Genomic DNA, 113996 nt, shown 5'->3' with positions numbered 1-113996 from the left:
GTGCTCGGTGCCATCCACGCGCGCTGGACGCCGTTGCCCGGCCGGTTCAAGGACTACATCGCCACCCCGAAGTTCAACCTCTACCAGTCGCTGCACACGACCGTGATCGGCCCCTCGGGTCGGACGGTCGAGATCCAGATCCGCACGCACGAGATGCATCAGCAGGCCGAGTACGGTGTGGCCGCGCACTGGATGTACAAGGAGCGGATGAACGGCGGCGGCAAGACCGAGGTGCGCGCGTCCGACACGGACATGGCGTGGCTCGCGCACATCTCCGACTGGCAGGCTGAGACCGCCGACCCGGGGGAGTTCCTCGATTCGCTCCGGTTCGAGATCGGTGCGAAGGAGGTCTACGTCTTCACCCCCAAGGGCAGGGTGATCGGGCTTCCCGCAGGCGCGACTCCCGTGGACTTCGCGTACGCCGTGCACACCGAGATCGGTCACCGCACGATGGGCGCGAAGGTGAACGGTCGTCTGGTTCCCCTGGAGTCGGAGCTGAAGAGCGGCGACGTCGTCGAGGTGTTCACCTCGAAGAACCCCGACGCCGGTCCGAGCCAGGATTGGCTCGGCTTCGTCGCGAGCACGCGCGCCCGCAACAAGATCCGCGGCTGGTTCACCAAGGAGCGTCGCGAGGAGGCGATCGAGCAGGGCAAGGAGGCGATCGCCCGCGCGATGCGCCGACAGAACCTTCCGCTGCAGCGTCTGATGAACCAGGACTCGTTCGCCGAAGTCGCGCGCGGGATGCACTACGAGGACGTGTCGGCTCTCTACGCCGCCGTCGGCGAGGGGCACGTCTCCACGCAGTCCGTGCTGGAGAAGGTGACCGCTCTCGTGGCGGCCGACGATCCGACCACCGGCCCCATCGACCTGCCGGGGAGCGTGCAGACGCGCGAGCCCCGTTCGGGCGACTCCGGCGTCCTCGTCCGCGGCGCCAATGACATCCTCGTCAAGCTCGCGAAGTGCTGCACGCCCGTGCCGGGTGACCCCATCGTCGGGTTCGTGACGCGCGGCAGCGGGGTCTCTGTGCACCGCTCGGACTGCGTCAACGTCAAGGCGTTGAGTGCGGAGGAGGACCGCTTCGTCGAGGTGTCGTGGGCACCGACGAAGAAGAGCGTTTTCCGGGTGCAGATCCAGGTCGAGGCCCTCGACCGCTCCGGACTGCTGTCCGACGTCACCAGGGTGCTGAGCGAGCACCATGTGAACATCCTCTCGGCGACGGTCACCACGACGGACGAGCGCCTCGCGCTGAGCCGCTTCGTCTTCGAGATGGGCGATGCCGTGCACCTGGACCGCGTGCTGAACGCTGTGCGACGCATCGACGCGGTGTACGACGTGTACCGCGTCACCTCGTCCTGAGGGCGAGTCGCTCCAGCGCAGCCAAGCCCGCGCGGCTCCCCGGTACGCGACGCATCGCGCGCAGAGTTTCCGCCGCCCCGTCGGGCGTGCCGGGGCACGCGAGGGCGAGGCGGTCCATCCACCACAGCACACGCGGGTCGCGGTGCAGTGCCGTCGCGAGGTCGAGCATGGTCCGCGTCGGCGTGGTCACGAGGACGCCGCCGAGAGGCGTCACCGCGGAGGCGGGCACCCTCGTGTCGTGGAAGACGACCCGAGCGGTTCTCGACACACGGATGCGACGCTCGACGCAGCGGCGCACATGGTGAACGATCGGCGGCGCGTCTCCCGCTCCGTGGACCCAGGCCGCCGACGGCCCCGCCGCGGCGGCGCCGACCGGGATCAGGCGCGCGATCGTGCTGGCGCGGAGTGCGGCGGTCTCCACGAGATCCGCGGGCACGTACGCGTCTCCCAGGTCGAAGACATGACCGTCGAGACGGGCCGCACTCAATTCGGGCAGGCTCAGTCGCTCGCCGGGGAGATACAGGAACGCGGGGTGCACCACGCCAGTCTGGCGCAGTCCACCCCGCGTCCTCCGCGGTCGCGGACGAGCTGTGGAGAACCGATCAGCCGCCGAGAGCGCTCAGCCAGGCACGACGCGCCTCGAGGGCGTCCGCCGCGGCCTTGGCCGCCTTCTTGTCGCCGGCCTTCTCGGCTGCCGCGAGCTCCGCTTCGAGCTTCTCGATGGCCTCGAGCAGCTGCGAGCTCATGTCGTTCGCACGAGCCTTCGTCTCGGGGTTGTTCTTCTTCCAGTCGACGTCCTCACGACCCTTGAGCGCCTGCTCGATCGCACGGAGCCGGTCGTCGAGCGCGCGCTCCTTCTCCCGGGGGAAGATGCGACCGATCTCGTCCCACTGGCGCTGGATGCGCGTCAGCAGAGCGCGGGCACGCTTGATGTTGGGTTCGTCGGCGACCGCCTTGGCCTCCTCGAGGAGAGCTTCGCGTGCCTCGATCTTCGGAGCGGAGTCCGCCTCCTCGGCTGCGGCCTGCTCTGCGCGCGCGGCGTAGAGCGCATCGCCTGCCGCCTTGAACCGCGCCCAGAGCGCGTCGTCGGCCTTGCGGCCGGCCCGGCCGGATGCCTTCCATTCGTCGAGCAGGTTGCGGTAGGCGGGGATGCCGTCCGTACCACGCGGGGCGAGAGCCTCGGCGCGCTCCACGAGGCGCGTCTTGGCGTCGCGGGCCGCTTTGTGGGCGTCGTCGAGTTCCGAGTAGAAGGCGCGGCGCTGCTTGTCGACCACGGCGCGTGCATCGCGGAAACGCTTCCAGAGCTGCTGGGAGACGCCCTTGGAGAGGCGAGGTCCGGTCTGCTGCTGCGCCTGCCAGGTGTCGAACAGCTCGCCCATCTCGGCGGTGACCTGCTTCCACTGCACCTTGCTGAGGTCCCGGGCGGCGATGGCCTCGGCCCGCTCGACGAGGGCGGTGCGCTCGGCGATCGCCCGGTCGAGGAGCTCCTTGGCCTGCTGGGCCTCCTGCTCGGTGGCCTCCGACAGCGAGGAGGTGAGAGCGGTCAGACGATCGCGCAGTCCGGCGAGGTCGCCCACGGCCGCGGCGTCGGTCGCCTCATCGATCAGGTGGGCGGCCTGCTTGGCGAGGTCGCTCGCGGACGCTCCACCGGCCTGGTGGCGCTGCTCCAGCGCGGTGACCTTGAACGCGATGTCGTCGAACTTGCGGACGAAGTAGGCGAGTGCCTCGTCCGGGGTTCCGTCGGGATACTGCCCGACGACGCGCCAGGCCTCACCCTCCTTGACCTCGACGGTGCCGTCTTCGGAGACGCGGCCCCATTCGGCGGACGTCGACGAGGACGAGGGCACCGGCGCGGCCGGGGCGACGGACGCCGGCGTGGGCGCCTTTCGCGGCATCGGCACGGCGGGGGGTGCGGGGACGGGCGGAGTCGGCTTCGAAGGCTCGTTGGCAGACACGTGATTCTCCTTGCGCGGTCGGGCCGCGGGAGGCGGAAAGGACGAGGCTCAGCCTAGTACGCGTCGCGGGACGGCGCCGGACCGTCTCCGACGCGCACCTCACAAGACCGTTATGCAGTTGTGAGCAGAACGTTCGATCGGCGTAACACCTGCCGGACTTTCGGCGAAACACCGCATCTCTAGCGTCGAGTCCACGGACAGAGGAGGGCGCGTGGTCGTTCGGGAGAGCACATCGTCGGATGTCGTCGTGGTGGGCGCGGGGATGGTCGCGCATCGATTCGTCGAGAGCCTGCTCCGCAGCGATGCGGCGAGCCCGACCGTGACCGTGATCGGGGAGGAGGCGCGCGCGCCGTACGACCGTGTCGCCCTGACCTCGTCGTTCTCGGGCGCGACCGACGAGGACCTCGCGCTCGACACCGGGATCCTCGCGGACGAACGGGTGCGCTTCCTCGGCGACGACCGTGTGGTCGGCATCGATCGGTCGCGCCGGACGGTGCGCACGGCGTCCGGGGTCGTGCACTCCTATGGGACACTCGTCCTCGCGACGGGCTCGTACGCGATGCGCCCGGCCGTCGACGGCGCGGAACTCCCCGGCTGCTTCGTCTACCGCACGCTCGACGATGTCGCAGCGATCAGGGAGTTCGTCGCGCGACGCGCGGAGCGCCTCGGCCGTCCGCTGCGCGGGACCGTCATCGGCGGCGGCCTCCTCGGCCTGGAGGCGGCGGGGGCCCTGCAGGGGCTCGACGTCGCATGCACCGTCGTCCAGTCGTCCGACCGCCTGATGTCCGCGCAGCTCGACCTGGCCGGTGGGACGATCCTGCGCCGTCTCATCGAGACGAAGGGCATCGACGTGCGCACGAACGCGCGGACGACGCGCCTCGATCCGGATGCGTCCGGAGCGGTGGCGGCGCTCCAGTTCCAGGACGGCAGCATGCACGCCACCGACATCGTCGTCTTCACCGTCGGCGTGCGGCCGCAGGACACCCTCGCCCGGCACGCGCAGCTCGCGGTGCATCCGTCCGGGGGAGTGCTGATCGACTCCCGCTGCCGCACGGCGGACGAGCACATCCTGGCGATCGGGGAGGTGGCGAATTTCGAGGGGCGCGCGGTCGGGCTCGTGGCGCCCGGCTACGCGATGGCCGAGGTCGCTGCGACGCGGCTGCTCGGCGGTGACGCGACCTTCCCCGGGTTCGACGACTCGACGAAGCTCAAACTCTCCGGCGTCGACGTCGCGAGCTTCGGCGACGCCATGGCAGTGACGCCGAACGCGCTCGACGTCGTCTACACCGACCCGGTCAACGGCGTCTACAAGAAGCTCGTCCTCTCCGACGACGCCAAGACCCTGCTCGGAGGGATCCTGGTCGGCGATGCGTCAGCGTACGGATCGCTCCGCCCCCTCGTGGGCGCCCCCCTCGGAGGTGACCCTGCGGCCTACCTGATGCCCGAGGGCGGCGTCGCCCTCCCGGATGACGAGCTGCCCGCGGATGCCGTCGTGTGCTCGTGCTCGAATGTGACGGCCGGGCGCATCCGGGACGCGGTCCGCACCGACGGATGCGCGGACGCCGCGTCCGTCAAGGCGTGCACCAAGGCCGGTGCCACCTGCGGCTCCTGCCTGTTCACCGTCAAGAAGATCGTGGGGCAGGAGCTCGCGAAGCTGGGCCAGGCGACGTCGGACGCCCTGTGCGAGCACTTCGCGATGTCACGCCGCCAGCTGTTCGATGCCGTGCGCGTATCCGAACTGTCGACGTTCAGCGCGATCATCGCCCGATTCGGCACCGGGCGGGGCTGCGATGTCTGCAAGCCCGCTCTCGCCAGCATCCTGGCTGTGCTCGTCGGCGACCACGTCCTCGACGGCGAGAACGCGGCGCTGCAGGACACCAACGACCATGTGATGGCCAACATGCAGAAGGACGGCACCTACTCGGTGGTGCCGCGCATGCCGGGCGGGGAGGTCACCCCTGCCGGACTCATCGCGATCGGCAGCATCGCGGAGTCGTTCGGGCTGTACACGAAGATCACGGGCGGTCAACGGATCGACATGTTCGGAGCCCGGCTCGAGCAGCTGCCGCAGATCTGGCGTCAGCTCGTCGACGCGGGCTTCGAATCGGGGCAGGCCTACGGCAAGGCGCTGCGCACCGTGAAGTCGTGCGTCGGGTCCACCTGGTGCCGTTACGGGGTCCTGGACGCCGTCGGGATGGCCGTGCGCCTCGAGCTGCGGTACCGAGGCCTCCGCTCCCCGCACAAGCTCAAGGTCGGGGTATCGGGGTGCGCACGGGAGTGTGCGGAGGCGCGCTCGAAGGACGTGGGCGTCATCGCCACCGAGACCGGCTGGAACATGTACGTGGGCGGCAACGGCGGGTTCTCACCGCGACATGCCGAGCTCCTGGCCTCGGGGCTGGACGACGACGGGCTGATCCGTGCGATCGACCGCTTCTTCATGTACTACATCCGGACCGCCGACCGGCTGCAGCGCACCGCAGGCTGGTGCGCGGAGCTCGACGGCGGACTCGACGGGCTCCGGGCCGTGATCTTCGAGGACAGTCTCGGGGTCTGCGACGATCTGGACGCCGCCATGAGTCGGCACGTCGACCGCTACGAGGACGAGTGGGCGGCGACGCTCCGCGACCCCGCCAAGCTCCGACGGTTCGAGTCGTTCGTCAACGCGACCGACACCCCGGACCCGTCGTTGGCCTACGTGGCCGAACGCGGGCAGGTGCGGCCGGCCACGGCGGAGGAGCGCGCCGACGGCGCCGTCCGCATCGCCGGCACCACGCTGGAGGTGCGCCGATGACTCTCGAGACGGCGGCACGGGTGCGGGTATGCGCTCTGAGCGACCTCGAGGTGGAACGCGGCAGGGCCGCGCTGTTCGGGACCGTCCAGATCGCGCTGTTCCTGCTCGCCGACGGCTCGGTGCATGCCGTCTCCAACCTCGACCCGTACAGCGGCGCCCACGTGATGTCACGGGGCATCGTGGGGAGCCGAGGCGACGTGCCGACACTGGCCTCGCCCATGCACAAGCAGGTGTTCGATCTGCGCACCGGTGTCTGCATCGACACGCAGGGCAGGGACGCGGCTGCGCTCCGGGTGTGGACCGTGACCGTGGTGGACGGGAATGTGGAGTTGGACGCGGAGGAGATCCGATGACCGTGATGCTCGGGGTCGATCTCGAAGGACGAGATGTTCTGCTGGTGGGCGGCGGTACGGTCGCGGCGAAGCGGCTCCGGCGCTTCCTCGGCGAGGGCGCTCGGGTGCGGGTGGTCGCCCCCGAGGTGCACGCGGACATCGCCGCCCTCGTGGCGCAGGGACGGGTCGCCTGGGCTTCGCGTCGCTTCCGCGGAGCAGATCTGTCCGGCGCGTGGCTGGTGCACGTCGCGACGGGCGAGGCTCGCCTCGACCGAAGGATCGCGGAGCGCTGCGCGCGCCGTCGTATCCTGTGCATCAACGCCTCGGACGGTGCGCACGGGTCGACCAGGCTCACCGCGCAGGCGGAGATCGGGGATGTCACGGTCGCGGTGACGAGCACCGTCGGCGCCGACCCGCGGCGGTCGGTGGCGGTGCGCGATGCGATCGTCGAGCTCGTCGCCGCGGGCTCGCTGCCGCTCCGACGGCGCCGCCCCGGGCGCATCGGCCGCGTCGACCTCGTCGGCGGCGGTCCCGGCCCCGTCGATCTGATGACGGTCCGCGCACGACGCCTGATCGCAGAGGCCGACGTCCTCGTGATCGATCGGCTCGGGCCGGCCGAGGAGGTCGTGCGCGGGCTGGATGCCGACGTGGAGGTGATCGACGTGGGCAAACTCCCCGGGCGGCACGCAGTTCCCCAGGACGAGATCAACCGCATCATCGTCGCCCGCGCCGCCTCGGGCAGCCGTGTGGTCCGACTCAAGGGCGGCGATCCGTTCGTCTTCGGGCGCGGTGGCGAGGAGATGCAGGCGTGTCTCTCCGCCGGGATCCCGGTCGACGTCACCCCCGGGATATCCAGCGCCATCGCCGTTCCCCAGTCGGCCGGCATCCCGGTCACGCATCGGGGGACGGCAGCGGCCTTCCACGTCGTGAACGGCCACGGCGACGTCGGCGCGGCCACGCGCGCGGCGATGCTCGATCCGACCGTCACGACGATCGTGCTGATGGGCGTCGCGGCGCTCGAGCGCCTGGCCGCGACCGCGCTCGACGCCGGGGTGCCGGCGGACCGCCCCGTGGCCTTCGTCGAGAGCGGACACACGGACCGGCAGCGCACCACGCACACCACCCTCGGGGACGCCGTCGCGGACGCGCGGAGGATCGGTCTGCGCAATCCCGCGGTCATCGTGGTGGGGGAGGTCGCGAGCGCGAGGCTGTTGCTCCCCGCGGTCGAGACGGTCGGAGCGGACTCGGCGTGACGACCGGCACCGCGCTCACCCCGGTCCTGGCCGGCTGCACCATCGTCGTCGCCGCGGACCGGCGCTCCGGCGACCTCGTCTCGGCGCTGGAGCGTCGAGGAGGACAGGCATACCGGGCTCCGGCCCTGAGCATCATCCCGAACGAGGACGACGACGTCCTCATCGCACGCACGCGCGAGCTCATCGCGAGCCCTCCGGACATCGTCGTCGTGACGACCGGCGTGGGATTCCGCGGCTGGATCGACGCGGCGCACGAGAACGGCCTGGCCGAACAGCTCACGGTCGCACTCAGCCGCGCGCAGTTCGTCGCCCGCGGACCGAAGGCGCATGGCGCTATCCAGCAGGCGGGGTTCACCGCCGACTGGGTGGCCGAGTCGGAGACATCCGCCGAGGTGGGGGAGTACCTCACGGCGGACGGGGTGGCCGGCCGGCGCATCGCGATCCAGCATCACGGCGCCGGTGCGGACGGCCTCGACACCCTGCTGTCCTCCCGCGGAGCGGACGTGGTCAGCATCACCGTGTACCGCTGGGGACCGCCGCCCGACCCGCAGCTCCTGCATCGCTCCGTCGTCCAGGCCGGTGCCGGCGAAGCGGACGCGGTGCTGTTCACGTCGGCCCCCGGCGCCGCCGAGTGGGTCAGGACGGCCGTCCGCGCCGGCGTCATCGAGGCGATCCGGCGCCGCGCGGCCTCGGGACGCCTGCTGCTCGCGGCCGTCGGACCCATCACCGCGACCCCGCTCGACGAAGCCGGATTGCGCGTGACACTCGCCTCCCGCGGACGCCTCGGATCACTGGTGCGCTGCGTCGTCGATCACTACGCATCCGGCTCGGCTCCTCGGTTGCGCACTCCCGACGGCACGATGGAGATGCGCAGCGGCGGAGTCCTCCTCGACGGCGCCTTCGTGCCGCTCTCCCGGGCGGGAGCGAGCATCCTCGGCGAACTCTTCGACGCGGCGGGCGGCGTGCGCTCGCGGGAGCAGCTGGGCCTCGCGCTGCCGCGGGGCGGCGAGAGCGCGCACGCGGTGGAGATGGCGATCGCGCGACTGCGGGAGGCGCTCGGCGGAACCGGCGTGATCCAGACCATCGTCAAGCGCGGCTACCGACTCGCCGTGGAGGAACCCGCATGACCGTTCTCGTCGCCTGCTCGCACGGCACCGACTCGCCCATGGGGCGTCGTACCGTCGAGGAGCTGGTGGATCTCGTGCGCGACAGGATCCCGGACACACGGGTGGTGCAGGCGTTCGTCGATGTGCAGGAGCCGACGGTGGCGGAGATCGTGGACCGCGAGCAGTCGACCGCCGCGGTGGTCGTCGTTCCGCTCCTGCTGTCCGTCGGGTTCCACACCGCTGTCGACATCGCTCGTGCGGTGCGCCCGTACCCCGACGCGGGCCAGGGACAACCGCTGGGCACTCATCCGCTGATCGCTGAGGTGCACGAGGCACGGCTCCGCGCCGTCGTGCCTGGCGCCTGGCTTCCCGGGGATCACGTCGTCTTCGCTGCCGCGGGCTCCAGCAACCCGGCAGCGGTGACGGACGTCGAGACCGCGGCGGCGCATCTTCGGAGGCTGATCCCGGTCCCGGTGACGATCGGCTACGCCTCCGCCGCCGAACCCCGCATCGCCGATGCCGTGCACGCCGCGCGTGCGGCCGGAGCGACGAGGGTCATCGCCGTGAGTCACGTGCTGGCTCCCGGCTATTTCGCCGGGTTGGTGGAGCGCGCAGGAGCCGATATCGTCACCGCGCCCCTCGGGGCGGATGCGCGCGTCGCGGAGGTCGTCGTCGAACGGTTCCGCTCCGCGTGACGACGCGGTCTCCGGAAACGCCCGTGGGGTGGAGGCCTTAGCCTCCACCCCACGACGCTGCTCGCGGTCAGACGTGCGTCGGCTCCGGCAGGGGAGTGCTCTCCTCGGTGCGCCGCCTCTCGTCGGAGGTCAGAGCGGTGTCCACGGTGAGCGCCCGGCCGAGTCGTCCCGACCGGCCCGCGCTGCGGCCCTTCCGCGCCTTCGGCCGTCCGTGCGTCAGGTAGATCGGCAGACCGACGAAGAGCAGTCCGCCCACGAGATTGCCGACGACCGTGGGCAGTTCGTTCCAGATCAGGTAGTCCCACACGGTGAAGTCCGCCCCCATCAGCAGTCCGGACGGGAACAGGAACATGTTGACGATGGAGTGCTCGAACCCCATGTAGAAGAAGAGCATGATGGGCAGCCACATCGCGACGATCTTCCCGATCGTGCTGTCCGAGACCATCGCCAGCACGACTCCCGTGGAGACCATCCAGTTGCACAGAACGCCGCGGATGAAGAGGGTGAGCATGCCCGCTGCTCCGTGATCGGCGTATCCGACCGTGCGTCCGTGTCCGATCTCGCTGATGGCCTCGCCCACCGCACTCGGCGCGGTCGAGAAGCCGTAGGTGAAGTAGATCGCCATCAGGATCGCGACGAGGAAGGCGCCGCCGAAGTTGCCGAGGAACACCAGGCCCCAGTTGCGCATCAGCGCCCCCAGCGTGGCGCCGGGGCGTCGGTCGAGCACGGCGAGGGGCCCGAGGGTGAAGACGCCGGTCAGCAGGTCGTAGCCCAGCAGGTAGAGCATGACGAAGCCGACGGGGAAGAGGACGGCTCCGAGGAGCGGCTGCCCGGTCTGGGTGGACACCGTCACGGCGAACGCGGCGGCGATGGTGAGGAGAGCGGCACCCATGAACGCGCGGATCAGGGTGTCGCGGGTGGACAGCTGGAGTTTGTAGGCGCCGGCATCGACCATGCGGGTCGCGAGCTCGGCAGGCTTGACGTAGGACACAGGACCTCCACGGGGACGGGAGCACGGGTGCTCGACTGCCTCGATCATGGACGAGCGGCGTTTCCGGCGACCGCGCCGCAGGTTACGGATGTGGAGCGTTTCCCTCACTTCACCGAAGGCACGGTGTGAGGGCTTCGATCGGGACGTGCCAGCGGGTGGGCATCGTCATCGTTACCCATCCGTGATGCGATCGTTCGCCGTGCGAAACACGGCTCGTCACCTCCGGGAAACACGAGCGCTCTAGCGTCACCGGTACGGCACGAACGCCGCCGAAAGGAGCAGCCCGGATGATCGAACCATTCCCGACCGAGATCCTCGTCGTCGGAGCGGGAATGGCCGCGCAGCGTTTCGTGGCTCAGCTCCTCACCCGCGCCTCCGCTTCCGTGCGCATCACGGTCATCGGCGATGAGAATCGCGGCCCGTACGATCGCACCCGACTGCGGGAGCTGTTCCAGGGCGGCGCCGCGGAGGACCTGGCCCTGCCCTGCGCGGCGCTCGACGACGAGAGGGTCGAGGTGATCGCCGACGACAGGGTGCTGCGCATCGACCGCGGCGCCAAGACCGTTCGCACCCGCTCGCGGCGGGTTCTCCGCTACGACGCGCTGGTGCTGGCGACCGGCGCGTACGCCGCCAGGGTGGCCGTCGAGGGCGCCGGTCTGCCCGGGTGCTTCTCCTACCGGACGATCGACGACGCCGAGGGTCTCCGCGAGTTCGTCCGCGCTCGTCGCCTGGAGGTGCAGCGTGACCTCCGCGGTGTGGTCGTCGGGGGCGGCCCGCTCGGTCTCGGGGCGGCAGGGGCGCTGCAGGACATGGGGATCGACGCGACGGTGGTGCAATACGCCGATCGGCTGATGGAAGCCCAGCTGGACGGGACGGCCGGGACCATCGTGAAGCGGCATCTGCAGGCACGGGGCATCGCGGTCCGCACGGGGACCAGGGTGACGAGGATCGACCCGGACGAGTCGGGGGCCGTCACGGCGATCGAGTTCCAGGACGGTTCGTTCCAGCGTGTGGATGTCGTGATCTTCACGGTGGGGATGCGGGCGCGCGACGAACTCGCGCGGAACGCCGACATCGCGGTGCATCCGTACGGGGGGATCGTCGTCGACGAGGGCTGTCGGACGTCGGACCCTGCGGTGCTGGCGATCGGCGAGACGGCAAGCTTCGCCGGCCGTCGCGCCGGACGCCTCGCCTCCGCCTACGCCATGGCCGACGTCGCCGCCGGACGTCTCGTCGGCGAGACGCCGTCGTTCGCACCCCCCGACGAGTCCGCGGCCGTCACTCTCGCCGGGGTCGATGTCGCGAGTTTCGGGGATGCGCTCGCACGGACGCCGGATGCGGTCGACGTGCTCTACGCCGATCCGGTCGCGGGCGTCTACCGCAAGCTGGTGCTCGCCGAGGACGCGCACACCCTGCTGGGCGGCATCCTCGTCGGCGACGCCTCGGCCTACGGTTCACTCCGCCAGCTCGTGGGCGCCCAGCTCGGCGCCGACCCCGCGTCCTACGTCCTCCCCGCGCGCGGATGAGACGACGCGACTCTCATCACTCGGACGGCGTCTGCGTGGTGTCCGGGGACGGCGACTCGCTCGGAGCATCCGAAGGAGTGCTCGTCGGCGTGACGGACGGCGTCGGCGTCGGTTCCGGTGCGGTGACCTGGGCGTGGACGACCTGGCTGCCGATCGCCGCGACGACGATCAGGCCGCCGACGACGGCGGCGATCGTGTTGTCGCGCGCGCGACGGCGGATCTGGCCTTCATGCCAACGGGTGCGAGCAGTGTGCAGTCGTGCGCGCTCCGCCGACGTGCGCGCCTGTGCGTTTCTCGAACCGCGTGCGGCCATCCCTGGATCTCCCGTCCGACGTCGCGCCTCGACGTCGCCTGAGAGCCTACCGGCCCGCGTTGTCCGCCGAAGTGTCAGCGCCCGCCGTTAGCCTGGAGGGATGACGTCCCCTGCTGCGCTGCTCTCCGGGCAGACGCCCCTCGCCGTGCGCATGCGCCCGGTGTCTCTCGACGAGGTGGCCGGCCAGCGGCATCTGCTCCGAGCCGGATCGCCGATCGTCGCCCTCGCCGACCCGGAGGCCAGCTCTCCCGGTGCCGTCTCGATCATCCTGTGGGGTCCTCCCGGCACCGGCAAGACGACTCTCGCGCAAGCGATCGCCCGGTCCTCCGGCCGACGTTTCGTCGAGCTCTCCGCGATCACCGCCGGCGTCAAGGACGTCAGGGAGGTCATGCAGGAGGCGATCACCCAGCGCGATCTGTACGGGCAGACAACGATCCTCTTCCTCGACGAGATCCACCGGTTCACGAAGGCTCAGCAGGACGCGCTGCTGCCCGGGGTCGAGAACGGGTGGGTCATCCTGATCGCCGCGACCACGGAGAACCCGTCGTTCTCGGTCATCTCGCCGCTGCTGTCGCGCTCGCTGCTGCTGACCCTCCAGCCGCTCACCGACGACGACATCGGGGTGCTCGTGGACCGGGCCGTCGTCGACGCGCGCGGACTCGGGGGAGCGGTCACGCTCAGCGACGAGGCACGGTCGGCCCTCATCCGGCTCGCGTCGGGCGACGCCAGACGTGCGCTCACCGGTCTCGAGGCGGGCGCCGCCGTCGCCCTGTCGCACGCGGCGGCCGAGACCGACGAGGCCGCAGCGCCGGGGGCGATACCCGAGGTGTCCGCCGATGATGTGGCACAGGCCGTCGACAAGGCTCTGCTGCGCTACGACCGGCAGGGCGACGAGCACTACGACGTCATCAGCGCGTTCATCAAGTCCATCCGGGGCTCGGATCCGGACGCCGCACTGCACTACCTCGCCCGCATGATCGAGGCGGGGGAGGATCCGCGCTTCATCGCCCGGCGCCTGGTGATCTCCGCATCCGAGGACGTCGGCCTCGCCGACCCCCAGGCGCTCGGCATCGCGGTGGCCGCCGCCGACGCCGTCGCTTTCATCGGGATGCCGGAGGGGCGGATCCCGCTCGCCGAGGCCACGGTCTACCTCGCGACGACGGCGAAGTCCAATGCCGCATACGTCGGCATCGACGCGGCGATCGCCGACATCCGCGCCGGCGGCTTCGGCCGCGTGCCGCTGCATCTGCGCGACGCGCACTACCCGGGCGCGAAGCGGCTCGGACACGGTCGCGGGTACCGCTACTCGCACGACAGCGAGTACGGCATCGTCCCGCAGCAGTACCTGCCGGACGAGCTCGACGGCAAGCACTACTACGAACCCAAGAACCTCGGCGCCGAGCGTGACATCGCGGCCCGGCTGGAACGCATCCGCCGGATCCTCGGCGACCGCTGAGCCCTCGGCCGGGGCGGGAATCGCGATCTGTTAGACTTGAGCGGCTCGAAACCGAGTTTTCGGGCATCTCCTCGTTCACACCACACCTTGCTGGCGCCCCGGCGTGCGCTCCAAGGCAGAACGCGGACGATACGTCCGTGAGTCGTGAAAGACGCGACCACGTCATCGGAAGGATAACTTCGTGACCACGAAGTCCCAGGACCGCCGCAAGGTGCGTCTCAGCCGCGCCCTCGGCGTCGCTCTCACCCCGAAGGCCGCCCGCTACCTCGAGAAGCGTCCCTACGCTCCCGGCGAGCACGGCCGCACCAAGCGCAAGGCCGACAGCGACTACGCGGTTCGTCTGCGTGAGAAGCAGCGTCTGCGCGAGCAGTACGGCATCCGCGAGAAGCAGATGCGCAACACGTTCAACGAGGCCCGTCGTCACGACGGTCTGACCGGTGAGAACCTGGTCGAGCTGCTCGAGATGCGTCTCGACGCGCTCGTGCTGCGTTCGGGCTTCGCCCGCACCACCGCGCAGGCTCGCCAGCTCGTCGTGCACCGTCACATCCTCGTCGACGGCCAGCTCGTCGACCGCCCGTCGTTCCGCGTGAAGCCGGGCCAGCTCATCCACGTCAAGGCCAAGAGCGAGGGCACCGAGCCCTTCCAGGTGGCGGCAGCCGGCGGTCACGCCGAGGTGCTTCCCCCCGTTCCCGGCTACCTCGAGGTCGAGCTCGACAAGCTCCAGGCCCGTCTGGTCCGTCGTCCGAAGCGCGCCGAGGTCCCCGTGACCTGCGAAGTGCAGCTCGTCGTCGAGTACTACGCGGCTCGCTGATCCAGCGAACGAGCATCAGGCAGGAGGCGTCGGGGATTCCCGACGCCTCCTGTCGTTTCCGCATACGATGGAGACACCGCGCCCACGCGGGTCGAGGCAAGGATGGCGACATGAAGAACGTGCTGTGGTTCCTGATCGGTGTGATCGGCGGCTTCGTCGCGGCTCACTTCATGAACAAGGACCCGCGCGGTCACGACATCCTCGCCGAGGTCGACGCCAGGATCAACGGGTTCACCGCGATCCTCGGCGACGCCTACCGCGAGCAGGAGGCACGGCTCACGGAGCCGGGCGACAACTGATCCACCGCCGCAGCGCAGCCGCGCGGCATCTTCACGCAAGGACACCCGGCACTCTATGAAAACTGCGGAGATCGCGCAGCGTTATCTCGACTACTTCGAGAAGAACGACCACCTCATCGTCCCCTCGGCCTCCCTGGTGAGCGACGACCCGTCGCTGCTGTTCACGGTCGCCGGAATGGTCCCGATGATCCCGTACCTCACGGGAGTCGTCCCCGCGCCGCATCCCCGCATCGCGGATCTGCAGAAGTGCATCCGCACCAACGACATCGAAGAGGTCGGCAGGACCGCGCGCCACGGCACGTTCTTCCAGATGCTGGGCAACTGGTCGTTCGGCGACTACTTCAAGGAGGGCGCCATCCGCTACGCCTGGGAGCTGCTCACCAGTTCCGAGGCCGACGGCGGCATGGGCTTCGACGAGAAGGACCTCTGGGTCACGGTCTACGAGACCGACGACGAGGCCGAGTCGATCTGGCGCGACATCATCGGTCTGAAGCCGGAGCGCATCCAGCGCCTCGGCCGCGCGGACAACTACTGGAACACCGGCCAGCCCGGTCCCGGCGGCCCCGACTCCGAGATCTTCTTCGATCGCGGTCCGGCCTACGGCAGGGACGGCGGTCCGGCGGTCGACGACTCGCGGTTCCTCGAGATCTGGAACCTCGTGTTCATGCAGGACTTCATCGAGAACATCCGCGGCAAGACCGAGTTCGACATCGTCGGCGAGCTTCCGCAGAAGAACATCGACACCGGCATGGGCCTGGAGCGCGTCGCCTTCCTGAAGCAGGGCGTCGAGAACATGTACGAGACCGACCAGGTGCGTCCGGTCCTCGACCGCGCCGTCGAGCTCTCCGGCCGCAAGTACGGCGCCGTGCACGAGGACGACGTGCGCTTCCGTGTGGTCGCCGACCACGTGCGCTCCTCGCTCATGCTCCTCTCCGACGGCGTCCGCCCGTCGAACGAGGGTCGCGGTTACATCCTGCGCCGCCTGATGCGTCGCACGGTGCGCGCCATGCGCCTCCTCGGAGTCGACGCCCCCACCTTCCCCGAGCTGTTCGCCGCCTCGCGCGACGCCATGAAGGCGACCTACCCGGAGCTCGAGAAGGACTGGTCGGTCCTGTCCTCCTCCGCCTTCGCCGAGGAGGAGACCTTCCGACGCACCCTCGTCGCCGGGTCCACGATCCTCGACCTGGCCCTGGATGAGACGAAGAAGGGCGGAGGGAAGACCCTCAACGGTCCCGAGGCCTTCCTGCTGCACGACACCTACGGCTTCCCGATCGATCTCACTCTCGAGGTCGCCGAGGAGGCGGGTCTCGACGTCGACCGCACCGCGTTCGACGCGCTCATGCAGGAGCAGCGCCAGCGCGCCAAGGACGATGCGAGGAACCGCAAGCGGCAGCTCGCCGATGTGTCGGTCTACCGCGATCTGCGCGCTCTCGGCGAGACCGGGTTCGACGGCTACACCGCCCTCGAGGTGGAGTCCCGCGTCCTGGGCCTGCTCGTCGACGGCGTGCCCGTGCGCACCGCGACCGAAGGGCAGATCGCCGAGGTCGTCCTCGCCGAGACCACGCTGTACGCGGAGTCCGGCGGACAGGTCGCCGACAAGGGCACCATCGTCGGCCCCGGCTACACGCTCGAGGTGCTGGATGTCCAGAAGCCGGTCCCCGGCCTGATCAGCCACACGGTCGAGGTCAGCCGCGGCAGCGTCGCGGTGGACGACATCGCGACCACCGTCGTGGACGCCGCCAACCGCCGCGCCGCGCGCCAGGCGCACTCGGCCACGCACCTCGTGCACGCCGCGCTCCGGGACACGCTCGGCCCGACGGCGACCCAGGCCGGCTCGCTGAACCGCGCCGGGTACATGCGGTTCGACTTCTCCTGGTCGCAGCCCCTCTCCACCGACACGCGCAGCGAGATCGAGGAGATCACCAACCGCGCCGTGCAGGAAGCCCTCGAGGTGACCACGCGGATCGTGTCGCTCGACGAGGCGAAGGAAGCGGGCGCGATGGCACTCTTCGGCGAGAAGTACGGCGACGTGGTGCGCATGGTCGACATCGGCGGACCCTGGTCGCGCGAGCTGTGCGCCGGAACGCACGTGAGCACGAGCGCCGAGATCGGGCTGGTCAGTCTCGTCGGCGAGTCCTCGGTCGGCGCGTCGAACCGTCGCATCGAAGCCCTCGTCGGCGCGGACGCGTTCCGCGAACTGGCTGCCGAGCGCACCATCGTGTCGCAGCTCACGAGCGCGCTCAAGACCCCGCGCGAGCAGCTGCCGGAGCGGATCGCGGATCTCACCGCCAGCCTGAAGGCCGCGGAGAAGCGGATCGCGCAGTTCGAGGCGAAGGAGCGCGCAGGTCAGGTCCCCGCGATCGTCGAGGCCGCCTCCCGCGTCGGCGGATTCCGTCTCGCCGCGCAGCATCTCGGCGAGGTCGCATCCGCGGATGACGTGCGCGACCTGGTGAACGGCGTCCGCGAGCGCCTCGGCACGGAGGCCGCCGTCGTGGCACTCGGCGCTGTGGTGAACGGGCGCCCTGTCGTGGTCGTCGCCACCAACGACGCCGCGCGCTCGGCCGGCGCCAAGGCCGGTGCGCTCGCGAAGCGCGCCGCCGGTGTGCTCGGCGGCGGTGGCGGAGGTCGCGACGACCTCGCCCAGGGCGGCGGTGCGGACGCCGCAGCGCTTCCCGCTGCGCTCGACGCCATCGCGCAGGAGCTGCACGTCGCGTGAGCGGCTTCCGTCGCGGTGTGCGGCTCGGCATCGACGTCGGGCGGGCGCGCGTGGGCGTCGCCCGCTGCGATCCCGACGGCATGCTCGCCGTCCCGGTCGAGACCGTGCCGCGAGACGAGGGGTCGATCGAGCGCATCGTCCAGCTGGCCGGCGAGTACGAGCCCCTGGAGTTCGTCGTCGGGCTCCCCGTGAACATGCAGGGCGCCGACACGCCGTCCACGACAGACGCGCGCGAGTTCGCTGCGGCTCTGGCGCAGCGCGGCGGCATCCCGGTGCGGCTCGTCGACGAGCGTCTCAGCACCGTGACGGCGCACGCCGCTCTGCGCAGTTCCGGGCGATCTCAGAAGAAGTCTCGTAGCATTGTGGATCAGGTCGCCGCCGTGGTGCTTCTGCAGCAGGCGATCGACATGGAGAAGAGCACCGGAAACCCGGCCGGAGCCGCCATCTCGCCCGACGAGGAGCACGCCTGACGATGTCTGACCGCGACAGCGCCACACCCCGGCACGATCCCGATTCGCGCCTGGGCGACCTGTTCGAGAATCTGCCAGCGCCCTCAGGGCAGGTGCCGACTCCCGACACCAGCGCACCCGCACCGGGAACGCGCCGGGCGGCCAGGGAAGCCGCGGCAGGCGACGGCGGAGCGACGCCGCGTCCGGCTGCCGATCCGAGCGCGCCGTCGCCCGTGCCCGTCCGTGCGTCGGCCGACGATGCGGATGCCGCACCGGCAGGACAGCCGTCGCCGACCCCGGTCCGTTCCTCGGCGGACGCCGCCGACACCCCGACCCGGGCCAATCCGCGCGTCGAGTGGGCTCCCGCGGACGCGGAGCCGGTCCTCGGCGGAGGCCTGGACGACCTCTTCGCGCCGCAGGACGAGCATGTCGACGCGCACCCGAAGAAGAGGCGCCGCAAGGGCTGCCTGATCGCGCTGATCATCGTGCTCGCCATCGTCGGCGGTCTCGCCGCCGGGGGCGTCTGGGTCTGGAACACGTACGGCGACAAGGTCAGCGAGGCGCTCGGCTGGGGCGAGCCGAAGGATTGGGAACCGGGCCAGGCGAACGGAGAGGCCCTGGTCACGATCAAGTCGGGCGACACGGGGCAGCCGGTCTCCACCGCCCTCTACGAGGCAGGGGTCACGAAGACCGAGGACGTGGTCTACGACTACATCGTCAACGAAGGACTCGCGGTCACGTTCTATCCGGGCGTGTACCGGCTGCAGAAGAAGATGACCGCGGAAGCCGCCCTGGCCGCGCTCGAGAATCCCGAGAACAAGATGGCCAACACCGTGTCCGTCTCCGAGGGCAGCACGATCGTGTCGTCCCTGCCCGGGATGGCGGAGATCCTCGGGATCCCGCTCGAGGACTTCGAGGCCGCCGTGAAGGACCCGTCGGCCTACGGCGTCGACGCGCCGAGTCTCGAGGGCTGGCTGTTCCCCGCGGTGTACGAGTTCGACCCGGGCGTGACCGCACCGCAGGTGATCCAGCGGATGGTGGACCGCACGCGGGAGTCCCTCGCGGCAGCAGGGGTCCCCGCGGGTGATGAGGAGCGGGTGCTCACGATCGCATCGATCATCCAGCGCGAGGGCCGGCTGGACGACTTCCCGAAGGTGTCGCGCGTCATCCAGAACCGTCTCGACATCGACATGAAGCTGCAGATGGACTCGACGGCGCAGTACGGGTACGGCTCGCTGCACGAAGGGGTCGTGTCCAGCTCCAAGGAGGCGCTCGAGAGCGACAATCCGTGGAACACGTACGTGCACACGGGTCTGCCGGTCACGCCGATCGCCGCCTCCAGCGATGCTGCGATCAAGGCGGCCATGCAGCCGGCGGACGGTCCGTGGCTGTACTTCGTCACGATCAACCTCGCGACGGGCGAGACGCAGTTCTCGGAGACCCTCGCCGAACATGAGCAGGGCATCGAGAAGTGGCGCGAATGGTGCCGGGCGAACCCCGATGGCGGCTGCTGAGCCGGTGACGCGGTCCCGGCTGGCGGTCTGGGGGGATCCGATCGCGCACTCCCGGTCTCCGCAGCTGCACGCGGCGGCGTACGCGGTGCTCGGGCTCGATTGGACTTACGAGCGCCGTCAGGTCCCGGCCGACGGGTTCTCGGCGGCGATGGGGGAGCTGGACGCGAGCTGGCGCGGCCTCTCGCTGACCATGCCGCTCAAGGAGCCGGCGTTCCGCGCCGCGTCCACGCACGATCGCCATGCGGAGCTGACCGGCGCCGTGAACACCCTTCTGCTCGGCCCGCGGCCTGCGGGTTTCAACACCGACGTCGGCGGGATCGTGGACGCGCTGTCCGAGGGCGGGATCGAGACGGTCGAGCGGGTGCGCATCCTCGGCGCCGGCGCGACGGCCGCCTCCGCACTCGTCGCGGCTGCGGAGATCGGGGCCGACCGAGCGACGGTCGCGGCACGGCGGCCGGAGCGGGCCGCGGGTCTCGTCGGTCTGGGAGACCGGCTCGGGGTGGGCGTCGACGTCGCTCCCTTCGATGCTCCGCACCCGCCCGTCGATCTCACGATCGCGACGCTCCCCAGCGGCTCGGCGCTTCCGCCCGCGACCGCCGCACGGCTCGCCGCGACCGGAGGCGCTCTCTTCGACGCCGCGTACGCCCCGTGGCCGTCCGCTCTCGCCGCATCGTGGGGGGATGCCCCCGTGATCTCCGGACTCGGGATGCTGCTGCACCAGGCCGTGCGACAGATCCGCATCTTCGCGCACGGAGACCCGGGGGCGGAGCTTCCGCAGGAGGAGCGCGTGCTCTCGGCGATGCGCGACGCGCTCTGACGCGACCGGACGCGAAACGCGGCGCGGCACGGGGTCCGACGCATGGGAGACTGGAGCAATGCTCCGCGTGCTCACGGCCGGCGAATCGCACGGCCCAGAACTCATCGCCGTCATGGAGGGCCTGCCCTCCGGCGTCCCTGTGTCCTCCGAGGCGATCCAGACCGACCTCGCCCGTCGCAAGCTCGGCTACGGCCGCGGCTCGCGCATGAAGTTCGAACAGGACGAGCTGACGATCTCCGGCGGCGTGCGGCACGGCCGCAGTCTCGGCAGCCCCATCGCGCTGCGCATCGGCAACACGGAGTGGCCGAAGTGGGTCGAGGTCATGAACCCGGAGCCCGTCGAGCTCACGGACCGGTCCCGCGGACGCGGCGCCCCCTTGACGCGGCCCCGCCCCGGGCACGCCGACCTCGTCGGCATGCAGAAGTACGACTTCGACGAGGCGCGGCCCATCTTGGAGCGCGCGAGCGCTCGGGAGACCGCCGCCCGCGTCGCGCTGGGGGCGATCGCGCGATCGTTCCTGGCGGAGCTGGGCATCCGGCTCGTCAGCCACACGCTGTCGATCGGCCCCGTCCGCGTGCCCGACGGATCGCCGCTGCCGACGCCGGACGATGTGGACGCCCTCGACGCCGACCCGCTCCGGTGCTTCGACCCCGCGACCTCGGCGCTCATGGTCGCGGAGGTCGACGACGCCAAGAAGGACGGCGACACGCTCGGCGGCATCGTGGAGGTCCTCGCGTACGGCCTTCCGCCGGGACTCGGATCCCACGTGCACTGGGACCGGCGCCTCGACGGCCGGCTCGCCCAGGCGCTCATGAGCATCCAGGCGATCAAGGGCGTCGAGGTCGGCGACGGCTTCGAGACCACGCGGCGCCGCGGCTCGGCCGCGCACGACGAGCTCTTCGCCACCGCCGACGGCATCACCCGCGGGTCCGACCGCGCCGGAGGCACCGAGGGCGGGATGTCCACGGGCACCGTGCTCCGGGTCCGCGCCGGGATGAAGCCCATCGCGACCGTACCGCACGCACTGCGCACGATCGACGTCGCGACCGGAGACGACGCGACGGCGCATCACCAGCGGTCGGACGTCTGTGCGGTCCCCGCCGCGGGCGTGGTCGCCGAGGCGATGGTCGCGATCGAACTCGCGAACGCCGTGCTGGAGAAGTTCGGCGGCGACAGCATCCGCGAGACGCGCCGCAACCTCGACGGGTACCTGGACGGGATCCCCGCCGAGCTGCGCACGACGCCGGTGTCCGAGGCGGCGCTCATCGCGCATGACGAGCGAGACTGAGCCGCTGACGCTGGTGCTCGTCGGTCCGATGGCGGCCGGCAAGACCAGCGTCGGACGCCGGGTCGCTCGTCGACTCGGGGTCGACTTCGTCGACACCGACAAGCAGATCGTCGCCGCGCACGGGCCGATCCCCGCCCTCTTCGCCGAGCACGGCGAGGCGTACTTCCGGGAACTCGAGCGGCAGGCCGTCGCCGACGCCGTCGCCGACGGCGGCGTCATCTCGCTCGGCGGGGGCGCCGTGACGGATGCCGAGACCCGCGAGCTCCTCAAGGCGCACTCGGTCGTGTTCCTCACGGTGAGCGCGGAGGCCGTGGCCGATCGGATCCGCGGCGGCAACCGGCCGCTCCTCGCCGGAGAGGATCCGATCGAGCGCTGGAAGAGGATCTACGAAGAGCGGCGTCCGTGGTACACGGAAGTGGCCTCGACGACATTCGACACTTCACGGCGGCCGATGCAGCGGATCGCCGACGAGATCGTGGCATGGAAGAGGGAACAGCGATGAGCACGACCACCATCAGCGTCACCGGGAACGACGCATACGACATCACGATCGGACGTGGCGTCCTCGATCGGGTCTCCGAGGCGCTGGCTCCCGGGGTGCGGAAGATCCTCGTGGTGCATCCGCCGACGCTCGCCGCACGGGCGGCCGAGCTCCGCGACCGGCTGCTCGCCGACACGGCGAACGGCCAGCGCGAGGTGCTCCTCGCGGAGATCCCCGACGCGGAGCAGGGCAAGCGCATCGAGGTGGCGGCGTTCTGCTGGCAGGTCATGGGGCAGGCGGACTTCACGCGCAGCGATGCGGTCGTGGGGTACGGCGGGGGAGCGGTGACCGACCTCGCCGGCTTCGTGGCGGCCACGTGGCTCCGGGGCGTCCAGCTGGTGCAGGTGCCCACCACGGTCCTCGGCCTCGTCGACGCGTCCGTCGGAGGGAAGACCGGCGTGAACACCGCCGAGGGCAAGAACCTGGTGGGCGCGTTCTGGGCTCCGAGCGCGGTGATCGGCGACCTGGACGAGCTGTCCAGCCTCAGCCCGAACGAGGCCACCGCCGGCTTCGCCGAGGTGGTGAAGGCCGGTTTCATCTGGGCGCCGGAGATCCTCGACATCATCGAGTCGGATCCGGCACGCGCTGTCGACACGACGACGGAGGAGTTCCGTCGTGCCGTCGAGCTGGCCGTGGACATGAAGGCGAAGGTCGTATCCGACGACTTCCGTGAGGCGGGGCTCCGCGAGATCCTCAACTACGGCCACACGCTCGGCCACGCCATCGAGCACGCGGAGCGGTACCGGTGGCGGCATGGCGCTGCCATCTCGGTCGGGATGCTCTACGCGGCCGAGCTGTCCCGGCTGGCAGGACGGCTGTCCGACACCGCAGCGGAACGCCACCGCACGATCCTGGAGTCGCTCGGCCTCCCCACCTCCTACCGCGCCGGGGCGTGGCCGCAGCTGCTCGCGACGATGCAGCGCGACAAGAAGAGCCGCGGAGGGATGCTCCGCTTCGTCCTGCTCGACGACATCGCCAAGCCCACGGTGCTCCGAGCCCCCGACGAGTCGCTGCTGTTCGCCGCGTATCAGGAGGTGGGGGAGTGACCCGCCGCATCCTGCTGGTCAACGGCCCGAACCTCAACCTGCTCGGCACCAGGGAGCCCGAGGTGTACGGCACGGCGACACTCGCGGACGTGGAGCGGATCACCGCGGAGGCCGCGGCGCCGCTCGGCTTCGAGATCCGCGCCGTGCAGAGCAACCACGAGGGCGTCCTGATCGACGCGATCCACGACGCCCGCGGGGAGTGCGAGGGCATCGTGATCAACCCGGCAGGCCTCACGCACACCTCCGTTGTGCTCCGGGACGCCCTCACCGGGGTGTCGCTGCCGTTCGCGGAGGTGCACATCTCGGACGTCTACGCCCGCGAGGAGTTCCGGCACCACTCGTTCCTGCACGACGTCGCAGCCGTGCGTGTCATCGGACGGGGCGTGGAGGGCTACGCCGAAGCGCTGCGGGAGCTGGTCTCGCTGCTCTGAGGGCGTCCGCATCTCAGCTGGTCAGCGGAACCCACACGATCATCACGCACACCACCATGCCGAGCAGCGCGACCAGAGCCATGCCCAGGAAGCAGCCGGCGAGCGCGCGCAGACGCGGCGGGCCGTCGCGCAGGGTGAATCGCAGCACCACCATCGCGATGAGCGCGCACACCACGAGCGTCGCCGTCACGAGGGCGACGGACGCGGCGGCACCGCCGTTCGCGATGATCCCGACCAGCGGCACCAGGCTCATCGCCGCGAACAGCGAGGCGACGATGATCCAGATCGTGCCGGATGACGACCGCAGCGACGGCTGACTGGTCACCAGCGTGGGATCCAGCCCCGCGCCGGGGTCAGCTCTGCGCCTGCGTGCTGCTCTTCCCGGCATGAGCGCACCTCCTCTGCGCCCAGGATGAGTGCCGACGGGCCCGCCGTCAACGGGGTGTCCCCCGACGGGAGTCGGGCGTACGTTCCGGTGCGACGGGCGCATTCGCGGCCGTCCGACGCCGAAGAGCAGGAAAGAGGCACCCATGACGGTCCGACTCAACAAGGACGCCCTCGCCCTCGCGCGCAAGCTGGTGCAGGACGGCGAGGTGGTGCGGGACGAGCGCGACGACTGGAGCGAGCACGCACCGAGCACGGCAGACGAGAACGCGTTCATCGAGAAGCACGGGATGGCGGAGTTCGCGAAGTGGCACCTCGGCGAGGACACGGACGAGACCGAAGGAACCAAGGGCCGGCTGAAGTTCCCGTACGGCGACTTCCGCAGGGTCCACCGGTGCGCCGTCATCTCCGGGGAGAGTCGCGCGGGACAGTACGACCACACGTCGATCGAGAACGCCCTCCGCGGGCTTCTCGCCGACATCGATGGAGACCGGTCGTGAGCCGCGCAGTCGTCCCCGGCCACCCGCGCGTGCGGGCGTCTCGCCGCTGATCCCTTAGAATCGACTGTCGGCTCCGCCCGACCCCGCAGACTCACGAACGGAACTCGCAGCGCATGGCATCTACCGCAGACATCAAGAACGGCGTCGTCCTCAGCATCGACGGGCAGCTCTGGAGCGTCATCGAGTTCCAGCACGTCAAGCCCGGCAAGGGCGGTGCGTTCGTGCGCACCAAGCTCAAGAACGTCGTCTCGGGCAAGGTCGTCGACCGTACCTACAACGCCGGCGCGAAGATCGAGATCGAGAACGTCGACCGCCGCGACTACACCTACCTGTACACGGACGGCGACGGCTACGTCTTCATGGATCAGAGCGACTTCGACCAGATCACGGTCGGCGCCGCCACGGTCGGCGACGCGAAGAACTTCCTGCTCGAGAACCAGAACGTCACGATCGCCCTGAACAACGGCAACCCGCTGTACATCGATCTCCCGGCCTCCGTGGTCCTCGAGATCACGTACACCGAGCCCGGCCTGCAGGGCGACCGCTCGTCGGCGGGCACCAAGCCCGCCACGCTCGAGACCGGCTACGAGATCCAGGTGCCGCTGTTCGTCGAGGCGGGCACCAAGGTCAAGGTCGACACCCGCACGGGTGACTACCTGGGCCGCGAGAAGTAAGGCGTGAGCGCCCGGACGAAGGCGCGCAAGCGCGCTCTCGACATCCTGTTCTCCGCCGATGTGCGCGGTGACGACGTCGCCGTCACCCTGGCAGCCGAGGCGAAGCGCGCGGCGAGCGAGCCCGCCCGTGAGGCCTCGTGGCTCTATGCGCGCGAGATCGTCGACGGCATCATCGACCAGCGCGACGAGATCGACGAGCAGATCACGACCCACAGCAGGGACTGGAAGCTGGAGCGGATGCCCGCCGTCGACCGCGCCCTGCTGCGCATCGCGGTCTGGGAGATCCTCTACAACGATGAGGTCCCGACGGCCGTCGCGATCGACGAGGCCGTCGAGCTCGCCAAGGAGTTCTCGACCGACGACTCCGGCGCCTTCGTGCACGGGGTGCTCGCGCGGGTGGCACGCGCCGCCTGACCCCTCCGTCAGCAGGTGCTGTCGGAGGTGCCGGAGAGGATGGGCGCATGGCCCTCTCGCACGATCCGTCCCGCTCGGAGGGATCGTCGTCGGATTGGCGGGCGATCCTCGGGGCGCCTCCCGTCGACGTCGAGGCGAGGCTCGCGCTCGGCATCGAGCTGCGGGTCCGCGACGGACGCGGTGCGAACCCGTGGGCTTCCCGCCCGCAGCGCACGGCGACCGCCCGTGACGTCGCGAAGGGCACCGGCGACATCCTGCTCGGCATCCGCCCGCTGGAGCGGAGCACCGCGACCGGCGCCTGGGTGCACGGGACGGCGACCTGGGACGCGGTGAGACGCTCGCCGACGCAGTACGGCCGCGAACGCTCACGATGGTTCGCCGACCTGCTGAGCATCGCCAGGGACACGCTCCTCTCCGGCACCGCCGGGGACTGGCTGATCGTCGACCTCATCGAGTCCGGCCTGCTCTGGGGGCATCTTCGCGCGGCCGAGGGGGCCGGGATCCCGCTCGTCGCCGCCCAGAAGAGCACGACCGTCCTGCTCGCCGAGCGGGCGGAGATCGGTGCCGCGATCCGGAGGGGTGACGACGGCGGACTCGTCCTCCGTCCTGAGATCACGCTCGACGGTCGCGTCGCAGACCCTGCCGGCGTCCGCGTGATCGGTCACAGCGGCGTGTACGAGGTCGTGCAGCACGGATCCCGGCTCGAGGTGACGCTGGCCGAGGCGGCGATCAGCGAGCCTGTCCACGCACTCCTCGGTGCGAGGAGCGGACTCGAGGTGCCGGCCCACGAGGAAGCCGCGTTCCTCCGCGACGCGTACCCCCTGCTCGCGCGGCGGGTCGCGGTGCGTGCCGTCGGCCGCGTCGAGCTCCCGACGCTGCCGGCACCCCGCGCCGTGCTCGCCCTGTCGTTCCTGCGCGGCGACACCGTCCGGTACGCGTTCGAGTGGGACTATCCCGGCTTCGGGCGGGTGCCGTTCCCGGCCGGCGGCGAGGCCGTCCGCGACACGGCTGCCGAAGATCTCCTCCGCGGCAGGATCCGGGCCGTCTGGACGGAGCGACACGGCGAGGAGCTCGCCGCGACGGGCGCGTTCCACGATGTCGCCGCCGCCGAGTTCGTGACCCGCACCGTGCCGGCGCTCGAGACGGAGGGCGTGACCGTGGCCGTCTCGGGTCGCCGGAAGGATTACCACGAACTGACGGGTGCACCGGAGATCACTGTCTCGACCGTCGAGAGCAGCGACCCGGACTGGTTCGACCTCGGCGTCCTGGTCAAGATCGACGGACGCACGATCCCGTTCGAACCGCTGTTCACGGCGCTCAGCAAGGGGCGCAGGAAGCTCCTCCTGGTGGACGGCAGCTACTTCTCCCTGAACCACCGGGCACTGGATCGTCTGCGGGAGCTGATCGAGGAATGCGGCGAACTGGATGAATGGGAGACCGGGCCGCGGATCAGTCGCTACCAGACCGACCTCTGGGAGGAGTTCGAGGACCTCGCCGACGAGGCACTGCCCGCGGTGACCTGGCGGGCGACGGCGGAAGGTCTCCGGCAGGCGGAGTCGGTGCCCGCTGTCCCGGTTCCGAGCGGTCTGCGCGCGGAGCTCCGCCCGTACCAGAAGGACGGGTTGGACTGGCTCGCGTTCCTCTGGAGTCATCGTCTCGGCGGCATCCTGGCGGACGACATGGGGCTGGGCAAGACGCTGCAGCTGCTCGCGCTCCTGATGCATGCCCGCGAGGAGGGGGAGCGGCGCCCCTTCCTGGTCGTCGCGCCCACCTCGGTGCTGTCCACCTGGCGCAACGAGGCTGCCCGGTTCGTCCCGTCCCTCCGCGTCCACGTCCGGCACAGCACGCAGGGGCCTTCCCTGGCCGAGGCCGTGGCGGACGCCGACGTGGTCATCACGAGCTATGCGATCGCCCGGATCGACGAAGCCGAGTACGCACGCGTCGACTGGGCCGGACTCATCCTCGATGAGGCGCAGTTCGTGAAGAACCCGGCGACGAAGCTCCATCGTGCGGTGGCCTCCTTCCGCGCGGATGTGACCTTCGCCGTGACCGGGACGCCGATGGAGAACAGCCTCAGCGAGCTCTGGGCGCTGCTGAAGCTCACCGCGCCGGGACTCTTCGCCTCTGCACGGAAGTTCCGCGAGCAGTACATCCAGCCGATCGAGCAGGGCAAGGTCCCCGAGAACGAGGAGGGCGGCGCGTACCGGCAGCGGCGTCTCGAACAGCTGCGTCGGCGCATCCGCCCGTTGCTCCTGCGGCGTACGAAGGAGATCGTCGCGCCTGACCTCCCGGCGAAGCAGGAGCAGATCCTCGAGGTCGAGCTCAGCTCCGCTCACCGAGCGCTCTACGACACCGTCCTGCAGCGCGAACGGCAGAAGGTGCTCGGGCTGCTGGAAGACCTCGATCGCAACCGCTTCATCGTGTTCCGCTCGCTCACGTTGATGCGCATGCTCAGTCTGGCCCCCGGGCTGGTCGATCCGGCGGATGCGGGGATCGGCTCGCGCAAGCTCGACGTGCTGCTCGAACGGGTGGTCGAGCTCCAGGCCGAGGGCCACCGGGCGCTCGTCTTCAGCCAGTTCACCTCGTTCCTCGACCTCGCGGCCGAGCGTCTCGACATCGCGGGCATCCCCTACGCGCATCTGGACGGCTCGACCCGCCACCGCCAGAAGGTCGTCGACGGCTTCACCGCGGGGGAGCAGCCCGTCTTCCTGATCAGCCTGAAGGCCGGCGGATTCGGTCTGACGCTGACCGAGGCCGACTACGTGTTCCTCCTGGATCCGTGGTGGAATCCGGCGGCCGAGGCGCAGGCGGTCGACCGCACGCACCGCATCGGCCAGGAGAGCCAGGTGTTCGTGTACCGGATGATCGCCACCGGCACGATCGAGGAGAAGGTGCTCGACCTGCAGCGCCGCAAGGCACGGCTGTTCACCGCGGTGCTGGACGACGAGGCCCTGTTCGCGCAGTCGCTCTCCGCCGAGGACATCCGCGGCCTGTTCGGGGGGTGACCCGAATAGTCCCGGCCGGGTCGACCGGTCGCACAGGGAGCCCTCGGTACAATCGAACGGTTCACTTTCGGGAGGAATGCAATGCGGATCACGGGACTCGGTCACGCCGGGATGTTCATCGAGACGGTGGGCGGGAACATCATCTGCGACCCGGTCCTCGGGCCGTCGTTCTACGGCTCGTGGTTCCCGTTCCCGGACAACCGGGGCCTCGACTGGGAACGGCTCGGACGTGAGGCGGACTTCCTGTGGATCTCGCACCGCCACCGCGACCACTTCGACCCGAAGCTCCTCGAGCGGTACATCCGCAAGGACATCGAGGTGCTGCTGCCCGAGTACCCGACCGATGACTTCGAGCAGGACATCCGCGCTCTCGGGTACACGAACATCACCTACGCGCCGGCCGGCCAGGTGATCCAGCGCGGCGAACTGAAGATGATGATCACGCCGCTCCGGGCGCCCAGCGACGGCCCCATCGGGGACTCCTCGCTGAGCGTCGACGACGGCACCGGCTCGATCCTGAACCAGAACGACTCGCACCCGCTCGACCTCGAGAAGCTGCTCGACTTCGGCAAGCCCGACGCGTACTTCACTCAGGTGTCGGGCGCGATCTGGTGGCCCATGGTCTACGACCTCCCGCTCGACGCCAAGCAGAACTTCGCGCGTCTGAAGCGCGAGGCGCAGAACAAGCGGGCGATGTACTACATCGAGAAGGTCGACGCGCCGCACGTGTTCCCCATGGCGGGGCCGCCCATGTTCCTGCGCGACGACCTGTTCCAGTTCAACGGCACGGGCCAGAACGGCGAATCGATCTTCACGGATCAGAAGCAGTTCCTCGCGCACATGAAGGAGCTCGCTCCGCAGTACGACGGACAGCTCTTCATCCCCGGCACCGTCGTCACGGTCGAGGGCGGCGAGGTGACGAGCGAGCAGACCCTGTACACCGAGGCCGAGATCGCGCACATCTTCGACGAGAAGTGGGAGTACCTCGAAGAGCAGCGTGCGAGCCGGCAGCAGGAGATCCGCGACGAGGAGGCCTCCCGCGCCGAGATCATCCCTCCCGCCGAGATGCTGACTGCGATCAAGGAGTGGTGGGAGCCGCTGCTGAAGAAGTCCCGCACGATAAGACTCGGTGTCGGCGGATGCGTCCGCTTCCGCATCGGCGAGCTGGACATGGTGGTCGACTTCCCCCGCGCGAAGGTCCGCGAGTACGCGGGCGAGGAGTGCATCTACTGGTACACGATCCCCGCCGATCTGGTCTCGACGAACATCGTCGACCACGAGATCGACTGGTCGAACTCGATCTTCCTCTCGATGCAGTTCTCGGTGGGCCGCAGCGGCAAGTTCAACGAGTTCCTCACCACGTTCCTCAAATGTCTCTCCGTCGACCGCATCGAATACGTCGAGAACTGGTACCAGGAGCAGACCGACCAGACAGAGGATGCCGAGATCGGCGACTGGGTCGTGCAGCGCCGCTGCCCGCACCTGCGCGCCGACCTCACCAAGACCGGCAAGGTCGACGAGGACGGCATCCTCACGTGCAGCATGCACGACTGGAAGTGGGATCTCAAGACCGGCCGCTGCCTGTCGACGGCGGGCCACCCGATCCGTTCGTCCAAGATCGACGACGTGACCGACCCCGTTCTGCAGGAAGCCAGCTGATCTATCGGAGCCTTCACGCTCCGATAGACTGACATCACAAGCAACCTTTAACACCGTCCTGTGAGGCGGAGAAGGGAGCGGCCGATGAGCATGCGCACCGTGCTGCACGAAGCCGACATCTCACGAGCGCTGACCCGGATCGCGCACGAGATCCTCGAGTCCAATCGAGGAGCCGGGAACCTCGTCCTGCTGGGCATCCCGACCCGCGGAGTCACTCTCGCCCACCGCCTCGGCCTGCTGATCAGCGAGATCGCGCAGCAGTCCGTCCCGGTCGGCTCCCTCGACGTCACGCTGTTCCGCGACGACCTCGCGAAGCACCCGACCCGCTCCCCACAGCCCACGGAGATCCCCGTCGGCGGCATCGACGGCAAGACCGTCGTCCTCGTCGACGACGTGCTCTTCTCCGGCCGCAGCATCCGCGCCGCGCTGGACGCGATCCAGTCGATCGGCCGTCCGTCGGTGGTGCGCCTCGCGATCCTGGTCGACCGCGGGCACCGCGAGCTGCCCATCCGCCCCGACTTCGTGGGCAAGAACATCCCCTCCGCCCGCACCGAGCGGGTCAACGTGCGCCTGTTCGAGAACGACGGCGCCGAGGAGGTGACGATCGGCGAATGAGACACCTCCTCGACACCCGCACCCTCGACAGGACGACCGCGCTGCGCATCCTCGACGTCGCCGAGGACATGTCCGACACGCAGTCCCGCGAGGTCAAGAAGCTCCCCACGCTGCGCGGGAAGACCGTCGTCAACCTCTTCTTCGAGGACTCCACTCGCACGCGCATCTCGTTCGAGGCCGCCGCCAAGCGCCTCTCGGCCGACGTGATCAACTTCGCTGCGAAGGGCTCCAGCGTCTCGAAGGGCGAGAGCCTGAAGGACACGGCCCAGACGCTCGAGGCGATCGGCGCCGATGCGGTCGTGGTCAGGCACCCGGGCTCCGGCGCCCCGCAGACCCTCGCCACCAGCGGCTGGATCTCCGCCGGCGTGGTCAATGCCGGCGACGGCACGCATGAGCACCCGACCCAGGCACTGCTCGACGCCTTCACGATCCGCAAGCGCCGTTTCGGCGGGGACAGCCGCGGACGCGATCTGAGCGGGATGCGGGTCGTGATCGTCGGCGACGTGCTGCACTCGCGCGTCGCCCGCTCCAACGTCTGGCTGCTCGCCACGCTCGGCGCCGAGGTCACCCTGGTCGCGCCGCCGACCCTGGTTCCGCAGAACGTGTCGCTCTGGCCGGTCCGCGTCGTCTACGACCTCGACGAGGCGCTGGCGGAGGAGCCGGACGCCGTGATGATGCTGCGCATCCAGCTCGAGCGCATGAACGCCGCGTATTTCCCGACTGAGCGGGAGTATTCCCGGCGGTGGGGGCTGGACGCACGGCGCGTGGCCGGCCTTCCGGCAGGTAGCATTGTGATGCACCCCGGACCCATGAACCGGGGACTGGAGATCTCCTCGGAAGCTGCCGATTCCCCCCGCTCGACGGTGCTGGAACAGGTCACGAACGGGGTGTCCGTCCGCATGGCGGTGCTGTACCTGCTGCTGGCAGGAGAACGAGACGACGAACGAGGGGGAGACCTGTGAGCGAGACCCTCGTCATCACCGGTGCGAAGCTGCTCGGCGCCGAGAGCGCCGACATCATCATCGAAGACGGCCGGATCGCCGAGATCGGGACGGGTCTCACCCGCACGGGTGCCCGCGTGATCGACGCTGCGGGCCTGGTCGCGCTGCCGGGCCTCGTCGACCTGCACACCCACCTGCGCGAACCCGGGTACGAAGCGTCCGAGACGATCCTCACCGGCACGCGGGCGGCAGCCGCCGGCGGCTTCACGGCCGTCTTCGCGATGCCGAACACCTCGCCCGTCGCCGACACCGCCGGGGTGGTCGAGCAGGAGCTGGCCCTCGGTGAAGCAGCCGGATACGCCACGGTGCAGCCCATCGGCGCCGTGACCGTGGGGCAGAAGGGCGAGCGCCTCGCCGAGCTGGGCGCGATGGCCACCTCGCGCGCACAGGTGCGCGTCTTCAGCGACGACGGCTTCTGCGTCTTCGACCCGCTCATCATGCGGCGCGCCCTGGAGTACGTGAAGTCCTTCGACGGCGTGATCGCCCAGCACGCGCAGGACCCCCGCCTCACCGAGGGCGCGCAGATGAACGAGGGGACGGTGTCGGCTGAGCTCGGACTGACCGGCTGGCCCGCCGTCGCCGAAGAATCGATCATCGCCCGCGACGTCCTCCTCGCCGAGCACGTCGGCTCGCGGCTGCACGTCTGCCACCTCTCCACGGCGGGATCGGTCGACATCATCCGCTGGGCCAAGAAGCGCGGCATCGACGTCACGGCCGAGGTCACCCCGCACCACCTGCTGCTGACCGACGAGCTCGTGCGCGGCTACGACGCGCGCTACAAGGTCAACCCGCCCCTGCGTCGGGAAGAGGACGTCCTCGCCGTGCGCGAGGGTCTCGCCGACGGCACGATCGACATCGTCGCCACCGACCACGCGCCGCACCCCAGCGAGCACAAGGCGTGCGAGTGGCAGGCCGCGGCCAACGGCATGGTGGGCCTCGAGAGCGCGCTGCGCGTCGTGCACCAGTCGATGGTGCAGACCGGTCTGCTCGAGTGGTCCGACATCGCCCGCGTGATGAGCGCCGCGCCGGCGCGGATCGGACGCCTCTCCGGGCACGGCACACCGCTCGAGGTGGGGCAGCCCGCGCAGCTCACGCTGTACGACGCATCGGTCGACGGCGTGTTCACGGAGGCGGACCTGCACGGTCGCAGCGTGAACTCGCCGTACCTGGGACGCGCTCTGCCGGGACGGGTGGAGTACACGATCCACGACGGCACGCTGACGGTCGCGGGCGGCGCCCTCGTCGAGGAGCTCGGCGCATGAGCGCTCGCGACCTCGCCGTCGCGATCACGATCGCCGTCGCCCTCCTCGTCCTGCTCGTGATGCTGTTCGCCTGGCGACGACGAACGCGCCGCGACTCCGCGTTCACGGCCCCACTGGGCGTCCCCGAGCACGCAGAGGTGTCCCGCCGCGACGAGGTGCTGTACGTGTCGACGACTCGGCACGAGCAGCCGCTCGAGCGGTTGGCGGTCTCACCTCTCGCGTTCCGGGCGCGCGGTGAGCTCGCGCTCACGGATCGCGGCATCGCACTCTGCCTCGACGGTGCGCCGACGGTCTTCCTGTCCGCCGACCGGCTCGTCGCGGTCGACCGGGCCACCGTCACGATCGACCGTGTGGTCGAACCCGGCGGGCTCGTGCGCATCGTGTGGAACATCGACGAGGACACGCCCGTCGACAGCTACCTGCGGCTCGCCACCGGCGATCCCGCCCCCCTCATCTCCGACCTGCGGCGGCTCGTCCCCGCCGCCCCCGACACAGGAGCAACGTCATGACTCTCTCGACTTCCTCCGGAGCGGCCTCCGCCGCCCGGCTGCCCGACCCCGCCGTCCTCGTCCTGGAGGACGGCACCCGCCACGCCGGACGCGCCTACGGCGCGCGCGGACGCACCCTGGGCGAGGTGGTCTTCGCGACCGGCATGTCCGGATACCAGGAGACCATCACGGACCCGTCGTATGCGGGTCAGATCGTCCTGCAGACCGCGCCGCACATCGGCAACACCGGCATGAACGATGAGGACGCTGAATCGCGCCGCATCTGGGTGGCCGGCTACATCGTGCGAGACCCCTCCCGCGTCGTGTCCAACTGGCGGGCCAACGCCTCGCTGGACGAGGTCCTCGTGGAAGACGGGATCGTCGGGATCAGCGGCATCGACACGCGTGCGGTGACCCGTCACATCCGTTCGGCCGGCTCGATGCGCGGCGGCATCTTCTCGGGTGAGGATGCTGCCCTCGACCCCGAGGAGCAGGTGCGCATCGTGCGAGAGGCGCCGGAGATGTCCGGCCGGAACCTGTCGGCCGAGGTCTCCGTGGCCGACGCGGTCGTGACCGCGGCGACGGGGGAGCGGATCGGCAACCTCGCCGTGCTCGACCTCGGCGTGAAGCAGGCGACGATCGACAACCTCGCCGCCCGCGGGTTCGACGTGCACGTCCTCCCGCAGAGCGTGACGATCGAGGAGATCCGCGCGATCGATCCGGTCGCGGTGTTCTACTCGAACGGCCCCGGCGATCCGGCGGCCTCGGGCGACCACATCGAGCTGCTGCGCGCGGTGCTCGACGATCGGCTCCCGTTCTTCGGCATCTGCTTCGGGAACCAGCTCCTCGGCCGCGCCCTGGGACTCGGCACCTACAAGCTGCCGTTCGGGCACCGCGGCATCAACCAGCCGGTGCTCGACAAGGAGACGGGCAAGGTCGAGATCACGGCCCACAACCACGGCTTCGCGGTCGAGGCGCCCCTGGAGGGCTCGTTCGACAGCCCGCACGGCTACGGCAAGGTCGAGGTCAGCCACGTCGGCCTCAACGACAACGTCGTGGAAGGCCTGCGTGCCCTCGACATCCCGGCATTCTCGGTGCAGTACCACCCGGAGGCCGCGGCCGGACCGCACGACGCCAACTACCTCTTCGACCGGTTCCGCGACATGGTCATCGCCAACAAGACTTCGGTCGCCGCGCCCGTCGAGGCGCAGGGACCCACCCAGGGAGACGCAAAGTAATGCCCAAGCGCGACGACATCAACTCCGTCCTCGTCATCGGCTCCGGTCCGATCGTCATCGGTCAGGCGTGCGAGTTCGACTACTCGGGCACCCAGGCGTGCCGTGTGCTGCGCGAGGAGGGCGTCCGGGTCATCCTGGTCAACTCCAACCCGGCGACCATCATGACGGATCCCGACTTCGCCGACGCGACCTACATCGAGCCGATCACCTGGCAGGTCATCGAGACGATCATCGCGAAGGAGCGTCCCGACGCGATCCTGCCGACGCTCGGCGGACAGACCGCGCTGAACGCCGCGATCCAGCTGCACAACCACGGCATCCTCGAGAAGTACGACGTCGAGCTCATCGGCGCGAACTTCGAGGCGATCAACAAGGGCGAGGATCGTCAGATCTTCAAGCAGCTGGTCCTCGACGCCGGTGCCGACGTGGCGGACTCCCGCATCGCGCACACGATGGACGAGGTGCTCGCCGCCGCCGACGAGCTCGGCTACCCGTTGGTGGTCCGGCCGAGCTTCACGATGGGCGGCCTCGGTTCCGGCTTCGCCTACGACGAGGAGGACCTGCGCCGGATCGCCGGCGCCGGCCTGCGCGACTCGCCGACCACCGAGGTGCTCCTGGAGGAGTCGATCCTCGGCTGGAAGGAGTACGAGCTCGAGCTCATGCGCGACACGGCCGACAACACGGTCGTCGTCTGCTCCATCGAGAACGTCGATCCGGTCGGCGTGCACACAGGCGACTCGATCACGGTGGCCCCGGCGCTCACCCTCACCGACCGCGAGTACCAGAAGATGCGAGACATCGGCATCGACATCATCCGCGCCGTCGGCGTCGACACCGGCGGCTGCAACATCCAGTTCGCGGTCGACCCGTCGAACGGGCGCATCATCGTGATCGAGATGAACCCGCGCGTCTCGCGTTCCAGCGCCCTCGCCTCGAAGGCCACGGGCTTCCCGATCGCGAAGCTCGCCGCCAAGCTGGCGCTCGGCTACCGTCTCGACGAGATCCCGAACGACATCACCGGCGTGACCCCTGCCAGCTTCGAGCCCACGCTCGACTACGTCGTCGTCAAGGTGCCGCGCTTCGCGTTCGAGAAGTTCCCGGCCGCCGATGCGACGCTGACCACGACCATGAAGTCGGTCGGCGAGGCGATGGCGATCGGGCGCAACTACGCGACGGCGCTGCAGAAGGCCCTCCGCTCGCTGGAGAAGCGCGGTTCGAGCTTCCACTGGGGCCCGGAGGAGCGTTCCGTGGAGGAGCTGCTCGAGATCGCGAAGACTCCGACGGACGGGCGGATCGTGACGCTGCAGCAGGCGCTGCGCAAGGGCGCCACCGTCGAGCAGGCGTTCGACGCGACGGCCATGGACCCCTGGTTCCTCGACCAGATCGTGCTGATCAACGAGGTCGCCGAGATCGTCCGCACGGCACCGGAACTGGACGCAGCCACCCTGCGCTACGCCAAGGAGCACGGCTTCTCGGACGCACAGCTGGCTCAGCTGCGCGGCGAGACCGAGGCGGAGGTCCGCGGGGTCCGGCACGCGCTCGGTGTGCGTCCGGTCTACAAGACGGTCGACACCTGCGCCGGCGAGTTCCCGGCTCTCACGCCCTATCACTACTCCAGCTATGACGCCGAGACCGAGGTCGCCCCATCGGAGCGCACCAAGGTCGTCATCATCGGATCGGGCCCGAACCGCATCGGCCAGGGCGTCGAGTTCGACTACTCGTGCGTCCACGCCTCGTTCGCGCTGTCCGACGCCGGGTTCGAGACCGTCATGGTCAACTGCAACCCGGAGACGGTCTCGACCGACTACGACACGTCGGACCGCCTGTACTTCGAGCCGCTGACGCTCGAGGACGTGCTGGAGGTGCTCGATGCCGAGGCGGCCAGCGGCACGATCCTCGGTGTCGTCTGCCAGCTCGGCGGACAGACCCCGCTCGGACTCGCCAAGGGCATCGAGGCGGCCGGATACACGGTGCTGGGAACGAGCCCGGAGGCGATCGACCTCGCCGAGGAGCGCGAGCTCTTCTCGCGGCTGCTCGACGATGCCGGGCTGCTCGCCCCGCGCAACGGCACCGCGATCGACGTCGAGGGCGCCGTCCGCATCGCCGAGGAGATCGGCTACCCGGTCCTGGTGCGTCCGAGCTTCGTGCTCGGCGGCCGCGGCATGGAGATCGTGTACGACACCGCCTCGCTGCGCGACTACTTCGTCCGCACCGCCGGCGAGGTCGTCATCGAGGAGGGCAAGCCCCTTCTGGTCGACCGCTTCCTGGACGACGCCATCGAGCTCGACGTCGACGCGCTCTACGACGGCACCGACCTGTTCATCGGCGGCGTCATGGAGCACCTCGAGGAGGCGGGCATCCACTCGGGCGACTCCAGCTGCACCCTGCCGCCGGTCTCGCTCGGCCGCACCGACGTCGACCGCGTCCGCGAGGCCACCCTGGCCATCGCCGAGGGCGTCGGCGTGCGCGGTCTGCTGAACGTGCAGTTCGCGATCAGCGCCGGCGTGCTGTACGTGATCGAGGCGAACCCGCGCGCCAGCCGCACGGTCCCCTTCGTGTCGAAGGCGCTCGGCATCCCGATGGCGAAGGCCGCGAGCCGCGTGATGACGGGCTCGACGATCGCCGAGCTGCGGGCCGAGGGCATGCTGCCGGAGCAAGACGGCTCCCGCGTCCCGCTGGACGCCCCGGTCTCGGTCAAGGAGGCCGTGCTCCCGTTCAAGCGCTTCCGCACCGCGGACGGCAAGACCGTCGACTCGGTCCTCGGCCCGGAGATGCGCTCGACCGGCGAGGTCATGGGCATCGACCGCGACTTCCCGACGGCGTTCGCGAAGAGCCAGGCGGCGGCCTACGGAGGCATGCCGACGTCGGGGACCGTCTTCATCTCGGTCGCCGACTCCGACAAGCGGGCGGTCATCCTGCCGGCGCACCGACTGCAGCAGCTCGGCTTCACGATCGTCGCCACCGAGGGGACGGCGGAGATCCTCTCGCGCAACGGCATCGCCGTCACGGTCGTGGAGAAGTACAGCGAGACGCAGGAGAGCGGCGCGAAGAACATCGTCGACCTCATCAACGAGGGCGCGATCGACATCGTCGTGAACACCCCCTCCGGCGGGGCCGCTCGAGCGGACGGCTACGAGATCCGCGCCGCGGCCGTCGCCGCGGACAAGGCGCTCTTCACGACCATCGCCGTGCTCGGCGCTGCCGTGAGCGGGATGGACGCCGCCCACGAGGGCTTCCAGGTGAAGAGTCTGCAGGAGTACGCACTGGACCGGAAGGCGGCACTGTGACCGCACGCTTCGGAGAACGGGTCCGCTCCGCACTGCGCGGAGCGGGTCCGCTCTGCGTCGGCATCGACCCGCACGGCGCCCTGCTCGCCGACTGGGGTCTGCGCGACGATGCCGGGGGAGTCCGCGACTTCGGCCTGCGCGTGGTCGAGGCGGCGGCCGGGCGTGCGGCGTTCGTGAAGCCGCAGGTGTCGTTCTTCGAGCGGTTCGGATCTCGCGGCATCGCCGCACTGGAGGACGTGCTCGCCGCCGCGCGGGCTGCCGACCTCCTGGTGATCGCGGACGCGAAGCGCGGGGACATCGGCTCCACCATGGACGACTACGCCAAGGCGTGGCTCACCCCCGGCTCGCCCCTGGAAGCGGACGCCCTCACGGTGAACCCGTATCTCGGGGTCGGCGCGCTCGACGGCGCGTTCACCCTCGCGGAGCAGCACGGGAAGGGCCTGTTCGTGCTCGCCGCGACCAGCAACCCCGAGGCCGCCTCGATCCAGCGCTCGACCGATCCCCGATCGGAGACCGTGTCGGCGCAGGTGATCGCCGAGGTCTCGCAGCGCAACGCCACACGGTCGCGTGCCGAGGAATGGGGCAGCTTCGGCTTCGTGATCGGCGCCTCGGTCGAATGGACGCAAGCGGGCATCGCCCCGTTCGCACCGCTCGCGCCGATCCTGGCGCCCGGCTTCGGAGCCCAGGGGGCGCGTCCCGCCGACCTGCGCGGCCGGTTCGGCACGCTGTCCGAGGCGGTCATCGCGAACGAGAGCCGCAGCATCCTCGCCGCGGGGCCAGCCGATCTCGCGGGAGTCGTCTCCGCCCGCGCAGCCGAGTACCGCGAGGTGGCACATGTCTGACGTCCGCCGCACCGTCCCCGAGGTCGACAGGGCCGCGGCCGCCCGCCGCGCCGTCGAGCGTCGCCGCGCGAGGGCGTCGATCAAGCGCGACCTGACGATGCGCGTGGTGACCCCGCAGACCGTCCTGCACCGTGCGTCGGCCGACCCCGACTCGGTCGAGGGCTCGATGCGCATCACCGACTTCCTCCTGGCTCTTCCCGCGATCGGCGCGGGAAAGCGCGACCGCGTGCTGGAGGAGCTGCACATCTCCCCGGTGAAGCGTCTCGGCGGGCTGGGCGCCCGTCAGCGCCGTGTGCTCGAGGAGTGGCTCGACAGCCGATTCCCCGTGCCGTCGCCCCGTGGTGCGCGCAGCCGCCTCCTCGTCCTCGCAGGCCCGACCGCCGTGGGCAAGGGAACGGTCGCGGCCCACATCCGCGAGCACAATCCGGAGATCCACCTGTCGGTGTCGGCGACGACCAGACCGCCGCGACCGGGCGAGGTGGACGGCGTGCACTACTACTTCGTGGACGATGCGGAGTTCGATCGGCTGATCGCCGAGGGCGAGCTGCTCGAGTACGCCGTCGTGCACAACCGATCGCGCTACGGCACTCCTCGCGCGCCGATCGACGCCGCTCTGGCGGAGGGCAAGACCGTGCTGCTGGAGATCGACCTGCAGGGCGCGCGCCAGGTGCGTGCCGCAGAACCGGCGGCCACGCTCATCTTCCTGCTGCCGCCGAGCTGGGACGAACTCGTGCACCGCCTGGTCGGGCGCGGCACCGAGGACGCCGAGGAGAGGGCTCGTCGGCTGCGCACCGCCAAGGTGGAACTCGCCTCGCAGAACGAGTTCGACCACCTCATCGTGAACGAGGACGTCGCCACCGCGGCCCGCGAGGTCGTAGAATTGTCTTCAAGCTCTGCGCGCTGAGCGTCTTCGCGCGCCTATCGCACCGTCTTCGCGACGATCACGTCGCCTGATCTGGAGGTCTCACCATGGCCGGACACAACAACGGAATCATCGATCCCCCCATCGACAACCTGCTCGACCGCGTCGACTCGAAGTACGAGCTCGTGATCTACGCCGCCAAGCGTGCCCGTCAGATCAACGACTACTACTCCGACCTGCACGAGGGAAACCTCTTCGACAACGTGGGCCCGCTCGTGGACTCGTCCGTCGAGGACAAGCCGCTCACCATCGCGCTGCACGAGATCAACGAGGACAAGCTCCGCCTGCGTCACGCGGAGTGATATTCGAGACCGCGCCTCCCGCCCCGTCGGAGGCGCGGTCCAGAATGGGTTCACACCCTCCCTCTGTCCATCCCGTTCTGGAGTACCGATGAGCGCCCTGCGTCTGTTCACGTCCGAGTCCGTCACCGAAGGGCACCCGGACAAGATCTGCGACCAGATCTCGGACAGCATCCTCGACGGACTCCTGGCCAAGGACCGCGGTTCTCGCGTCGCCGTGGAGACGCTGGTCACCACCGGACTCGTTCACGTCGCCGGTGAGATCCGCACGGACGCATACGTCGACATCCCCACGATCGTCCGACAGGTCGTGAACGGCATCGGCTACACGTCGAGCGAGACCGGCTTCGACGGTGACTCCTGCGGCGTCAGCGTCTCGGTGGGGGAGCAGTCGACCGACATCGCGCACGGGGTCGACAGCGCGCAGGAGCACCGCGACGGCTCATCCGTCGACCCGCTCGACGGCCTCGGCGCCGGAGACCAGGGCATCATGTTCGGCTTCGCGACCAACGAGACCCCGCAGTTGATGCCGATGGCGGCGTGGACGGCCCACCGCATCGCGGAGCGGCTGACAGAGGTGCGCCGCAGCGGAGCGCTGCCCTTCCTTCGTCCGGACGGCAAGACCCAGGTGACACTGGGCTACGAGGGCTTCACACCGAAGACCATCGACGCGGTCGTCGTCTCCACCCAGCACCATCCCGACATCTCGCAGAGCGAGCTGCAGGCGCAGGTGCGCGAGCACGTGATCGATCCCGTGCTCGAGACGACCGGCCTCGACCTCGCCGACGTCACCTACTACATCAACCCCGCGGGACCCTTCGTCACGGGCGGTCCCAAGGGAGACGCCGGACTCACCGGGCGCAAGATCATCATCGACACCTACGGCGGTGCGGCACGTCACGGCGGCGGCGCCTTCAGCGGCAAGGACCCGTCGAAGGTCGACCGCTCCGGCGCCTACGCGACACGCTGGGTCGCGAAGAACGCGGTGGCCGCGGGGCTCGCCGACCGGCTCGAGGTGCAGGTCGCCTACGCGATCGGCGTCGCGCGTCCCGTCGGGCTCTACGTCGAGACGTTCGGCACCGGCAAGGTGTCCGACGAGGCCATCACACGCGCGATCACCGAGGTGTTCGACCTGCGTCCGCAGGCGATCATCGAGCAGCTCGACCTCCTGCGCCCGATCTACGCCCAGACCGCCGCGTACGGTCATTTCGGACGCGAGCTGCCGGACTTCACCTGGGAGCGCACCGACCGCATCGAAGAGCTGCGCCGCGCTGCCGGGCTCTGATGGGGCCGCGGTCCTGATGTCCCCGGAGAGCCGGCGCATCGCGCGCGTGCTCCTCGATTCGCCCCTGCCGCAGCTCGACCGTCTGTTCGACTACGCGCTTCCCGCCGAGCTCGGCGAGGTGGATCGCGGCGTGCGCGTGCGCGTCCCGCTGCGCACGGCCGGACGGGTGATCGACGGCTACATCGTCGACATCGACACAGAGGACGATGCGGACCGCCCCCTGTCCGAGCTCGAGAGCGTGGTGTCGCCCGTGCCCGTGCTCCCGGAGCGCCTGCACACCCTCGCCCGGCGGGTCGCGGATCGGGCGGCCGGCTCGGCGTCGGACGTTCTCCGGCTCGTGATCCCCAAACGCCAGGTTCGCGTCGAGAAAGCCTGGACCGCGGACGCGTCCGCGGTCGTCCCCTCTGTGGACGCACTCGCGGCAGCCGCAGAGATCACCGGCACGTACGACGGGCTGGACGAGGTGCTCGACGAGGGCGGTCGTGCGGCCGTCGAGGCGATCCCGCAGCTCTCCGACGACGTGCCTGGCTGGACGCGCCTGCTCGGAGCCACGGCGGCGCGCATGCTCGCTGCGGGGAAGTCGTCGATCCTCGTGGTGCCGGATCATCGCGATCTGGACCGTCTGCTCGCCGCTCTCGCGTCGCTCGTCCCGGCCGAGGCGATCGTTCGGCACGACTCCCGCCAGACGAATCCGGACCGCTACCGCGCCTTCCTGCGCACCCTCGAGGATGCGCCGTGCATCGTCGTCGGCAACCGGTCCGCGGTTTACGCTCCCGTGCGTGCGGGTCTGGTGGCGATCTGGGACGACGGCGACTCGCTGCTCGGCGAGCCGCTCGCTCCGTACGTCCACGCGCGTGATGCCGCACTCGTCCGCCGGGAGCTCGAGGGCTCGGCGCTGCTGTTCGCGGGGCACACCCGCACGACCGAGGTGGAGCGTCTGGTGGAGATCGGGTGGCTGCGCGACGTCAGGGCGGCGCGTCGTATCCTCCCGCGCGTATTGCTGAGCACTCCGCAGGAGATGGAGCAGCCGACCGCCCAGCGCATGCCATCCTCGGCCTTCCTCGCCGCTCGCAACGCCGCGGCCGAGGGGCCCGTCCTCATCCAGGTGTCCCGTCCTGGTTTCGCGCCTTCCCTGGTGTGCGCGGAGTGCCGGGCGCCGGCGCGGTGTGCGCACTGCGGCGGCCCGTTGGGCGCCCGACACCGTGGAGCCGTGCCCGTCTGCGGGTGGTGCGGACGCGGCGCGAGCTCCTGGTCCTGCCCCGTGTGCTCCTCCACGAAGGTCCGCCTCGCATCGTCGGGGAGTGAACGCACCGCGGACGAGCTGGGACGGGCGTTCCCCGGCGTGCGCGTGATCGTCGCCGACGGCGCGCATCCCGTCGAGCGCGTGGGCGGCAAGCCCGCACTCGTGGTCGCGACCAGGGGAGCGGAGCCGCTCGCCGAGGGCGGATACCGCGCGGTGGTGCTGCTCGACGGTCCCCGTATGCTGCAAGCCCCTGACCTGCGGATCGGCGAGTCGTGCCTGCGCTGGTGGTCGAACGCGGCTGCTCTCGCGGCCCCGGGAGCGCCGATCCACCTGGTCGGCGTGAACGGCGCGGTCGCGAAGGCGCTGGCGACGTGGAATCAGTCCGCCTACGCCCGCTCGGAGCTCGAGAGCAGGGCGCCGCTGCACATGCCGCCGACGACCAGGGTCGCGCTCGTGCAGGGCTCGGTGCCCGCGGTCGGTCGGGCTCTCGCGGCCCTCGACGAGCTCAGCCTCCCTCCGGACGCCGTGCTCGGTCCCGTCCCCGTCGACTCCGACGACGTGCCCCCGCGGGTGCGGGCTCTCGTGCGGTTCGACTACGGCGCGGGCCCCCGGGTGGCGACAGCGCTGCGCGCCGCCGTCGTCGCGGAAGCCGTGAGCGGCCGGCGAGCGCGCGGCCGCGCGACGAAGAGCACTCTCTCGGTTCGTCTCGATATCCTCGATCCAGAGCTCTGACCCTTCCGGAGAACCTTCATGCGCCTCGTCTTCGCCGGCACGCCCGCTGCTGCCGTGCCCACCCTCCGCCGTCTGGCCACGCTTCACGAGATCGTCGCCGTCGTGACGCGCCCCGATGCGCCGCTCGGCCGCAAGCGCGTGCTGACGCCGTCGCCCGTGGCGCAGGCCGCCGTCGAACTCGGCCTGCCGATCATCAGGACGGCGCGGCTCGACGACGCCGCGACGGCGGAGATCGCGGCGCTGCAGCCGGATCTGGGGGTCATCGTCGCCTACGGCGGGCTGGTCCGTGAGCCCCTGCTCTCCGTGCCCGCTTCCGGCTGGATCAACCTGCACTTCTCGTTGCTGCCGGCGTGGCGAGGCGCCGCTCCCGTGCAGCGCGCCCTGATCGCGGGCGACCGCGAGCTGGGTGCGAGCGTCTTCCAGCTCGTCGCCGAGCTCGATGCCGGTGACGTTTTCGCTCGGCGGGTCGTCGCGGTCCCGGACACGGCCACCGCCGGGGAGGCCCTCGAGATCCTCGCCGCCGACGGCGCGGACCTCACCGCCGATGTGGTCGCCGCGATCGCCGACGGCACAGCGGCAGCTGCGCCGCAGACGGGAGAGCCGACGTTCGCCGGCAAGCTCTCCCACGGCGACGGCCTCCTGGACTGGAACCTGCCGCTCACCGCCGTGTACGCGCGGTTCCGCGGCGTCACGCCGGAGCCGGGCGCGCACACGACGGTGGGCGGGCAGTCCCTGAAGGTGCTCGAAGCCGCGCCGGCAGCGGATGCGGAGCCGCTCGCTCCCGGGCAGCTCAGCGGGACGAAGTCGGCCGTGCTGATCGGCACCGCATCCGGACCGCTCGCGGTGACGCGGGTCCAGCCGGCCGGCCGTGCGGCGATGAACGCGGTCGACTGGTGGCGTGGTCAGCGCGGCGCGGACGACCTGAGGGCGGGATCATGAGCGACGAAGACCGGACACGCCGAGCGCCTCGGGCGCAGGGACGGAAGACCCATGAAGGACGACGCGCGGAGCAGCGCGGCCAGACCCGCACGGTCCAGCCGGCTCGACGCGTCGCCTTCGACGTGCTGCGGGCTGTGTCGGAGACGGATGCCTACGCGAACCTCGTGCTTCCGCCGGCCATCGCCGAGGCGCGCCTGAACGCACAGGATGCCGCATTGGCGACCGAGTTCACCTATGGGACGCTGCGGCGGCTGGGGACGTACGACGCGATCATCGCCGCGGCGGCCGACCGCACGACCGACAGCATCGATCCGGCCGTCCTCGACGCGCTGCGCCTCGCCGTGCATCAGCTGCTCGCGACGCGCGTGGCCCCGCATGCGGCGGTGAACGAGTCGGTGAACCTCGTCGCGACGGTGTCCGGACGGGGTGCCGCGAGCTTCACGAACGCCGTCCTCCGCCGCATCACGCGGGACTCGGAGCAGAGCTGGCAGGCCCGCATCGAGGATCAGGCGCGGTCCGATGACGAGCGTCTGGCCCTCCGCTCCGCGCATCCGGTCTGGGTCATCAGGGCCCTGCGTCGGGCACTGACCGCCGAAGGGCGCGGCGAGGAGCTGGAGTCGCTGCTCGAAGCCGACAACGCCTCGCCCGAGGTGACTCTCGTCGCACTTCCTGGTCTCGCCGACCCGGGAGAGCCCCGGCTCCCGTATGCTCCGACGGCCTTCGCGTCGCCCGGCGGGGACCCCCGCGGCCCGGTCGAGGCCTCCGGCGGCACGATCCGGGTGCAGGACGAAGGATCCCAGCTGGTCGCGCTGGCGCTGACGGCAGCCTCCCCGATCGGCGCAGGGGAGCGGTGGCTCGATCTCTGTGCCGGGCCGGGTGGGAAGACGGCGCTGCTGGCCGCGATCGCCCGGCAGCACGGTGCGACTCTCGAGGCGAACGAGATCGTCCCGGTGCGCGCGCGTCTCGTCCGCAAGGCTCTGCGCGCCGTCCCCGGTGAGATCGTCGTGCACGAGCAGGACGGTCGCGAGCTCGCTGCTTCTCTCCCCGGCGAGTTCGACCGGATCCTCGTCGATGCCCCCTGCACCGGTCTGGGTGCGCTGCGACGGCGCCCGGAAGCGCGGTGGCGGAAATCGCCGGCCGATGTCGCCGAGCTGGTGCCGCTGCAGACCGACCTGCTGTCCGCGGCCCTCGACGCGCTCGCCCCGGGCGGGATCGTCGCCTACGTGACGTGCTCGCCTCATCTCGCGGAGACCACCGGCGTGGTGCAGGAGGTGCTCCGCGGCCGCTCCGACATCGTCGAGCTCGACGCGCGCGCCACGATCGCCGACGTCTCCCGCTCGCCGATCGATCTGGCGGACGAAGGCCGCGCCGGCACCGGCAGCGCGCAGCTGTGGCCGCATCGCCACGGCACCGATGCGATGTTCCTGGCGCTGCTCAAGCGCGTCGAGCCCGTGAACGCCTCAGGGAAGGAAGACTAGGACCGTGGAACTGCCCCCCGCCCCGCGCATCAACCCCAGCATCCTCGCCGCCGACTTCGTGAACATGCAGGCCGACCTCGCCCGCATCGCGACGGCGGACTTCGCGCACGTCGACGTCATGGACAACCACTTCGTGCCCAACCTCACCTTCGGCACGCAGATGGTCGAGCGGATCCAGGCGACCAGCCCCATCCCGCTGGACGTCCACCTGATGATCACCGATCCCGAGCGCTGGGCGCCGGACTACGCGGAGCTCGGAGCCGCGAGCGTGACGTTCCATCTCGAGGCAGCCGCCGATCCCGTGTCCCTCGCGCGACGGCTCCGGGACATCGGCTCCAGGGCCGGTGTCGCCGTCAAACCGGCGACACCTGTCGAGGGGCTCTATCAGGTCCTCGACGAGTTCGACCAGATCCTCGTGATGACGGTCGAGCCCGGTTTCGGCGGGCAGGGATTCATGCCGGAGACGATGCCCAAGCTGCGCGCTCTCGCCGAGGAGGCCAAGCGGCGGGGGTCGCAGGTCTGGTTGCAGGTCGACGGCGGGATCTCCGACCGCACGATCGGGATGGCCGCCGAGGCAGGGGCCGACACGTTCGTGGCGGGTTCGGCGATCTACGGCGCCGACGACGTCGAGGCGGCCGTCTCCCGGCTCAGAGACCTCGCCAGAGCCGCTAGCCTGGAATCGTGAAGACTTTCGACGAGCTGTTCGCCGAGCTCAGCGTCAAGGCCGAGACCCGTCCTGAGGGATCGGGGACCGTGGCGGAGCTCGACGGCGGCGTGCACACGATCGGCAAGAAGATCGTGGAAGAGGCCGCCGAGGTGTGGATGGCCTCGGAGTACGAGTCCGACGAGGCGGCCGCGGAGGAGATCTCGCAGCTGCTGTACCACGTGCAGGTGATGATGCTCGCGAAGGGGCTCAGCCTGCAGGACGTCTACCGACATCTGTGATGCGCTCCGTTCCGATCTCCTCGAACTGAAAGCCATCCATGCTGCGCATCGCCGTTCCCAACAAGGGCTCGCTCTCCGAGACCGCCGCCGACATGCTCGCCGAGGCCGGCTACGCCGGTAGACGCGACCCGAAGACCCTCCATGTGATCGACGCCGAGAACGACGTCGAGTTCTTCTTCCTCCGTCCCAAGGACATCGCCACCTACGTCGGCTCCGGCGCGATCGATGTCGGCATCACGGGTCGTGACCTGCTGCTGGACGCGCGGATGCCCGGTGCCAGGGAGATCGAGGCGCTCGGCTTCGCCGGCTCCACGTTCCGGTTCGCGGCGCCCACCGGGCGCTACACCGATGTGCAGGAGCTCGACGGCCTGCGCATCGCGACCTCGTATCCCGGCCTCGTGGACGCCTTCCTGGATCAGCGCGGCATCGCCGTCGATCTGGTGCCCCTCGACGGCGCCGTGGAGTCCGCCGTGCAGCTGGGCGTCGCCGATGCGGTCGCCGACGTCGTGGAGACGGGGACGACGCTCCGGCAGGCGGGCCTCGAGGTGTTCGGCCCCGTGATCCTCGAGTCCGAGGCCGTCCTGATCGCCGGCCCCGCGGACGCCGACGGAGCCGAGACGCTGCTGCGTCGTCTGCGCGGCGTCATGGTCGCCCGCCGGTACGTGATGATCGACTACGACCTCCCTGTCGCTCTCCTCGACGACGCCGTGAAGATCGCGGGGGGCGTGGAGTCGCCGACCGTGTCTCCGCTGCGCGATCCGGAATGGGTCGCCGTCCGCGTCATGGTGGCCCGCGCGCGGGTCAATCCGGTGATGGACGCCCTCTACGCGCTCGGCGCGCGGGCGATCCTCGTCACCGCGATCCACAACGCGAGGCTGTGATGACGCTCGCCAGCCGCGTCATCCCGTGTCTGGACGTGGCTGAGGGCCGCGTCGTCAAGGGCGTCAACTTCGAGAACCTGCGCGACATGGGCGACCCCGTCGAACTGGCCAGGCACTATGCCGCGCAGGGCGCGGACGAGATCACCTTCCTCGACGTGACCGCGACGGTCGATGCCAGAGCCACGACGTACGACGTCGTGCAGCGCACCGCCGAGCAGGTCTTCGTGCCGCTGACCGTCGGCGGGGGAGTGCGCAGCGTCGACGACGTCGCCCGCCTGCTCTCCGTCGGGGCGGACAAGGTCGGGGTGAACTCCGCGGCGATCGCGCGCCCCGAGCTGATCGGCGAGATCGCGGATCGCTTCGGTGCGCAGGTGCTCGTGCTGTCGCTCGACGTGAAGCGCGCGCCGACCACGCACTCCGGATTCGTCGTCACGACGCACGGCGGTCGGACCCAGACCACGCTGGATGCGCTGGACTGGGCCCGCGAGGCGGCCGAGCGCGGCGCGGGAGAGCTCCTCGTGAACTCGATCGACGCGGACGGCACGCGCGACGGGTTCGACCTCGAACTCGTGCGTCTCATGCGCGAGGCGGCCTCCGTGCCCGTCATCGCCTCAGGCGGAGCCGGTCGCGCCGCGGACTTCGCGCCCGCGATCAAGGCCGGCGCGGATGCGGTGCTCGCCGCGAGTGTGTTCCACACGGGGGCGCTCACGGTCGGCGACGTCAAAGACGCGCTCCGCGCGGAAGGTGTGGTGGTCCGATGAACGCGAAGGACATGTCCGAGGATCCGGCCGGCTCCGTGGAGGAGCGCATCGCACAGGTCGCGTTCAATGCCGACGGCCTCGCCCCGGTGATCGTGCAGCAGTGGGACACGCGCGAGGTGCTGATGCTCGCCTGGGTGGATCAGGAGGCGCTGCGGCGCACCCTCACGTCCGGGCGAGCCACGTACTGGTCGCGTTCGCGCCGGGAGTACTGGCGCAAGGGCGACACGTCCGGGCACATCCAGGTGGTGCACGAGGCGCGTCTCGACTGCGACGGCGATGCGATCCTGCTGCTGGTCGCCCAGACCGGTCCTGCCTGCCACACGGGCACGCGCACCTGCTTCGACACGACCGACCTGGGTGCGGTCGAGGGGACGGATCAGCCATGACCATCGCTCGGCGCGGCCGCGCGCTCTCGGTCTCCGGGTTTCTCCTGGCGGGTGCCATCGGCATCATCTCGTCGACGCAGACGTGGCTCACGGTCGAACGGGTCGACGCGGGCGAGGCGATCCTGGTGCCCGGAGCCTCCGCCCTGGTGCTCCTCGCCCCGCTGAGTCTCGCGGTGCTGGCGCTCGGCGCCGCGATGTCCATCGCCGGCAAGGCGGTGCGCCTCGTCTTCGGCGTGCTCGCGGCGGCGACCGCCCTGTTCCTGGGCTGGTCGACGCTGCAGCTGCTGATCGCCGAACCGTTCGATGCGGTCGCCGCGACCGTGACGGAGGTCACCGGTCTGGCCGGGAGCGACGCCACGCACGAGGTCGTCGCCTCGATCGTCCCCTCCGCGTGGCCGTACATCGCGCTCGGGGGCTGGGTGATCCTGCTCGCCGCCGCCATCCTGGTGCTGGTGACCTGGCGCGGGTGGAAGGCCGGCGGGCGACGGTACCGCACCGATCATGCCGAGACGCCGCACGACGGCCCCGTCGATGCGGTCGATTCCTGGGACGAGCTGTCGCGCGGAACCGATCCCACGCGCTGACCCCGATAGACTGAACCCGAACTGCACGCCGTCCCCCGGAGGAGAACATGACCAACCCCATCGCCGACCCCGGCCACGGACACTCGCCTGCAGCCTGGACCGCCGTCATCATCATGCTCGTCGGCTTCGCGGCGGCGACCGTGGCGTTCTGCTTCGAGCAGCCGGCTCTCGTCTGGGTGTCCGTCGCCCTCATCCCGATCGGCGCGATCGTGGGCTGGGTGCTTTCCAAGGCCGGTTACGGCGTGAAGGGTCCGAAGTACGCTCCGAAGGCGCACTAATGGTCCTCGCCGACCTGACGGCCGGCGCAGTCGCAGACGCCGAGCGTCGTGCTCTGACGCGCCCGCTGGCCGATGTCGAGAGGCAGGCGCTCGCGCGTCCTGCCGCGAAGGACGCCCTCGCCGCCCTCGCACCGGCCGATCGCGTGAAGATCATCGCCGAGGTGAAGCGCGCCTCTCCCTCCCGCGGTGCTCTCGCGGAGATCCCCGATCCCGCGCTGCAGGCGTCTCTGTACGAGATCGGCGGTGCCTCCGCGATCAGCGTCCTGACCGAGGAGCGCCGCTTCGGCGGCAGCCTCGCCGACCTGGAAGCCGTCACCGCCCGCGTCTCGCTGCCTGTCCTGCGCAAGGACTTCATCGCGACCCGCTACCAGGTGCTGGAGGCCCGCGCGGCCGGAGCCGACCTGGTGCTGCTCATCGTGGCGGGCATCGAACCGGCCGTCCTGCGGGACCTGTTCGGCTTCATCACCGAGCTGGGCATGACCCCGCTCGTCGAGACGCACTCCGCCGATGAGCTCGAGGCGGCGATCGACCTCGGCGCCCCCCTGATCGGCGTGAACGCGCGCGACCTGAAGACGCTCGAGCTCGACCGCGATCTGTTCGGGCGACTGGTCGAGCGCATCCCGGACACCGCGATCAAGATCGCCGAGTCCGCGGTGCTCACACCCGCCGACGTCACGCACTACCGCTCGGCCGGAGCCGACGTCGTCCTGATCGGCGAGGCCCTGGTCACGGGCGATCCCGTCGCCACCCTCAAGAGCTTCCTGGAGGCATGATGCGATCCACCGACCACGGCGAGGTGAGTCTGCGCGATCAGCACGGACCCTTCTTCGGCGAATTCGGCGGGCGGTACATGCCCGAATCCCTGATCGCGGCGATCGACGAGCTGACAGCCGCCTACGAGGACGCCATCGTCGATCCGGCGTTCCGCGGCGAGCTCGCTCATCTGCTGTCGTCGTACGCGGGGCGCCCCTCGGCGATCACCGAGGTCCCGCGTTTCGCGGAGCACGCGGGCGGCGCCCGGATCTTCCTCAAGCGCGAGGATCTGAACCACACCGGATCCCACAAGATCAACAACGTCCTGGGCCAGGCGCTGCTCACCAAGCGCCTGGGCAAGACGCGGGTGATCGCCGAGACCGGCGCCGGTCAGCACGGCGTCGCGACGGCGACCGCCGCCGCGCTGTTCGGGCTCGACTGCACGATCTACATGGGCGAGGTCGACACCGAGCGTCAGGCGCTCAACGTCGCCCGGATGCGGCTGCTCGGCGCCGAGGTCGTGGCGGTCACCTCCGGGTCCCGCACGCTCAAGGACGCGATCAACGACGCGTACCGCGACTGGGTGGCATCCGTCGAGACAACGAACTACATCTTCGGCACGGCGGCCGGCCCGCACCCCTTCCCGGCGATGGTCCGCGACTTCCAGAAGATCATCGGCGAAGAGGCCAGGGCGCAGCTGCTCGACGAGGTCGGACGCCTTCCCGACGCGGTCGTCGCCTGTGTGGGCGGCGGCTCCAACGCCATCGGCATGTTCGATGCCTTCCTCGACGACGAGGGCGTCGCGCTCTACGGCGTCGAGGCTGCCGGTGACGGCGTCGACACCGAGAAGCACGCGGCGTCGATCGAGCGCGGACGCCCCGGTGTCCTGCACGGCGCGAAGACCTACGTGCTGCAGGACGCGGACGGCCAGACCATCGAGTCGCACTCGATCTCCGCCGGTCTCGACTATCCCGGCGTCGGCCCCGAGCACTCGTGGCTGGCCGACATCGGACGCGCCCAGTACATCCCGGCGACCGACGACGAGGCGATGCAGGCGCTGCGTCTGCTCAGCCGGACCGAGGGGATCATCCCCGCGATCGAGTCCGCCCACGCCCTCGCCGGAGCGCTCCGGATCGGCCGGGAGCTCGGGCCGGACGGTCTGATTGCCGTCTGCCTCTCGGGTCGCGGAGACAAGGACATGGACACCGCCGCTCGGTACTTCGAGCTCTACGACGAGGCCGCTCTCGCGCACGACGTGTCCGAGGAGAGCGACGCCGAGGAGTCGGCATCCAAGGGGGAGCCGCAGCTGTGAGCCGCATCGAACAGGCGATCCAGAAGGCGCAGGACGCCGGTCGCAGCGCCTTCGTCGGCTACCTCCCTGTCGGCTTCCCCGACCTGGAGACGAGCATCCAGGCGGCGATCGCCCTCGCGGAGAACGGCGTCGACATCATCGAGCTGGGCCCGCCGTACAGCGACCCGGTGATGGACGGCGCGATCATCCAGGAGGCGACGACCAAGGCTCTCGCCGCGGGATTCCGGATGGCCGATCTGTTCACCGCGATCCGCGCGATCACGGCGGCGACCGACGTCCCGGTCCTCGTCATGACGTACTGGAACCCCGTGATGCAGTACGGCGTCGACCGCTACGCCGACGATCTGCTCGCCGCCGGGGGAGCCGGACTCATCACGCCGGACATCACGCCGGACGCGGCGGCGGAGTGGATCGCCGCCAGCGAGCGGACCGGCCTGGACCGCGTGTTCCTCGCCGCCCCCACCTCGTCGGATGAACGCCTCGATCTGGTGGTGAAGTCGTCCACCGGGTTCGTCTACACGGTCTCGACCATGGGCATCACCGGGGAGCGGGCCGAACTCGACCGCGCCGCCCGCACCCTCGTCGGTCGCCTGCGCGCGCACGGAGCCCGACGGGCCTGTGTGGGCATCGGGATCTCCACCGCCGAGCAGATCGCCGGCGTCTCCGAGTACGCCGACGGCGCGATCGTCGGAACCGCGCTGGTCCGTGCCCTCCGCGACGGCGGGGTGGAAGCCCTCGCCGACGTCACCCGAACCTTGGCCGCCGGCACCGCGTCGGCACGCCCCGATACCGAGAACTAGAATCGCACTCATGTCACTCGCGCTCCACAGCACCGTCACCGGCGTGCTCGCCAGCATCCCGAGCCCGCCCGTCTCCTACTTCGACGTGTGGCCCGGCATCCGCATCCACATCTACGCGCTGTGCATCATCGCCGGCATCATCGCGGCGACGCTGCTGACCAACCGACGCCTCACCAAGCGCGGGGCGGAGCCGTGGGTCGTGATCGACATCTCGATCCTGGCCGTGCCGCTGGCGATCATCGGCGCGCGCATCTTCCACGTGCTCACCCACCCGAACTTCTACTTCGGCGAGGGCAGGAACACCTGGAACCCGTTCGAGCCGGGCTCGGTGTGGGCCATCTGGGAGGGCGGCATCGCGATCTTCGGCGCCCTGATCGGCGGCGCGATCGGCGCGTACCTGGGCTGCCGCTGGACGGGCATCCGCTTCTGGACCTTCGCGGACGCACTCGCGCCCGGACTCCTGCTCGCCCAGGCCATGGGCCGTTTCGGCAACTGGTTCAACAAAGAGCTCTTCGGCCTGCCGACCGACCTGCCCTGGGGGCTGGAGATCCCCTCGGACAACTCCGCCTTCCCTCCCGGTCTTCCCGAGGGCACCCTGTTCCACCCGACCTTCCTCTACGAGGTCCTCTGGAACGGTCTCGGGGTGCTCGTGCTGCTGTGGCTGGGACGCAAGCTCTTCTTCCAGTGGGGGCGTCTGTTCGCGGTCTACCTCATCTGGTACAGCGCCGGACGCATCGTCTGGGAGTCGATCCGCATCGACCCGAGCGAGATCATCCTCGGCCTGCGCAGCAACGTGTGGGCAGCGATCCTCGGCGTCGTGGTCGGCATCGTGATCCTGATCGTCCAGACGCGGCGCCACCCCGGGCTCGAGCCCTCGCCGTACCAGCCCGGGCGTGAGAAGACCCTGTCCGACGCTGATGTACAATCGCAGGACAATCCCTCTGATTTCGTGGACGTGAGCGAGCCTCCGACCGATGAAGTCACCGCAGGAGCCACCGCCACAAGCACTGCTCCCACGAGCGAGGACGGCTCCCGATAACGCCGCCTCGCGGCGGGAGAACCATTGCACTGAACGAGCGGGCCGACGACGTCCCCGGGTTTCACTCGAAGATCTGAGGACGGTAACTGGTGTACTTCCAGCCCCCTTACGGCGCCTCCGGCGCATACCCCCCGAAGCAGGGCATGTACAACCCGGCGTTCGAGAAGGACGCCTGCGGCCTGGCCATGGTCGCGACGCTGCGCGGCGAAGCCGGGCACGACATCATCGCGCTGGCCCTCGAGGCCCTGCGCAACCTGGAACACCGCGGGGCCATCGGCTCCGACGCGGGCACCGGAGACGGTGCTGGCATCCTGACCCAGATGCCCGACGATTTCCTCCGCGCGGTCACCGGCTACGAACTGCCGCCCGTGGGGGAGTACGCCGCAGGACTCGCCTTCCTGCCTCGCGACTCGAGCGAGCGCCGCCAGCAGAAGGCCGGCATCGAGAAGATCGCCCGCTCCGAGGGGCTCCGGGTCCTCGGTTGGCGCGAAGTGCCCACGGCCAACGAGAACCTGGGCAAGCTGGCCGATGAGGCCCGTCCCGCCTTCGAGCAGCTGTTCGTCAGCGCCGGCGGATCCACGCACTCCGAGGCCCCGCTCACCGGGATCGCCCTCGACCGCGTCGCCTATCGCCTGCGCAAGCGCGCCGGCCACGAGCTCGGCGCCTACTTCGTCTCCCTGTCGAGCCGCACCCTCGGCTACAAGGGCATGGTCACGACGCTCCAGTTGGAGCCGTTCTACCCCGACCTGCAGGATGAGCGCTTCGCCTCCGAGCTGGCCGTCGTCCACTCCCGCTACTCGACGAACACCTTTCCGTCGTGGCCGCTCGCGCAGCCGCTGCGGATGCTCGCGCACAACGGTGAGATCAACACGGTCGGCGGGAACCGCAACTGGATGCGGGCGCGACAGTCCCAGCTCGAGTCCGAGCTGCTCGGCGACATCACGCCGCTGCTGCCGATCTGCACCGACGGTGCGAGCGACTCCGCCTCGTTCGACGAGGTGCTGGAGCTGCTGACGCTCACCGGGCGCAGCCTGCCGCACGCCATCATGATGATGGTCCCCGAGGCCTACGAGAAGCAGGCGGACATCACGCCCGAGCTGCGCTCGTTCTACGAGTACCACTCCAACCAGATGGAGCCGTGGGACGGTCCGGCCGCCCTCATCTTCACCGACGGCACCCTCGTCGGCGCGACCCTCGACCGCAACGGTCTGCGCCCGGGGCGCTGGACCGAGACGACCGACGGCCTCGTCGTGATCGGCTCCGAGACCGGAGTCCTGCACTTCGAGCCGGAGCGCATCAAGCGCCGGGGTCGGCTGCAGCCGGGCAAGATGTTCCTGGTCGACACCTCGCAGCGTCGCATCGTCGAGGACGAGGAGATCAAGCGCGAGCTGTCGACGATGCACCCCTGGCAGGAATGGCTCGACGCCGGCGCCGTGCGGCTCGCCGACCTCCCGGAGCGCGAGCACATCGTGCACCCGCCCGCATCCATCACGCGTCGTCAGCGCACCTTCGGCTACACGGAGGAGGAGGTGCGCATCCTGCTGACCCCGATGGGGCAGACGGGTGTCGAGCCGCTCGGCGCGATGGGGTCCGACACGCCGATCGCCGTGCTCAGCAAGCGTCCACGGCTGCTGTTCGACTACTTCACCCAGCAGTTCGCGCAGGTGACGAACCCGCCGCTCGACTCGATCCGCGAAGAGGTCGTCACCAGCCTCAAGCTCGGTCTTGGGCCGGAGAGCAACCTGCTGTCCTGGGGTCCCGAGCACACACGCACGGTGTCGCTCGACTTCCCCGTGATCGACAACGACGAGCTCGCGAAGATCCGGCACATCGACAAGGCGATGCCGGGAAGGTCGAGTGCGACGATCCGTGGTCTGTACCACTTCGACGCCGGCCCCCAGACTCTCGCCGGCCGCTTGGACGAGATGTGCGCCGAGGTCGATCAGGCCATCGAGGACGGCGCGGAGTTCATCATCCTGTCCGACCGCGACTCGAACAAGGATCTCGTCCCGATCCCGTCGCTGCTCATGGTCTCCGCGATCCACCACCACCTCATCCGCCGTGAGAACCGGATGAAGGTCGGTCTGATCGTCGAGGCCGGAGACGTGCGCGAGGTCCACCACGTCGCGACGCTGATCGGCTACGGCGCCTCCGCGGTGAACCCGTATCTCGCGATGGAGACGGTGGAGCACCTCGTGCGCACCGGCTACATCACCGGCATCTCGCCGGAGAAGGCCGTCAAGAACCTGATCTACGCGCTCGGCAAGGGCGTGCTGAAGATCATGTCGAAGATGGGCATCTCGACCGTGTCGTCGTATGCGGGAGCCCAGGTGTTCGAGGCGATCGGTCTCAGCCAGGAGTTCATCGACGCCTACTTCACGCGCACCGAGTCCAAGCTCGGCGGCATCGGGATCGAGGAGATCTTCGCCGAGAACCAGGCGCGCCACGACTACGCCTATCCGGAGGACGCCGCGGCACGCGCGCACGAGCGGCTCTGGACCGGCGGCGAGTACCAGTGGCGTCGTGACGGCTCGCCGCACCTGTTCAACCCGGAGACGGTGTTCAAGCTGCAGCACTCGACCCGCACCCGCCGGTACGACATCTTCCGCGAGTACACCAGGCTCGTGGACGAGCAGGCGGCGGAGCTGAAGACGCTGCGCGGCCTCTTCCAGCTGCGCACCGGCACCCGCAAGCCCGTCCCGCTGGACGAGGTCGAACCGGTGTCGGCGATCGTCAAGCGCTTCTCGACCGGAGCCATGAGCTACGGCTCGATCTCGAAGGAGGCGCACGAGACGCTGGCGATCGCGATGAACCGCATCGGCGGCAAGTCCAACACCGGTGAGGGCGGCGAAGACCCCGACCGGCTGGTCGACCCCGAGCGGCGCAGCGCGATCAAACAGGTGGCGTCCGGACGGTTCGGCGTCACGAGCCTGTATCTCACCGAGGCGGACGACATCCAGATCAAGCTCGCGCAGGGTGCCAAGCCCGGTGAGGGCGGTCAACTGCCGCCGACGAAGGTGTACCCCTGGGTCGCGCGGACCCGCCACGCCACGGCGGGCGTCGGACTCATCTCGCCGCCGCCGCATCACGACATCTACTCGATCGAAGACCTCAAGCAGCTCATCTTCGACCTGAAGCGCGCGAACCCCGAGGCGCGCATCCACACCAAGCTGGTCAGCCAGTCCGGTATCGGCGCGGTCTCCGCAGGCGTCGCCAAGGCGCTCAGCGACGTGATCCTGGTGTCCGGCCACGACGGGGGCACGGGTGCGAGCCCGCTGAACTCGCTCAAGCACGCCGGCACCCCCTGGGAGCTGGGTCTCGCGGAGACGCAGCAGACGCTCATGCTCAACGGGATGCGCGACCGCGTCGTTGTACAGGTCGACGGTCAGCTCAAGACCGGCCGCGACGTCGTCATCGGCGCCCTGCTCGGAGCGGAGGAGTTCGGTTTCGCGACCGCTCCGCTCGTGGTCAGCGGCTGCATCATGATGCGCGTGTGCCACCTGGACACGTGCCCGGTCGGTGTCGCCACCCAGAACCCGGTCCTGCGCGACCGGTTCACGGGCAAGCCCGAGTTCGTCGTGAACTTCATGGAGTTCATCGCCGAGGAGGTGCGCGAGCTGCTGTCCGAGCTCGGGTACCGCTCCCTCGACGAGATCATCGGCCGCGCGGACCTCATCGAGGTCGACGCCGCGGTCGAGCACTGGAAGGCCGAGGGACTCGACCTGAGCCCCGTGCTGGAGGGTCCGGCATTCCCGGCCGGCGAGGCGCGTCGCAACGCCCGGTCGCAGGATCACGAGCTCGAGAAGCACTTCGACGTGCAGCTGATCGACATCGCCAAGAGCGCCCTGCTGAACGCCGAACCCGTGGTCGTCGAGCTGCCGATCGCGAACACCGAGCGCGCCGTCGGCACCATGCTCGGCCACCAGGTGACCTCCCGCCACGGTGCGACAGGTCTGCCGCAGGGAACGATCGACGTCACGCTGCACGGGACCGCCGGGCAGTCGCTCGGCGCGTTCCTGCCGCCCGGCATCATCCTGCGGCTCGAGGGCGATGCGAACGACTACGTCGGCAAGGGCCTCTCCGGTGGCGACATCACGGTCCGTCCGCCGCGCGGGTCGTCGATCGCGCCGCACGAGAACGTCATCGCCGGCAATGTGATCGGATACGGGGCGACCTCGGGGACGATGTTCCTGTCCGGCGTCGTCGGTGAGCGATTCCTCGTGCGCAACTCGGGTGCCACCGCGGTCGTGGAGGGCGTGGGAGACCATGCGCTCGAGTACATGACCGGTGGCCTGGCTGTCATCCTCGGCTCGACCGGTCGCAACTTCGGCGCCGGCATGTCCGGGGGAGTGGCGTACGTGCACGCGCTCGACCCGAGCAAGGTCAACGCGCAGTCGCTCGGCAGTGGAGAGCTCCGGCTCGAACGGCTCGACCGCGCGGACCTCGAGGTGCTGCGGAGCCTGCTGCTCACGCACGTCGAGCGCACCGCCTCACCGCGCGGCTCCGCTCTCCTGGAGAGCTTCGAGGAGAGCGCGTCCGAGTTCGTGAAGGTGCTCCCTCGCGACTTCGCCGCTGTGCGGAGCATGCGCGAGGAGGCGCTGGCCGAGGGGATCGACCCCGACGGCGACATCGTGTGGAACCGCATCCTGGAGGTGACCGGTGGCTGATCCCAAAGGCTTTCTGAAGGTGACCGAGCGGGAGCTTCCCGCACGACGTCCGGTGCCGGTGCGCATCATGGACTGGAAAGAGGTCTACGAGCCGGGCGACAAGCAGGTCCTCCGCCGTCAGGCAGGGCGCTGCATGGACTGCGGCGTGCCGTTCTGCCATCAGGGATGCCCCCTGGGCAACCTGATCCCGGAGTGGAACGATCTGACCTGGCGCGGCGAAGGACGCGCCGCCATCGAGCGGCTGCATGCCACGAACAACTTCCCGGAGTTCACCGGGCGGCTGTGCCCGGCGCCCTGCGAGAGCTCGTGCGTCCTCGGCATCAACCAGCCGCCGGTCACGATCAAGCAGGTCGAGGTCTCCATCATCGATGAGGCCTTCGCCAAGGGCTGGGTCGAGCCGGAGCCGCCGGAGCGCCTCACCGGCAAGACGGTCGCCGTCGTCGGATCGGGTCCTGCCGGGCTCGCCGCCGCGCAGCAGCTGACGCGCGCGGGGCACACCGTCGCCGTCTTCGAGCGCGACGACCGGATCGGCGGGCTGCTCCGCTACGGCATCCCCGACTTCAAGATGGAGAAGGCCCAGCTGGAGTCGCGTCTTCGCCAGATGCAGGAGGAGGGCACGCGCTTCCGCGCCGGCGTCGAGATCGGCAAGGACATCTCCTGGCCCGACCTGCGCGCCCGCTACGACGCGGTCGTCATCGCCACGGGCTCGACCGTCCCGCGGGATCTCTCGATCCCCGGACGCGACCTGGACGGCGTCCACTTCGCCATGGAGTACCTGGTCGAGTCCAACCACGCGGTCGCGGGGGACAAGGTGCCCGACCAGATCACGGCCGAGGGTAAGCACGTCATCGTGATCGGCGGCGGCGACACCGGTGCGGACTGCATCGGCACGGCGCACCGACAGGGCGCGCTCAGCGTGACCAACCTCGCGATCGGCAAGCAGCCGGGGGACGCGCGTCCTGACCACCAGCCGTGGCCGATGATGCCGACCCTCTTCGAGGTCTCCTCCGCGCACGAGGAGGGCGGGGAGCGGGTGTTCCTCGCGTCCACGGTCGAGTTCCTCGCGAACGAGGTCGGAGAGGTCCGCGCTCTGCGCGTGGCCGAGACCGAGTACGTGGACGGACGTCGGGTCCCGAAGAGCGGCACCGAGCGCGAGATCCCCGCGGACCTCGTCCTGATCGCGATGGGCTTCACCGGCCCGGAGCAGGACGGGTACACCGAGGACACGCGTCCGCAGGTGACCGAGCGCGGTTCGTTCCGGCGCGACGCGTCGTACGAGTCGACCGTCCCCGGCGTGTTCGTCGCCGGAGACGCAGGGCGCGGCCAGTCGCTCATCGTCTGGGCCATCGCCGAGGGCCGCGCGGCCGCCGCCAACGTCGACCGGTTCCTCATGGGCACGACCGTGCTTCCGGAGCCGGTGCGCCCCAGCGATGTCGCGATCGGACTCCAGCCCGCGTAGGCTGAGGCCGGCACCGTCGCCTGATTACATCCCCCACTTCTACCCTGGAGCAATCTTTGAGACGCGCGAAAATCGTCGCCACCCTGGGCCCCGCCACCTCCACCTATGAGACGGTGCGCGCACTGATCGATGCGGGGGTGGACGTCGCCCGCCTGAACCTCAGCCACGGTGACTACTCCGTGCACGAGAACAACTACGCCAACGTGCGTCGTGCGGCCGACGACGCCGGCCGTGCCGTCGCGATCCTCGTCGACCTGCAGGGACCGAAGATCCGCCTCGGCAAGTTCGAGGGCGGCCCGTACGAGCTCGCCAAGGGCGACATCTTCAAGATCACCACCGAGGACATCATCGGGAACAAGGAGATCTCCGGAACCACGTTCAAGGGACTGCCGAACGACGTCAAGCCGGGAGACTTCCTCCTGATCGACGACGGCAAGGTCCGCGTGGAGGTCGTCGAGACCGACGGCGTCACGGTCACCACCCGGGTCGTCGTCGCCGGCGCCGTGTCCAACAACAAGGGCATCAACCTGCCCGGCGTCGCGGTCAACGTGCCCGCTCTGAGCGAGAAGGACGAGGAGGACCTGCGCTGGGGTCTGCGCATCGGCGCCGACCTGATCGCCCTGTCCTTCGTGCGCAACGCCGCCGACGTGACCCGTGTGCACGAGATCATGGCCGAAGAGGGCGTCAAGGTCCCCGTGATCGCCAAGGTCGAGAAGCCGCAGGCCGTCGACGCGCTCGAGGAGATCGTCGACGCCTTCGACGCGATCATGGTCGCCCGTGGCGACCTCGGTGTGGAGCTGCCGCTCGAGGCCGTGCCGATCGTGCAGAAGCGCGCCGTGGAGCTGGCCCGTCGCAACGCGAAGCCGGTCATCGTCGCGACGCAGATGCTCGAGTCCATGATCAACAGCCCGGTCCCAACGCGTGCGGAGACCTCGGACGTCGCCAACGCCGTCCTCGACGGCGCGGACGCCGTGATGCTGTCCGGCGAGACCAGCGTCGGGGACTATCCGGTCGTGGTCGTCGAGACCATGGCCCGCATCATCGAGTCGACCGAGGAGCACGGGCTCGAGCGCATCCTGCCGCTCACCACGAAGCCGCGCACCCAGGGTGGCGCGATCACTCTGGCGGCGCTCGAGGTCGCCGAGTTCGTCGATGCCAAGTTCCTGTGCGTGTTCACCCAGTCGGGGGACTCGGCTCGTCGTCTCTCGCGCCTGCGGTCGCGCATCCCGATGATCGCCTTCACGCCCGAGCCGGACATCCGCCGCCGCATGGCGCTCACCTGGGGCATCCGCTCCACGCTGGTCGAGATGGTGCAGCACACCGACCTCATGTACCACCAGGTGGACGACTACCTGCTGCAGAACGGTCTCGCCGAGGAAGGGGACAAGGTCGTCGTGATCTCCGGATCCCCTCCCGGCATCGTCGGCTCGACGAACGACCTCCGCGTGCACAAGGTCGGCGACGCCATCCGTGGCGCGGCGCCGATCTACAAGGCGGGCGTCTGACGCGATGCGTCCGGAGGGGCGGGGCTTCGGCTCCGCCCCTCTGTCGTACCCGGAGGGTCGCGTCAACCCGCTCCCGCGCGTCGTCCGCTTCGGGTAGCTTTCCCGTCATGCCCTCTCGCCGCCAGGTCGTCGTCTCCGGACTCACGTTCGCGCTGACCGAGAGCTCGCGTCCCTGGGGTTCGACGGCGCCGGCGATCGTGCTGGTGCACGGCATCGGGATGTCGCACCGCTACCTCACCCGACTGCATCGCGAGCTCGCGCGGGAGACCAGGGTCGTGTCGGTGGATCTGCCGGGGTTCGGCGGCCTCCCGAAGCCGCCTGCCGACCTCGATGTCGTGCGCATGGCCGCCGGCCTGGCGGAGGTGGTCGCCGGGCTGGGGGAGGAGCAGCTGGTGCTCGTCGGACACTCGATGGGCGCTCAGTGGGTCGTGGAGACCGCGTCGCAGCGACCGGAGAAGGTGCGCGCAGTCGTCCTGATCGGCCCCGTCGTCGACGATCGGCATCGCACGATCGGGGCGCAGGCGCGGGCTCTGGCCATCGACACGCTCGGGGAGTCGCCGCGGATCAACACGCTCGTGTTCACCGACTACCTGCGCTGCGGTCCGCGCTGGTACCTGCTGCAGGTGCGCCACATGCTCGCCTATCCGCTGAAGCTCCGGCTCCGTTCGCTCCCGATGCCGGTGCTGGTGATGCGCGGGGGAGCCGATCCCGTGGCCGGTCGGGCGTGGTGCCGGTCGCTGCGCGATGCCGCGGGGGTGGGGCGCCTCATCGAGATCCCCGGTCATCACCACGTGGTGCAGGAGTCCGCCCCGAAGACGGTGGCGGCCGCGATCCGGACCCATACGGACGGGATGTGGCCCGCGTCGGCTGAGGCGGGCGGGACCCGACGGGGGAGGACGACATCGAACTCCTGAGACGACTCGCCTGGTGGGCGGCCGACTACGCCTATGCCGGCTACTGGCAGGTGCGGGCCGTGTTCGACCGGACGGACCCCGGAACCTTCTCGACAGGCACGGCGGCGGACATCGTCGTGCTTCCCGGCGTGTACGAGACGTGGAAGTTCCTGCAGCCCCTGGTGACCGCCATGCACGCGCGCGGACACGCCGTGCACGTCGTCGACGCCCTGCGCCGCAACCAGCGCCCCGTGGTCGACATGGCTCAGAGCGTCACCGAGTTCCTGGAGGAGCACGACCTCACCGACGTGATCCTCGTCGCGCACAGCAAGGGCGGACTCGCCGGCAAGCTCGTCATGACCGGACCGGCCGGAGCGCGCGTGCGTGCGATGCTCGCGGTCGCCACGCCGTTCGGCGGCTCCCGGTATGCGCGTCTGATGCTTTCCCGGACTCTGCGCGCCTTCTCACCTGACGACCCGTCGATCGTGGGCCTGGCTCGGCAGCGCACCGTCAACGAGCGGATCGTGTCGATCTACGCCGAGTTCGATCCGCACATCCCCGAGGGGAGCGAGCTGCCGGGGGCGAAGAACGTCCGGCTGGAGACCGGAGGGCATTTCCGCATCCTCGCGAATCCCCGGGTCCTCGCGGAGCTGGCGGTTCTCGCGGAGCAGTGATGGACGCGACGGCACTGGTGCCGGCGGTGGGACTCGAACCCACACGCCCTTTCGGACAAAGCATTTTGAGTGCTCCGCGTCTGCCATTCCGCCACGCCGGCTCGTGTGTCGCGTCTACGACTGTAGCGCAGGGGACGAACAGGATCCTGCGCGTGGCGCGGTCTACGGCCCGCTGACAGGCGGCTCCACTAGGATGGTCCTGTGACAGAGCACGAAGAGCAGGCCGAACAGCCCACGTCATCCGCACCCCGACGCGTCGTCGTCGCCGAGGACGAGTCGCTGATCCGTCTCGACATCGTCGAGATCCTCCGCGACAACGGCTTCGATGTCGTCGGTGAGGCCGGTGACGGAGAGACGGCCGTGGCGCTGGCGACCGAGCTGCGCCCCGACCTCGTCATCATGGACGTCAAGATGCCCCAGCTGGACGGCATCAGCGCCGCCGAGAAGCTGCACAAGGGCAACATCGCCCCGGTCGTGCTGCTGACGGCGTTCAGCCAGAAGGAGCTCGTCGAGCGTGCGAGCGAGGCCGGTGCGCTGGCTTACGTCGTGAAGCCGTTCACGCCGAACGACCTCCTCCCCGCCATCGAGATCGCGCTGGCCCGCCACGAGCAGATCATCACGCTCGAGGCCGAGGTCGCCGACATGGTCGAGCGCTTCGAGACCCGCAAGCTCGTCGATCGGGCCAAGGGCCTGCTGAACGAGAAGATGGGTCTCAGCGAGCCCGAGGCGTTCCGCTGGATCCAGAAGGCGTCCATGGACCGCCGCCTGACGATGCAGGACGTCGCGAAGGCGATCATCGAGCAGCTCGCGCCCAAGAAGTAGAGCGGTGCTGCGGCTCGACGCGGAGCACGTCCTGCGGCCGGTCCGCGCCGGAGACGGTGCGGCCCTCGCGCGGGCGTACCTCGCGAATCGCGAGCACCTCGCTCCCTGGGAGCCCACGAGGGACGAGAGCTTCTTCACCGAGGCGTCGCAGGAGCGGCACGTCCAGCAGTGCGTGATCGATGCAGCCGCGGGGCGCGGTGCGCGCTTCGTGATCGAGTCCGACGACGGCGAGATCCGCGGACGGATGAATCTCAACAACATCGTGCGCGGGGCCTTCTGGAGCGCTGACCTCGGCTATTGGATCGACCGCACCAGGACCCGGCGCGGGCTCGCGGGTCGTGCGGTCGCCCTCGTCGCCGCACACGCGCGCGAGGAGCTCGGGCTGCACCGCCTGCAGGCCTCGACGCTCCTGCACAACCTGGCCTCGCAGCGGGTGCTCGCCGCGAACGGCTTCGAGCGCATCGGCCTCGCACCGAAGTACCTGCGCATCGCCGGGGAGTGGCAGGACCATCTGCTGTTCCAGCTGCTGCTGGAGGAGCCGCTCAGCTCCCGGCGGGAAGGTCCTTGATCATGTTGGTGATCCGGATCGTGGAGCAGCGACGGCCCTGATCGTCGGTCACGACGATCTCGTGCACCGTGATGCTCCGCCCGAGGTGGACGGGCGTGCAGACGCCGGTCACGACTCCGGAGGTCGCGGAGCGGGTGTGCGTGGCGTTGATGTCGACGCCGACCGCGAGGCGTCCTTCGCCGGCGTGCAGGTTCGCCGCCATCGATCCGAGCGACTCGCCCAGCACCACATACGCACCGCCGTGCATCAGTCCGACCGGCTGGGTGTTGCCCTCGACCGGCATGGTCGCCACACAGCGGTCGACGCTGAACTCGACGAACTGCATGCCCATCTTCTCGGCCAGCGCGCCCATCCCGCGGGCCGTGGCCCAGTCGAGTCCTTCGCTCGTCGCGACGTCGCTCATGCATCCTCCTCAGCGGGTGTCTGTCGTCCTCGTTAGGCTGACAGGGTGACGGACTCCGCAAAGCCTACCCTCATGGTCGTCGACGGCCATTCGCTCGCCTACCGTGCGTTCTTCGCCCTTCCGGTGGAGAACTTCACGACGAAGGACAACCAGCACACGAACGCCATCTACGGCTTCCTGTCGATGCTGGTGAACCTCATCAAGGCCGAGCAGCCGACGCACATGGCGATCGCGTTCGACACCTCGCGCCATTCGTTCCGCACCGACGAGTACCCCGAGTACAAGGCGACGCGCTCCGAGACGCCCCAGGAGTTCCGCGGTCAGATCCCGCTGCTCCAGGACTGCCTCGCGGCCATGTCGATCCCGGTCCTCACGAAGGAGGGCATCGAGGCCGACGACATCCTCGCGACCCTGGCGTCGCAGGGCGCGGAGCAGGGGTATGACGTGCTGGTCGTCTCCGGAGACCGCGACACCATCCAGCTCGTGAACGACGAGGTCACGCTGCTCTACCCGTCGGTGCAGGGCGTCTCCCAGCTCAAGCGCTACGACCCCGCCACCGTCCAGGAGCGCTACGGCGTGCGGCCGGAGCAGTACCCCGACATCGCGGCTCTCGTCGGCGAGACCAGCGACAACCTCCCCGGTGTGCCGAAGGTCGGAGAGAAGACGGCGGTCAAATGGCTGACGCAGTTCGGCTCCCTCGACGAGCTCCTCGACCGGGCGGAGGAGATCAAGGGCGTCGTCGGCGGCAACCTCCGCGACCACATCGACGACGTGCGCCGCAACCGCAAGCTCAACCGACTGCTCACCGACGTGGAGCTGCCCGTCGCCCCCGGCGACCTCGCCGTCGCGCCGATCGATCCGCAGGCCGTTCGGGACATCTTCGCCCGCCTCGAGTTCCGCACCCTGCTTCCGCGGGTGTTCGAAGCCGTCGGCGCCGGAGAGGTCGCGGACGACCCGGCCTCCGTGGTCGTGCTGCCGGTGCCGGTCGAGGTGTCGGCGGCGGATCTCGCGACGTGGGCGACCGCTCAGGAGGGCGAGGTGGCGGTGCGACTGACGACGCAGGGCGGCGCTCCGGCGCGGATCGGCGTCGCGACCCTGACGGAGCTGCGCGAAGCCGCCTGGGACGCGGCCGCACCGGAGGCGCTGCGCGCGTGGATCGGATCCGCGAAGCCGAAGGTCCTGCACGACGCGAAACCGCAGGTGAAGGCGCTGCTGCGTCAGGGCATCCGCTTCGGCGGACTCGCCTACGACACGAGCCTCGCCGGATGGCTGCTGCGGCCGAGCTTCCCGGACAAGACCCTCGCCGACCTGGTCGAGCGTTACCTGGGGGAGAAGCTCCCCGTCGCCGACCCTTCGCAGCTCGTCCCCGAGACGGAAGGCGCCACGCCCTCTCAGGAGGCCTGGTTCGCCCTGCGCGTCGCGGAAGCCCTGCGCGAGGACATCCCCGAGTCCGTCGCCACGGTGCTCGACGAGATCGAGCTGCCGACGCTGCTCACTCTCGCGGACATGGAGATCGCGGGCGTCGCGGTGTCGCACGAGGTGCTCTCGACGTTCTCCGGCGAGCTCGCCGCCCGCGCCGACGTGCTCGCGCAGGAGGCTTTCTCCGTCGTCGGTCGCGAGTTCAACCTGGGCTCTCCGAAGCAGCTGCAGGAGGTGCTGTTCGAAGACCTCCAGCTCCCCAAGACGCGCAAGACGAAGACGGGTTACTCGACCGACGCGGCGGTGCTGGCGGACCTGCAGGAGAGCCACCCGCACCCGTTCCTGAGCCTGCTGCTGCAGCACCGTGAGGCCACCAAGCTGCGCCAGATCATCGAGTCCCTCGATACGGCCATCGGCGACGATCACCGGGTGCACACGACGTACGTCCAGACCGGGAGTCAGACCGGACGACTCTCGAGCACCGACCCGAACCTGCAGAACATCCCCGTGCGCACCGAGGAGTCCCGCCGCATCCGCAGCGCGTTCGAGGTCGGCGAGGGGTACGAGACGCTCCTGACGGCGGACTACTCCCAGATCGAGATGCGCATCATGGCGCACCTGTCCGGCGATGAGGGACTGATCGAGGCGTTCAACAGCGGCGAGGACCTGCATCGGTTCGTCGGTGCGCGTGTGTTCGGCGTGGAGCCGGGCGATGTGACCCCCGCGATGCGCACCAAGGTCAAGGCGATGTCGTACGGCCTCGTCTACGGGCTCTCGGCGTTCGGTCTGTCGAAGCAGCTGCGCATCGAACAGTCGGAGGCCAAGCAGCTGATGGTGGAGTACTTCGCCCGATTCGGCGCGGTGCGCGATTACCTGCGGGCGTCCGTGATGAAGGCGAAGGAGGTCGGGTACACCGAGACCATCTTCGGGCGTCGTCGTCCGTTCCCGGACCTGGCGAGCCCGAACCGGGTGCTGCGTGAGAACGCCGAGCGTGCGGCGCTGAACGCGCCGATCCAGGGCAGCGCGGCCGACATCATGAAGATCGCTCTGCTGCACATCCACGACGATCTCCGGTCGCAGGAACTGTCCTCGCGCGTGCTCCTGCAGATCCACGATGAACTCGTCGTCGAGGTCGCACCGGGGGAGTGGGACGCGACCGAGCGCATCGTGCGTGAGCGCATGGGGGACGCGGCGACGCTCTCCGTTCCGCTCGACGTGCAGGTGGGACGCGGACGCGACTGGAACGAAGCGGCGCACTGACCTCCCGTGCCGGGAGGGGCCGGGGATTAGGCTGAAGGTTATGACTTCAGCTCCCCGCACCCCCTCCGCGATCGACGCCGTCGCCGATGAATGGGTCGACACCATCGCGGTTCTGGCGCCCACGCTCGGCACCTACATCGGCCGCGACGAGGTCAACGACCGCTTCGGCGACCTCAGCCCCGCCGGGCACGAGGAGATCGCCGCGGCGACGCGGGCGACGCTCGACAAGCTGTCCGCGCTGGAGCCCGTCGACGCCATCGACGAGGTGACCAAGACCGACCTGAGCGCTGAGCTCCGCCTGGACCTCGAGCTGCACGAGGCGAAGTGGCACCTGCGCGACCTCAACGTCATCGCTTCAGCCGCTCAGGATGTCCGTTCCGCGTTCGACCTGATGCCGACGGCCACGGTCGAGGACTGGGACGTGATCGCCACGCGTCTGGCGGCCGTCCCCGACGCCCTCCGGGGATACGTCGAGACGCTCCGGACCGGGATCGCCGAGGGCGTCACGCCCGCGCGCCGCCAGGTCACCGAGGTGGCGCTGCAGATCGACCGGTACACAGCCGACGACGGCTTCTTCGCCGCCTTCGTCGCGCACGCGGACCCGGAGGAGGGACAGCTGCCGGCGTCGCTCGCACGGACTCTCGCCGACAACTCGGCAGCCGCTCGCGTCGCCTACGGCGAGCTGCGTCGCTTCCTCGCCGAGGAGCTGGCTCCCGTCGCCGGAGAGGTCGACGCCGTCGGGCGCGAGCTCTACGCCCTGAACTCGCGCCGGTTCCTCGGAGCGACGATCGACCTGGACGAGACCTACGAATGGGGTCGCGAGGAGCTCGCCCGTATGGTGGCTGAGCAGACCGCCATCGCGAATGAGATCCTGCCCGGCGCCTCTGTCGAGGAGGCTGTGGCGCACCTCGAGGCGGATCCCGCCCGCAAGCTCGTCGGCACCGACGCGCTGCAGAAGTGGATGCAGGAGACGAGCGACCGGGCTGTCGCCGAGCTCGCCGCCTCGCACTTCGACATCCCCGAGGCGATCCGGACGATCGAGTGCATGATCGCTCCCACCCAGGAGGGCGGGATCTACTACACGGGTCCGACGGACGACTTCTCCCGCCCCGGGCGCATGTGGTGGTCCGTTCCGGAGGGCGTCACCGAGTTCGACACCTGGCGCGAGTTGACGACCGTGTACCACGAGGGCGTCCCCGGGCATCACCTGCAGATCGCCCAGGCCGTGTACAACCGCGCGGAGCTCAACTCGTGGCGCCGACTGCTCGCCGGCACCTCGGGCCACGCCGAGGGCTGGGCCCTCTACGCCGAGCGGCTGATGGAGCAGCTGGGCTACCTCGATGATCCGGCCGACCGCCTCGGCATGCTCGACGGACAGCGGATGCGCGCGGCCAGGGTCGTGCTCGACATCGGAGTGCACCTCGGCAAGCCGCGTCTGGACGGCACCGGTGTCTGGGACGCGGAGTACGCGCTCGACTTCATGCGTCGCAACGTCAACATGTCGGACCAGTTCGTGCAGTTCGAGGTGAACCGCTACCTCGGCTGGCCCGGACAGGCGCCGTCGTACAAGGTCGGCCAGCGCATCTGGGAGCAGGTCCGTGACGAGGTGCGCACGGCCGAAGGTGAGGCGTTCTCCTTCAAGGACTTCCACAAGCGCGCGCTCGACATGGGCGGTGTGGGCCTGGACACCCTGCGGACGGCGTTGCTGCCGCGCTGACGGGAATGCCGCCCGGCTGCGCGGTGTTCATTCACCTGAATAGGAAAGGGATGACATGAGCATCGAATTCGGGCTGGACACCTTCGGCGACATCACCCGGGACGCGGACGGAGAGCTGCTCACCGGGGCGCAGACGATCCGCAACATCGTGGCGCAGGCGGAGCTCGCGGACACGGTCGGCGTGGACTTCTTCGGAGTGGGGGAGCACCACCGTCCGGAGTTCGCCGTCTCCGCGCCGGAGATGGTGCTCGCGGCGATCGCGGCCCGCACCGAGCACATCCGGCTCGGCACCGCGGTGACCGTGCTGTCGTCCGACGACCCCGTGCGGGTGTTCGAGCGGTTCTCCACCTTGGACGCGCTGTCGAACGGGCGCGCCGAGGTCGTGCTCGGACGAGGGTCGTTCATCGAGTCGTTCCCCCTGTTCGGGTACGACCTCCGGGACTACGAAGCGCTGTTCGAGCAGAAGCTCGAGCTGTTCGTCGAGCTCCTCAAGGAGGAGCCGGTCACGTGGTCCGGCTCGATGCGCGCCTCGCTCGAGAACGCGAACGTCTTCCCCAAGACGGAGAACGGCCTGCGCACCTGGGTGGGCGTCGGCGGAAGCCCGGAGTCTGTCGTGCGTGTGGCACGTCACGGTCTGGGACTGATGCTCGCGATCATCGGCGGTCCGGCCGGCCGGTTCAAGCCGTTCGTCGACCTGTATCACCGCTCGGTCGCCTCGTTCGGCACCACAGCGCATCCCGTGGCGGTGCACTCTCCCGGTCACATCGCCGACACCGACGCGGAGGCGTGGGACCAGGCGTACTCGGGGTTCGAGGCCATGAACAACACCATCGGGCGCGAGCGCGGCTGGCCGGTCTACAGTCGAGCGCGGTTCCAGAACGACGTCGGCCCCGAAGGTGCCATCTACTCCGGGTCTCCCGATCGCGTCGCGACGAAGATCGCGGACACGATCACGACGCTCGGGCTCGGTCGCTTCGACCTCAAGTACGCCACGGGCACGCTGTCGCACGACTCGATGATGCGCAGCATCGAGCTGTACGGCACCGAGGTCATCCCTCGCGTACGGAAGCTCCTCGCAGACCGCGACTGAGCCGTCACGAGGCGGAGGGCGGTGTCGGCGCGGCTCTACGATGAGGAGCATGGTCGATACCGCCCTGCCGAGCCGTTCGTCGCTGTCCGAGCGGCTGGATGTGCTGCCGTTCACGCGCCGTCATCTCCGCCTGCTCAGCGGCTCCGGTGTGGGGTGGGCGCTCGATGCGATGGACGTCGGCCTCATCTCCTTCATCATCGCCGCGCTCACCCAGCAGTGGGATCTGTCCAAGAGCGAGGCCGGGTGGATCGCCTCCGTCGGCTTCATCGGGATGGCGATCGGTGCGACGCTCGGCGGTCTGCTCGCCGACCGTTTCGGGCGACGTCAGGTGTTCGCCCTCACGCTGCTCATCTACGGTGTTGCGACCGGCGCCAGCGCGCTCGTCGGAGGGGTTGCCGCGCTGCTCGTGCTGCGGTTCCTCGTCGGGCTCGGTCTCGGCGCCGAGCTGCCCGTCGCCTCGACCTACGTCAGCGAGTTCGCCCCGGCCCGCATCCGCGGTCGGCTGATCGTCGTCCTGGAGGCCTTCTGGGCGCTCGGGTGGACCGCTGCCGCCGTGATCGGATTCCTCGTGATCCCCGCATCGGACGACGGCTGGCGCTGGGCGTTCGCCCTGGGGGCCATCCCGGCCGTGTACGCCCTGTTCGTGCGGTGGCGGATGCCCGAGTCGCCGCGGTGGCTCGCCTCCCGCGGTCGCATCGCCGAAGCCGACCTCATCGTATCGGCGTTCGAGGCCGACGCCCGCGTGGCGACCGCACCCGCGATCCGCAGAGAGCCGGCGTCCCGGGCCATCGCCGTCACGGCCCGCGCCCGACTCGCGACGCTGTGGAATGCGGAGTTCCGCGTGCGCACGATGTGCCTCTGGCTCGTCTGGTTGGGGGTGAACTTCGCATACTACGGAGCGTTCATCTGGATCCCGAGCATCCTCGTCGACGCGGGCTTCGACCTGGTGCGCTCCTTCGGCTTCACCCTGATCATCACGCTCGCCCAGCTGCCGGGATACGCGGTCGCCGCCTGGCTGATCGAGATCTGGGGGAGACGGGTCACCCTGTCGGTGTTCCTCCTCGGCTCCGCCGTCGCGGCCGTCGTCTTTGGCACCGCGTCGACGGAGGGAGCGATCATCGGCGCCGGGATGGCGCTGTCGTTCTTCAACCTCGGTGCGTGGGGCGCGCTGTACGCGGTCACGCCGGAGATCTACCCCACCTCGCTCCGCGGCACCGGTGCAGGGTGGGCAGCCGGGGTCGGCCGGATCGCGTCGATCGTCGCCCCGCTCTCCGTGCCGGTCCTGCTCGGGGTCGGCGGCGCTCCGCTGCTGTTCGCCGTGTTCGGCTGCTGCTTCCTGGTGGCGGCTGCGGCGGCCTGGGGACTCGTCGACCGGGGCGGGGCGGCGCTCGACGATCGGTGACGGCCACGACGCTCCGACGGCAATAGGCTGGCACGATGGCAGATGTGCGGTTCGTGGCGATCGGAGACTCGTTCACGGAGGGTGTCGGCGACGTCCTCCCCGACGGACGGGAGCGCGGGTGGGCAGACCTCGCCGCACAGGGATGGGCGGATGCCGCCGGGCACCCGATCCAGTACGCGAACCTGGCGATCCGCGGAAAGCTCGCCTGGCCCATCGTCGAGCAGCAGCTGGAACCGGCGCTCGCTCTGCGCCCGACGCATCTCTCCTTCAACGGCGGCGGCAATGACATGCTGCGTCCGCGCACCGATGTGGAGCACATCGCCGATGCCTTCAGTCGTGTGCTCAGGCGGTGCGATGAGGAGGGCGTCACGATGATCCTGCTCTCGGGCGCGAACCCGAGCGGTCAGCTGCCGATGGGATCCCTGGTCCAGCGGAGAGGCGACCTCCTCTCGGATGCCGTGCTGCGGCGTATCGAGGATCGCCCTGATGTGATCCGCGCCCTCAATTGGCCCGATCGGGAACTCGCCCGCGGCGCGTACTGGTCCGAGGACCGTCTGCACATGAATGCGGCGGGTCATCATCGGGTCGCCGCGCGCGTGCTGCACGCGCTGGGCTTCGAGCCGCCGGAGAACTGGTGGGCGCCGAGCGACCGGCTCGGTGCCGGGCCGTCCGGACTCGCGTACTACCGGGAGTTCGTCGGTCCCTGGGTCCGTCGGCGCGTGACGCGCACCTCGTCCGGCGATGGCCGGACAGCGAAGTTCCCGACCTGGGTCGAGCGGGTTCCGTCGTGACCCGCGGCGCTCGGGACAGGAGCGCGACGGCGTGACCGACTTCGAGATGGCGCGCATCCCCGCGGGGAAGCTGACGCTGCGTGACGCACGTCGTTCCGCACAGCGCGAGGTCGTTCTCGAAGCCTTCGAGATCGGGGTGTACCCCGTCACCGAGGAGCAGTTCGCCGAGATCCTCGGCGTGCCCGCCCGGTACCCGGACCGGCCGGCAGCGGACGTGAGCTGGCTGCGCGCCGTGCACTTCTGCAACGCGGCTTCGGAGTGGGAGGGGCTCGATCGCGTCTACCTGTTCGACGGCGAGGACGTGAGCTGGGACACGACGGCCGACGGCTATCGACTTCCCACCGAGGCCGAGTGGGAGTACGCCTGCCGGGCGGGATCGACCGGTCCGCACTATGCACCCCTCGCCGACGCGGCCTGGACCGCCGCGGACGGCGTCGGCGCACCCCAGAACGTCGGAGGGAAGCTGCCCAATCTGCACGGCCTGTTCGACACGCTCGGCAATGTCTGGGAGTGGTGCTGGGACCTTCTGGATCCTGCCCGCTACGACGACTACCGCGTCTTCCGCGGCGGTGGATTCGCCGATGACGCGTGGAGCGTTCGGGCCTCGGTCCGACGCGGGGGAGCGCCGCGCATGCACCACGAGGACCTCGGCCTCCGCCTCGCCCGGGGCGGGTTCGACACGGAGGACGCCGCACAGGGCTGGTCCGCCTGGACGGACAGGGAACGCGGCGCATACGACGGACCGCTTCCGTCCGGCTGGACGCCACGAGGGCGGTGACGGTCGCGGGCGGTGCTTTTGGTTCGCGCCTTATGCGGATGGAAGACTGAGACGGTGTCTTCCGCGTACTCACTCATCGTGTCTCAGGGGCGGGTCGCCGACCGCACCGATGGAGCTCTCGTCGGCGCCCGCCGCACGGCCGACGCGCTGTCGGACCTGCTGTCGATCGAAGCCCGCGTCGTGGGGACCCCGAAGGCTGGCCGCGTGGATGACTGGTCGGTCGCCCTCCCGGAGGCTGCCGAGACGCTGAACGGGCTGCGGGCCGCCGTGGCGGAGGCGATCACGGCCGATTCGACGCCGCTGCTCGTCACCAACACCTGCGCCGCGAGCCTCGGCACCCTGCCGACGGTGGCAGAGCGGCATCCCGATGCGGTGGTGCTCTGGATCGATGCGCACGGCGACTTCAACACCCCGGAGACGACCGAGTCGGGGTATCTCGGCGGAATGGTGCTCGCGGCAGCGTGCGGCCTGTGGGACAGTGGCCACGGAGCGGGTATCGATCCCCGTCAGGTCGCGGTGGTGGGCGGTCGTGACATCGATCCGGCCGAGGCGGAGCTGCTGTCGGACGCCGGTGTGACGGTGCTCAGCCCCGCGGAGAGCACTCCTGAACGCGTCCTCGAGTTCGTCGCAGGGCGGCCCGTGTGGATCCACGTCGACTGGGACGTGCTCGAGCCCGGGTTCATCCCCGCGGCGTATCGCGTCGGCGACGGGCTGCTCCCGCACCAGATCGCCGCCATCTTCGCTGCGCTTCCTCTGGCGAGCGTGCGCGGCGTGGAGCTGGCCGAGTTCGAGGCGGGCGACGCCGACGTGCCGGAGCGCGTCAGCGTGGAGCTCATCATCGAGACGGTCCAGCACCTCCTGCACTGAGCGGGAGTCCGCTCGCGGATCTGCAGGCCGAGTCAGGGAGCGGTGACGCCGGGATCGAGCGTCCAGGCGGTCACCTCGACGCCGGACCCGGCTACCACGTCGAGTTCGACCGGCCATGAACCGCGTTCGAGGCCGGGGATCGGCGCGGCATACAGTTGCCGCGCGACAAGAGCTCCGTCGGTCGCATTCGCATCCCAGCCGATCACGCTCATCGCCTGGCCTTGGGCGGGCACGGTGATACGAGCCACGCCCGGATCGGCAGCCATGAACGACGACCCCGGCAGCACCTCCACGTCCAGCAGGTTGCCGTTCTGATCGGCGAACGCGATGTCCGGGTAACCCTCCACGACGCAGGGCTCGTCGCTGAAGTTCATCAGGTGGATCACCTGCCCGCGGTGGCCGGTGGCCGCATCGGAACCTCCCAGCAGGAGCATCGCCTTGTCGCTCGTGCACCATTCCGGTTCGAGTTCGGGAGCCGAGACGCCGGGCGCCACGGCGGGAACGGGGTCGCCCTCCGCGGTCGAGTCGGGGAAGGCGCCACCCTCCTCGGTCAGGCCCTGTGCTTCGGCGTTCTCCTGGATGATCTGCTGCTGCCGAGCCGCGTCCGCCAGGGAACTCACGACGACCAGGAGCATCGCGCTCACCAGGACCGCCACGATCGCCGGCCATGCTCTCTGGCGCGGTCCGTCCGGCTGCACGCGACGGAAGACGAGCAGTGCCGGGATCCAACCGCTGACCACGCCCCAGTAGGCCGCCACCGGGGCGACCTCCACGACGACCGCGGTGGCGCCGCGGACACCGAAGTCGGCGAGGTAGGTGAGCGCCCGCGTGAGGTCGACGCAGAGCCCGAGCACGGTGCTCGCGATGATGGCGGCGAACCACAGCGCGACGAAGGGGCGGCGCCCGCCGTGCGCGCGCTCGGCGACGAACCACGTGACCGACGTCAGCACCGCGGCAGCGCCCAGCAGAGTCGCGAGCGTCCAGAGTCCGGGAAGCATCCACTCGTTCACCTGGAGCGGGCCGACACCGACGAAGCTGAGCAGTCGGGTGATGACGACGTCGCTGCCCGTCAGGCGGCCGATGCCGCCGGCGATGATCCAGAGTGCGGCGAGGATGAGCCCCGCCAGAACACCGGACGGGAGCGCACGCGGGTGCCGCGGCCTCAGATCGTCAGCGGGTGGGGGTGCGAGCACGGGAGCGGAGGCCATGCCTCATCCTATGAGTGCTCAGCGGCGGCGCTCGGGGTCGAGTCCCATCCGGATCCGCGTGCGCTTGCGTTCGATGAGTATGAAGACCGTGCCGAGGAGCCAGAGGGGGATGGGGGTGACGAACGCGATCCGGAAGGCATCGAGCGAGTACGTGTCCGGGGTGCCTGCGCCCTGCGCGTCGAGAAGGAGGCCGATCACGAAGACCGCGATCAGGGCGGCGATGAAGCCCCCGGCATTCGTGACCCCGGTCGCGGTGCTGAGGCGGTGGGCAGGGTTGTGCGTGCGGGCGTGATCGAACGCGATCATCGACGCAGGGCCACCGGTCGCCAGGGCGATCGCCAGGATCCAGAGCAGCCAGTCCGGAGCGGGACCGGGGAAGGCGATGACCGCGATCCACGCGGCCATCTGCACGCCGACCGCGGGGAGCACGAGGGCGAGGGAGCGGTGGTTCGGCAGGCGGCGGGAGAGGTCGCCGATGATTGGGCCGAGGATCATGCCCGCGACGACATAGATCGAGATGATGCCCGCCGCGTGGGCCGTGCTGAGTCCCTCGCCGGCCGTGAGGAACGGCATGCCCCACAGCAGGACGAACACGGTTCCCGCGAACGGGGTGGTGAAGTGCGACCAGAACGCGAGCCGGGTGCCGGGATGCGCCCAGGCGGCCCGGATGCCGACGCCGGTGTCGATCGCCGACGTCACGACGCGCACCACTCCGGTGTCCGTGTTGACCGACACGTCGGGCCCGTTCTCGGCGGGGTTGTTGCGGACGATGAGCCACACGAGGATCGTGAAGAGCAGGCCGAGACCGGCGATGCTGCCGAACGTGATCGACCAGGTGGTGGCGTGCAGCAGAGCGGCGACGGGCACCAGGGCGATCAGCTGACCGGCCTGCCCGATGATCCCGGTGAACTGCACCATGACGGGGCCGCGCTGCGCGGGGAACCACGTGGCGACCAGGCGCAGCACGGCCGGGAAGACGGCGGCGTCGCCGGCTCCGAGCAGGATGCGTGCGACGATGGCGATGCCGATGCTGGGGGAGAGGGCCATGGTGAGCTGCCCGAAGGCCATGAGCAGCATCCCGGCGGTGATGATCGGACGGGAGCCGTAGCGATCGAGGAGGACCCCCACCGGGATCTGCATCCCGCCGTACACGGCGAGCTGCACGACGGCGAACAACGCGAGCGTGGAGGCATCCGCCTGGAAGCGGTCGGCGGCCTCGACACCCACTGCGCCCAGAGACGTGCGGTTGGTGATCGCGAGCACGTAGGCGGCGACGCCGACCGACCAGATCGCCCAGGCCCTCCACCCCGGTGTGGAGACGGGGGAGTGGGAGACCTGAGGCACCCTTCCACGCTACTCCTGCGCGGCGATGTCCGACGCCGTGGCTAGAGTGCCCGCATGACAGCCACCTCGCAGCACCATGCCCTCGACTACGTCGAACTCGTCGTCACCGATCTCGAGGTGGCCAAGCGCTTCTTCACGACCGCGTTCGGCTGGAGCTTCCAGGACTACGGTCCCGGCTATGCGGGCATCCTGTCGCCGCGCGGAGACGGGAGCGAGGTCGGTGGGCTCCTCCTCGCCGACGAGCCGCGACCGGTCGGCGGGCCTCTCGTGCTCCTCTACTCCGACGACCTCGATGCGACGAGGGTGGCGATCGAAGAGGCGGGCGGTCGCATCCTGCAGGAACCGTACGCATTTCCCGGCGGGCGACGGCTGCACTTCGCCGACCCGACCGGCAACGAGCTCGGTGTCTGGTCCTCGCAGTAGGCCCGATCCTGGTCACCCTCGTTGCGGCGGGGAAGTGCCAGACTGCGAGGGTGAGCGATCAACCGCGGATCCCGGAGATGGCGACACCGCGCCTCCGCCTCCGGAAACAGGCCGTCGAGGACGCGCCTGTGTTCCGACACTTGTGGACCGAACGCGACGAACGCGTGCCCGCACACCGCCGGATGGATGCGGACGGCCGTCCAGACCTGGACGACATCCGCGCGGACATCCGCGACGCTGAAGGATCGTCCCTCCTCACCGTGGAACGCATCGACACGGGGGAGTCGATCGGATACTGCGGCCTCGTGTACGGCGGCGACGGCGTGGGCGACGAACCGGAGCTCGCGTTCGAGCTGCTCCGCACCGAGCACAACCGGGGTTACGCCACCGAAGCCGCCCGTGCCGTGCTGGACTGGGCTGTCAGGGCAGGGTTCGACCGCGTCTGGGCCGGGGTCTGGGAATGGAACCTCGCGTCTCGACGCGTGCTGGAGAAGCTCGGCTTCGTCGAGTCGGGGAGGGAGCGCCCGTCGTCCGTCCACGGCCGCAACATCCTGACAGTCAGGACGCTCTCTGCGGGAGGGAAGAGCACGCCGTGATGCGGCGCTCGGCGTCACGTGGAGGCGGACCCGACCGGTAGCGCCTCGCCGTCCCCCGGGGGCTCCCGCACCAACTGGAGAGCTTCCGTCTTCGTCAGGTGGTTGGGATACAGCGTCCGTGAGAATCTTCCGCGAGGGTCGTCTCTATCGTGAGGGAGCACGATGTCGGCTCGGTCGATCGCAGCCATGAGGAGGTCTGTCTGGTGCTCCGTCAACGCGAGGCGTCCCCGTTCCCGCAGCCCCACCACGGTTCGCGAGTGATCCGATGTCGTGAGGACGATCGCAAGGTTCCGGGCTGTGGCGTCCGGTTCCCAGGGGCCCGTGATTACCATCGCGGTCGTGATGCTCGCGGTCGGGATCTCCCTCGCGCCGACAAGCAGACGGGTGGCGTCGCGCGAGATGCACGGCGGTCGCGAACGCCGACGCACGACGATGCTGACGATGACCGCCGCGACAGCCAGCCCGATCGCCCCGAACAGCCACGTCCACGCTCCGAGCTGCAACGCCGTCACTGGGAAGAGGAACGCGCCGACCATCGGAACGAGAAGCGGCTGCCCGGAGAAGACGCGAAGCGCCCACCAAGGGAAGAGGCCGTGCGTGCGAGAAGGTCCCAGCGGCACCCACTCCTGCGCGTCAACGATCGGCTCGCTCTCCGGTCGATCGGACGAGTGCACCGCTTCCTGCTCCCGTCGTGCTCCTCTGACGATCAACGCCGACCCCAACAGTGCCAGCACGCTGACCAGCACCCATCCACGCACGGGGTCGTCGGTCTCGTTCTGATCCGCGCCCACCAGTGTGACCATGCCGCCCACGGAGATGAGGAGAAGGAAAACTCCGTACAGGAAGGAGACCCGGCGGGTGCGGCGGGTGCTCCAGGGCTTCGACTCCATGTCAGGTGGCCACGAGGGGTCGACCCAGCTCCTTCGCCTCGTGAGCATGAGGCCGGCCGCCACACCGACGCACCCGAACGACAGCATCACCGCGGCGAGAACGCCGATCCGCGGATCGGCGATCAGGAATATAGCGGTGAGCGCCAGTGCTGCACTGAACAGCGCGAGCGCCAACCCCACGACGGTGGGCCTAAGAAGCCCACCGCCCTTCTCGTCGTCGGCGTCCATTCGCTCGCCCCACCCATCTCCCCAGAGTGCCGGCGGCGGATCAGGCCCCGCGTCGATCTCGCCCCGGTCGCGACGTTCTCTGCCACTGAGGATGAACCTACCGCTGGATCATGCCAGTTCGCAGACTGTTCTGAGTCTTCTCCGTCGCGACCCGGTTTTCGTTCACTGTTCAGCTCGGGGAGGGATGTATCCGCCAGATCGGACCGTGGCTCCCGTTGCGGTCGTGCTCCATGCTCTTCGGAGTGCGTGCACGGCGTCCTTGAGTTCTCCGGGCGCGAGCGTCACCGGCCCGTCCGAGATGTCCACGTTCCGCTTCGGATCATCCTGGTGATGCTGTGGGAAGACATGACAGTGCAGATGCGGCATCCGGTGACCCATGACCAGGTAGTCGATCTTCCGCGGTGCGTACACGGATTCGACGGCTCGACCCGCGCGTTGCACGTCGGTCCAGAAGGCGTGCAGCTGCTCGCTCGGGAGGCGCCCCATGTCCGTGACGTGCTCTCGCAGGATCACCAGGCAGTACCCGGCGTGAGCCTGGTTGCGTGCGAGACGGAGATGCGATGTCGGTGTCGAGACGATCAGGACGCTGTGCTCGTTCTCGGCAAGATGCGCGTCGCGACACATGCCGCACTGGCCAGGATCGAGCAGCGCTTCCCACTCGTCCTCAGACCACCACATCCGATGAGCGTAGCCGGATGCCCAGAAGATACGGCGCGAGGTCGTGAACCGCAGATCAGGGGAGCCGACTAGGGGCGTTAGCCTTCCGCTGAATAGCGGGCGGCGATCGTCCGTGCGGCCTCGTCGACGGTGCGCGCAGTCTCCTCGTCCGTCAGGGCCCAGCCGCCGTGCACGAGACGGGGCCAGAAGACGACGGTGGCGATCATGCCGAGGAACTGCGAGGCCGCCACGTCCGCGTCGTCCACGCTCGCCCTTCCGTCCGCGTTCGCCGTCTCGAGGAACCGATGGAGGGCGCGGAGGACGGGGAGCGTGCCGAAGTCGAAAGTCCGCTCCCGCAGCTCCGGGAACCGCGCTGACTCAGCGATCACAGCGCGCATCAGATCAGCCATGCGGGGCCGGGACAGCAGTTCCGCGTACGCCGTGCCCAGGACGACCAGCCCGGAACGGAAGTCGCCGGCCGGCGGCTCCACGGGTGTCGCCTCGGACGGGCTTCCCGCGCCGAGCACGGTCGCCTCGAAGAGTTCCGCCTTCGTCGGGAACTGCTTGAACAGCGTCGCCTTCGAGACGCCGGCACTCTCTGCCACGCGGGCCAGCGACGTCCGGTCATAGCCGACCTCGAGGAACAGATCAGTCGCTGCAGTGAGGATCGCCCCGCGGTTCTGCGCTGCGACGCGGCGGTGATACTCGGAGAGGTGGCGGGTCATCCTCCCAGTATGGCGCAGTGGTGAGTGCCTTGACTCACGGTGTCCGCCTGGCTACTCTATGCAGAGATGAGTTGATCGACTCACCTCAACGACGCGGTAGCCACCCCAGGGAGCAGTCATGGCGAAAGTGATCATCCATGCGACCATCACGGTCGACGGGTTCATGGCCGACGTCGACGGGGGAGTGGACTGGATGTTCGGCTTCCCGTCGGCCCCGGAAGACCAGGAGATCGTCGACCGAGTGGTGCAGGAGCTCGGCGCCGTGGTCGGAGGGGCGAACAAGACGCAGACCATCGAAGACGGCGAGGTTCCCTACGGGGCCATCGTCAAAGTGCCGGTGTTCTTGATGACGCACACTCCGCATGAACCGATCGAGAAGGACGGCGTCACGTACTCCTTCGTCGTGGACGACATCGCGCAGGCCGTCGCGTCGGCGAAGCAGGCAGCAGGGGAGAAGTTGGTCAGCCTGCTCGGCGGGAGCATCTCACGGCAGTGTCTCGCACTCGGACTCGTCGATGAGATCCACCTCGATGTGGTGCCGCTCCTTCTCGGAGACGGCATCTCGCTCTTCGGAGGCCTCGGCACGCGCGTCCCACTGGAACGCATCGAGACGTCGGCCTTCGCCAGCGAGACGCATCTCAGGTGTCGCGTGGTATCGAAGGGATGACGCCAACCCGGGGAGGGGCGACTCCTGTTCGTACTGACATAATGTGCATTATCGGATATATCTCGAGAGTGGCGAGGGCAGTCGCGGCGTGAGGTGGACGGGCGCCTCGGCCTCCCGGTATGGTCGCTCGTGGTGGTCGTGAGGCGTGACGAACCTCGCGCCGGGTCCGACTCGGCAGACGACACCCGCGCGTTCCGGCGTACCGACGAGAGGTCGACTCATCGTCGACGAAGGTGTGGTGGCACAGCGACATAGCCCCCGCCCGCACCTCCAGGGCTTTCACCTCTGGAGGAATGATGAGACGACCACCGAACCCACAGCGCACGCTCGCAGCGGAGATCCCCACCGCGAGTCCGGGCACCCGCGCGACCGTGATGGGTCATGTGCACCGCAGGCGGGCACTGTCCACCGTCACGTTCCTGATCGTCCGAGACCGCACAGGACTGACGCAGGTCGTGCTCGGTCCGAGTGACCGCGAACGCGGCGACGCGCCACCCGAGGAGACGGTGGTCCGCGTGACGGGCACCGTGACGTCGAACCCGCAGGCCCGGATGGGTGTCGAGCTGACCGCCCCGGACATCGAGGTGCTCGGAGACCACGCCGAGACGCCTCCCGTCGAACTGTGGCGTCCATCGCTCACCGCCGGACTTCCCGTCGTGCTCGACAACGCCGCCGTGACCTGGCGGCATCCCGGTCGTCGGGCCGTCTGGGAGATCGCGGCCGCCAGCATGCGCGGCTTCCGTGAGACGCTCGACGCACGCGCGTTCCGAGAGGTCCGCTCGCCCAAGCTCGTGGCGTCCGCGACCGAATCAGGGGCGGATCTCTTCACGGTCGACTACTTCGGACGCGCTGGGTATCTCGCCCAGAGTCCGCAGTTCTACAAGCAGCAGCTCGTCGGCGTGTTCGAACGCGTGTACGAGATCGGGCCGGTGTTCCGTGCCGAGCCTCACGACACGGTCCGACACCTCTCCGAGTACACGTCCCTGGACGTCGAGTTCGGATTCATCGACGACCACCGCGATGTCCTCGCGCTGTTGCGGGAGGTGCTCGCCGGGATGACGGAGGGGATCCGCACGCACGCGGGCCCGGCGCTCGAGGTCCTCTCCCCTGTGCTGCCGGAGATCCCGGACGAGATCCCCGTGATCCACTTCCGCGACGCTCTCCGGCTCGTGGGCGCCCCGGAGGACGAGCCCGACCTGGCGCCCGCGCACGAGAGAGCACTCGGGGCCTGGGCCAAAGACACCCACGGCAGCGACTTCCTCGCCGTCGAGGGCTATCCGATGACGAAGCGACCGTTCTACACCCACCCGCAACCGACGGACGCACGCTGGAGCAACAGCTTCGACCTGCTGTTCCGTGGCTTGGAGCTCGTGACCGGTGGGCAGCGGCTGCACCGCCATCAGGACTACGTGTCGGCGCTCGCCTCCCGCGGTGAGGAGCCGTCCGCCTACGCCGACTACCTGTCCGCTTTCGCCCACGGCATGCCACCGCACGGCGGATTCGCGATCGGACTGGAACGCTGGGTCGCCAGACTCCTCGAAGCGGCGAACGTCCGCGAGGTCACGCTGTTCCCGCGCGATCTGCACCGTCTCGCGCCCTAGCGGCCGGGTGACGCCGGGAAGGGCGCCCACCGCGCCCTTCCCGGTCGTCAGGCTCCGACGTAAGCGGCGAGGTGCTCCCCCGTCAGCGTGCTCTTCTGGGATACCAAATCGGCTGGGGTGCCCTCGAAGACCACTGTTCCGCCGTCGTGGCCGGCGCCGGGACCGATATCGATGATCCAGTCGGCGTGGGCCATCACGGCCTGATGGTGCTCGATCACGATGACCGTCTTCCCGGAGTCGACCAGTCGGTCGAGCAGGCCGAGGATCCTGTCGACGTCGGCGAGGTGCAGGCCGGTCGTCGGCTCATCCAGAACGTAGACGTCGCCCTTCTCCCCCATCTGGATCGCGAGCTTGATCCGCTGACGCTCACCGCCGGACAGTGTCGACAGCGGCTGCCCGAGCGACAGGTATCCCAGCCCCACGTCCTCGAGCCGCCCCAGGATCGCAGAAGCGGCAGGGAGCTTGGCCTCGCCCTCGCTGAAGAAGACCCGGGCTTCCGCGACCGGGAGGTCGAGCACCTCGGTGATGTCCTTGCCTGCGAGCTTGTACTCGAGCACGCTCGCCTGGAATCGTTTGCCGCCGCAGTCCTCGCAGGGAGTCTCGATCGTGTCCATGAAACCGAGTTCCGTGATGATGACACCGGCGCCCTTGCAGGAGGGGCACGCGCCCTCGGAGTTCGCGCTGAACAGGGCGGGCTTCACGCCGTTCGCCTTCGCGAAGGCCTTGCGGATCGGTTCGAGCAACCCGGTGTAGGTCGCGGGGTTGCTGCGACGGGAGCCCTTGATGGCGCCCTGATCGATGGCGACGACGCCTTCGCGCTTCGACACGGAACCGTGGATCAGCGAGCTCTTGCCCGAACCGGCGACGCCCGTCACGACCGTGAGGACTCCGGTCGGGATGTCGACGTCCACGTTCCTCAGGTTGTTCGCCGTGGCGTCACGGACTTCGATGGCGCCGGAACGCGGGCGCACCGTCTCCTTGACCTGCGCCCGGTCGTCGAGGTGATCGCCGGTTCGGGTGCCGCTCGCCTTGAGCCCCTCGACCGTGCCTTCGAAGCAGATCTCTCCCCCGGCCGTTCCCGCGCCGGGACCGAGGTCGATCACGTGATCGCCGATCGCGATGGTCTCCGGCTTGTGCTCCACGACCAGCACGGTGTTGCCCTTGTCGCGCAGTTGCAGCAGCAGCCCGTTCATCCGCTGGATGTCGTGCGGGTGCAGCCCGATGGTCGGCTCATCGAACACGTAGGTCACGTCGGTCAGCGATGAGCCGAGGTGGCGGAGCATCTTGATCCGCTGGGCCTCTCCCCCGGACAGCGTCCCGGACGGGCGCTCCAGGCTCAGGTAGCCGAGGCCGAGAGTCACGAACGCGTTCAGGTTCGCGCTGAGCGCCTGCAGCAGCGGACCCGCGCCGGGGAGGTCGAGTCCGCGCACCCAGGCAGCGAGGTCCGTGACCTGCATCCGACAGGCGTCGGCGATGCTCACGCCCTCGATCTTCGAGGAGCGCGCCCCTTCCGTCAGCCGTGTGCCGTCGCACTCGGGGCAGACCGCGAACGTTGCCACACGCTCGACGAAGGCGCGGATGTGCGGCTGCAGCGCCTCGAGATCCTTGGACAGCATCGACTTGGTGATCTTCGGGATCAGACCCTCATAGGTCATGTTGATGCCGGAGATCTTCACCTTGGTGACCTCGCCGTAGAGGAAGAGATGCCGCTGCTTCTCCGTGAACTCCGCGATCGGCTTGTCGGCGGGATAGAACCCCGACTGCGAGAACCCCTTCACCATCCAGCCGTCTGCGGTGTATCCGGGCACCATGATCGCGCCGCCATCGAGCGACTTCGACTCGTCGACGATCTGCGCCAGATCCAGGTCGGAGACCGCTCCCCTGCCCTCGCAGTGCGGGCACATGCCGCCGAGGTAGATCGCGTCCTTGACGATCTTCTTCTCCCCACCCGGACCGGTCATCACTCCGCTCGCCTTCTGCGTGGGGATGTTGAACGAGAACGCGGTGGGTCCGCCGATGTACGGCTGTCCGAGCTTGCTGAAGAGGATGCGCAGCATCGCGTTGGCGTCCGTGACCGTCCCCACCGTGGATCGCGGGTTGGCTCCCAGCCGTTCCTGATCGACGATGATCGCGGTGGTGAGGCCTTCGAGCACGTCGACGTCCGGACGCGGCACCGACGGCATGAAGCCTTGGACGAAGGCGCTGTACGTCTCGTCGATCATGCGCCGGGACTCCGCGGCGATCGTGTCGAACACCAGCGAGCTCTTGCCGGAGCCGGAGACGCCGGTGAACACGGTCAGGCGTCGCTTCGGGATGTCGACGCTGACGTCCTTCAGGTTGTTCTCCCTCGCGCCCTGCACGCGGATGAGGTCGTGGGTGTCGGCGGGATGCGCGTCAGCGGTCATCGGCGTCCTTCGTGTCGTGGGTGTGCGGATCAGGCGGTCTGGTTGATACGGAGCAGGTTCCCCGACGGGTCCCGGAAAGCGCAGTCGCGGACCCCGTAGGGCTGATCCATGGGCTCCTGCACCACGTCGGCGCCGCGCTGCACGAGGCGGTCGAACAGCGCATCCAGATCGTCGCTCGCGAGGGTGAGCGCCCCGTAGCTGCCCTTCGCGATGAGCTCCAGGATGGTCTGGCGCTCGGCGTCGGTGATGCCGGGGTCGGTTGCCGGCGGGTGCAGCACGATCGATGTCTCCGGCTGCCCCGCGGGACCGACCGTGAGCCACCGCATGCCGTCGTAGCCGACATCGTTGCGCACCTCGAAGCCGAGGGCGTCTCGGTAGAAGGCCAGCGCGGCGTCGGCGTCCGTGTGCGGAAGGAAGGCGTAGTGGATGCTGATGTTCATGGTGTTCACGTTAGATGCGCGTCGGTGCGCGGCGCTTCTCGATTCCTGATCGGTCTGGTCACATGCTTCGCCTGGAACGACGGGATGCCCTCGACGTCGGCGGCGCGTTCACGGTACACGCTGGGTGCGACACCGACGAGTTCGGAGAACCGCGTGCTGAAGGTGCCGAGGGACGAGCAGCCGACCTCGAAGCACACCTCCGTCACCGTGAGGTCCCCCCGACGCAGCAGAGCCATCGCCCGCTCGATCCGACGGGTCATCAGATACGAGTACGGCGACTCGCCGTATGCTTCGCGGAACTGCCTGCTCAGGTGCCCGGCGGACATGTGGACCCCGCGGGCGAGCGCCTCGACGTCCAAGGGCTTCGCGTACTCCCGATCGATGCGGTCCCTGACCTTCCGCATCACAACGAGCTCGCGCAGGCGCGCGTCATCCGGGGCATTCACGGATCGATCCTGTCATGACGCAGTGAGTCGCGGAATGACCAAAGGAAACGCGGGCGCGCGCTTCTCCCCACCTGGGACCGCGGGAGCGCTACCCTGAGGGGGCATCCTCACAGGATCTTTTCAGAAAGGGGTCCCCACCATGTCTGAACCACTCGCAACGAAGTCGCTGTTCAAGTCGATCCGCGTCACGCTCGCCGTCGCCGGTGTGCTCGCGCTGATCGCGGGCATCGTCCTGCTCGTCTGGCCGGTGAAGTCGGCTGTCATCGTGACCGCGATCTTCGCGTCCTACCTGATCATCGCCGGTCTCGTCTACATCGGCCTGGGCATCTTCTCCAGCACCAAGGGCGGCTGGGCCCGTGTGGGCCACATCGTCCTCGGACTGCTGTACATCGTCGCGGGCGTGATCGCCTTCTTCAACCTGAACGTCGCCGCTGCGACGCTGGCGTTCGTCGTCGTGATCTTCATCGGCGTCAGCTGGATCGTCGATGGCGTCGTCGCGCTCAGCCTTCTCGGCAGCGACGGCTCCCGCGTCTGGACGGTGCTCTACGCCATCCTCAGCATCGTCGCCGGAATCATCGTGCTGTTCTCGCCGCTGGTCGCCGGCTTCGCCTTCTGGCTGCTGCTCGGCATCTCGCTCGTGGTCCTCGGAATCATCCAGATCGTCCGGGCGATCACTCTCGGTAAGGACGAGAAGGAGTATGTCGCCGCGCAGAACGGCGCCACCATCTGACGCATCCATCCGAACGACGGAACGGCCCCGCCCTGCTTCACGCAGGACGGGGCCGTTCTCTCATTCGACGGCTACTCGGCGACGAAGGCGCTCACGTCGCCGACCAAGCGCGTGTTGTCGGTCGGCACCGGCTCGACGACGGCCTTGGCGACCTCGGCGGCGAACTCGGAGACGTTGTAGAGCTTGCCCGCCGACTCGCGGCGCTCGGCGATGGCGCCAGGGTTCGCTCGCTCGAGGAGCGTGGCCGTGATGGTTCCCTCGATCATGTCGCCCGAGACGACGGTGAAGCCGATCCCCTTCTCGGCGAGGCCGGGGATCAGCTCACGCAGAGCATCCTCGCCCGCGCGCTTCGAGAGGGCCACGGGTTCGTACTCCGGCATGGTCGGGGTCGTCCGGATGAAGTGCGCCTGGTGGCTGGTCACGAACACCACCCGTGCCCCCTCCCCCAGCAGCGGCGTTGCCGCGTTCAGGACGTTGAGCTGCGCGTCGCGGTTCAGCGTGAGCGCGTAGTCCTCGGCCATGCCGGATTCCATGCCCCCGGAGGCGTTGAGCACCAGGACGTCGAGGCGACCGTACTCGGCGCGGACGGCCTCGAACATCTCGGCGACGGAGGCCGGGTCTGTCAGGTCGGCGCCGACGACGAGTGCGCGGCGTCCGAGTTCGCGAAGCTGCGCGGCGAGCTTCTCGGCACGCGGAGCCTTGTTCCGGAAGTTGATGACGACGTCGGCGCCGGCCTCGGCGAGATAGCGGACGGTATCCGCCCCGATCCCCCGCGACGAACCGGTGACAAGGGCGACCTTGCCGTCGAGGGATCCTGCGGGAAGAACGTCGGTCACGGTGACTCCTCATGATGCGTGAAAACGCCGTGATCGCACGGCCCTCACACCCTACCAAGCGTGCGCTGTGGCGCCCCGATCCGGACCCGCGCGCGTGATACGTTGACCCCAAAGGAGGCCGCATGGACAACTTCACGACATTCGTCACGTTCATCGACCAATGGGCCTGGATCGGCTGGCTGGTCCTGATCGCCGTCTTCCTCGTGATCGAGATGCTCTCGCTCGATTTCACATTCCTCATGCTGAGCTTCGGCGGCGTGATCGGGCTCCTCAGCGACCTGGTCGGCGTGCCGGTCTGGGCGCAGGTCATCATCGCGGCCCTCGCCGCCGCGCTCTTCATCCTGTTCCTCCGCCCTCCGCTGCTGCGGCGGCTGCATCGCGGCGAGGATCCGACGAAGTCGAACGTCGATGCCCTCATCGACCTCCGCGGCATCGCCCTCAGCGAGGTCACCCAGATCTCCGGGCAGGCCAAGCTCGCCAACGGCGACACCTGGACTGCGCGCGCCGCCACACCCGTCGCGATCCCGCAGGGTGCGCCGGTCGCCGTGACCTCGGTCCACGGCGCCACCGTCATCGTCCGTCCCGTCAACGACTAGGAGAACCTCGTGAACGACGCCTCGTTCATCCCCACCGCGATCGGGTGGATACTCGCGATCGCAGTGCTCATCTTCGTGGTGGTCACGGTGGCGCGTGCCATCCGCATCATCCCGCAGGCCACCGCCGGCGTGGTGGAGCGCCTGGGGCGTTACCACAAGACCCTCACACCCGGCTTGAACCTGCTGGTGCCGTTCATCGACCGGCTGCGCCCCCTCATCGACATGCGAGAGCAGGTCGTGTCGTTCCCGCCGCAGCCGGTGATCACCGAGGACAACCTCGTCGTCTCGATCGACACCGTCGTCTACTTCCAGGTCACCGACGCACGCGCGGCTACGTACGAGATCGCCAACTACCTCGGCGCGGTCGAGCAGCTGACGACGACCACACTCCGAAACGTCGTCGGCGGGCTCAACCTCGAGGAAGCGCTCACCAGCCGCGACAACATCAACGGCCAGCTCCGCGTGGTGCTGGACGAGGCCACCGGCAAGTGGGGCATCCGCGTCGGTCGCGTCGAGCTCAAGGCCATCGACCCGCCCATCTCGATCCAGGACTCGATGGAGAAGCAGATGCGCGCCGAGCGTGACCGTCGCGCCGCGATCCTGACCGCGGAGGGCACGAAGCAGTCAGCGATCCTCGAAGCCGAGGGTGCGCGACAGGCGGAGATCCTCCGAGCCGAGGGCGACAAGCAGGCCGCGGTCCTTCGCGCGCAGGGTGAGGCCGAGGCCATCCAGAACGTCTTCAGTGCTATCCACCAGGGCGAACCGGACGACAAGCTGCTCGCCTATCAGTACCTGCAGATGCTGCCGAAGATCAGCGAGGGCCATTCCAACAAGCTCTGGATCATCCCGAGCGAGCTCACCGAGGCACTGAAGGGAATCGGCAGCGCGTTCACGCCGAAGCCCGGACAGGGCCCGACCAACACGCTCCCCGGCGCGTGACGCACCCGTACTTCACGAAGACGCGGCACCCCCGAGTCCTCGCCCATCGCGGTCTCGTCACCGCGGAGGGCGAGGACTCCGGCATCTGGGAGAACACGGCCGCGGCCTTCGCGGCCGCTCATGCCGCCGGTGCGGAGTACATCGAGACGGACTGCCAGGTCACCGCGGACGGCGACGTGGTGCTGTTCCACGACGCGAACCTCGTCCGTCTCGCGGACGACCGACGCGGCGTCCATGAGGTCCGGACGAGGGAGCTCCGAGCTCTGTTCGCGGACCACGGCGGACTCCTGACCGTGGCGGAGGCCCTGTCCTCCTTCCCGGAGGTGCGCTTCAACATCGACGTCAAGACCGCGGCGGCCGTCGATCCGATCGGACCGATCCTCGTCGAGGACAGCCACCGCGTCCTCCTGACGAGCTTCTCGGACCGCAACCGTAGCGCAGCGCTCGCATCCGTGCTGCGGGCCGGCGCGGCCCTGCGCCCCGCGACCTCCGGCGGGAGCGCCACGATCGCCTCCCTCCGCGCGCTGTCCGCTCTGCACCTCTCCCCCGCTCGCATCCTCCGCGACATCGACGCGCTGCAGATCCCTGAGAGGCACCGTGCTCTCCAGGTGCTCACCCCGGCGCTGCTGCGTGCGGCGCATCGGCACGGAGTCGAAGTCCATGTGTGGACCGTGAACGACCCCGAGGACATGCGACGCCTGATCGCGCTGGGCGCCGATGGCATCGTCTCCGACCGCGCGGACCTCGCGCTTCGGACCCTCTCCCCTCGGTGATCCGCCGCGCCCCATAACCTCCGGCGCTGAGATTAACCTGTGAGTTCCGCCGGGAAGCCGCCCGCGTGGATGAAGCGCACAGGCTGGAGCGTTATACCTGACAGCGACGAGAGGACCACAAAATGGCAGATCGCAGCCTGCGCGGCATCCGACTCGGCGCCCAGAGCCTACAGAGCGAAGAGGGCGTCGTTTTCATGGAGCGCCGTGAGACCACCTACACCTGTGACACATGCGGCCACGTCACGAACCTGATGTTCGCGGCGGACGCCGAGCCGCCCCAGACCTGGGAGTGCCGCTCCTGCGGTGCTGAGGCCCGCTTGAACGTCGACGGCCAGGCCGTGACGCTCGAAGCGACCGACGAGAAGGCCGCTCGCACCCACTGGGACATGCTGATGGAGCGCCGCACCCGTGCGGAGCTCGAGGAGCTGCTCGAGGAGCGGCTCGCCTTCATCCGGGCCCGCCGGGGTGCCGGCGAAGACCCGACGAGGGAGAAGATCGGCGCTTAGCGCCTCCGGGCGCGCCACCACCCGACAACGAGCGCGCCCAGACCGCCCCAGACCAGCAGCAGCTGGAGCCAGGGCCCCAGAACAACCCCCGCTGTGAGGCCGGACCGAAGCTCGACATCCTCGAGCATCGCTCCGGCCTCATCCGCGTCCAGCCGGGTGACGGTCGAGCCGTCGCTGCGGATGACCTGGCTGGTGCCGACGGTGGAGATGTTCACGACGCTGCGTCCCGTCTCGATCGCCCGCATGCGCGCGAAGGACAGCTGCTGCAGGTTCTCGTCTGTGCCGCGGAAGTCCGCGTTGTTCGTCTGGAAGACGAGCACCTGCGCGCCGTTGTTCAAGCCTTCCGTGATCACGTCGTCGTAGATGACGTCGAAGCAGATCGCCAGACCCACCGGCACTCCGCCGACCTCCACGATCGGGGGGTTCGTCCCCGGGGTGTACTCGCGCTGGATCAGGCCGATCAGATCGGGGACCAGCGCGTTGTAGAACGCGCGATCCGGCACGTACTCGCCGAAGGGCACGGGGTGCCGTTTGTCGTGCGTCTGGTCCGCGGTGCCGTCGCTGTTCCACAGCATCGAGGTGTTGTAATAGCGGTCGTCCCGGCCCGTCGCCGCGTTGGCCAGCAGCGGCGCGCCGACCCGCGTCGACACGAGGGTCATCCGCCGGGCGATCGCCTCGTTCTGGAACGGATCGGCGTCGAGCGATCCCTCCGGCCACACCAGCAGGTCCACGTCCTCGCCGTACAGCGGTGCCGTCGCGTCGGTCTGCGCCTGGATGACCGAGAACGGCTCGCGCTCGTCGAAGTAACCGGTGGGGCCGTTGCCCTGAACGGCGGCGATGCGCATCGACCCCGAGACCGAGGTCGGGAAGAGCGGGGTGAACAGCAGGACCACGGCCAGTACGGCGGGTGCCACCAGACGGAGCGGTCGACGCCACGCCCGCAGCCGGACGACCTCGATGAGCATCGCGACCAGGAGGACCATGAGGAAACCGAGCCCGCTCCCCCCCACCCACGACGACAGCGGTGCCAGAGGGCTCTCCGCCTGGCTCATGCCGATACGCGCCCAGGGGAACCCTCCGTACGGCCAGGAGCCGAGGAAGACCTCGCGCCCGACCCACAGCGCGGCGACGACCACGGGGAGGACGAACAGCCGGCCTGCTGTGCCGGGGAAGGCCCGAGGGAGCCAGCGGTATGCCATGGCCGTCGGCACCAGGGCCAGGGCCGTCAGCCCTCCTTCGACGACGCTGAGCGCCGCCCACGGGATCGGACCGAGATAGCGCGAGGTCCACGACACGAGCATGCCGAAGAACAGCACCCCGTAGACCAGGCCGACCAACAGTGCACCGCCGAAGCGCCGCCCGATCAACGACAGCAGCAGCAGGGCGGCAGACGGGAAGGCGAGGATCCAGATCCCGGCCTCCGGGTACGCGAGATCCATCAGCAGGGCGGCGAGGGCGGCTGCCGGAACGGCCGCCCAGAGCGGGAGCAGGGCGCGCTCGCGCGCGCGGGAGTCGGTCATCCCGTCCATCCTCACATCGACGAGTAGGCGACGATTCCGCGGCGCACGCCGTCCAGCGCGGCTCGAGCCGTCCGCGCGAGCGCGGCGTCCTCTGCGACGATCGACAGCTGATCGAGCAGATCGATCGTCTGCTTCGCCCAGCGCACGAAATCTCCCGCCGCCATGTCCGCGTCGATCAGCACGCGGTCGAGCAGACCGCCGCGCGCCCAGGAATGCATGGCGCCGGCCAGGCCCGCGGCCAGCGGCTCGCTCCCGGGAAGGTGATGGTCCTGCTCCAGATCATCGAGCTCGGCCCACAGGGTCGTGGTCTTCTCGTACGCGGCACGGAACGCACCGCGCGGAAGACCCCTCTCCCCCGAGTTCGCCTCATCGCGGCGGGGCTCGTACACGAGGCAGCAGGCCATGGCCGCGAGAGAGGGAGCATCGAGGCCGTTCCACAGCCCCTGCCGCAGCGACTCCGCGACGAGGAGGTCGCGTTCACCGTAGATGCGTCGCATCGTCCTCCCCGCTTCCGTCAGCGCGGTCTCGGGGCCCTCGCCGGTCAGGTAGTCCAGGGTCTCGAGCACCTCCACCACCCGGTCGAACACGCGTGCAACGGTTCCCGTGCGCGTCTCGATCTGCCGCCGCGTCCTGTCCGTCTGACGCTTCAGCTTCCAGTACCGCTCGGCCCAGCGAGCATGCGCCTCACGGTCCGGGCAGCGGTGACAGGGGTGACGCTGCATCTGCGTCCGCAGCGTCTGGATCCGCTTCATCCGCTTGTCCCGCGCCGCGCGCGGCGCGTTCGAGTCCTGACGGTTCTTCTTCTCCAGGTCGCTCAGCTCGCGCCGGATCGCCGAATACTCCGAGAAGTCACCGTGTTCGCAGGCCATGGCGGACTGATAGCCCGCCAACGACTCCTCGGCCTCCCTGACCTGTCGAGCCAGCCCGACGACCGCACGATCGGCCTGGAACTGTGCGAAGGACGATTCGAGGATCTGGCGAGCCCTGACCTTGCCGAACATGTCGATCAGGTTGACGGCCATGTTGTAGGTCGGCCGGAAGCTCGAGTTGAGCGGATACGTCCGTCGGGAAGCGAGCGCCGCGACCGCCTGCGGATCCATGCCCTCGGTCCACTGCACGACGGCATGGCCCTCGACGTCGATCCCCCGCCGGCCGGCGCGGCCGGTCAGCTGCGTGTACTCGCCCGAGGTGATGGCGACACGAGCCTCGCCGTTGAACTTCTCCATCTTCTCCAGCACCACGGTGCGCGCGGGCATGTTGATGCCCAGCGCGAGCGTCTCCGTCGCGAAGACCACCTTGACGAGCTTGCGCCGGAAGAGCTCCTCCACGACCTCCTTGAACGCCGGGAGCAGTCCCGCATGATGCGAGGCGACACCGCGCTCGAGGTTGTCCAGCCATTCCCAGTACCCGAGGACGTCGAGGTCCTCGTCCTGGAGCGACCGGGTGCGGTCCTCGACCATCGCGCGGATCTCCGCGCGCTCCTCGTTCGTGGTCAGTCGGATGCCGGAGCGCCGCACCTGCTGCACGGCCGCGTCGCAGCCGACACGACTGAAGATGAAGAAGATCGCGGGAAGCAGGTTCGCGCGTTCCAGCAGCCGCACGACGTCCGGGCGATCCATGCGCTCGATCCGCCGGGCATTCGCTGCGCGCACCGGACGCCGCCCACCGCGCGGAGGCCGCTGCGCCTGCCGACCTGCGTGCCTGTTGCTGCGGTAGGACTGCGCCTGGCGGTTGTTGTCGTAGTTCGACCCCGTCGAGGAGCGGATGCGCATGAGCTCCTGGTTCACCTGAGCTGTCGCGAGCCCTGCGCGATCGTCGAACAGCGGGAGCAGGTCGTCGCGGACGAGAACATGCTGCTCCAGCGGTACCGGCCGGATCTCCGAGACGATGACCTCGGTGTCGCCGCGGACCGTGTCGAGCCAGTCGCCGAACTCCTCGGCGTTCGACACCGTCGCGCTCAGCGACACCAGGCGCACCCGCGCAGGGAGATGGATGATGACCTCTTCCCACACCGCGCCGCGGAAGCGGTCGGCCAGATAGTGGACCTCGTCCATGACCACGTACCGCAGATCGCGCAGCGCCGCGGAGTCGGCATAGATCATGTTCCGGAGCACCTCGGTGGTCATCACCACGATGCGTGCGTTTCCGTTGATGTTCGTGTCACCGGTGAGCAGACCGACCTGGTCGGCACCGTAGACCTCGACCAGTTCGCGGAACTTCTGGTTGGAGAGGGCTTTCATCGGCGTCGTGTAGAACGCCTTGTCGCTGGAGCTCTGCATCGCGAGGTGGATCGCGAACTCCCCCACGACGGTCTTGCCCGCGCCGGTCGGCGCTGCCACGAGCACGCTCCGGCCGTTCTCGAGGGCGTGGCATCCGGCCACCTGGAAGGGATCCAGCTGGAACTTCTGCAGCGCGGCGAACGCCGTCGACTCCGGGTGCTCCGCGGCCGCGCGAGCCTGCGCGTACTTCTCGGAGGGCGTGCTCATGCCGCGTCCGGCAGGAGCCCCGCGGCCGCATCGCGTTTGCGCTTGCGGCGATCGAAGAGCAGGGAGAGTCCGGCCGCAGCGAAGAACAGGACGATCAGGATTCCGGCGAGCATCAGCATGCTGATCACGTCGGCGGCGGGCGTGGCGAGGGCGGCGAAGACCGTGGCGATGATGATCGCCACGCGCCACCCCTTGAGGATCGCGCGACCCGACATGACGCCGGCGACGTTCAGCGCCACCAGGAAGACAGGGAGGACGAACGAGATGCCGATCACGATCATCAGCTTGAAGATGAAGTCGTAGTACTCCTGCGCTTGGAAGAGGTTCTTCGCCCCCTCCGGCGTGAAGCTGGCCATCAGCTCGATGATGTGCGGCTGGATCATCACCCCGACATAGCAGCCGGCGAAGAACAGCGGCACCGCGGCGGCGACGAAGGCCACGGTGTACCGGATCTCCTTGCGCGTGAGCCCCGGCATGATGAACGCCCAGATCTGCCACAACCAGACCGGCGCGGAGATGAACAGTCCGAGCGAGAAGGCGATCCGCATGCGCATGTCGAACGGACCGGTGATCGTCGAGTACACGAGTGCCGCGACATCCTCGCCACGCTGCTCGGCGATGTCATTGATCGGCTTGGTGATGAAACTGATGACGGGGTCGGTGACCAGGAACGCCACCACCATGCCCAGCACGAGAGCGAGCGCCGCGATCATCAGGCGCTTGCGGAGTTCGACGAGATGCGCACCGAGCGACATCCGCCGTTCCCGATCCGCCTTGGGCATCACCGTCGGTTCGAGGGCTGCCACGGCCGGTCAGGCGCGGGGCGGAGTCTCAGGGTCGATGCCCGAGTCCTTCGCCGACGAGGGCTCGGCGACCGTGGAGTCCGTCCGAGCGGCGTCCTCCTCCTTCATCGCCTTCATCTCGCCCTTGAACACGCGGGCCGACTGGCCCATGCTCTTCGCGAGGGCCGGCAGCTTGGCCGCGCCGAACAGAAGGAGGATAACGGCCAGCACGATGAGCAGGTGCCAACCTTGCATTCCAGCGAACATGTCAGGGTTTCCCGTCGTCGTGATCGTTCGGTCCAGTCTACAGATCAAACCTCGGGATCGGGGCGACGGTAGAGCGCGAGTCCTGACGCCGCCCAGTCCCTCGCCGCCGAACGCGCGATGCCCGGATCGAGCACCACCATCGAGCCCCCGAATCGAGCCGCGAGCCGCTTGATGCCGCGCGGATCCGCGAGGTGCAGCTTCATCGTCACGGTGCCGTTCACCACGGTGTGCTCCGTGCCGCGCGGCAGGAACCCGGTCAGCAGCGGCGCCAGTCTCTCCGGCACGCGCACGGTGACTTCGCGCTCGGCGTCGAGACCGACGAACGCCTCCGGCACGAGATCGCCGCCATGGGTGATGGGGATGTCGGTGAGGACGGGCGCACTGACCCGATCCAGATGGAAGGTGCGCATGGCCTGGCGCAGGTGACACCAGCCCTGGAGGTACCACTGCCCGTTGGTGATCAGGATCTGCACGGGATCGACGGTCCTCGTCGTCGGTGCGGCATCCGGAGCCTGGTACGTGAAGGAGAGCGCCACGCCGTGCTGGAGACCGCGCGCGACCGCCTCTCGCACCTCGTCCACGGCGCTGGGCGCCACGACCACATCCGCCGGTGCATCCGCCGCGCCCCGCGACAGCTTCGAGATCAGGCCGGCGACGAGGCCGGAGTCGGAGACCGCCGGGACGGCCGCCACTATCTGCAGCCCGGCGAGGAGCGCGGCGGCCTCGCGCGCGGTGAACCGGGGAACGCGACGGAGCGCGACGTCGTTCGTGATCTCGATGACGTCCTCGAGGTCCAGCAGATCCCAGTTGATGTCGAACATCTCCTGGGGCTGCTGCCAATAGCCCGACTCTCCCGGCAGCCCGATCACGGTGAGCTTCTCGACCATCCCGCGCATCTCCTGCGGGGTGACGCCGAACTCCGCCGCCGCCTCGGCGAGTGACACCTGCCCGTGCTCGAGGAGATAGGGCACGAGGGTGAGGTAGAGCCGCACGCGGTCGGCGGCCAGCAGGGGCTTCGACTTCTCGCTCATCGCGTCTCCCCCTCATCGGTGTGCGCCCTGACCACGGCCTCGAGACGGGCGATGACGGCCTCGCGCAGCGGCGCCGGCTCGACCACCCGCACCTCGGGGCCGTATGACGCGAGCTCGTCGGCGAGGATGTGCAGGTCGACGAAGGGCACGGTGATCCCCTGCGCGGCGGCGGTCGCCCGACGACCCAGCCGGAGCGCTGCCTCGGTTCCGGGCGTGACCTCCAGCAGTGCGGAGTTCGCCGAGGCGACGCGCTCGAGCCCGGCCAGCGCCCTCTCCCCCGCTCCGTCGCGCAGCGTCGCGTCGAAGCTCTTGGCCGTGACGCGGACATCCCCCACGATACGGCTGAGCAGGAACGTCCGGTCCCCGTCGGCGTCGACGTCCACGCCGAACACGTGCCAGCGCGCTTCGTAGTCGACCAGCGCGAGCGGCCGGACGGTTCGACGGCGCGGCGCATCCTCGCCGGGCTTGAGATAGTCGAAGGTGACCACTCGGCACCGCTCGATCGCGTCCTGCAGCGGCGCGAAGGCCGCGTCCCGTGCCGTGATGCGCGGCGCGAATCCGATGATCGGCTCGTCGCCGTCGATGCCCAGCGCTCGGATCTTCCGGACGCCGGACTGCGCGTCGCCGGAGACGGATTCCGCGCTCCAGACGCTCCCGGCGAGACGAAGCACGGCGAGCTCCGCCGGCGAGAACTCGATGTCTCCTGGCAGATCGTATTCCGCCTGAGGAATGCGATAACGGGCCTCGCGGAGATCGTTGGGATCTGCGGCGTCCCCCAGTGTCTCGATCGGCACTCCGAGTGCGCGCAGCTCCTCCTTGTCGCGCTCGAACATCTTCTCGAGGGCGTCGGACCGCGTCCCGGCGTCCGCGCGCTGGCGGTACCCGGACACGTTGTCGAGGATCTGCTGCTTCGTCAGCCCGATCTCCGTGGACATGAGCGCCACGACGAGGTTCGTCAGGCGCTCCTCCGCGGGGATCCGGGCGGCCATCATTGCGTGGGCGCCGTCACTGCGCCCAGGATGTCGACGACGTAGGCGACGGCGGGCGCCCCGTCAGCGGCAGGGGTGACCACGAGGACCTGGGAGCCGACGGGCTGTCCCACCAGCGCCTCGGCGACCGTGGGGGCGCTCGAGGCGAGATCGACACTGAAGGTCTGCTCCCACGTGTTGGAGATGACCTGCTTGTCGTCCCAGCCGACGGCCATCACGTTGACGAGCGGCAGCTGGTCGGCGGTCACGGGGTCGCCGTCGCCCTTGATGAGCGTCTGCACCTGCTGCTTCGTCGGCGCTGCGGCATCCGGGATGATGATGCCCGGCGTGCCGTCCGAGGCGCGCACGACGGTGGGCATGCCCTTGGCATCGTTGAACTGGAGGGTGCCCTCCGCGCGGTCCAGGAACACGTCGACGACGTCGATCACGAACACCACGTTCGTGTCGGGGTCGAGGCCGAAGCCCTGGACGTTGTTCTCTCCGAAGTCCTCGGGCGTGAGGCCGGCGACGATCCGGGTGCCGGCGGTGGCGCAGTCGAAGACGGTCGCAAGGCCCGGCGACTGCTGTGCCCAGTGCGCGGCCGTGGAGATCTGGCCGCGGTTCTCGTCGTAGGAGGTCGCGAAGATCTGCTCCCCCGTGTCACCGCGGAAGATCGAGATCTCGGCGACGAGCCCCTGGGTGTCGTCGACGATCTGGCGTCCGTCACCCACCGTCGCGTCGGCGACGGCGGACTTCGTGAGCTGCAGCGGCGCGAACACCGACACATCCGGCGTCTGGCCGATGGGACCCTCCACGGTCACTGCATCCCGGATCCCCGCGTCGTCGGCGCTGCGATCGCATGCGGGCGACGCCTCGGAGGAGACGGCGGTGCAGCCCGTCAGGGCGAGGACGGCGAGGCTGAGGGATGCCAGAACGGCGGACGTTTTACGCACGCGCTCCAGTCTATTCCGTCACGTGCCCCGATTCGCGCGTCGCCGCGGCCTGACGCGCCCCTTCTGCTGCCTTCTCGGCCTCTCGGGCGCGCTTGCGGAGATTCTTGTCGCTGATCTCCCTGTCCCCGAGAGCGCCGGGCGTCCACGCCTCCACGTCCGCGTCGCCATAGCTGCTCTTCGAGGCGCGACGCTTGACCGATGGAGCGACCGCCCCGGGGGCCAGCCGACGGGCCGTCAGCAGGAACCCGGTGTGGGCGACCATGCGGTGGTCAGGGCGCACGGCGAGCCCCTCCACGTGCCAGCCGCGGACCATCGTCTCGGACGCGTCCGGATCCGTGAAGAGCCCCGTGGCGCGGATGTACTCGGCCACGCGCGACAGCTGGGTCGCGGTCGCCACGTAGCAGAGCACGACCCCGCCCGGCGTCAGTGCGTCGGCGACCACGTCCATGCACTCCCAGGGCGCGAGCATGTCGAGGACGACGCGATCGACACTCCCCGGCGACACCTCGGCCGGCAGTGCCTGGACCAGGTCGCCCACGACGACGCGCCAGGTGTCCGGTCGCTCGCCGAAGAAGGTCTCCACGTTGCCCTTCGCCACATCGGCGAAGTCCTCGCGGCGCTCGAACGAGATCAGAGAACCCGCGGGACCGACCGCGCGCAGGAGGGAGAGGGACAGCGCCCCCGAGCCCACGCCGGCCTCGACGACGACGGCGCCGGGGAAGATGTCGGCCTGCATGACGATCTGCGCGGCGTCCTTCGGGTACACGATCGCCGCTCCTCGCGGCATCGACATCGCGAAGTCCCGCAGCAGCGGACGCAGGGCGAGATAGTCATGTCCGGAGCTGTTCGCCACGACGGAGCCGTCCGGAAGGCCGATGAGATCGCGGTGACGGAGCACGCCCTGGTGGGTGTGCAGCTCGCCGTCCTCGCGCAGCGTCACGGTGTGCAGCCGCCCCTTGGGCCCGGTGAGCTGTACGCGGTCGCCCACCCGGAACGGACCGCTGGGCCGCGGAGCGCGCGTCTCGGTCATCGCGTCGCTCCCATCACGGCGCTCCGACGCTGGTGCAGATCGACGAGGTCGACGCTGCCGCGCCCGTCGAGCGTCGGCCACAGCTCATGCGCTCCGAGACCGTCGAGCGAGACGATGTGCGGCACGGCGAGGGTCAGTGCGCCGGAGGCGAGACCGGCGCGGACGCCCGTGGGCGAGTCCTCGATCACGATCGCCTCGGCGATGTCGATATCCAGGAGCGCGGCCGCCTGGAGGTACGGCTCGGGGTGCGGCTTCGGGTTGTCGACGTCATCGCCGGCGACGACGATGTCGAAGGGCTCGAAGTCGATCAGGTCGACGACGCTCAGCGCCATCCGCCGCAGGGACATCGTCACCAGCCCCGTCGGCACTCCGGCGTCCCGCAGATCGCGCAGAAGCTCCTGCGCTCCCGGCCGGAACGGCACTCCCTGGGTGCGCAGCGAGTTCTGAACGACGTCGGTCAGGTGCGAGACGATGGCCTCCGCCTCCATCGCCACGCCCGCGTTCTGCAGGATCACTGCGCTGTCGAGCAGCCCGCTTCCGACCAGCTGCAGGGCATCGGCGTGGCTCCACGATCCGCCGAACGACTCCACCAGCGCCGTCTCCGCCGCCATCCAGTAGGGCTCGGTGTCGACGAGTGTTCCATCCATGTCCCAAAGGACCGCGCTGGGTTTTCTGCTCACTGAACCCATGCTAGCCGGGGCCGCCCACATCCCGTCGTCGCGGGCTAGCCTGGAGGGATCACATCCGCGACGTCGAAGGGAGCCATCGATGGATGTTCTCGGTCCGCGCATCATCATCGCCGCCTTCGACGGCTGGAACGATGCAGGCGAGGCGGCGAGCGGCGCGGTCGAGGCGCTGCGCTCGTCACGCGAATACGACCTCGTGCACTCGGTCGACCCCGAGCTGTATTTCGACTATCAGTACACGCGCCCGTCCACCCGCATGGACGCCGAGGGGCGGCGCCAGCTCAGCTGGCCGGAGGCGGGGCTCTGGCGCCCGCGCGACCCTGGTCCGGGTCCGGAGTTCTGGCTCCTGACCGGCGCGGAGCCTGCGCGCACCTGGCAGTCGTTCGCCGCGGAGTTCATCGACGTGGCGCTCCGTGACGACATCACCGGATTCGTGACGTTGGGCGCGATGCTTTCCGACGTCCCGCACACGCGCCCCATCTCGATCTTCGCCTCGAGCCAGAACGAGCAGGTGCGCGAGGCGCACGGCCTCGAGCGGTCGATGTACGAAGGACCGGTCGGCATCCTCTCGGTGTTCGAGCACTTCGCCGAGAACGCGGGCATCCCCACCGCGAGTCTCTGGGCCAGCGTCCCCCACTACGTGGCGTCTGCGGCGCCCTCGCCCAAGGTAACCCTCGCCCTGCTGGACCGGCTGGAGGAGCTGACCGGGGTCGACGTCGATCGTCAGCGTCTGCGCACGGAGGCCGCAGCATGGGAGGCCTCGATCGATGCGGCCGCCTCCGAGGACGAGGACATGGCGGAGTACATCCGCCAGCTCGAGCGCACGCGCGACACGTGGGACTCGCCCGACGCCTCGGGAGATGCGATCGCGCAGGCGTTCGAACGGTACCTCCGGCGCCGCGACGACGGCTCCGGAGACCGTAAGCGCTGACGCGGGTCAGGCCGCGATCACGCCGGTGCCGAGGAGAACCAGCAGCACGGTGCCGAGCAGGATCCGGTAGATCACGAACGGCAGGAAGCTGCGCTTCGAGATCCAGTTCATGAAGAAGGCGATCACGCCGAGCGCCACCACGAACGCGATGCCGGTCGCGGCGAGCGTGTCGCCGAACGAGAAGAACGACGGCTCGTCCCAGCTCTTGAACACCTGGTAGAAGCCGCTGCCGAACACCGCGGGGATCGCGAGCAGGAAGGCGTAGCGCGCGGCGGCGGCACGCTCGTAGCCGAGGAAGAGCCCCATCGTGATGGTGCCGCCCGAGCGGGAGACGCCGGGGATGAGCGCGAGCGCCTGGGCGAAGCCGAAGGCGATGCCGTGCGGGTACGTGAGGTCGTCGAGCTTGCGGCGCTTCGCGCCGACGTAGTCGGCTACTCCCAGGAGGATGCCGAACACGATCAGCATGATCGCGACGATCCACATCGACCGCAGCACCGTCTCGATCTGATCCTGGAACAGCAGGCCGAGCAGGACGATCGGGATGCTGCCGATGATGATCAGCCAGCCCATCCTGGCGTCCGGGTCGTTCCGGGGCGCCTTGCCGACCAGCGAGCGGAACCACTGCGTGACGATGCGCACGATGTCGCGCCAGAAGAAGACCACCACGGCCGCCTCGGTGCCGATCTGGGTGATCGCGGTGAACGCCGCGCCTGGGTCCTCCCCCGACGGCAGGAACGTGCCGAGGATGCGCAGGTGCGCGCTGGACGAGATCGGGAGGAACTCGGTGAGCCCTTGGACGATGCCGAGGATCAGTGCTTCGAGCAGATGCATGGAGGGCCTTCAGGTCAGGGTGGCACGGAGCGGGCGGCGCTCAGTACGTGCGCAGCAGATCGGTCAGCACCCGCTGGCCGAAGACAAGCGATTCTACGGGAACGCGCTCGTCGACTCCGTGGAACATGCCCGTGAAGTCGAGGTCGGCCGGCAGCCGCAGCGGGGCGAATCCGTATCCGGTGATGCCGAGGAAGGCCAGCGCCTTGTTGTCCGTCCCCGCGCCGAGCAGGTACGGGATCACCGGCACGCCGGGGTCGTGTCGGCCGATGCTCGCCACCATCGCCTCGACGAGCTCCCCCTCGAACGGCGTCTCCATGCCGATATCGCGCACGACCGTCTCGATGACGATGTCGTCGCCGACGATCTGCTGCAGCTCGGCGAGCACGTCGTCCTCGGTGCCGGGGATCACTCGGACGTCGATCAGCGCCTCGGCCCGCTCCGGGATCACGTTGTGCTTGTAGCCGGCCGTGAGCGCGGTGGGGTTGGTCGTGGTGCGGAAGGTGGAGCGCAGGAAAGCCTCGGCGGGACCGGCGGCCGCCGCGAGGGCATCGGGGTCGTCCGTGCTGCGTCCGCTGAGGGCGCTGAGCCCCTCGAGGAGCGCCTCCGTCGTGGGGGTCAGCCGGAGCGGCCAGCGCGTCCTTCCGATCGCGGCGACGGCCTCCGCCAGCTTCGTCACCGCGTTGTCCTCGTGCAGGCGGCTGCCATGACCGGCACGCCCCTTCGCGACGAGGCGGATCCAGATCAACGCCTTCTCCCCCACCTGCAGCAGATACGCCCGGCGGTCGTCGACAGTGATCGAGTACCCGCCGACCTCGCTGATCGCGGCCGTGGCGCCCTCGAACCACTCGGGGCGATTCTGCACGACGAGCGCCGAGCCCTCGACCCCGCCGTTCTCCTCGTCGGCGAAGAAGGCCAGCACGAGGTCGCGCTCCGGCTGCTCTCCCGCGCAGAGGATGTCCGCGACCGACGTGAGGATCATGGCGTTCATGTTCTTCATGTCGACGGCGCCGCGCCCCCAGAGCATGCCGTCCTTCACGATCCCGGCGAACGGGTCGACGCTCCAGTCCTCGGCCATCGCCGGCACGACGTCGAGGTGGCCGTGCACCACGAGGGCCGGCTTGCTCCGGTCCCTGCCCGGGACCCGTGCCATCACGTTCGTGCGGCGCGGGATCGGCTCGTAGTACTCGACCTCGAGGCCGAGACCCTGGAGATAGGCGCCGACGTACTCGGCGGCCTCTCGCTCGCCCTTCGCGTTGCCCCCGCCGAAGTTCGAGGTGTCGAAGCGGATGAGGTCGCTCGCGATGCGGGCGACCTCCGGGAGGGAGGGATCGGTCATGTGCTCCAGGCTATCGAAACCGCACGCCACGCCCGGGCGGAGGCCTCGGTTCGAGAGGCCGTGGAGGACGTGGTAATGTCATTCTTCGGTCGGCAACGATCATCCAACACCTGCGCGGGTGGCGGAATGGTAGACGCGCTACGTTGAGGTCGTAGTGCCCGTAAGGGCGTGGGGGTTCAAGTCCCCCTCCGCGCACAGGAACAAGAAGGCCCCGGATCCCAGGATCCGGGGCCTTCTTCGTTCCCTCTTCGCCGTGGAGAAGCCCCGCCGTGGTCGGCGGGGCATCTCCTCAGACCGCCCCCACCCCGAACAGCAGGCCGAGGGCGTAGGTGATCGCGGCCGCGCCGAAGCCGATCGCGAGCTGACGCAGTGCGCGACGCAAGGGCGGGCCTCCGGAGAGGACGCCCACCATCGCGCCGGTGCTCAGCAGCGCGATCCCGACCAGCACCAGCGCCAGCACGATCGCGACCGTCCCCTGCAGGCCGAAGATCCAGGGCAGGACCGGGATGATGGCCCCGGAGGCGAACAGCAGGAAGCTCGAGATCGCCGCCATCCAGTCGCTGCCGACGATCTCATGGTCGTCTCCGCCCGCGACGCGCACCGGGCCTGTCGCCGCGTGCCGCACGCCGGCCTGGGCTGCGGTCACGATCCGGCGGGCTCGGTCGAGCGACTCGGCTGGATCCATGCCCCGCGCCCGGTAGACCAGGGCGAGCTCGTTCTCGTCGATGTCGAGGTCACCGGCCGAGGCCGCCGCGTCCTCGTTCGCCTCGGTGGCGGCCAGGAGCTCCCGCTGCGATCGCACCGACACGAACTCCCCCGCGCCCATCGAGAGCGCACCGGCGAGCAGTCCCGCGATGCCGCTGAAGAGCACGAACCCCGAGCTGACACCCGTGGCGCCGATGCCGAGGACCAGCGCGAGGTTGCTGACCAGGCCGTCGTTCGCCCCGAACACCGCGGCGCGGAACGACCCGGACAGACGGCGACGGCCGCGGGCGGCGAGTCCGCGCACGACCTCATAGTGGACCTTCTCGTCCGCGCGCATCGCCGGCGTGGCGTACTGCTCCGCGTCGTACGGCGACCGCGCCTCCTCGCTCTGCGCGAGCGCCAGGACGAAGATCGAACCGAATCGGCCGGCCATCCATCCCAGAAGCCGCGAGCGGATCCCGGCGCGGGGCAGACGGGCGGGCGCGCCGCCGAGCAGATCGAGCCAGTGCTGCTCGTGACGACGCTCCGCCTCCGCCAGGCTGAGGAGGATCTCGCGCTCCTCGCCCTCCCGACGCGCGGCGAGCCGCTGATAGACTGCGCCCTCCGCGCGCTCCTCGACGAGGTATCGAGCCCACCGCCGGCGATCGGCAGCAGTCGGTTCGGGGGCGCCAGGCGCTGTCATTCTTCCTCCAGATGTCACGGAGCCCGGTCCGCGGGCAACCGTTCCACGCTAGCCGCGGAGGCGCTGGGGAGCCGCGTCAGGACGCGGATTGACAGCATTTCGGGCATCCGAACACCGGCGCCGCGCGTCGTCGCCTCGACGTGCAGGGACGGTCAGGAGCGGACGCGTTTGCGCAGCACTTCGATGCGCGCCTGCAGCTGGGTCACGGTCGCCTGCGCCACCGCAGGACCGCCGCAGATGCGGCGCAGCTCGGCATGCACGGCGCCGTGCGGTTCGCCCCTCTGGCGGGCATACAGCCCGACCAGGCTGTTGAGCAGTTGGCGCTGCTCCTTCAGCGTGCGATGGAGGGGCGGCGGGAGGGTGGTCGACTCGGTCGGTCCGGCGGACGCCTCCCGTGCTTCGCGCAGTCGGGACTGTCGCGATTGACGCTGCATGAGCAGCTCGTGGACGTGCTCCGGCTCGAGGAGGCCGGGGAACCCGATGAACTCCTCCTCCTCCGGCGTGCCCGGCTCCGCGAGCTGACCGAACTCCTGCCCCTCGAAGACCACGCGGTCGAAGTGCGCGACCGACGACAGCGCCTGGTAGGTGAACTCCTGCGTCAGCGCGTCGGAGGTCTCCTCCTCGCGGTTCGCGCTCTCCAGCAGGGAGTCGTCCAGCCCGTCGTCCTCCTTGGACTGGCGATCGAGCGCATGGTCGCGCTGCTTGTCCATCTCATTCGCGAGCCCCATGAGCACCGGGACCTGAGGCAGGAACACGCTCGCCGCCTCACCGCGTCGGCGGGCTCGCACGAAGCGGCCGATCGCCTGGGCGAAGAACAGCGGGGTGGACGACGACGTCGCGTAGACGCCGACCGCGAGCCGGGGGACGTCGACACCCTCGGACACCATCCGCACCGCGACCATCCACCGTGCGTCGCTGGCGCTGAACTTCTCGATGCGCTCCGACGCCGTCGCGTCGTCGGAGAGCACGATCGTGGGCTGCTGTCCCGTGATGCTGTGCAGGATCTTCGCGTACGCCCTGGCGACGGTCTGATCGGTCGCGAGCACGAGTCCACCGGCGTCGGGCACGTGGTGGCGGATCTCGGTGAGGCGCCGGTCGGCTGCCGACAACACGGCAGGCATCCACTCGCCCTCCGGATCCAGCGCGGTGCGCCAGGCCTGGGAGGTGACGTCCTTCGTGTTGTCCTGGCCGAGGTGCGTCTCGAGCTCGTCGCCCGTGCTCGTGCGCCAGCGCATCCTGCCCGCGTACATGTGGAACAGCACGGGGCGCACGACACCGTCGGCGAGGGCGCGTCCGTAGCCGTAGTTGTAGTCGGTGCGCGACACCCGTGCGCCGGACTCGTCGGGGTGGTACTCGACGAAAGGGATCGGTGCCGTATCGCTGCGGAACGGGGTTCCGGACAGCAGGAGGCGCCGTTTCGCGGGACCGTAGGCGTCGCGGATGGCGTCACCCCAGCTGAGGGCGTCTCCGCCGTGGTGCACCTCGTCGAGGATCACGAGGGTCTGCGCATCCTCGGTGAGGTGCCGGTGCACGGAGGACTTGGCGGCGACCTGCGCGTACGTCACCACGGCGCCGTGATAGTGCCGGGCCGGCGCCCAGTCGCTGTTGCGGAAGCGCGGGTCGAGGCGGATGTGCACGCGCGCGGCGGCGTCGGCCCATTGCGTCTTGAGGTGCTCGGTCGGCGCGACCACGATGATCCGGTTGACCTCGCCCATGCGCATGAGCTCCACTGCGAGGGTCAGCGCGAATGTCGTCTTGCCGGCGCCGGGCGTCGCGGCGACCAGGAAGTCGCGCTGGTCCGCCTGGAAGTACTGTTCGAGCGCCTCCTGCTGCCAGGCGCGCAGCTTGCTTGCGGTACCCCACGGAGCACGCTGGGGAAAGGACGGAGAGAGCATCGACTCCACGATAAACGCTGTCGGGGACACCGCGTCGCACGCCGCGTGTCCGGCGCGCGCCCTCCCCTCACCACGTTGCGGCGGGTAGGCTCGGTCACTGCGCTGCGGTCGCCGCCGCAGCGCGGATCGTTCGTGAAGGAGAGCGGGATGACCGATCAGGATTCGACGCGGACCCCCTACGTCCCCAACGAGACGGCGCACCCGTGGCGCCGGTTCGTGGCGATCGGCGATTCGTTCACCGAGGGCATCGGCGACCCGGACCCGGCGGCACCCGGTGGTCACCGAGGATGGGCGGATCGTGTCGCCGAGGTGCTCGCGGCGCAGGTGGAGGACTTCGCCTATGCGAACCTCGCGGTACGCGGCAAGCTGATCGCGCAGATCGTCGCCGACCAGGTCGAGCCCGCCGTCGCGCTGCACCCCGATCTGGTGTCGATCTGCGCCGGCGGCAACGACGTGATCCGCCCCGGCACCGATCCCGACGCGATCGCGAACCAGCTCGAGGACGCCGTGGCCCGGCTGTCGTCGACCGGGGCGGCGGTGCTCCTGTTCACCGGGATCGACACCGGCTTCACCCCCGTGTTCCGCCCGTTCCGCGGCAAGGTCGCGATCTACAACGAGAACGTGCGGGCGATCGCCGAGCGCCACGACTGCATCGTCGCCGACCAGTGGGCGCTCAAGGTCGTGCAGGACATGCGCTTCTTCGACGACGACCGGCTGCACTACAACGCGCTCGGCCATCACGAGGTGGCGCGTATGGTGCTGCGGGCGCTGAACGTCCCGAACGACCTGGAGGCGATGCAGCCCGAGCCCCTCCCGCTGCGCACCTGGCGCGCGGCGCGCTCGGAGGATCTCGGCTGGGCGCGCGAGCACCTGGTCCCCTGGGTGCTGCGCCGGCTGCGCCACCAGTCGTCGGGTGACCACATCGCGGCCAAGCGCCCCGAGCCGGCCCCCGTCATCCTGCCCGAGCGCGACTGACGGTCAGCTCTTCAACGCCCAGAGCGCGACGGCGGCAGCCGAGGCGACGTTGAGCGAGTCCACTCCCCCGGACATCGGGATCGTCACCACCGTGTCAGCGCTCTCGATCGCCGCCCGCGAGAGCCCGTCCCCCTCCGAGCCCAGGACCAGGGCGACGCGCTCCGGGCGCCGAGCGACGTAGGCGTCGAGCGTCACGGCATCTTCGCTCAAGGCGAGGGCGGCGACGTCGAAGCCCGCCCTGTGCAGGTCCGCCACAGCCGACGCCCAATCCGGCATGCGGGTCCACGGCACCTGGAAGACGGTTCCCATGCTCACCCGCACGCTGCGGCGGTAGAGCGGATCGGCGCACCGCGGAGAGACAAGCACAGCGTCGGCGCCCAGCCCGGCCGCCGCGCGGAATGCGGCGCCGACGTTGGTGTGATCGCCGATGTCCTCCAGCACCAGCACGAGCGAGGCATCGGCGAGCACGTCGTCGACGGCGGGCAGCGACGGTCGGTGCATCGACGCGAGTGCGCCGCGGTGCACGGCGAAGCCCGTCACCGCCTCCGCCACGGCATCCGGCACGACGTAGACCGGGACGTCGACCGTGTCGAGCAGGTCGCGCATCCCCTCCACCCAGCGCCGCTGCACCATCACCGATCGCGGGCGGTGCCCGGCTTCGACAGCGCGCGCGATGACCTTCGCGGACTCCGCGATGTACAGACCGCCCTCGGGCTCCCGCGCCGCGCGGAGTGCGGTGTCGGTGAGCGAGCGGTAGTCGTCGAGCCGAGCATCGTCGGCGTCGTCCAGATGCAGGAGTTCCACCCGACCACTCTGCCATCCGGAGCGCGCTCCCCCGCGTCGAGGACAGGGCGCGGGGTCGGAAGCGCCCCGTAGACTTGCCGGAGGAGGTCCTGTGAGCGTGTCGAGCCCCGCCGAGCTGTCGGCCGCTGTCGCCCGCGCCGCCGACCTGCTGCGGGGCAGGCGCATCGCCCTCCTCACCGGGGCCGGCATCTCCACCGACTCCGGCATCCCTGCGTACCGCGGCGAAGGCGCCAGGACCCGCAGCGATCCGATGACGATCCAGACCTATCTCGGCGACGAAGCGGCCCGCCGCCGGTACTGGGTGGGCGGTCACCTCGGGTGGCGCGCCTTCGCCCGTGCCGAGCCCAACGCGGGGCACATCGCCCTCGCCGAGCTCGAGGCGGCGGGGAGCGTCTCCGGCGTCATCACCCAGAACGTCGACGGACTGCATCTGCGCGCGGGCAGCTCGCACGTGATCGAGGTGCACGGCACGATGCGCCGGGTCCTCTGCCTGCACTGCGGCCAGGTGTTCGACCGCCGCGACATCGCGGTGCAGATCGAAGAGCTCAACCCGTGGATCACGGTCCCGGAGAACGTGGCGCTCAACCCCGACGGCGACGTCCTCCCGGAGACCACCGACGGTTTCATCGTCCCCGTCTGCACCGTGTGCGGCGGGATGCTGAAGCCGGACGTCGTGTTCTTCGGGGAGCACGTTCCCCAGGGGCGGTTCCGTGCGGCGGAGTCCCTCCTGCGATCGAGTTCGGCGCTCATCGTCGCCGGCTCGTCGCTCGTGGTGAACTCGGGCGTGCGCCTCGTCGAGCGGGCGCGGCGACGCAGCATCCCCCTCATCATCGTGAACCGCGAACCCACCCGCGCGGACGCCTGGGCGGATCTCACGATCGCCGCCGGTACCAGTGACGTCCTTCCCGCCCTCCAGGAGCTGCTCCCGTGACCCACCTCACCCTCATCCGCCACGGTCAGACCGACTGGAATCTCGCCCGGCGGATCCAGGGGTCCACCGACATCCCCCTCAATGACACCGGCCGCGAGGATGCGCGCTGGGCGGCGGAGAAGCTCGCCGGGAGCACGCACCACGCGGTTTACACGAGTCCGCTGCTGCGCGCGCGGGAGACCGCCGAGATCATCGCGGAGCGGCTCGGCCTGCAGATCACGGGCATCGTGCCCGACCTGCGCGAGCGCGAGTTCGGCGACGGAGAGGGAATGCTCGTCCCCGACTACATCCAGACCTACGGGGACTGGCACGCCGAGGTCCCCGGCGCCGAGTCCCTCCACGAGGTCGGAGAGCGCGCGATCTCAGCTCTGCACGCGATCGCCAGGGAGGCGCGTCGCCGTTCCTCGCCGCGTGCCGAATCCGTCCTCGTCGTCGCCCACGGCGGCGTCATCCGCGCCGTGATCGATCACGTCTCCGGCGGGACCCTCCCGCGCGACGGCGAGGTGCTGAAGAACGGCTCGGTCCATCGCTTCGTCGCCGCGCCCGGGTATCTGCGACTTCTCGAGGAGAGCCCGGTCCTCTGATCCGCCCCCCTCTCCGCGCTCAGCCGGCGCGGACGATGACCGAGCGGGCGTGGCGGAGCACGGGCTCGTCGACCATGCGTCCTCGGAAACGGAACACGCCCCGCTCCCCCTCGGCCGCGGCGAGGATGTCGCGCGCCCAGGCGACCGTCGCCTCGTCCGGCCGGTAGGCGGCGCGGATCACCTCGACCTGTGCCGGGTGGATGCACGCGGTCGCTCGGAACCCGGAGGCGACCGCATCGCGAGCCTCCTCCTCGAGTCCGGCCACGTCGTCGATGTCGATGTGCACCGCGTCGATCGCCGCCTTCCCCTGCGCCCCGGCTTCGAGCAGGACCCGCGATCGGGCGTAGCGGGCGATGTCCCGGTAACCGCCATCCGGGCGCCGCGACGACGTCCCGCCGAGCGAGGCCACCAGGTCCTCCGCCCCCCACATCATGCCGACGATCCGGGGGTGTGCCGCGATCTCCGCCGCCGCATGGATGCCGCGCGCCGTCTCGCACAGCGCGATCACGGAATAGTCCTCCGAGAACGTCGAGAGGGCGTCCGCGCTCTCCGTCTTGGCGACCATGACCGTGCGGAAAGCGGTTCTTGCCACCGCTTCGAGGTCCGCGCCGAAGTCTTCACCCGCCGGGGCGTTCACCCGCACGATCACGCGTGCGGGGTCGAGGTCTGCGGCGACGAGGTGCTCCCGCGCGGCGGCTTTCGCCTCCGGGAGCACCGCGTCCTCGAGATCGACGATCACGGCATCGGCGCGGTCGAGCGCCTTGCCGAACCGCTCCGGGCGATCCGCAGGGCAGAACAGCAGCGCCGGTCCGAGGTCGAAGGTCATGACGCGCCCCCTTCCGGCAGACGGTGCACGAGCACGGTCCGGACGGCCGTCGCCACCACCGTGTCGTCCTGATTGCGGCCCGTGTGCGCGATCGTCACGATCCCCTGACCCGGTCGCGACGAGGAGAGGCGCTTGTCCACGACGACGCTCTCGGTGTACAGCGTGTCACCGGCGAAGAGCGGATGCGGGAAGGCGACGTCGCCGAGGCCGAGCTGGGCGACCAGGGTCCCCTGCGTCAGCTGTGCGACCGATGAGCCCACCATCGTGGAGAGCGTCCACATGGAGTTCATCAGCCGCGCGTGGAAGGGTGCCTGGGCATCGGCGAACGCGGCGTCGAGGTGGAGTGCCTGGGTGTTCATCGTCAGCGTCGTGAACAGCACGTTGTCCGCTTCGGTCGCCGTGCGGCCCGGCCGGTGCAGGTACCGGGCATCGACCGCGAACTCCTCGTAGTACAGCCCCCTCTGCAGGATGTCGGTGGTCGTCACGTCGGCTCCTTCCGGTCGCTCCGAGCGGCGCATGAAGCCACGCTACCCGGCCAGTCCGAGACCCCGGGCGATCACGAGCAGCTGCACCTCGGTGGTGCCCTCGCCGATCTCGAGGATCTTCGAGTCACGGTAGTGGCGGGCGACCGGGAACTCGTTCATGAAGCCGTTCCCGCCGAAGATCTGCGTCGCATCCCGCGCGTTGTCCATCGCGGCCTCTCCGGCGACGAGCTTGGCGATCGCCGCCGCCTCCGCGAACGGCTTCCCGGCATCGCGCAGACGAGCGGCGTGGTGCCAGGCCAGCCGGGCCGTGTGCACACGTGCTCGCATCCGGGCGAGCGTGAACTGGGCGTTCTGCCGCGTGCTGAGCGCACTGCCGAAGATCGTGCGGCTCTTCGCATAGTCGACGGCCGCCTCCAGGCATCCTTCCGCGGCCCCGGTGGAGAGCGCCGCGATGGCGATCCGGCCCTCGTCCAGGATGCTGAGGAAGTTGCGGAAGCCGCTCCCCCGCTCGCCCACCAGGTTCGCCGCCGGCACCCGCGCGCCGTCGAAGGTCAGCGGATGCGTGTCCGACGCGTTCCAGCCGACTTTGTCGTAGGGCGCCTCGACGGTGAACCCCGGCGTGCCGTTCGGGACGATGATCGTCGAGATCTCCTTGCGACCGTTCTCGCTCCCGGTCACGGCGGTGACGGTGACGAAGCGGGTGATCGGCGTCCCCGAGTTGGTGATGAACTGCTTGGATCCGTCGATCACCCACTCGTCGCCGTCGAGCCGGGCCGTGGTCCTGGTGGCGCCGGCGTCACTGCCTGCTTCGGGTTCGGTGAGCCCGAATCCTGCGAGTGCGCGTCCGGCCAGCAGGTCGGGAAGCAGCTCCTGACGCTGTGCGTCGCTGCCGAAACGGTGGATCGGCATGGCGCCGAGGCTCACGCCCGCCTCGAGCGTGATGGCGATGGACTGGTCGACGCGGCCGAGGGCCTCGATCGCGATGCCGAGCGCCATGTAGTCGCCGCCCTGCCCGCCGTACTCCTCGGGGAACGGGAGCCCGAACAGCCCCAGATCCCCCATCTGCGAGACGACGTCCATGGACAGGGTGTGCGTCCTATCAGCCTCATAGGACTGCGGCGCGACCACGGTGTCGGCGAAATCCCGCACCATCGCGGCGAGCTCGCGCTCCTCCTCGGACAGGTCTTCCATGCTCATCTCTCCTCCGTCGTCACGCGGGCGACCGGCTGATCGCGCCGCACCTGATCGCCCACCGCGACCAGCAGCCGCACCACGCCGTCGTGCGGCGCGAGCACCTGATGCTCCATCTTCATCGCCTCGATCGAGACGAGCGGGGCTCCGGCTGAGACCTCCGCTCCGTCCGTCACATGCACCGCCACGACGCTCCCGGGCATGGGGGCTCGTCCCTCCGGCTCCGTGGCTGCCGATCCGGCGTCGCCGTCGGCGAGACGGCGACGCAGCCGGGCGCGCCTGTCGAGGGGGCGCAGGCGCACCGTCCGCCCCTCTTCCGCCACCCAGACCGCACGGTCCGCGTCCACGGCCGCACGGACGCCCTGCGGCAGAGCGCCCGCCGCGCCGTCGTACTCCACGAGCTCCTCGGAGTCGGTGAGCACCGCGAACGGAGCGCGCTCCGCATGATCCGCGCCCAGCCGCCAACCCGGCAGATCCCGCCACAGCGGACTCGTCCGGATCGGAGCCTCCGTCCGGCTCGCGGCGGCCGCGGCGGCGACCTGCGCGCGCGACGGTGCCTGCGGCTCGATCGGGAGCAGGGACTCGATGAGACCGGTGTCCAGATCGCCGGCGATGACACGCGGGTTGCGGCACAGCGTGCGCAGGAACGCGATGTTCGTCTCGACGCCCAGCACGACCGTGCGGGACAGCGCCTCGTCCAGCCGCGCCAGTGCGGTCTCGCGATCCTTGGCGAAGGCGATCACCTTCGCGATCATCGGATCGTAGAACCCCGTCACATCGCTGCCGGTCTCGATGGCCGCGTCCACCCGCACTCCCGGGGGCGCCTCGAACAGGAGCACCGAGCCGGTGGACGGAAGGAAGCCGCGCTCCGGCGACTCGGCGTACACGCGGGCCTCCACCGCGTGGCCGTGCACGTGCACGTCGATGTCGAGCGCACGCCCGTCCGCCGCTCGCAGCTGCAGCGCGACGAGATCGAGGCCGGTGACCTCCTCCGTCACGGGATGCTCGACCTGGAGCCGGGTGTTCATCTCGATGAAGAAGACGTCGTCGGGCGCGTCGGCGTCGATCAGGAACTCGACGGTCCCCGCCCCGACGTACGCGACGCTCTCGGCCGCCAGCACCGCGGCGGAGAGCAGCCGCTCTCTGGTCGGCATCGGGATCCCGGCGGACGGCGCCTCCTCCATGACCTTCTGATGCCGACGTTGCAGGGTGCACTCGCGCTCGCCGAGAGCCACCACCTTCCCGGTCGCGTCGCCGAAGACCTGCACCTCGATGTGGCGCGGGCGACGGATCAGTCTTTCCAGGATCAGGGAGTCGTCCCCGAACGCCGCCGAAGCAACACGGCGAGCCGAGGCGAGTGCGGATGCGAGTCCTCCGGCATCGGAGACGACCTCCATGCCCTTCCCGCCGCCGCCGGCGCTGGGCTTGACCAGAAGGGGGTAGCCCACCCGCTCCGCTTCTTCGGCGATCTCCAGGTCGGAAAGGCCCTTCGCGTCGAAGCCGGGCACGACCGGGACGCCGTACCGCAGGACGTGCTCCCGGGCGCGCGCCTTGTCGCCCATGATCTGGAGCGCCTCGACCGAGGGCCCGACGAAGACGATGCCGCTCTCCGCGCACGCCTCCGCCAGTCCGACGCTCTCGGACAGGAAGCCGTAGCCGGGGTGGATCGCCTGCGCACCGGTACGGCGGGCGGCCGCGATCACCGCATCGATGTCGAGGTAGGACTCGGCTGCGGGCGCCGGCCCGATCCGGACGGCGACATCGGCTTCGAGCACGTGGGGTGCCGCGGCGTCGGCATCGCTGTAGACCGCAATGCTGCGGATGCCGAGCGCCCGCAGCGTGCGGATGACGCGCCGGGCGATCTCGCCGCGATTGGCGACGAGCACGGTGTGGAAGGAGACAGCTCGGGAGGAAGACATCGCACTCACATCCGGAAGAGGCCGAAGCGCGGCTCGGGCAGGGGGCTGCGGGCGACCACGTCGAGGGCGAGACCCAGCAGGTCGCGGGTCTGCGCGGGATCGACGATGCCGTCGTCCCACAGCCGCGCGGTGGCGTAGTACGGCTCGCCCTGCTGCTCGTA

General features: G+C 69.6%; 108 protein-coding genes and 2 tRNA genes (2 of these 110 only partly in view). 75 read left to right on the top strand and 35 right to left on the bottom strand.

All coding sequences use genetic code 11. The annotated features are described in order from the left end of the window. Positions 1 to 1356, top strand: partial view of a bifunctional (p)ppGpp synthetase/guanosine-3',5'-bis(diphosphate) 3'-pyrophosphohydrolase gene (locus CSX12_RS09075; RefSeq protein WP_124895572.1) — the 3' portion only. Its footprint begins 897 nt before the window's first position; only the last 1356 of its 2253 coding nucleotides appear in the window; its start codon lies off the left edge, out of view; it ends in the stop codon at positions 1354 to 1356. On the opposite strand, the gene CSX12_RS09070 is transcribed toward CSX12_RS09075, so the two are convergent. After that, positions 1343 to 1894 carry a type IV toxin-antitoxin system AbiEi family antitoxin gene (locus tag CSX12_RS09070; RefSeq protein WP_164479553.1) on the bottom strand — a complete coding sequence of 184 codons (552 nt, stop codon included), beginning with the start codon at positions 1892 to 1894 and terminating at the stop codon, positions 1343 to 1345. The genes CSX12_RS09075 and CSX12_RS09070 overlap by 14 nt on opposite strands. A gap of 64 nt (positions 1895 to 1958) precedes the next feature. Beyond that, on the bottom strand, positions 1959 to 3311 hold the full coding sequence (locus CSX12_RS09065) for a DUF349 domain-containing protein (protein ID WP_206427062.1): 1353 nt from the start codon (positions 3309 to 3311) through the stop codon (positions 1959 to 1961). A gap of 211 nt (positions 3312 to 3522) precedes the next feature. Here CSX12_RS09065 and nirB point away from each other — a divergent pair, with 211 nt between their 5' ends. Genes nirB through CSX12_RS09040 form a run of 5 tightly spaced genes read left to right on the top strand, consistent with a single transcriptional unit; the run spans position 3523 to position 9488 of the window. Further along, complete coding sequence (gene nirB, locus CSX12_RS09060) at positions 3523 to 6102, top strand: nitrite reductase large subunit NirB (RefSeq protein WP_124895570.1); 2580 nt, start codon at positions 3523 to 3525, stop codon at positions 6100 to 6102. After that, positions 6099 to 6455 carry a nitrite reductase small subunit NirD gene (gene nirD / locus CSX12_RS09055; RefSeq protein ID WP_124895569.1) on the top strand — a complete coding sequence of 119 codons (357 nt, stop codon included), beginning with the start codon at positions 6099 to 6101 and terminating at the stop codon, positions 6453 to 6455. The genes nirB and nirD overlap by 4 nt, the downstream gene beginning before the upstream one ends. Next, positions 6452 to 7687, top strand: a complete 1236-nt coding sequence (gene cobA / locus CSX12_RS09050; RefSeq protein WP_124895568.1) for a uroporphyrinogen-III C-methyltransferase — start codon at positions 6452 to 6454, stop codon at positions 7685 to 7687. Before nirD ends, cobA begins: the two co-directional genes overlap by 4 nt. Beyond that, entirely contained in the window at positions 7684 to 8814 is a 1131-nt protein-coding gene (locus CSX12_RS09045; protein WP_124895567.1) for a uroporphyrinogen-III synthase, read from the top strand. Before cobA ends, CSX12_RS09045 begins: the two co-directional genes overlap by 4 nt. Beyond that, positions 8811 to 9488: a CbiX/SirB N-terminal domain-containing protein gene (locus CSX12_RS09040; protein WP_124895566.1), complete on the top strand. Its 678-nt coding sequence runs from the start codon at positions 8811 to 8813 to the stop codon at positions 9486 to 9488. Before CSX12_RS09045 ends, CSX12_RS09040 begins: the two co-directional genes overlap by 4 nt. Positions 9489 to 9555: 67 nt before the next feature. Here CSX12_RS09040 and CSX12_RS09035 read toward each other — a convergent pair whose 3' ends face one another. Beyond that, on the bottom strand, positions 9556 to 10479 hold the full coding sequence (locus CSX12_RS09035) for a formate/nitrite transporter family protein (protein WP_124895565.1): 924 nt from the start codon (positions 10477 to 10479) through the stop codon (positions 9556 to 9558). 287 nt (positions 10480 to 10766) lie between these two features. Here CSX12_RS09035 and CSX12_RS09030 point away from each other — a divergent pair, with 287 nt between their 5' ends. Beyond that, a complete protein-coding gene (locus CSX12_RS09030) occupies positions 10767 to 12005 on the top strand; it encodes an FAD-dependent oxidoreductase (RefSeq protein WP_124895564.1) in 1239 nt (412 codons plus the stop codon). Between the two features lie 16 nt (positions 12006 to 12021). Here the strand turns inward: CSX12_RS09030 and CSX12_RS09025 are convergent, their stop codons facing one another. Next, positions 12022 to 12318: a hypothetical protein gene (locus CSX12_RS09025; protein ID WP_017202150.1), complete on the bottom strand. Its 297-nt coding sequence runs from the start codon at positions 12316 to 12318 to the stop codon at positions 12022 to 12024. 100 nt (positions 12319 to 12418) lie between these two features. Here CSX12_RS09025 and CSX12_RS09020 point away from each other — a divergent pair, with 100 nt between their 5' ends. The 11 genes from CSX12_RS09020 to aroQ all read left to right on the top strand — a co-directional run bounded on the left by CSX12_RS09020 (position 12419) and on the right by aroQ (position 23686). Further along, on the top strand, positions 12419 to 13774 hold the full coding sequence (locus tag CSX12_RS09020; RefSeq protein WP_124895563.1) for a replication-associated recombination protein A: 1356 nt from the start codon (positions 12419 to 12421) through the stop codon (positions 13772 to 13774). 181 nt (positions 13775 to 13955) lie between these two features. Beyond that, positions 13956 to 14585 (top strand): 30S ribosomal protein S4, encoded by a 630-nt coding sequence (gene rpsD / locus CSX12_RS09015; protein WP_017202148.1) that lies wholly within the window; start codon positions 13956 to 13958, stop codon positions 14583 to 14585. 110 nt (positions 14586 to 14695) lie between these two features. Beyond that, the gene (locus CSX12_RS09010; protein ID WP_017202147.1) at positions 14696 to 14884 is read left to right on the top strand and encodes a hypothetical protein; all 189 of its coding nucleotides are present in this window, start codon (positions 14696 to 14698) and stop codon (positions 14882 to 14884) included. A gap of 55 nt (positions 14885 to 14939) precedes the next feature. Then, on the top strand, positions 14940 to 17600 hold the full coding sequence (alaS, locus tag CSX12_RS09005) for an alanine--tRNA ligase (RefSeq protein WP_124895562.1): 2661 nt from the start codon (positions 14940 to 14942) through the stop codon (positions 17598 to 17600). Continuing rightward, a complete protein-coding gene (ruvX, locus tag CSX12_RS09000; protein WP_017204753.1) occupies positions 17597 to 18070 on the top strand; it encodes a Holliday junction resolvase RuvX in 474 nt (157 codons plus the stop codon). The genes alaS and ruvX overlap by 4 nt, the downstream gene beginning before the upstream one ends. 2 nt (positions 18071 to 18072) lie before the next feature. After that, positions 18073 to 19563 carry an endolytic transglycosylase MltG gene (gene mltG, locus CSX12_RS08995; RefSeq protein ID WP_124895561.1) on the top strand — a complete coding sequence of 497 codons (1491 nt, stop codon included), beginning with the start codon at positions 18073 to 18075 and terminating at the stop codon, positions 19561 to 19563. Further along, positions 19550 to 20380, top strand: coding sequence for a shikimate dehydrogenase (locus tag CSX12_RS08990; protein ID WP_124895560.1), 831 nt, complete (start codon positions 19550 to 19552; stop codon positions 20378 to 20380). The genes mltG and CSX12_RS08990 overlap by 14 nt, the downstream gene beginning before the upstream one ends. A 58-nt stretch (positions 20381 to 20438) precedes the next feature. After that, complete coding sequence (aroC, locus tag CSX12_RS08985) at positions 20439 to 21668, top strand: chorismate synthase (RefSeq protein WP_017204367.1); 1230 nt, start codon at positions 20439 to 20441, stop codon at positions 21666 to 21668. Then, positions 21652 to 22170 carry a shikimate kinase gene (locus tag CSX12_RS08980; RefSeq protein ID WP_124895559.1) on the top strand — a complete coding sequence of 173 codons (519 nt, stop codon included), beginning with the start codon at positions 21652 to 21654 and terminating at the stop codon, positions 22168 to 22170. Before aroC ends, CSX12_RS08980 begins: the two co-directional genes overlap by 17 nt. Then, a complete protein-coding gene (gene aroB, locus CSX12_RS08975; protein WP_124895558.1) occupies positions 22167 to 23255 on the top strand; it encodes a 3-dehydroquinate synthase in 1089 nt (362 codons plus the stop codon). Before CSX12_RS08980 ends, aroB begins: the two co-directional genes overlap by 4 nt. Then, entirely contained in the window at positions 23252 to 23686 is a 435-nt protein-coding gene (gene aroQ, locus CSX12_RS08970; RefSeq protein ID WP_124895557.1) for a type II 3-dehydroquinate dehydratase, read from the top strand. The genes aroB and aroQ overlap by 4 nt, the downstream gene beginning before the upstream one ends. Positions 23687 to 23699: 13 nt before the next feature. On the opposite strand, the gene CSX12_RS08965 is transcribed toward aroQ, so the two are convergent. After that, positions 23700 to 24074, bottom strand: coding sequence for a hypothetical protein (locus tag CSX12_RS08965; protein ID WP_124895556.1), 375 nt, complete (start codon positions 24072 to 24074; stop codon positions 23700 to 23702). A 142-nt stretch (positions 24075 to 24216) separates the two neighbouring features. Here CSX12_RS08965 and CSX12_RS08960 point away from each other — a divergent pair, with 142 nt between their 5' ends. The 34 genes from CSX12_RS08960 to CSX12_RS08795 all read left to right on the top strand — a co-directional run bounded on the left by CSX12_RS08960 (position 24217) and on the right by CSX12_RS08795 (position 62890). Further along, positions 24217 to 24570: a hypothetical protein gene (locus CSX12_RS08960; protein WP_017204372.1), complete on the top strand. Its 354-nt coding sequence runs from the start codon at positions 24217 to 24219 to the stop codon at positions 24568 to 24570. A 113-nt stretch (positions 24571 to 24683) separates the two neighbouring features. Beyond that, the gene (efp, locus tag CSX12_RS08955; protein ID WP_017204373.1) at positions 24684 to 25244 is read left to right on the top strand and encodes an elongation factor P; all 561 of its coding nucleotides are present in this window, start codon (positions 24684 to 24686) and stop codon (positions 25242 to 25244) included. A gap of 3 nt (positions 25245 to 25247) precedes the next feature. Next, positions 25248 to 25658: a transcription antitermination factor NusB gene (gene nusB, locus CSX12_RS08950; RefSeq protein ID WP_124895555.1), complete on the top strand. Its 411-nt coding sequence runs from the start codon at positions 25248 to 25250 to the stop codon at positions 25656 to 25658. Positions 25659 to 25705: 47 nt separating this feature from the next. Next, positions 25706 to 28663: a DEAD/DEAH box helicase gene (locus CSX12_RS08945; RefSeq protein ID WP_124895554.1), complete on the top strand. Its 2958-nt coding sequence runs from the start codon at positions 25706 to 25708 to the stop codon at positions 28661 to 28663. 81 nt (positions 28664 to 28744) lie between these two features. Then, entirely contained in the window at positions 28745 to 30322 is a 1578-nt protein-coding gene (locus CSX12_RS08940; RefSeq protein WP_124895553.1) for a Rieske 2Fe-2S domain-containing protein, read from the top strand. Between the two features lie 84 nt (positions 30323 to 30406). Further along, entirely contained in the window at positions 30407 to 30937 is a 531-nt protein-coding gene (gene pyrR, locus CSX12_RS08935; protein WP_124895552.1) for a bifunctional pyr operon transcriptional regulator/uracil phosphoribosyltransferase PyrR, read from the top strand. Further along, positions 30934 to 31899 (top strand): aspartate carbamoyltransferase catalytic subunit, encoded by a 966-nt coding sequence (locus tag CSX12_RS08930; protein ID WP_017204378.1) that lies wholly within the window; start codon positions 30934 to 30936, stop codon positions 31897 to 31899. Before pyrR ends, CSX12_RS08930 begins: the two co-directional genes overlap by 4 nt. Continuing rightward, positions 31896 to 33200: a dihydroorotase gene (locus CSX12_RS08925; protein WP_017204379.1), complete on the top strand. Its 1305-nt coding sequence runs from the start codon at positions 31896 to 31898 to the stop codon at positions 33198 to 33200. Before CSX12_RS08930 ends, CSX12_RS08925 begins: the two co-directional genes overlap by 4 nt. Next, positions 33197 to 33709, top strand: a complete 513-nt coding sequence (locus CSX12_RS08920; RefSeq protein ID WP_017204380.1) for a hypothetical protein — start codon at positions 33197 to 33199, stop codon at positions 33707 to 33709. The genes CSX12_RS08925 and CSX12_RS08920 overlap by 4 nt, the downstream gene beginning before the upstream one ends. Further along, positions 33706 to 34926, top strand: coding sequence for a glutamine-hydrolyzing carbamoyl-phosphate synthase small subunit (carA, locus tag CSX12_RS08915; protein ID WP_124895551.1), 1221 nt, complete (start codon positions 33706 to 33708; stop codon positions 34924 to 34926). The genes CSX12_RS08920 and carA overlap by 4 nt, the downstream gene beginning before the upstream one ends. Continuing rightward, positions 34926 to 38213: a carbamoyl-phosphate synthase large subunit gene (gene carB, locus CSX12_RS08910; protein ID WP_017204382.1), complete on the top strand. Its 3288-nt coding sequence runs from the start codon at positions 34926 to 34928 to the stop codon at positions 38211 to 38213. The genes carA and carB overlap by 1 nt, the downstream gene beginning before the upstream one ends. Further along, on the top strand, positions 38210 to 39055 hold the full coding sequence (gene pyrF, locus CSX12_RS08905; RefSeq protein ID WP_124895550.1) for an orotidine-5'-phosphate decarboxylase: 846 nt from the start codon (positions 38210 to 38212) through the stop codon (positions 39053 to 39055). Before carB ends, pyrF begins: the two co-directional genes overlap by 4 nt. Then, the gene (gmk, locus tag CSX12_RS08900) at positions 39048 to 39959 is read left to right on the top strand and encodes a guanylate kinase (RefSeq protein ID WP_017204384.1); all 912 of its coding nucleotides are present in this window, start codon (positions 39048 to 39050) and stop codon (positions 39957 to 39959) included. Before pyrF ends, gmk begins: the two co-directional genes overlap by 8 nt. A 65-nt stretch (positions 39960 to 40024) precedes the next feature. Then, positions 40025 to 40279, top strand: coding sequence for a DNA-directed RNA polymerase subunit omega (rpoZ, locus tag CSX12_RS08895; protein WP_017204385.1), 255 nt, complete (start codon positions 40025 to 40027; stop codon positions 40277 to 40279). 88 nt (positions 40280 to 40367) lie between these two features. Continuing rightward, on the top strand, positions 40368 to 41561 hold the full coding sequence (gene metK, locus CSX12_RS08890) for a methionine adenosyltransferase (protein WP_124895549.1): 1194 nt from the start codon (positions 40368 to 40370) through the stop codon (positions 41559 to 41561). Positions 41562 to 41577: 16 nt separating this feature from the next. Continuing rightward, on the top strand, positions 41578 to 43536 hold the full coding sequence (locus tag CSX12_RS08885) for a primosomal protein N' (RefSeq protein ID WP_124895548.1): 1959 nt from the start codon (positions 41578 to 41580) through the stop codon (positions 43534 to 43536). 18 nt (positions 43537 to 43554) lie between these two features. Further along, on the top strand, positions 43555 to 44475 hold the full coding sequence (gene fmt, locus CSX12_RS08880; protein WP_124895547.1) for a methionyl-tRNA formyltransferase: 921 nt from the start codon (positions 43555 to 43557) through the stop codon (positions 44473 to 44475). Continuing rightward, entirely contained in the window at positions 44472 to 45953 is a 1482-nt protein-coding gene (locus tag CSX12_RS08875; protein WP_124895546.1) for a transcription antitermination factor NusB, read from the top strand. The genes fmt and CSX12_RS08875 overlap by 4 nt, the downstream gene beginning before the upstream one ends. A 4-nt stretch (positions 45954 to 45957) precedes the next feature. Next, the gene (gene rpe / locus CSX12_RS08870; protein WP_124895545.1) at positions 45958 to 46638 is read left to right on the top strand and encodes a ribulose-phosphate 3-epimerase; all 681 of its coding nucleotides are present in this window, start codon (positions 45958 to 45960) and stop codon (positions 46636 to 46638) included. After that, positions 46635 to 46898 carry a phosphoribosyl-ATP diphosphatase gene (locus tag CSX12_RS08865; RefSeq protein WP_017202142.1) on the top strand — a complete coding sequence of 88 codons (264 nt, stop codon included), beginning with the start codon at positions 46635 to 46637 and terminating at the stop codon, positions 46896 to 46898. The genes rpe and CSX12_RS08865 overlap by 4 nt, the downstream gene beginning before the upstream one ends. A gap of 38 nt (positions 46899 to 46936) precedes the next feature. After that, the gene (gene hisG / locus CSX12_RS08860) at positions 46937 to 47779 is read left to right on the top strand and encodes an ATP phosphoribosyltransferase (protein ID WP_017202141.1); all 843 of its coding nucleotides are present in this window, start codon (positions 46937 to 46939) and stop codon (positions 47777 to 47779) included. After that, the gene (gene hisF, locus CSX12_RS08855) at positions 47779 to 48540 is read left to right on the top strand and encodes an imidazole glycerol phosphate synthase subunit HisF (RefSeq protein ID WP_017202140.1); all 762 of its coding nucleotides are present in this window, start codon (positions 47779 to 47781) and stop codon (positions 48538 to 48540) included. Before hisG ends, hisF begins: the two co-directional genes overlap by 1 nt. Beyond that, positions 48537 to 48926 (top strand): phosphoribosyl-AMP cyclohydrolase, encoded by a 390-nt coding sequence (hisI, locus tag CSX12_RS08850; RefSeq protein WP_225855814.1) that lies wholly within the window; start codon positions 48537 to 48539, stop codon positions 48924 to 48926. Before hisF ends, hisI begins: the two co-directional genes overlap by 4 nt. Next, complete coding sequence (locus tag CSX12_RS08845) at positions 48923 to 49510, top strand: Trp biosynthesis-associated membrane protein (protein WP_124895544.1); 588 nt, start codon at positions 48923 to 48925, stop codon at positions 49508 to 49510. The genes hisI and CSX12_RS08845 overlap by 4 nt, the downstream gene beginning before the upstream one ends. Before the next feature lie 47 nt (positions 49511 to 49557). Continuing rightward, positions 49558 to 49788 (top strand): HGxxPAAW family protein, encoded by a 231-nt coding sequence (locus tag CSX12_RS08840; RefSeq protein ID WP_017202137.1) that lies wholly within the window; start codon positions 49558 to 49560, stop codon positions 49786 to 49788. After that, a complete protein-coding gene (gene trpC / locus CSX12_RS08835; protein ID WP_124895543.1) occupies positions 49788 to 50561 on the top strand; it encodes an indole-3-glycerol phosphate synthase TrpC in 774 nt (257 codons plus the stop codon). The genes CSX12_RS08840 and trpC overlap by 1 nt, the downstream gene beginning before the upstream one ends. Further along, the gene (gene trpB / locus CSX12_RS08830; RefSeq protein WP_206427158.1) at positions 50561 to 51853 is read left to right on the top strand and encodes a tryptophan synthase subunit beta; all 1293 of its coding nucleotides are present in this window, start codon (positions 50561 to 50563) and stop codon (positions 51851 to 51853) included. The genes trpC and trpB overlap by 1 nt, the downstream gene beginning before the upstream one ends. Continuing rightward, a complete protein-coding gene (trpA, locus tag CSX12_RS08825; RefSeq protein WP_017202134.1) occupies positions 51850 to 52653 on the top strand; it encodes a tryptophan synthase subunit alpha in 804 nt (267 codons plus the stop codon). Before trpB ends, trpA begins: the two co-directional genes overlap by 4 nt. A 10-nt stretch (positions 52654 to 52663) precedes the next feature. Then, entirely contained in the window at positions 52664 to 53692 is a 1029-nt protein-coding gene (gene lgt / locus CSX12_RS08820) for a prolipoprotein diacylglyceryl transferase (protein ID WP_017202133.1), read from the top strand. A gap of 143 nt (positions 53693 to 53835) precedes the next feature. After that, entirely contained in the window at positions 53836 to 58359 is a 4524-nt protein-coding gene (gene gltB / locus CSX12_RS08815; protein WP_124896851.1) for a glutamate synthase large subunit, read from the top strand. After that, the gene (locus CSX12_RS08810) at positions 58352 to 59818 is read left to right on the top strand and encodes a glutamate synthase subunit beta (protein ID WP_017202131.1); all 1467 of its coding nucleotides are present in this window, start codon (positions 58352 to 58354) and stop codon (positions 59816 to 59818) included. The genes gltB and CSX12_RS08810 overlap by 8 nt, the downstream gene beginning before the upstream one ends. A gap of 56 nt (positions 59819 to 59874) precedes the next feature. Beyond that, complete coding sequence (gene pyk / locus CSX12_RS08805; protein ID WP_017202130.1) at positions 59875 to 61323, top strand: pyruvate kinase; 1449 nt, start codon at positions 59875 to 59877, stop codon at positions 61321 to 61323. 107 nt (positions 61324 to 61430) lie between these two features. Beyond that, a complete protein-coding gene (locus tag CSX12_RS08800; RefSeq protein WP_124895542.1) occupies positions 61431 to 62237 on the top strand; it encodes an alpha/beta hydrolase in 807 nt (268 codons plus the stop codon). 59 nt (positions 62238 to 62296) lie between these two features. Next, a complete protein-coding gene (locus tag CSX12_RS08795; protein ID WP_241160593.1) occupies positions 62297 to 62890 on the top strand; it encodes an alpha/beta hydrolase in 594 nt (197 codons plus the stop codon). 15 nt (positions 62891 to 62905) lie between these two features. Here the strand turns inward: CSX12_RS08795 and CSX12_RS08790 are convergent. After that, positions 62906 to 62991 (bottom strand) — tRNA-Leu (locus tag CSX12_RS08790). A gap of 100 nt (positions 62992 to 63091) precedes the next feature. Here CSX12_RS08790 and CSX12_RS08785 point away from each other — a divergent pair. Then, positions 63092 to 63712, top strand: a complete 621-nt coding sequence (locus CSX12_RS08785) for a response regulator (RefSeq protein WP_017202127.1) — start codon at positions 63092 to 63094, stop codon at positions 63710 to 63712. Between the two features lie 4 nt (positions 63713 to 63716). Further along, complete coding sequence (locus CSX12_RS08780) at positions 63717 to 64280, top strand: GNAT family protein (RefSeq protein WP_124895540.1); 564 nt, start codon at positions 63717 to 63719, stop codon at positions 64278 to 64280. On the opposite strand, the gene CSX12_RS08775 is transcribed toward CSX12_RS08780, so the two are convergent. Then, positions 64255 to 64683: a hotdog fold thioesterase gene (locus CSX12_RS08775; protein WP_017202125.1), complete on the bottom strand. Its 429-nt coding sequence runs from the start codon at positions 64681 to 64683 to the stop codon at positions 64255 to 64257. The genes CSX12_RS08780 and CSX12_RS08775 overlap by 26 nt on opposite strands. 45 nt (positions 64684 to 64728) lie before the next feature. Here CSX12_RS08775 and polA point away from each other — a divergent pair, with 45 nt between their 5' ends. The 7 genes from polA to CSX12_RS08740 are packed head-to-tail and all read left to right on the top strand — an operon-like array spanning position 64729 to position 74007. Then, the gene (gene polA, locus CSX12_RS08770) at positions 64729 to 67362 is read left to right on the top strand and encodes a DNA polymerase I (protein WP_206427148.1); all 2634 of its coding nucleotides are present in this window, start codon (positions 64729 to 64731) and stop codon (positions 67360 to 67362) included. 40 nt (positions 67363 to 67402) lie between these two features. Then, positions 67403 to 69079 carry a DUF885 domain-containing protein gene (locus CSX12_RS08765; RefSeq protein WP_124895539.1) on the top strand — a complete coding sequence of 559 codons (1677 nt, stop codon included), beginning with the start codon at positions 67403 to 67405 and terminating at the stop codon, positions 69077 to 69079. A 55-nt stretch (positions 69080 to 69134) separates the two neighbouring features. After that, on the top strand, positions 69135 to 70169 hold the full coding sequence (locus CSX12_RS08760) for an LLM class flavin-dependent oxidoreductase (protein ID WP_124895538.1): 1035 nt from the start codon (positions 69135 to 69137) through the stop codon (positions 70167 to 70169). Positions 70170 to 70218: 49 nt separating this feature from the next. Next, positions 70219 to 71571 carry an MFS transporter gene (locus CSX12_RS08755; protein WP_124895537.1) on the top strand — a complete coding sequence of 451 codons (1353 nt, stop codon included), beginning with the start codon at positions 70219 to 70221 and terminating at the stop codon, positions 71569 to 71571. Between the two features lie 35 nt (positions 71572 to 71606). Next, positions 71607 to 72362, top strand: coding sequence for an SGNH/GDSL hydrolase family protein (locus tag CSX12_RS08750; RefSeq protein ID WP_192576754.1), 756 nt, complete (start codon positions 71607 to 71609; stop codon positions 72360 to 72362). A 31-nt stretch (positions 72363 to 72393) separates the two neighbouring features. After that, positions 72394 to 73140, top strand: coding sequence for an SUMF1/EgtB/PvdO family nonheme iron enzyme (locus tag CSX12_RS08745; protein ID WP_026049714.1), 747 nt, complete (start codon positions 72394 to 72396; stop codon positions 73138 to 73140). Positions 73141 to 73194: 54 nt separating this feature from the next. Further along, positions 73195 to 74007: an arginase family protein gene (locus tag CSX12_RS08740; protein WP_124895536.1), complete on the top strand. Its 813-nt coding sequence runs from the start codon at positions 73195 to 73197 to the stop codon at positions 74005 to 74007. Positions 74008 to 74039: 32 nt separating this feature from the next. Here the strand turns inward: CSX12_RS08740 and CSX12_RS08735 are convergent, their stop codons facing one another. Together CSX12_RS08735 and CSX12_RS08730 are read right to left on the bottom strand one after the other, a co-directional pair. Beyond that, entirely contained in the window at positions 74040 to 75215 is a 1176-nt protein-coding gene (locus tag CSX12_RS08735) for a DUF4232 domain-containing protein (RefSeq protein ID WP_124895535.1), read from the bottom strand. Between the two features lie 18 nt (positions 75216 to 75233). Beyond that, the gene (locus CSX12_RS08730) at positions 75234 to 76559 is read right to left on the bottom strand and encodes an MFS transporter (RefSeq protein WP_124895534.1); all 1326 of its coding nucleotides are present in this window, start codon (positions 76557 to 76559) and stop codon (positions 75234 to 75236) included. Positions 76560 to 76613: 54 nt separating this feature from the next. On the opposite strand from CSX12_RS08730, the gene CSX12_RS08725 reads away from it, so the two are divergent. Together CSX12_RS08725 and CSX12_RS08720 are read left to right on the top strand one after the other, a co-directional pair. After that, positions 76614 to 76982, top strand: coding sequence for a VOC family protein (locus CSX12_RS08725; protein ID WP_017202115.1), 369 nt, complete (start codon positions 76614 to 76616; stop codon positions 76980 to 76982). A 77-nt stretch (positions 76983 to 77059) separates the two neighbouring features. After that, positions 77060 to 77578 carry a GNAT family N-acetyltransferase gene (locus CSX12_RS08720; RefSeq protein WP_124896848.1) on the top strand — a complete coding sequence of 173 codons (519 nt, stop codon included), beginning with the start codon at positions 77060 to 77062 and terminating at the stop codon, positions 77576 to 77578. Between the two features lie 14 nt (positions 77579 to 77592). Here the strand turns inward: CSX12_RS08720 and CSX12_RS08715 are convergent, their stop codons facing one another. The 3 genes from CSX12_RS08715 to CSX12_RS08705 all read right to left on the bottom strand — a co-directional run bounded on the left by CSX12_RS08715 (position 77593) and on the right by CSX12_RS08705 (position 80078). After that, a complete protein-coding gene (locus CSX12_RS08715) occupies positions 77593 to 78696 on the bottom strand; it encodes a hypothetical protein (protein WP_124895533.1) in 1104 nt (367 codons plus the stop codon). 162 nt (positions 78697 to 78858) lie between these two features. Continuing rightward, positions 78859 to 79374, bottom strand: coding sequence for an HIT domain-containing protein (locus CSX12_RS08710; RefSeq protein WP_124895532.1), 516 nt, complete (start codon positions 79372 to 79374; stop codon positions 78859 to 78861). Between the two features lie 77 nt (positions 79375 to 79451). Then, positions 79452 to 80078 carry a TetR/AcrR family transcriptional regulator gene (locus CSX12_RS08705; protein WP_124895531.1) on the bottom strand — a complete coding sequence of 209 codons (627 nt, stop codon included), beginning with the start codon at positions 80076 to 80078 and terminating at the stop codon, positions 79452 to 79454. Between the two features lie 118 nt (positions 80079 to 80196). Here CSX12_RS08705 and CSX12_RS08700 point away from each other — a divergent pair, with 118 nt between their 5' ends. Together CSX12_RS08700 and aspS are read left to right on the top strand one after the other, a co-directional pair. Beyond that, positions 80197 to 80745, top strand: a complete 549-nt coding sequence (locus CSX12_RS08700; RefSeq protein ID WP_124895530.1) for a dihydrofolate reductase family protein — start codon at positions 80197 to 80199, stop codon at positions 80743 to 80745. A gap of 296 nt (positions 80746 to 81041) precedes the next feature. After that, complete coding sequence (gene aspS / locus CSX12_RS08695) at positions 81042 to 82346, top strand: aspartate--tRNA(Asn) ligase (protein WP_124895529.1); 1305 nt, start codon at positions 81042 to 81044, stop codon at positions 82344 to 82346. 47 nt (positions 82347 to 82393) lie between these two features. Here the strand turns inward: aspS and CSX12_RS08690 are convergent, their stop codons facing one another. From CSX12_RS08690 to CSX12_RS08680, 3 genes are read right to left on the bottom strand one after another with little or no spacing between them, the layout of a single operon-like run. Further along, a complete protein-coding gene (locus tag CSX12_RS08690) occupies positions 82394 to 84751 on the bottom strand; it encodes an excinuclease ABC subunit UvrA (RefSeq protein WP_124895528.1) in 2358 nt (785 codons plus the stop codon). A gap of 29 nt (positions 84752 to 84780) precedes the next feature. Then, on the bottom strand, positions 84781 to 85191 hold the full coding sequence (locus CSX12_RS08685; RefSeq protein ID WP_026049712.1) for a VOC family protein: 411 nt from the start codon (positions 85189 to 85191) through the stop codon (positions 84781 to 84783). A gap of 5 nt (positions 85192 to 85196) precedes the next feature. After that, positions 85197 to 85595, bottom strand: a complete 399-nt coding sequence (locus tag CSX12_RS08680) for a helix-turn-helix transcriptional regulator (RefSeq protein ID WP_051000833.1) — start codon at positions 85593 to 85595, stop codon at positions 85197 to 85199. Positions 85596 to 85776: 181 nt separating this feature from the next. On the opposite strand from CSX12_RS08680, the gene CSX12_RS08675 reads away from it, so the two are divergent. Next, complete coding sequence (locus CSX12_RS08675; RefSeq protein WP_017202104.1) at positions 85777 to 86367, top strand: DUF308 domain-containing protein; 591 nt, start codon at positions 85777 to 85779, stop codon at positions 86365 to 86367. Positions 86368 to 86438: 71 nt separating this feature from the next. On the opposite strand, the gene CSX12_RS08670 is transcribed toward CSX12_RS08675, so the two are convergent. Next, entirely contained in the window at positions 86439 to 87203 is a 765-nt protein-coding gene (locus CSX12_RS08670; protein WP_124895527.1) for an SDR family oxidoreductase, read from the bottom strand. 122 nt (positions 87204 to 87325) lie between these two features. Between CSX12_RS08670 and CSX12_RS08665 the strand changes: the two genes are divergently transcribed. The 4 genes from CSX12_RS08665 (at position 87326) to CSX12_RS08650 (ending at position 90017) form a co-directional block, all read left to right on the top strand. Continuing rightward, on the top strand, positions 87326 to 87799 hold the full coding sequence (locus CSX12_RS08665) for an NfeD family protein (RefSeq protein WP_017202102.1): 474 nt from the start codon (positions 87326 to 87328) through the stop codon (positions 87797 to 87799). Positions 87800 to 87808: 9 nt separating this feature from the next. Beyond that, entirely contained in the window at positions 87809 to 88738 is a 930-nt protein-coding gene (locus CSX12_RS08660) for an SPFH domain-containing protein (RefSeq protein WP_124895526.1), read from the top strand. Next, positions 88735 to 89511: a glycerophosphodiester phosphodiesterase family protein gene (locus CSX12_RS08655; protein ID WP_124895525.1), complete on the top strand. Its 777-nt coding sequence runs from the start codon at positions 88735 to 88737 to the stop codon at positions 89509 to 89511. Before CSX12_RS08660 ends, CSX12_RS08655 begins: the two co-directional genes overlap by 4 nt. Before the next feature lie 122 nt (positions 89512 to 89633). Further along, on the top strand, positions 89634 to 90017 hold the full coding sequence (locus tag CSX12_RS08650; RefSeq protein ID WP_017202099.1) for an RNA polymerase-binding protein RbpA: 384 nt from the start codon (positions 89634 to 89636) through the stop codon (positions 90015 to 90017). Here the strand turns inward: CSX12_RS08650 and lnt are convergent. Genes lnt through CSX12_RS08605 form a run of 9 tightly spaced genes read right to left on the bottom strand, consistent with a single transcriptional unit; the run spans position 90014 to position 99734 of the window. Next, on the bottom strand, positions 90014 to 91537 hold the full coding sequence (gene lnt / locus CSX12_RS08645) for an apolipoprotein N-acyltransferase (RefSeq protein ID WP_124895524.1): 1524 nt from the start codon (positions 91535 to 91537) through the stop codon (positions 90014 to 90016). The genes CSX12_RS08650 and lnt overlap by 4 nt on opposite strands. An 11-nt stretch (positions 91538 to 91548) precedes the next feature. Next, a complete protein-coding gene (locus tag CSX12_RS08640; RefSeq protein ID WP_124895523.1) occupies positions 91549 to 94023 on the bottom strand; it encodes a DEAD/DEAH box helicase in 2475 nt (824 codons plus the stop codon). After that, positions 94020 to 94778 carry a twin-arginine translocase subunit TatC gene (gene tatC / locus CSX12_RS08635; protein ID WP_124896847.1) on the bottom strand — a complete coding sequence of 253 codons (759 nt, stop codon included), beginning with the start codon at positions 94776 to 94778 and terminating at the stop codon, positions 94020 to 94022. The genes CSX12_RS08640 and tatC overlap by 4 nt, the downstream gene beginning before the upstream one ends. 57 nt (positions 94779 to 94835) lie before the next feature. Beyond that, the gene (tatA, locus tag CSX12_RS08630) at positions 94836 to 95072 is read right to left on the bottom strand and encodes a twin-arginine translocase TatA/TatE family subunit (RefSeq protein ID WP_124895522.1); all 237 of its coding nucleotides are present in this window, start codon (positions 95070 to 95072) and stop codon (positions 94836 to 94838) included. Between the two features lie 44 nt (positions 95073 to 95116). Next, positions 95117 to 96103 carry a WYL domain-containing protein gene (locus CSX12_RS08625; protein WP_124895521.1) on the bottom strand — a complete coding sequence of 329 codons (987 nt, stop codon included), beginning with the start codon at positions 96101 to 96103 and terminating at the stop codon, positions 95117 to 95119. Further along, a complete protein-coding gene (locus CSX12_RS08620) occupies positions 96100 to 97092 on the bottom strand; it encodes a WYL domain-containing protein (RefSeq protein WP_124896846.1) in 993 nt (330 codons plus the stop codon). The genes CSX12_RS08625 and CSX12_RS08620 overlap by 4 nt, the downstream gene beginning before the upstream one ends. Next, entirely contained in the window at positions 97092 to 98024 is a 933-nt protein-coding gene (locus tag CSX12_RS08615; protein ID WP_017202092.1) for a hypothetical protein, read from the bottom strand. The genes CSX12_RS08620 and CSX12_RS08615 overlap by 1 nt, the downstream gene beginning before the upstream one ends. Before the next feature lie 10 nt (positions 98025 to 98034). Continuing rightward, complete coding sequence (locus CSX12_RS08610; protein ID WP_124895520.1) at positions 98035 to 99054, bottom strand: tRNA (adenine-N1)-methyltransferase; 1020 nt, start codon at positions 99052 to 99054, stop codon at positions 98035 to 98037. Further along, positions 99051 to 99734 carry an HAD family phosphatase gene (locus tag CSX12_RS08605; protein ID WP_026049709.1) on the bottom strand — a complete coding sequence of 228 codons (684 nt, stop codon included), beginning with the start codon at positions 99732 to 99734 and terminating at the stop codon, positions 99051 to 99053. The genes CSX12_RS08610 and CSX12_RS08605 overlap by 4 nt, the downstream gene beginning before the upstream one ends. A gap of 88 nt (positions 99735 to 99822) precedes the next feature. Between CSX12_RS08605 and CSX12_RS08600 the strand changes: the two genes are divergently transcribed. Then, positions 99823 to 100671 carry a PAC2 family protein gene (locus CSX12_RS08600; protein WP_124895519.1) on the top strand — a complete coding sequence of 283 codons (849 nt, stop codon included), beginning with the start codon at positions 99823 to 99825 and terminating at the stop codon, positions 100669 to 100671. A 6-nt stretch (positions 100672 to 100677) separates the two neighbouring features. Here CSX12_RS08600 and CSX12_RS08595 read toward each other — a convergent pair whose 3' ends face one another. Then, positions 100678 to 101502, bottom strand: coding sequence for an undecaprenyl-diphosphate phosphatase (locus tag CSX12_RS08595; RefSeq protein WP_017202088.1), 825 nt, complete (start codon positions 101500 to 101502; stop codon positions 100678 to 100680). Positions 101503 to 101542: 40 nt separating this feature from the next. After that, entirely contained in the window at positions 101543 to 102838 is a 1296-nt protein-coding gene (locus tag CSX12_RS08590; protein WP_124895518.1) for a M20/M25/M40 family metallo-hydrolase, read from the bottom strand. Positions 102839 to 102950: 112 nt separating this feature from the next. On the opposite strand from CSX12_RS08590, the gene CSX12_RS08585 reads away from it, so the two are divergent. Next, positions 102951 to 103033: transfer RNA gene (locus CSX12_RS08585), tRNA-Leu, on the top strand. Between the two features lie 94 nt (positions 103034 to 103127). Here CSX12_RS08585 and CSX12_RS08580 read toward each other — a convergent pair. Both CSX12_RS08580 and CSX12_RS08575 read right to left on the bottom strand, forming a co-directional pair. After that, on the bottom strand, positions 103128 to 104225 hold the full coding sequence (locus tag CSX12_RS08580; protein ID WP_017202086.1) for a VIT1/CCC1 family protein: 1098 nt from the start codon (positions 104223 to 104225) through the stop codon (positions 103128 to 103130). 152 nt (positions 104226 to 104377) lie between these two features. Beyond that, positions 104378 to 106120 (bottom strand): DEAD/DEAH box helicase, encoded by a 1743-nt coding sequence (locus tag CSX12_RS08575; protein WP_124895517.1) that lies wholly within the window; start codon positions 106118 to 106120, stop codon positions 104378 to 104380. Positions 106121 to 106267: 147 nt separating this feature from the next. On the opposite strand from CSX12_RS08575, the gene CSX12_RS08570 reads away from it, so the two are divergent. After that, positions 106268 to 107095: an SGNH/GDSL hydrolase family protein gene (locus CSX12_RS08570; RefSeq protein WP_017202084.1), complete on the top strand. Its 828-nt coding sequence runs from the start codon at positions 106268 to 106270 to the stop codon at positions 107093 to 107095. A 3-nt stretch (positions 107096 to 107098) separates the two neighbouring features. Here the strand turns inward: CSX12_RS08570 and CSX12_RS08565 are convergent, their stop codons facing one another. Then, positions 107099 to 107899, bottom strand: coding sequence for an RNA methyltransferase (locus CSX12_RS08565; RefSeq protein ID WP_124895516.1), 801 nt, complete (start codon positions 107897 to 107899; stop codon positions 107099 to 107101). A gap of 91 nt (positions 107900 to 107990) precedes the next feature. Here CSX12_RS08565 and CSX12_RS08560 point away from each other — a divergent pair, with 91 nt between their 5' ends. Together CSX12_RS08560 and CSX12_RS08555 are read left to right on the top strand one after the other, a co-directional pair. Then, complete coding sequence (locus CSX12_RS08560; protein WP_124895515.1) at positions 107991 to 108830, top strand: Sir2 family NAD-dependent protein deacetylase; 840 nt, start codon at positions 107991 to 107993, stop codon at positions 108828 to 108830. Further along, positions 108827 to 109414, top strand: a complete 588-nt coding sequence (locus CSX12_RS08555; protein WP_017202081.1) for a histidine phosphatase family protein — start codon at positions 108827 to 108829, stop codon at positions 109412 to 109414. The genes CSX12_RS08560 and CSX12_RS08555 overlap by 4 nt, the downstream gene beginning before the upstream one ends. 19 nt (positions 109415 to 109433) lie before the next feature. Here the strand turns inward: CSX12_RS08555 and CSX12_RS08550 are convergent, their stop codons facing one another. The 5 genes in view from CSX12_RS08550 to CSX12_RS08530 are tightly spaced (at most 9 nt apart) and all read right to left on the bottom strand, a layout consistent with a single transcriptional unit that may run on beyond the window. Then, positions 109434 to 110240, bottom strand: a complete 807-nt coding sequence (locus tag CSX12_RS08550) for a CoA ester lyase (RefSeq protein ID WP_124895514.1) — start codon at positions 110238 to 110240, stop codon at positions 109434 to 109436. After that, positions 110237 to 110758, bottom strand: a complete 522-nt coding sequence (locus CSX12_RS08545) for a MaoC family dehydratase (RefSeq protein ID WP_164479552.1) — start codon at positions 110756 to 110758, stop codon at positions 110237 to 110239. Before CSX12_RS08545 ends, CSX12_RS08550 begins: the two co-directional genes overlap by 4 nt. 9 nt (positions 110759 to 110767) lie before the next feature. Then, positions 110768 to 111922, bottom strand: a complete 1155-nt coding sequence (locus CSX12_RS08540) for an acyl-CoA dehydrogenase family protein (RefSeq protein ID WP_017202078.1) — start codon at positions 111920 to 111922, stop codon at positions 110768 to 110770. Then, entirely contained in the window at positions 111919 to 113835 is a 1917-nt protein-coding gene (locus tag CSX12_RS08535) for a biotin carboxylase N-terminal domain-containing protein (protein ID WP_124895512.1), read from the bottom strand. Before CSX12_RS08535 ends, CSX12_RS08540 begins: the two co-directional genes overlap by 4 nt. Before the next feature lie 5 nt (positions 113836 to 113840). Further along, positions 113841 to 113996, bottom strand: partial view of a carboxyl transferase domain-containing protein gene (locus tag CSX12_RS08530; RefSeq protein WP_241160591.1) — the 3' end only. The gene runs 1398 nt beyond the window's last position; only the last 156 of its 1554 coding nucleotides appear in the window; its start codon lies beyond the right edge, outside the window; it ends in the stop codon at positions 113841 to 113843.

The organism is Microbacterium sp. Y-01 (genome assembly GCF_003856715.1).
GTDB lineage: Bacteria > Actinomycetota > Actinomycetes > Actinomycetales > Microbacteriaceae > Microbacterium > Microbacterium algeriense.
Note: the sequence above shows the minus strand (reverse complement) of the source record. Positions and strands in the feature narration are given on the sequence as shown.

Excerpts from the sequence above, each read along its gene's own strand:
- CSX12_RS08540 (WP_017202078.1), bottom strand. The coding sequence starts at position 111,922 with ATGAGCATGGAAGACCTGTCCGAGGAGGAGCGCGAGCTCGCCGCGATG.
- CSX12_RS08580 (WP_017202086.1), bottom strand. The coding sequence starts at position 104,225 with ATGACAGCGCCTGGCGCCCCCGAACCGACTGCTGCCGATCGCCGGCGG.
- CSX12_RS08765 (WP_124895539.1), top strand. The coding sequence starts at position 67,403 with ATGACTTCAGCTCCCCGCACCCCCTCCGCGATCGACGCCGTCGCCGAT.
- fmt (WP_124895547.1), top strand. The coding sequence starts at position 43,555 with ATGCGCCTCGTCTTCGCCGGCACGCCCGCTGCTGCCGTGCCCACCCTC.
- CSX12_RS08600 (WP_124895519.1), top strand. The coding sequence starts at position 99,823 with ATGGATGTTCTCGGTCCGCGCATCATCATCGCCGCCTTCGACGGCTGG.
- CSX12_RS08930 (WP_017204378.1), top strand. The coding sequence starts at position 30,934 with ATGAGACACCTCCTCGACACCCGCACCCTCGACAGGACGACCGCGCTG.
- CSX12_RS09025 (WP_017202150.1), bottom strand. The coding sequence starts at position 12,318 with ATGGCCGCACGCGGTTCGAGAAACGCACAGGCGCGCACGTCGGCGGAG.
- CSX12_RS08550 (WP_124895514.1), bottom strand. The coding sequence starts at position 110,240 with ATGACCTTCGACCTCGGACCGGCGCTGCTGTTCTGCCCTGCGGATCGC.
- CSX12_RS08940 (WP_124895553.1), top strand. The coding sequence starts at position 28,745 with ATGCGGATCACGGGACTCGGTCACGCCGGGATGTTCATCGAGACGGTG.
- CSX12_RS08755 (WP_124895537.1), top strand. The coding sequence starts at position 70,219 with ATGGTCGATACCGCCCTGCCGAGCCGTTCGTCGCTGTCCGAGCGGCTG.
- trpB (WP_206427158.1), top strand. The coding sequence starts at position 50,561 with ATGCGATCCACCGACCACGGCGAGGTGAGTCTGCGCGATCAGCACGGA.
- gltB (WP_124896851.1), top strand. The coding sequence starts at position 53,836 with ATGTACAACCCGGCGTTCGAGAAGGACGCCTGCGGCCTGGCCATGGTC.
- CSX12_RS08715 (WP_124895533.1), bottom strand. The coding sequence starts at position 78,696 with ATGGACGCCGACGACGAGAAGGGCGGTGGGCTTCTTAGGCCCACCGTC.
- CSX12_RS08665 (WP_017202102.1), top strand. The coding sequence starts at position 87,326 with ATGGACAACTTCACGACATTCGTCACGTTCATCGACCAATGGGCCTGG.
- cobA (WP_124895568.1), top strand. The coding sequence starts at position 6,452 with ATGACCGTGATGCTCGGGGTCGATCTCGAAGGACGAGATGTTCTGCTG.
- CSX12_RS08750 (WP_192576754.1), top strand. The coding sequence starts at position 71,607 with ATGGCAGATGTGCGGTTCGTGGCGATCGGAGACTCGTTCACGGAGGGT.
- CSX12_RS08650 (WP_017202099.1), top strand. The coding sequence starts at position 89,634 with ATGGCAGATCGCAGCCTGCGCGGCATCCGACTCGGCGCCCAGAGCCTA.
- hisI (WP_225855814.1), top strand. The coding sequence starts at position 48,537 with ATGAACGCGAAGGACATGTCCGAGGATCCGGCCGGCTCCGTGGAGGAG.
- hisG (WP_017202141.1), top strand. The coding sequence starts at position 46,937 with ATGCTGCGCATCGCCGTTCCCAACAAGGGCTCGCTCTCCGAGACCGCC.
- carA (WP_124895551.1), top strand. The coding sequence starts at position 33,706 with ATGACTCTCTCGACTTCCTCCGGAGCGGCCTCCGCCGCCCGGCTGCCC.
- CSX12_RS08775 (WP_017202125.1), bottom strand. The coding sequence starts at position 64,683 with ATGAGCGACGTCGCGACGAGCGAAGGACTCGACTGGGCCACGGCCCGC.
- CSX12_RS08965 (WP_124895556.1), bottom strand. The coding sequence starts at position 24,074 with ATGCCGGGAAGAGCAGCACGCAGGCGCAGAGCTGACCCCGGCGCGGGG.
- mltG (WP_124895561.1), top strand. The coding sequence starts at position 18,073 with ATGTCTGACCGCGACAGCGCCACACCCCGGCACGATCCCGATTCGCGC.
- CSX12_RS08945 (WP_124895554.1), top strand. The coding sequence starts at position 25,706 with ATGGCCCTCTCGCACGATCCGTCCCGCTCGGAGGGATCGTCGTCGGAT.
- CSX12_RS08610 (WP_124895520.1), bottom strand. The coding sequence starts at position 99,054 with ATGACCGAGACGCGCGCTCCGCGGCCCAGCGGTCCGTTCCGGGTGGGC.
- CSX12_RS08885 (WP_124895548.1), top strand. The coding sequence starts at position 41,578 with ATGTCCCCGGAGAGCCGGCGCATCGCGCGCGTGCTCCTCGATTCGCCC.
- CSX12_RS08570 (WP_017202084.1), top strand. The coding sequence starts at position 106,268 with ATGACCGATCAGGATTCGACGCGGACCCCCTACGTCCCCAACGAGACG.
- CSX12_RS08680 (WP_051000833.1), bottom strand. The coding sequence starts at position 85,595 with ATGCGGAAGGTCAGGGACCGCATCGATCGGGAGTACGCGAAGCCCTTG.
- CSX12_RS09040 (WP_124895566.1), top strand. The coding sequence starts at position 8,811 with ATGACCGTTCTCGTCGCCTGCTCGCACGGCACCGACTCGCCCATGGGG.
- CSX12_RS08545 (WP_164479552.1), bottom strand. The coding sequence starts at position 110,758 with ATGCGCCGCTCGGAGCGACCGGAAGGAGCCGACGTGACGACCACCGAC.
- CSX12_RS09020 (WP_124895563.1), top strand. The coding sequence starts at position 12,419 with ATGACGTCCCCTGCTGCGCTGCTCTCCGGGCAGACGCCCCTCGCCGTG.
- lnt (WP_124895524.1), bottom strand. The coding sequence starts at position 91,537 with ATGACCGACTCCCGCGCGCGCGAGCGCGCCCTGCTCCCGCTCTGGGCG.
- aroC (WP_017204367.1), top strand. The coding sequence starts at position 20,439 with ATGCTCCGCGTGCTCACGGCCGGCGAATCGCACGGCCCAGAACTCATC.
- carB (WP_017204382.1), top strand. The coding sequence starts at position 34,926 with ATGCCCAAGCGCGACGACATCAACTCCGTCCTCGTCATCGGCTCCGGT.
- CSX12_RS08620 (WP_124896846.1), bottom strand. The coding sequence starts at position 97,092 with ATGGCCGCCCGGATCCCCGCGGAGGAGCGCCTGACGAACCTCGTCGTG.
- CSX12_RS08625 (WP_124895521.1), bottom strand. The coding sequence starts at position 96,103 with ATGAGCGAGAAGTCGAAGCCCCTGCTGGCCGCCGACCGCGTGCGGCTC.
- trpC (WP_124895543.1), top strand. The coding sequence starts at position 49,788 with ATGGTCCTCGCCGACCTGACGGCCGGCGCAGTCGCAGACGCCGAGCGT.
- alaS (WP_124895562.1), top strand. The coding sequence starts at position 14,940 with ATGAAAACTGCGGAGATCGCGCAGCGTTATCTCGACTACTTCGAGAAG.
- CSX12_RS08720 (WP_124896848.1), top strand. The coding sequence starts at position 77,060 with ATGGCGACACCGCGCCTCCGCCTCCGGAAACAGGCCGTCGAGGACGCG.
- CSX12_RS08960 (WP_017204372.1), top strand. The coding sequence starts at position 24,217 with ATGACGGTCCGACTCAACAAGGACGCCCTCGCCCTCGCGCGCAAGCTG.
- CSX12_RS08845 (WP_124895544.1), top strand. The coding sequence starts at position 48,923 with ATGACCATCGCTCGGCGCGGCCGCGCGCTCTCGGTCTCCGGGTTTCTC.
- CSX12_RS08675 (WP_017202104.1), top strand. The coding sequence starts at position 85,777 with ATGTCTGAACCACTCGCAACGAAGTCGCTGTTCAAGTCGATCCGCGTC.
- CSX12_RS08700 (WP_124895530.1), top strand. The coding sequence starts at position 80,197 with ATGGCGAAAGTGATCATCCATGCGACCATCACGGTCGACGGGTTCATG.
- CSX12_RS08535 (WP_124895512.1), bottom strand. The coding sequence starts at position 113,835 with ATGTCTTCCTCCCGAGCTGTCTCCTTCCACACCGTGCTCGTCGCCAAT.
- lgt (WP_017202133.1), top strand. The coding sequence starts at position 52,664 with ATGTCACTCGCGCTCCACAGCACCGTCACCGGCGTGCTCGCCAGCATC.
- CSX12_RS08760 (WP_124895538.1), top strand. The coding sequence starts at position 69,135 with ATGAGCATCGAATTCGGGCTGGACACCTTCGGCGACATCACCCGGGAC.
- CSX12_RS08725 (WP_017202115.1), top strand. The coding sequence starts at position 76,614 with ATGACAGCCACCTCGCAGCACCATGCCCTCGACTACGTCGAACTCGTC.
- metK (WP_124895549.1), top strand. The coding sequence starts at position 40,368 with ATGAGCGCCCTGCGTCTGTTCACGTCCGAGTCCGTCACCGAAGGGCAC.
- CSX12_RS08980 (WP_124895559.1), top strand. The coding sequence starts at position 21,652 with ATGACGAGCGAGACTGAGCCGCTGACGCTGGTGCTCGTCGGTCCGATG.
- aroB (WP_124895558.1), top strand. The coding sequence starts at position 22,167 with ATGAGCACGACCACCATCAGCGTCACCGGGAACGACGCATACGACATC.
- hisF (WP_017202140.1), top strand. The coding sequence starts at position 47,779 with ATGACGCTCGCCAGCCGCGTCATCCCGTGTCTGGACGTGGCTGAGGGC.
- CSX12_RS08920 (WP_017204380.1), top strand. The coding sequence starts at position 33,197 with ATGAGCGCTCGCGACCTCGCCGTCGCGATCACGATCGCCGTCGCCCTC.
- CSX12_RS09010 (WP_017202147.1), top strand. The coding sequence starts at position 14,696 with ATGAAGAACGTGCTGTGGTTCCTGATCGGTGTGATCGGCGGCTTCGTC.
- pyrR (WP_124895552.1), top strand. The coding sequence starts at position 30,407 with ATGAGCATGCGCACCGTGCTGCACGAAGCCGACATCTCACGAGCGCTG.
- CSX12_RS08595 (WP_017202088.1), bottom strand. The coding sequence starts at position 101,502 with ATGCATCTGCTCGAAGCACTGATCCTCGGCATCGTCCAAGGGCTCACC.
- CSX12_RS08705 (WP_124895531.1), bottom strand. The coding sequence starts at position 80,078 with ATGACCCGCCACCTCTCCGAGTATCACCGCCGCGTCGCAGCGCAGAAC.
- CSX12_RS08800 (WP_124895542.1), top strand. The coding sequence starts at position 61,431 with ATGCCCTCTCGCCGCCAGGTCGTCGTCTCCGGACTCACGTTCGCGCTG.
- aspS (WP_124895529.1), top strand. The coding sequence starts at position 81,042 with ATGAGACGACCACCGAACCCACAGCGCACGCTCGCAGCGGAGATCCCC.
- CSX12_RS08990 (WP_124895560.1), top strand. The coding sequence starts at position 19,550 with ATGGCGGCTGCTGAGCCGGTGACGCGGTCCCGGCTGGCGGTCTGGGGG.
- efp (WP_017204373.1), top strand. The coding sequence starts at position 24,684 with ATGGCATCTACCGCAGACATCAAGAACGGCGTCGTCCTCAGCATCGAC.
- CSX12_RS08590 (WP_124895518.1), bottom strand. The coding sequence starts at position 102,838 with ATGACCGATCCCTCCCTCCCGGAGGTCGCCCGCATCGCGAGCGACCTC.
- CSX12_RS08840 (WP_017202137.1), top strand. The coding sequence starts at position 49,558 with ATGACCAACCCCATCGCCGACCCCGGCCACGGACACTCGCCTGCAGCC.
- CSX12_RS08575 (WP_124895517.1), bottom strand. The coding sequence starts at position 106,120 with ATGCTCTCTCCGTCCTTTCCCCAGCGTGCTCCGTGGGGTACCGCAAGC.
- CSX12_RS08710 (WP_124895532.1), bottom strand. The coding sequence starts at position 79,374 with ATGTGGTGGTCTGAGGACGAGTGGGAAGCGCTGCTCGATCCTGGCCAG.
- CSX12_RS08690 (WP_124895528.1), bottom strand. The coding sequence starts at position 84,751 with ATGACCGCTGACGCGCATCCCGCCGACACCCACGACCTCATCCGCGTG.
- CSX12_RS08640 (WP_124895523.1), bottom strand. The coding sequence starts at position 94,023 with ATGAGCACGCCCTCCGAGAAGTACGCGCAGGCTCGCGCGGCCGCGGAG.
- tatC (WP_124896847.1), bottom strand. The coding sequence starts at position 94,778 with ATGTCGCTCGGTGCGCATCTCGTCGAACTCCGCAAGCGCCTGATGATC.
- gmk (WP_017204384.1), top strand. The coding sequence starts at position 39,048 with ATGTCTGACGTCCGCCGCACCGTCCCCGAGGTCGACAGGGCCGCGGCC.
- CSX12_RS08735 (WP_124895535.1), bottom strand. The coding sequence starts at position 75,215 with ATGGCCTCCGCTCCCGTGCTCGCACCCCCACCCGCTGACGATCTGAGG.
- CSX12_RS08875 (WP_124895546.1), top strand. The coding sequence starts at position 44,472 with ATGAGCGACGAAGACCGGACACGCCGAGCGCCTCGGGCGCAGGGACGG.
- tatA (WP_124895522.1), bottom strand. The coding sequence starts at position 95,072 with ATGTTCGCTGGAATGCAAGGTTGGCACCTGCTCATCGTGCTGGCCGTT.
- nirD (WP_124895569.1), top strand. The coding sequence starts at position 6,099 with ATGACTCTCGAGACGGCGGCACGGGTGCGGGTATGCGCTCTGAGCGAC.
- CSX12_RS08685 (WP_026049712.1), bottom strand. The coding sequence starts at position 85,191 with ATGAACATCAGCATCCACTACGCCTTCCTTCCGCACACGGACGCCGAC.
- rpoZ (WP_017204385.1), top strand. The coding sequence starts at position 40,025 with ATGGCCGGACACAACAACGGAATCATCGATCCCCCCATCGACAACCTG.
- CSX12_RS09030 (WP_124895564.1), top strand. The coding sequence starts at position 10,767 with ATGATCGAACCATTCCCGACCGAGATCCTCGTCGTCGGAGCGGGAATG.